The sequence below is a fragment of the Thermodesulfomicrobium thermophilum DSM 16697 genome (assembly GCF_059568695.1).
In genome coordinates this window covers 1-115,343 of sequence record NZ_JCANTW010000016.1, presented here as the reverse complement: position 1 = coordinate 115,343, position 115,343 = coordinate 1, and the positions used below count along the sequence as shown (strand labels likewise).

Genomic DNA, 115,343 nt, shown 5'->3' with positions numbered 1-115,343 from the left:
CCGCTTTACTCCCAATGCCCCCATGTTTTTAGACCTTGGACAATACGACGTGGTGCGGCCGTGCCTCTCCGTCATGGGCTGCTGTCATCTCTTCCACCGCCGTCGCATGGAGCGCCTCGGCGTCCCTGACTTCGATGTCCGCTTCTCCCCCTCCCAGGTAGACGACCTGGAGCGGGACATTCAGATTTGGAAGCATGGCGGCATGGTGCTCTATGACGGCCGGGTACGGATCGTGCACCTCCAGGATGCTGGCAGCGCGGCGCCCAAAAGCGAGGCATCCTGGGCCCATGTGTGGGGCAACCACCAGAAGATGGAAGCCAAGTTCCGGGGACAAGAGCTGCGCGCCATCCATGCCCGCGTCCAAGAAACCGAGGCTAAGGCCTGGCGCACGACACTAGCCCGCACCAGGGAGTTTCTCCCTGAAAGCGCCCGCACCTTCTGGACAACACAGATGAAAAACGCTTCCACCTCAAAGCAGCCCTAGAGCCCGCTATGCCCCCCATCCTCAGCATCATCATCCCCGTCTACGGCCAGTGGCGGCTCACCCGGGACTGCCTCCACAGTCTGCAGAAGGAACTTCCTGCCTGGCCGCTGGAAATCATCGTGGTGGACAACGGCTCCACGGACGAGACAATCCACGAGCTCCCTCAGCTCGGTTCCGCCCTCTTCGGCGCCGCCTTCCGGCTGGTTCGGCATCCCACCAATTTAGGCTTCGCCCGGGGCTGCAACAGCGGCGCTGCCCAGGCCCAGGGCGAATTTCTCTTTTTTCTCAACAACGACACGCTCGCCCTGCCTGAGTTTGCGGGACCTCTCGTAGCGACCCTGCGCGCGGAGGGCGGCATCGTCGGCAGCCGCCTGCTCTACCCCGGCGGCGAGCGGGTGCAGCACGTAGGCGTGGCCTTCACCCCAGGGCCCAAGGTGTGCCATGTGTTCGAGCAATTTCCCGCCAGCCACCCGGCAGTCAGCCGCTCGCGCCGCGTGCAGGCGGTCACCGGAGCGGCCCTGGCTCTACCGCACGAACTCTTTGTGCGCCTTGGCGGCTTCGACGAAGGCTACACCAACGGCCTGGAAGACGTGGACCTGTGCCTGCGCGCCCAGGAGCTCGGAGAACCCATTTGCTGCCAGCCCCAGAGCACCCTCATCCACTTCACCAGCCAGACTCCAGGGCGCTTCGACGCCGAGACCGCCAATGCCCAACGCTTTGCCGCCCGGTGGCTGGGGCGCATCTGCCCCGACTTCCATCGCCACCTGGAGGCCGCAGGCTACGCCATGGGGCTGTCGGCCAGCCTCCACCCGGTCATGACCCTATCCGAGACGCGGCGCCTCCAGATGGAGGAGCGATTCGCCCGGACCATGGATCCGGCCCAGTGGCTGGCTGCCATGACCGAAGAGCCCCTCTGGCAACCCGCCTACGAACGCCTGGCCGGTTGGCTGGAGGGCCGAGGCGCCTGGCGCGACGCCGCGGCCCTGCGCCTGCTGGCAGCCCAGTTTTTCCCCGATCAGGCGCAGTTCCTTTCCCTGGCCCGGGCTGCCACCCGCGCCGGCGACCATGCCCTGGCCCGCTACGCCGGGCGGCTGCTGGAGGACGAACGCGCCGCTGCCCGCCGCCTCCCGGAGCTCACGGCCTATGCCCGGCACCTGAGCGACACCCTGGCTGCCCAGGGAGAAAAAGATCTGGCCAGTCTCTACGCTACCTGGGCCGGGGCGCGTGCCGCCACACCCACCTAGCGCTGTATCCGATACACCTGCTCCGGGGTGCCGAGCACCATGCGCTCCGCCCACTCCATGCCCTGGACCACGCTGTGGTCCATGTTGGCCACCTCGTACTTCCAGCCGCCAAAACGGCCCCGAGAGAAGATCTGCCGCGCTTCCAGCCAGGGCTGGATGGTGGCCAATGCCTGGTCTCGACCCAAAGTAGGCACCGGGTAGCCGTACTCCACCCGGTGCTCCCAACGGGTCACGACGGCGTCTTCGGCATGCATGAGGGTCACGTTCTGAAGCCCTTGGATGACGGTGCCTTCCAGGGCGTCCAGATCTTCCGGCTTGTGGCGCGAAAAAGAGGTCTCGCTCATGAAGGCCATCTGTTTTCCGGGCTCGGCCACGTTGAAGGGCGAATAGTTGTGGAAGTTGGTCACACGGTAGAAGGGACAATTGGATTCCGGGAAATACATCCAACATGTAGGGTCCTCACGCACTCCTGCAATGCCAATGCCCGACACACAGACCCCGTTGTGTTCCAAAAGGAAGGCCGCCTCTACCAGATGCGGGGCATTGGGGTGCATGATCTGCGAGACAAAAAGATCGAGCGGTATAGTGGAGAGCAAATGCGCATAACCAACGCAATGCCCATCACCGTAGGTGACGATTTTCTTCTCCCAATCCACCTGGTGCACCGGGGCCTGGTAGCGGATGTGATCCGCAATGCCTTCGGCAATGCGCCGGAAAATGGCCCCGGTACCGCCATGTTTAGGGAAACGAAACACTGCATTAGGACCCCAATCGGTGGCGTCTTCTTCCAGGATGATGTGCCGCAGCACCTCCTCCAGGTCCACCACGGCCACGCGCTCACCGATCCAGCGAAAATCCATGGCCTCGGCCGGGGTGGCCCAAACCTTGAAATTGTATGGCTGCATGAAAAGCCGGGTAATGCCCGCCCCGAACACGGCCTCCATCCACTGGCCAAAATGGGCCGCTTCCTGCGGTGCAACGCGGGAGGCCAAAAGGCCCTGCACGCATTCCCACACCAGTTCCTTGGGCAAATGGCGGATGTTGTTTTGGAAGGGATAGGGGATCCACCGGTCCGCCAGGCGCACCCGGGCCAGACGCTGATGGGTGAGGGCGTCCTCGCCCAGGGCCTCATCCAACAAGCGCAAAAACGGCTCCAGGCGAGAAAAGACCACATGGCCGCCGATATCCCAGGTGAAGCCCGCCGCGTCGCGAAAGCTTGCCGACAGACCGCCAGCATAGTCCTGCCGCTCCAGGAGCAGAAAATCCTCGATGCCCAATTGCCGAAGGCGCACGCCTGCCCCAAGACCCGTGGGACCAGCGCCGATGATGAGATACCGCACCTGTTCCATTATTCCCCCGTCTCTGCAAGCCAAGCCCGCACCCGAGCAAACTTCGGCCAAAGGTCGTCCTCCAAGGCCTGGGTCTCCCGCTCCATGAGCTCCTTCCAGGTCTCCTCGCTGTATTTTTTCTGCAGCTTGTCCAAGTTGGCCGCGGCATTGGCCCATTGCGTGGCGCTGGTGGCTGCGGCCAGCCCCGTGCGCTTGAAATGGCGGATGGCCACATGCCCCTGGTACACCGCCACACGGCCGGCGGTGAGCATGCGCACATCGCGCTCCAAGTCATCGTACTGGGAAGGCGAAAAGCGGATGTCAAACTCCCCTTCCGCGGCCACGGCCCGCGCATCCAAAAGGTGGCAGCAACCCGTGACCGAGGCGCACGGCCGCAGATACGCAAAGGCCCCCCAGTTCAAGACCTGATGGTGCAAATCCGACACCTTGAAACGACGGCCTTCTTCCGATGCCGGGGCCAGGTGCAGATCCACACTCTGGAGCACCCAGGGCCGAGTGGCGTCCACCACCTGACACCCCCAGACTCCGGCCTCCGGAGCGCGCACACGCGCCACCCAAAGCCTTTCCAACCAATCCACGGGGACCTCCACATCGTCGTCTACGTACACCAACCAAGGAAGGCCGCTTTTGAGAAACTCGGCGCGGATCCAATTGCGAGCCGCAGGCGCGCCGATATTCACCGGCAAGGTGATGGTGCGCATGGCCGGCCCAAGCTGCTCCTGCCACCGCGCCATGACCGCCTTGGCCGGCGCGGCGCAGCCATTGTCGAGCACCCAGAGTTGCGCCCCATGCAGGCGCGAGGCCGCAAGGCTCGCCAAGGTGCGGTCCAGATCTTCGGGCTTGTCCAAGGTATAGGTGGCCACCACTCCAGCCGTCTCTGGGACGCAGCGGGCAATCGAGACGCCTTCCACAAGATCGAAGAGCACGAGCACGGCCTGCAGCAGCCAGGGCCATTGCCGCAACAGGCGCCGCCACGCCGGGCGGGCGGCGTCCACACCGCCCACGCGCGTTACGGCCAAGGCCTCCCCAAAAGCGGCCACGGGCCCAGGCACCTGGGGGGCAAGGGCGGCCACGCCTTCCCAGTCTCCTCGCACCGCGGCAAGCTCCATGGCCACTGCCGAAGCAAGGGGAGGGAGGGCCTGCGTGAGCGCGGACACTGCCTGCTCCACCAAGGAAGGCCGGTCATCAAACAGGCCGATGGTCACAGCGTGCCGCACCCAAAAGAGATTTCCCGGATCCCGGGCAAGCTCCCGGGCGATCAGGGTCTCCAAGCGGCCAAGATCCCGGCGCGCCACGAGGCGTGCAAGGGGCGTCGTTTCCGGCGGCCGCCACGAAGCCGCCGCAATGCGGGCAAGGCGGCGCACCGGCTCTGGGACCCCCGGCGAGCGCTCGGCCACGGCCGCCACCTGAGCGGCCACAGCGCCGTCGAGCATGCTTCCGCTGCACCAGGCCGCCACCAGCAAGTCCACCCCCAAAGGCAGCAGCTCCGGCTGCGCCGCCCCGGCCTCCAGCACCTCCGTGGCCAGGCCCATGAGATGGAGCGGCCCCACGCTTCCCTGAAGCAGCCCCCGCCGCGCGCAGACGGGGAGCTTCGGCCAGAGCCGACGGATGTCCACCATGCACGTTCCTCCTTGAAGTAGGAATAGGTCCACGGCAGGGCCGCGGACGAGCGCCTCCGAAAGTGCGTCACCGCGTGCAGGGATGCTCGTGCATCTCTTTACTCCAGCGCTGGATGCGCTCCCGGAAATCCGGGCCCAGATGCCGGGTAAGGAAGGCGGCCTCCAGACGGGCGGCGTGCTCCAAAAACCCAGGATCACGGCGGGCCGAGGCATGGAACACGTGGCGCGCCACCAGTTGGTGGTCCACCACCACCTGCCAGCCCAGATCCACAGCCCGGGCGGAAAGCACCACATCCACGCCGTAGCCAGGGAGGTTGTCCTCCCAATGCAGCCCACAGCCGGCCAAAAAATCCAAATGCAGGAGAGGTGCCACTCCGTCGCAAAAGCGCACGGTACGAAAGCCGCCCCCCCGCCGGGCCACCATCTGCGGGTGATAGGGATGGGCGGTAAACCCAGGACTATACACCGCCACTGGCCCGATGGCGGCGGAAATCTCCCCAAGCCGCGCCCAGGCCTGGGCAATGGGCCGCGGAGTCATCCAGGAGAGGTCGTCGTTGAGAAACCAGAGGTGGGAAAAACCTTCCTGGCGTGCGCGCACAACAGTCCAGGCCAAGGCCCCGCCCCAAAAGAGGTTCTGGGAAAGCCGTACCCAGGCGCCGGCAAAGGGGATCGGGGCGGCGTTGTCGAGTACCCGTACCACCCCCGGGGCAAGCCCCTCTTCCATCTGCGCCACCAGACGCGCGGTGCGCCGGGGATCCCCATAGTGGAGCACCACCACGGCCAAGTGGGAACGAAAGTCCAAAGGCCAGGCTAGAGGCCCCGTACCCACGCCGCCACCTCCGCAGCCTGATGATCCGCATCGTAGGCCGCCGCGGTCTCCCAGGCCGCGGCGCGCACCTTGCGGCAGGCGTCGGCAACCTCCAGGCACGCCGCCGCCCGCTCCAGGGCCAGGGCCGCGCCCAGCATATCGCCATCCGCCACCCACCAGCCATTGCCGCCCCAGGGCACCGGCCGCAGCGAAAACCCCTGGGGAAGCATGCCCTCGGGCTCCACAGACCGGGCATAGTCCCAGCCGCCAAAGCCCGTGGTCCCCACCACCAGGCAGCCGCAGGCCAGGGCCTCCAAGGGAGGCAGCGGACAGCCCTCGGGAAAGCCGGTGGCAAGAAAGATGGGGCAGGAACGCAGCACCTCGGCCACCCCCGCCGGGTCCAAACCATGGATGGGGATCCATTGCCACGCCAGATGCGGATTGCGCTCGGCAACGATGCGGCGCACGCCCTCGGCCATGGCCTTGTTTTTGCGCGGCATGAAGGCCACGCGCAGGGGATGGGGAACCGGAAACGCAGCAGGGGGATGGAATCGGGAGCGGTCGATGGCCGGCCGCACCACTGCAGGCGCTTTCCCGGTCACCTGCTCGATATACCAGGCCACCGGCTGGGAGACCGCAAGAAACTCCACCGGCAGGTCCTGCCAGCGCACCCCTTCGGCGAGCCCATGAAAGAGGTACGCCCAGTTCTGGCAGTAGACCACCAACCGGCAGCCTGCGCGGACCCCCAAGGTGAGGGCGCCCGGCCAGCCCTCGGGCACCACGAGGACGTCGCCTGCGGCAAGGGGGGCGCTGCGCGCCGCCTGCCAGGGGAGATCCGAAGCCTCGGCGAGCGGTTCCTCCCAGCAAAGCACCCCAGCCAGGGCACCCTGCGCCCGCAGCTGCCGCGCCACCTGCACCAGCACCCGCATGCCGCCGCTCACCACCGGCCGGGGCGGGACGAAGACCCATACTCGAATCACCGGCGCTCCCCTTGGTCCGTGCGGACATCCGGATTCGAAGCTTCGTACACGCACACCCCACCGACGCTTATCCGACGCACGGCAAGCTCCGGGTTGAGGGCCGTCAAGCGGGCGTCCACCGTGGGCTTACCCCGTTCAAAGCGTAAGCCCAAAATCCCGTACATGGCCCAGAGCATGCGGGCGGCAGCGCCGGTGTACCAACTCCATCCCCCCCGACCCTCGTAACCCGGACCAAAGGAGATGTCCGCCGCCTGCTGGTGGGGAGCAAGCCCGTACACGGACATGGTTTCCGGAAGCGTATGGGTCAGCGGCGAGATCTTGAGCCACAGGCGCAGGGCCTGGCGGCGGAGCTGCGCCGCACGCTCCACATCCCCCTGGGCCAACACCTGACGGGCAAGGGCCACCAAGGCGTCCACCAGCCAGGACGACCCGTGGGAATACTGGCCGCCGTTTTCCCGCACCCCCGGCGGATAGTCGGCGATACGCCCGGGGTAAGGGGTGGAACGCTCAGTAAAGGGCGGGTCGAGAAGCTGCACCAGGTTGGGTTTTTCCAGGGAAGCCGCGCCGCGCACCAGGGCCGCCTCTGCCTGGGGCAGGTACACGGCCCCCGAAAGCATGGGCCAGGCCGCGGTCAGGGCATCGAGATAGTCGAGCTCCTCACCCGCATCGGTAAAGGCGCGCACGAAGTGATCCTCGCGCCAGGCGGTCTGCAGAGCGATCCCCAGCGTCTGCGCGCGCCGCAGCAGCTGGCGGGACAGACGCTTTTTGCCGCGGCTGGCGGCTGCCTCCGCCACCTGACGCAAGGTGAGATGGAGGAAAAACCCCAACCACACGCTCTCGCCTTTGCCGCGCACGCCCACGGCCGACAGGCCGTCGTTCCAATCATGGGCGAGCATGAGCGGGAGTCCATGGCGACCGCGACGGCGCCACGTGCGCTCCACCGCACGCAGGCAATGCTCCAGCACCGTGCCCCGATCCCGGGAGGGCGTCGGCGCAAAGGCAATGCCCTCGGCACCAGGGGGAATGGGGCGCCCCTCCATAAAGGGCACGCGCTCGTCCCAAATGGAGTCATCCCCCGTGGTCTCCACATAATGGGCCACCAGATACGGCAGCCACAGATGCGGGTCCGAGGCGCGGTTGCGCATGCCGAAGCCCGTAGCCCCGTCCGGGGCAGGATGCCACCATTGGAGCACATCGCCCGCGAGGAATTGCTGGCTGGCATGGAGCAAGATCTGGCGCCGGGCCAAGGCGGGCATACCCACGCACAAGGGGAGCACGTCCTGAAGCTGGTCCCGGAATCCATACGCCCCGCTGCGCTGCTGCGGCCCCAGGCGCCCCCACAGCCGGGCGGTCAGGATCTGGTACGGCAGCCACACGTTCACCAACCGGTCCACGGCCGGGGCTGAAGTCTCCACCTGGACTCCGCCGGCCAAACGCCGCTGCCACCAGGTCGCCGCCGCCGCCATCTCCCGCTCCACGTCCTCCACGGCATGGATCGCCGCCACTCGCCGCTGACAGTCCTCGGCGCTGGGCTCTTGCCCCACCGCCATCCACACGGCAGTCGTGCCACCGGCAGGCACCCGCACCTCCCCGGTCATGGCGGCCACGCGCAGGCCGTCATCCTCCTGCGTGGTATCGGAATGTCCCATCTCCACGAAATACGGCACGCTCAGGTCCCGGCCTTCGCCCAAAAAGCGGCTCATGACCGTCTCCGAGGCCGTGGTCTCCAAATTCCAGGCCACGTAGGCCACGCCTTTGCGGTACCGGTTTTCCGGCCGGGTAAAGAGGAGCATGGAGCGCGGCGCATCCGCCCAAGCCTCCACCTGGCCACGACTATCTTCGGGGATCTCGGCCAAAATCATCTGCGCATACATGGTCAGGGCCAGACGACGCTCCTTCGAGCCATGGTTGTGCAGGCGCAACAGCCGCAGCTCCATGGGCCGATCCGGGAGCACGGCGATGGTCCAGTCCATGGCGAGGCCGTCCACCTTCTTGTGGAAGCGGCACCAGCCCAGGCCGTACTCCACGCGGCATTCGGCCTCAGGCTCCCGGAAGGGGACGAGCAAGGGCGAGGTCACCCGGCCGTTCTCCAGGTCGCGCACATAGAGCATCTGCCCGGGTTCCTGCACCGTCGTGGCATCGGCGCTATAGGGCGTCAGGGCGTTCTGCTGGGAGTTGCCCCAAAATGAGGCGATGGCGCCGTCATTGGTCACCACCACGCCATAGCCGAGGGGATTGACCATGAGGTGGGCAAACCGCCGCGGGGTGACCCCCGGCACCTCCACGCTGGGGACTTGGTCCCTAAAGGCAAACCACGGGCCCTGCTGTTGGGAGAGTGCCGCGGCAAGGTCTGGCTCGACCATGGGCAGGGAGGTCGGCTGCCCCTTGGGCCGCGCGGGCAAGGGGTCGATGCCTGCCAGGCGGGCGGCCAGATTCATGGCGGCCTCGGGGGTCGGTCCGTACGCGTCCACGAGCACAAAGGCCGTGGTATCCCCCGGCGCCAGATCCACGGCCAGACGAAAGGCCGCGATGGGATCGAAGGTGACGTGGAGACTCTGGTCGGAGACGGGTTGCGGCGCTGCCCAAAGCCCCTGCGGCCGACGCAGCGTGCCATGGCCCAAAAAACGCAGCCGACTGTCTTCATAGCCCACCAGCCGGGACTCGTCCTCCAAGCCGGCCACCAAGTGCACATAGGTCTCGCGCGTTGGCCGGGGAGGGTCGCCTGCCTTGAGCTGGCGGTTGTTGGCAAGGATGGCGGCCGAACGCGGGGCAGGGCTCTCCTCCACCACGCACCAGGTGGTGATGTGCTGGCGATTATAAAAAGGATGCCGAGCCTGGGCCGAGGGATCGTTCAGGGTGAGTTCCCGATATGAGGTGATCTCCAACTGCACCGACGCCTCCGAGACATTGGTGAGGTGGACGATCCACGCCTCACCCGGCGCGTCCTCCGCCACTACGGCGTCCATGCGCGCCTCGATGCCCTGACACGAGCAGGTCTGCCGCACGGAGAGATCGTCCAGGCGCACCACGGTGTGCACCGCATCAGGATGCCGCGTAGGCCGGCAGCCGAGGCTCCACAAGGCTTCACCTGCACGAAAGTACACGATGCGGCCCACGTCGTGGGCTCGAGACAGAGGCCGAGCGGTGAGGTCGATCTCGTGTCCATGACGCGCAGCCCGAAATACCCGTGCATAGCCGCGGCCATCCCGACCAAAGACGGAGGCATACACCCCGTTGTGCACCACGATGTCCTCCGCCGGACACCGCCCTGCGGCGCGCACGGCACACGCTGGCGACATCCGCCTGCGGGCCGTGAACACCATGACCCCGCTGCCCGCCAGAAACAAAACCATCACCGGAACGAGCACACCAATCTGCCCTGCACCCGTACGGCTCACGGCCTCCGCCCCATCCCATACGTAGGCCCAGTCCGCCCCCATGGGCAAATAAAAGGGGATGAGCAGCGGCGCCCAGGTGGCAAAACGCCGCACCGCTTCGGGGATGCAGCGCGAACGCACCCGCGCCCCAAGGAAACGGGCCAAAAATTCGTCCAACCGGTCGCCCCCTACAAAGGACAGGTTCACCAGCGTGGCCACCCGCAGGCCCATGTGATCGAACCAGATAAGGATGCGAAACCAGTCATACGCCAAAATGCTCAGAAAGACCTCCCGGCTCCACAGGCGGAAGGCAGAGGGGTCCAGACGCCAATCCTGAATGATGGCGGCAAGCGTGCGCACCAAGCCGTCCTGGTTGTACCAGGTAGGGTCAGGGGAAATACGCAAAAACGAGTAGATGACCGGCGCCATCCACAGCCCCCAGCGCAGTACCCGCACCGTGCCCTCGGCAACAAGCACCACCCCTTCACGGCTGGCGAGCAGCCGAAGCGGGGCCCAGGAACGCGCAAACAAAGCCGTCAGCACGAAAAAGTTCACACTGAACAAAGGAGCCGCCAGTGACCAATTGATGACACCGGACACCGACTCCTGGAACAAAAGCAACGCCCCGCCGCCGCGAGGCCCCAAGTTCATGGCGCCCCATTTGCTGAAGAGCGGATAGATGACATAATCGCCGCCCCCTGCGGCGAAGAGGGTGGCGTACTGACGAAATTTATTCACGATAACGGCTGTTTGGGGAGGATCCAGATACCAAGCCATGGCCCCGCCCACAAAGACACCGAGCCCTGCCGCCACCCCATAGGTCCGCCACGAACGCAGATGACGGCGCAGGCCGCAAGCCACTTCGCCCAAATCCCACACCAATGCCCCCCCGGCTCCGGCGATCACCCCAAGGAGCGCGCCCAGCAGGAACCGCTGCCCTGCGGGAAGCGGCACGATCTCCACCGGCGGCAAGGCCGAGAGGGCGAGGCCGAACACCGCGCCGTGCACAAAGAGCGGCCAGCGGCGATAGTTCTCCCTCAGCCGCTGGAAGAACGGCCGCCCGCCGTCGAAAGACTCCAGCACGGTCACGGCCAGGGGCATGACCGTTATCCCCAGGGCCATCCAGGAAAGCGACGGCGCCATGGCAAAGGCGCGCTCCACCCATGGCCAATGGATCACGGCGTCCGCGACCAGCACCAGCCCCAAAAAGAGCGTGCCGTAAGCCGCTCCCCGGCCAAGGCCGTCACGAAACGCAGGGTATCCCCAATACCAGGCGGGCCGGCGGCCGTGCATGGCGTCCATGACCAGGCCGGTCATCAAAAACACCTCGGCCCAAAGACTGCCTTGGGCCAGGGCCACGCCCAGCACCGCCGCCAAAGGAGGAAGCGGGGCAGGCAAGGCCGCGGCCATGGGCGATGCCCCCAGCTCGGCCCACAGAGGCGAAATCCCGGCAGCAGCCGCAGCGAGCACCAAAAGTCCCCACAGCCGCCCCAGACCCAGTACACGCCCCATGCACACGAGGTTCAAGGCCGCGGCCACCCCCACATTGGCAGCAGCCAGCACCACCACTCGGCCCGCCAACTCCTGTCCCCGCGCAGCAAGCGGCAGGGTGCGGGCAAGGCCCTGGAGCATGGCGGGGTTTTGGAGCACAAAGAGGATATTGCCCACCGCCACGATCAGCAGCAGGGCCACAGAGGCCCGCAGCGGCGGCAGGCTCTTGCGCCACAAGGCGTACCCCAACGCCACCCACCCCTGGACCATGGCCGCCAAGACCACCGCCACCTCCGAGAGGCGCAGCACGTCCCCCCACGCCCGCGGCGCTGTCCATACCGCAAGCCCCGGCTGATAGGCCGCCGCCAGCGCCGCCCACACCACGGCCACGGCAATCAGACGATCCCAGGCCATGCGCCCCCCAACCGTCCACACCATGGCAACGCTCGCCCCGCCCCCAACACCGGCCGCCAAAGCAATCATCGCCCACCGGTGCGCCGGCATCCCCACCGCCGTCGCCAGCGCCGGTTGCACGAGTACAGTCACCAGCCCTGCCAGGATTGCCGCCCAAAGAAGGATCAGGACACGAATCACATACCTCATGGCTGCGGCACCTCCTCGAACATCGTTTCCATGATACGCTCCATGCCGCAGCGCCGGCACGCGCTGCACGACCCCGGGGGGCATGCCGGCGTGGGCCGACTGCGGCCAAAGGCTTCCCATTGGCCACGCACATACGCCCGCCGCACCCCGACGTCCAAACGCTCCCACGGCAGGGGATCCGCCACCGGACGCGGCCGACCTGCCTCGGCCTCGATATGTGCCCCATGGTGGCGCCATACCTTCCCCCACCCGTGCTCGGCGGCCTCGACGATCACGGGAAAGGCCGACTCGTCCGCACGGGCAAGATACCCTTGGATACATGCCTGGCGGGCGTTTTCCGCAGAAAAACGCATGCCGCGATGCCGGGCGACCATGGACCGAACCCGGACCATGGCCGCCGCAATGCGCTCCAGAGAGGCCATGGGGGCCCATTGCATGGCGGTCCAGGGCTTGGGCACCAGGGCGCTGGCAGAAAGCTGGATGAGCTTGAGACCTGCAGCGCGGCCTGCCTGCCCGGCGCGCCGGGCCTGCTGGATGCGCTCCAAAAACCCCTCCAATTCCTTGAAATCCGCTTCTTCCTCGCCAGGCCAGCCCACGATGAGATAGAGCTTGAGGGTCTCAAAACGCAGTCGGCTCATGGTGGCCACCACCCGCAGCACGGCATCCTCGTCCAGACCTTTGTTCATGGCGGCCCGCAGCCGAGAGCTCGCGCCCTCCAAGGCCAAGGTCACCGTGCGCACCCCAGCGTGGCGCAAAAACGCCAAAAGGTCTTCGCTCAGACCATCGGCGCGCACGGAAGAGAGGGAAAAATGCGCCCGCCGATCCCGCAACCAGGAAAGAAACGGCATGAGATCCGGCCAGTCGGTAAGCGCCGTGCCGACCAACCCCACCTTGCGCGGAGCGGCCTCTTCCACAATGCGCTGCAGGACCTCCATGGGGGCCTGCCGGGCAGGCCGATAGATGGACCCTGCGGCGCAAAAACGGCACCCATAGGGGCAACCCCGGTTCACCTCGAGGAGAAACATATCCGCAAACCGGGCCTCCGGACTGACGAAGACCGAATGCGCCGGGGTGCGCAAATCCGCGGTCACCTGGCGCCGGACCGGGAGCGGACTTCGTCCCGGGACCAAACACCCAGGGATGGCGGCCATGGCCTCCAAGGCTTGGGCCTTGCCGCCGCCGTTCACCCAAGTGTGGGCGACGGTCTGGGCAACACGGAGGAAGCCCGCTTCGGCCTCACCACACCAAAGGGCGTCCACTGCCGGCAGCACAGGAAAGGGATTGAGGAAGGTCACCGGGCCGCCCACCATGACAAGCGGCCAATCCGGGCGCTCCTGGGCCGACACGGGGACGCCTGCGTCCATGAAGAGCCGCACCAGGGCTGGGTAGTCGCCCTCGAAGTTGAGGCTGGCGAGTACCAGCGGAAAACGGCCCAGCTCCGTGCCGGTGAAGACGGATCTGGGCCGCGAGGATGCGGGATCGGCAAAGACCGGTTCAACGCAGAAAACATCCTGCTCGGCCAGCAGGCGGTATACCACCTGCCAGCCCAGGGTGGACAGAGCTGCCTCCGGGGCCTCCGGGAACACCACGGCCACGGGCAACCTTCCTCCCCATTGCCTCTGCGCCGCCCGAGGAAGGGTGGAAGACAGCCGCACGGAAATCAGTCAGCCTGCATCCGAATGAACGAGGGGATCTCAAACTCCTCCTCGTCAAAGGTGAATTCCGGCTCCTCCGCGGGGCGCAAGGGGCGGACCTTGGGATGCGGACGGTCTTCCGCCGCCGACGCATGCTGCCGTCGCATGTACGTCGGCACCGAGAGGTCGTTCTTCTCACGCCCTTCCATCCCCTGGGGGACGAAATACGGACGATCCTTGGCCTTGGGAGTCGGGGTCGCCGCAGCAGCCTTGGACTTCTCCGGCGCGCTTTGCGCCTCCTGGATGCCGGTGGCGATGACCGTCACCCGCAGCTCCTCGGTGCATTCGGGATCAAAGGCCATACCGAAGATCACGTGGGCATCCGGGTGCACGGCCTCGTGAATGATGGAGGTCGCCTCGTTGAGTTCGTCCATGGAGATGTCGTAACCGCCAGTCACATTGAGAATGACCCCGCGCGCCCCTTCGATGCTGATGTCGTCGAGCAGCGGACTGGTGATGGCCCGCATGGCCGCCTCACGCGCCCGGCCTTCGCCTGTGGCCACACCCGTGCCCATCATGGCGAGCCCCATCTGCTCCATGACCGCCTTCACATCGGCGAAATCCAGGTTGATGAGTCCCGGCACCATGATGAGATCCGAGATGCCTTTCACTGCCTGATGGAGCACTTCGTCCGCCTTGACCAACATCTCCACCACCGGAGTCTTCTTGGGGGCAATGGCGAACAGGCGATCATTGGGCACCACGATGATGCTGTCCACGATCTCCCGGAGCTCCTTGATGCCCCGCTCCGCCTGCTGCATGCGCCGCTTGCCTTCGAAGAAAAAGGGCTTGGTGACCACGGCCACAGTCAAGGCCCCCATTTCCTTGGCCACCCGTGCCACCACCGGGGCCGCGCCGGTGCCGGTGCCGCCGCCCATGCCTGCGGTGACGAACACCATGTCGCACTCACCCAAGGCGTCCCGGATGACGGCCTGACTCTCCATGGCCGCGTCCCGCCCCACGTCGGGATTGGCTCCGGCGCCCAGTCCCTTGGTGAGCTTTTCGCCCAACTGGACCTTGATCTCCGCCTTGGACGTTTTGAGGGCCTGCACGTCCGTGTTGGCGGCGATGAAGGTCACCCCCTGAAGCTGCGAGGCGATCATGTTGTTGATGGCGTTGCCACCACCTCCTCCCACGCCGATGACTTTGATGATGGCCGGGCTTTCCAAGCTATCCGATTCAATCTGCGTAAATTCCATCTTCCCCTCCCACAAGTTCTTAGGGAGCATCCCCTCTCCCCACAGGGTTGTACCGCAACTTCTGGCTTCGTTAGCTAATATCTGCAAACCACTTCTTCATGCGCGACAAAATGGTGTGAAAAACATTGGTGTCCCGAATGCGGATACGGTGTTCCTGACCATGCTGTTCCGCCCCATAGAGGAGCAGTCCCACCGCAGTCGCGTACATAGGATTGTCCACGACATCTTTGAGCCCCCCCACTCCCATGGGCGACGCCGTCCGCGTGGGCAGGTTGAAAATGCGTTCGCTCAGTTCCTGAATACCTTCGATGCGCGACGCCCCGCCCGTGAGCACTACGCCTGCGCCGATGAGGTGCTTGTAGCCCGATCGCACCAATTCTTGATCTACGAGCATGAGCATCTCCTCCATGCGCGGCTCGCAGATTTCCGCCAGCACCTGCCGGGAAAGCCTGCGCGGCTCACGGCCGCCCACGCTGGGCACCTCGATGATGTCATCTTCGTGCACCAATTCGGCCAAGGCGCAGCCATAGCGCACCTTGATGCGCTCCGCCGCTTGGGTGGGGGTGCGCAGGCCGAAGGCGATATCATTGGTGAGATTGGCGCCACCCAAGGGGACGGCGCCGGTATGCTTGATGGAGTTGTCATGAAAGATGATGATGTCCGAGGTGCCGCCGCCGATGTCCACCAAGGCCACCCCGATCTCCCGCTCTTCGTCGGTGAGCACCGCTTTGCTGGAGGCCAAGGCTTCAAGGACGATATCCTCCACATCCAAACCCGATTTATGGCAGGATTTGACGATATTCTGGGCGCTGGTCACCGCGCCGGTAACGATGTGCACCTTCACTTCCAGGCGCACCCCCGCCATGCCGAGGGGGTCGATGATGCCGGTCTGGTCGTCCACGATATATTCTTGGGGCAGGATATGGATCACCTCGCGGTCCAGAGGGATGGCCACGGCCTTGGCTGCGTCGAGCACCCGCTCGATGTCTCGGGCCGTGACCTCGCCGCCTTTGACGGCGATCACCCCGTGACTGTTGAAGCCCTTGATATGGCTTCCAGCAATGCCCGCATACACCGAACGGATTTCACAGCCCGCCATGAGCTCGGCCTCTTCCAAGGCGCGCTTGATGGACTGCACGGTCTGCTCGATGTTCACCACCACGCCTTTGCGCAAGCCCGTGGACGGACTGGTGCCAATGCCTACGATATTGACACCTTCACTATCCACCTCACCCACCACGGCACAAATCTTGGTGGTGCCGATGTCCAAACCCACGATCATTTCCGATTTGGCCATACCTACTCCTTTCCCGACCGGCTCTCGTCCTTTTTCAGGGAAACCCAAGCGCGACCCGGCATGACGAACACGCTGGCGACCTTGTCCATTTCCCCCCGCTGCGTCAAATCTTGCCACAAGCGCCCAAGGCTTTCCACCATGGAAGCGACGTCTCTGCCATCCAATTGCACCAAGATCCGCGGTTTCTCGAGCATCAAACTATACTGCTCCGCACTCTCCTGACGGATCCACGCCACCTGGTGCATGCCAAAGGGCAATTGGTTGCGTTCCATGGCGACGAGCACCTGCTTGAGGCCCGCGCTCACCTCCACGGCTTCGTTCTTCTCCAGCACCGGCAAAGACACGAAGCGCTCCGGCGTCACCGGGGCAATAGGCCGTCCCTCGGCGTCGGCGTAGAAAAACGTCCCTTCCCGCGGCACGAGAAACACCGGCCGTCGCTCCCCGATTTCAATGATCACCGTATCCGGCAAAACCCGCGTCACCGAGGCTTCGCGAATCCACGGGTTGGCAGCGATGCGAGCCCGAACCTCGGCGATGTTGAGGTCGAGCACACTCACGCCCAGCTGCACTCCGCCCATGGCCGCCACCTCCTCCGGGGTGAAGCGCTGCGCCCCCGTAACGGTCAGCTGCCGGAGTTGAAAGAGCTCGTGCCCCGTGATCCACCGATACCCCCACAGGATGCCCAGGCTTATCCCCGCCACAAGCACGCACCCCAAAAGCATCCCCACGGTCCACCGCAATCCGCGCCCCAGAGTGACCCACCACGGGGTCCCCCCGGAAGAGACAGGGCGGCGCGGCTCCCGGGAAACATTCTTCCGCGGCTTGCGGCCCCGGGTGAGCACCACCCGCCGTGCCAGTCGCTCCCTAGCCTTCAAGGTACCGTTGCCCCACCGTCCAAATACTGCCTGCCCCCAAGGTGAGCAGAACGTCCCCTGGCCGCAGGTACTGGGGCAGGGCCGCCTCGAGGGCAGCAAAGTCCGCAAAAAAATGTACCGGCGTATCGGACACCTGACGAATGGCCTGGGCAAGGCTCTGGCCGCTCACCCCGGGAATGGGGTCTTCGCTCGCCGCATAAATCTCGGTGAGCAGCAAGGTGTCCACCCCGGAAAACACCCGGGCGAACTCGCCAAAAAGCGCCTTGGTGCGGGTGAAGCGATGGGGCTGAAAAGCCACCACCAAGCGGCGGTCCGGGTACACCTGCCGGGCCGTGGCCAGGGTGGCGGCGATCTCCGTAGGATGGTGGCCGTAGTCATCCACCACGAGCACACCGCCCCGCTCGCCCTTGCGTTCAAAGCGCCGTCCCACACCCGCGAAATGGGCCAGACCATGGCAGATGGCCTCTGGCGAGATGCCGGCTTCCTGAGCCACCGCGATCACCGCGAGGGCGTTCAACACATTGTGCCGACCTGGCTGCGCCACCACCGCCTCCCCCCAGAGAGAGCCCGCCTCCCACACCCGAAACCGGGAGCCGTGATCCACCTCCAGGACCTCCGCCCGCCAATGGTTGCCGGAGCCAAACCCATAGGTCTGCACCGGGCGCTTGATGCGGGGAAGGATGGCCTGCACCCCGGGGTCATCGCCGCAAGCCACCACCAATCCGTAAAACGGCACATTGTTGGCAAACTGAACGAACGCCGTCTCGATGGCCGCAAGGTCGGGATAAAAGTCGAGGTGATCGGCGTCCACGTTGGTGATCACCGCCACCTGCGGCAGCAAACACAAAAAGGATCCGTCGGACTCATCGGCCTCGGCCACCAGGTACTCCCCTGCCCCCAAACGGGCGTTGGAACCCAAGGCATTGAGCCGGCCGCCGATGATCACCGTGGGGTCCAAGCCCGCCTCGGTGAACACTGTGGCGATGAGCGACGTCGTGGTGGTTTTGCCATGGGTGCCCCCCACCGCCACTCCTATTTTGAGGCGCATGAGCTCCGCGAGCATCTCTGCCCGGGGGATGATGGGGATACCCCGCTCCCGGGCTTCGAGGATCTCGGGATTGTCGTCGCGCACCGCCGACGACCGCACGACCACCTGCGCGTCGCCCACCTGACCGCGGGCATGCCCCAAAAACACGGTGATCCCGAGCTGTCGCAACCGCTGTACCGCAGCGGACTCCGCCAGGTCAGAGCCACGCACCGCGTACCCCAGGGTAGCCAGCACCTCGGCGATGCCGCTCATGCCGGAACCGCCGATGCCGATCATGTGGATTCGCTGAATTTTCGATCTCATGACTTCCTCTGCGCCAAGCGCACGATGTCTTCGGCAAGCGCGCGCGCCGCCTGCGGACGCCCCAGGGCGGCGGCCGCCTTGCCCATGGCCGCCAACCGGTCCGGGGCGGCAAAGAGGTCGGTGAGCATACGCACTACATCCACGCTGGGCAAAACACTCTGGGGAAGCACTACTGCGGCCCCGCGAGCAGCCAAGGCCTGCGCGTTCTTGGTTTGGTGGTCATGGGTGGCGTACGGGAAGGGGACCAAAATACTCGGCTTGCCGGCGGCGGTGAGCTCTGCGATGGTTGTCGCCCCGGCTCGGCACAGCACCACATCGGCAAAGGCGTAGGCCTCGTCCATGGCGTCAATGAAGGGCTCCACCCGGGCCTCGGGGTAGGCGGTGGCGTAGGCCGCCTGCACCCGCGCAAAATCTTCGGGACCGGTCTGATGCCAGAGACGGATTCCCTCGGCGCGCAGACGCGCGGCGTGGGCCAGCATGAGGTCATTGAGGGCGCGGGCCCCTTGGCTCCCCCCCACGACCAAAAGATTGCGGCCCGCCGGCGGGCGCACACCCGCCACGGCGCACACCGCCTGGCGCACCGGATTTCCCGTGCACCGCACCCGTGGCCCCGAAAAAAGGGGGTCCGCCATGTCCGGAAAACTGGTCCACACCTGGTCCACCCAACGCGCGAGCCACCGGTTGGCCGCGCCCGGAATGCTGTTTTGCTCGTGAATCCCGCAAGGGATGCGCAGCACCTTGGCCGCGGCCACGGCAGGAAATCCCGCGTACCCGCCAAAGCCCACCACCACCGCAGGTCGCAGGGAACGCATGAGCCCCAAGGCCATGAGCACGCTGGCCCCGAGCCGCGCCCCGGCGACGGCCCCACGCAGCCCCCGGCCAATGACCCCACGCACCGGCAACCCCACGAAGGGGATGCCCGCCCCATGCGCCATGCGCCCTTCCGGGCCGTAGGTCCCTCCCACAAAGACCACCGCCGCGGTGGGTTCCAGCTGCCGCAAGGCCTCCGCCACGGCCAAGGCGGGAAAAATATGACCGCCCGTACCGCCTGTGGTCAGCACGATGTTCATGGCGCGCCCTCCCGGGAAAGGTTGAGAAGCATACCGACACAGAAAAAGCCCCCCAAGATGTGGCTGCCTCCATAACTCACAAATGGCATGGGGACGCCTTTGGGAGGAAGCAGGCCGAGCACCACCGCGCTATTGAGAAGCGCGCCCAAAAGAATGATGGATCCCATGCCGAGGGCAAGGATGCGCCGCTCCAAGTCCCGCTGCCGCAGGGTGATGGCAAACACCCGCCACAAGATGACCGCCACCAACGCAAAAACCAAGGACAACCCCACAAACCCCAGCTCCTCGCCCATGACGGCCAAGATGAAGTCATTGTGCGCCTCGGGGAGAAAAAAGAGTTTTTGGCGTCCCGCCCCCAGGCCCACGCCCCACCAGCCGCCCGAACCCAACCCATAGAAGGACTGCACCAATTGGTAGCCCGTGTTCTGGGCGTCTTGAAAGGGATCGAGAAAAGCAAAGGCCCGCTTCAAACGATACGGGGAATGGATCACCAAAAGGATGCCCCCCACCACGGCCAAAAGCACCGACGCCCCCAAAAAGATGAGGCGCGTGCCCCCCACAAAGCAGAGCAGAAACAAGATGGCGGCCAAAAACACCGAGCCGCCAAAGTCCGGCTGGAGCATGAGGAGCAAGCAAAAAAGGGCGGTCATCAAAAGCGGCGGCAAAAAACCCACGCTAAAGGTCTTCACCTTCTCCTGTTTGCGCGAGAAAAAGTACCCCAGATACAAGACCAGGGCGATCTTGGCCATTTCCAGGGGCTGGAAGGAAAGCGGTCCCAGGTGCAGCCACCGCCTGGCCCCGCCGATGCGTACGCCAAGGGGGGAGGCCAAGGTCAAAATGAGCAGCACCAAGGCAAAAAACACCCACCAATAGACATGACGCTGAAAGAAGGTCACCGGGATGCGCATGGCCGCCATCATGGCCATCAGCCCCAGCCCCACGAAAAAGAGTTGCTTTTGGAAGAGCACGTATTTGCTGCCCATGGTCTTTTCCGCCACGATACCGCTGGCGGAGAACACCATGATGAGCCCCAAAACCGTGAGACACAACACCGCGGCCAAAAGCGGCACATCCCACGAGGGCTTCCGCATGCCTTGAGGCGCGCTCATCCCTCAACCCCCATGGCGCGACGGGCAGCCGCAGCAAAGGTCTGGCCGCGCTCCTTGTAGTTGGCGAACAGATCGAAGCTCGCCGTGGCCGGAGAAAGGAGCACGGTCTCTCCGGAGGTAGCCATCTTCGCGGCCTCGACCACAGCCTCCTCCAGGGTGGGATGCCAAGAAAGGGGGAGCCCCAAGTGCTCCCAGGCTGCGGTGAACACCTCCCGGCTTTGGCCGAACAAATGGATGCTGCGGCAGCGCTCCCGGATCAGCGGAGCGAGCGCCGCGGGATCTCCGCCTTTGAACACCCCGCCCGCCAAGAGCCGCACCGGCCGTTCTTGGGCCGTCAGGGCCGCCGCCAGGGCATCCAGCGTCGTGGCCTTGGAATCATCCACAAAACGTACCCCATCCTTTTCGAACACCACTTCCTGGCGATGGGGAAGCCCCTGAAAATCCTTGACCGCTGCGGCAAAAGCCGCCTCGTCCACACCGAAAAAGCGGCAGGCATGCCATGCCGCCTCCACATTGGCTTGGTTGTGGGCCCCAGGAAGCCCCGGACACACAAACCGCTGCACTGCGGTGACGTACACCCGCCGCGCCCGAATCCAGCCCCCGCGCTCCACCTCCTCCTTGAGCCCCAGCGGCAGCACGGCCAAGTCCGCCGCGGTCATGCGCGCAAAGAGCTGCATCTTGGCGGCGCGGTATTCGTCCATGTCGGCGTGGTAATCCAAATGGTTGGGAGAGATATTGAGGAGCACCCCCACGCGCGGATGAAAGGCACTTACTGTCTGGAGCTGAAAACTGGAGACTTCCAGCACCACAACGTCCGCCTGGTCCCCGGAGAGCACGTACTCACACAGCGGCGTACCGATATTGCCGCCCACGAAGACCCGGCGGCCCGTATGCTGCAGCACATGTCCGATCACGGAAGTGGTGGTGGTCTTGCCGTTGGATCCGGTCACGGCCACCATGGGTTCGCTCACAAACCAGCTGCCCAGCTCCAGCTCCCCGATGAGGGTCGTGCCTGGAGGCACCAACGGGGCGATGCGCGCCCGCGGGATCCCAGGGCTGAGCACCACCATCTGGCAGTGGGCAAAATCCTCCGCCCGGTGCTCTCCGACGCTCACGGAAAATTCCTCCGCGGCCGCCTCCGCCAAGCTCTCCGAACGCGTGTCGTGCACCCGCACCTCGGCCCCCAAGGCGCGCAGCAGACGCGCCGCCGCCATGCCCGAACGCCCGGCGCCCACTACCGCCACCTGGTGTCCACGCAATTGGTCGGGATTGATCATTGCTCGCATGGGGACCTACCGCAATTTGAGGGTGCCCAGGGCGAGCACCGCAAGCAAAATGGAAAGAATCCAAAACCGTACGATGATCTTCGACTCATGCAGGCCACATTTTTCAAAGTGATGGTGCAGGGGCGCCATACGCAAGATACGACGGCCGCCCGTCATCTTGAAGTAGCCCACCTGGAGGATCACCGAGAGGGTCTCCACCACGAAAAGCCCGCCCACCACGGCGAGCAGGAGCTCCTGTTTGCAGAGCACGGCCACGAAGCCCAAGGCCCCGCCAATGCTCAGGCTCCCTACATCCCCCATGAACACCTGGGCTGGATAGGCGTTGAACCACAAAAACCCGAGCCCCGCGCCCACCATGGCCCCGCAAAACACCGCCACCTCACCCACTCCAGGGATGTAGGCCACCTGGAGATAGTTGGCCAGATTGACGTGGCCGGCCACGTAGACGAACACCGCGAAGCACGCCGCGCACACCACCGCTGGACCGATGGCCAGGCCGTCGAGTCCGTCGGTGAGGTTCACGGCATTGGAAGAACCCGTGAGCACGAACACCGCAAAGGGGATATACAGCCAGGAAAGATCCGGTTGCAGATGCTTGAAAAACGGCACCATGAGCTTGGTGGAATACTGCGGCAAGGCCACAAGCACGCTCACGGCCCCCAAGGCCACCAGCACCTGCCCCAAGAGTTTGCCCCGCGCCGACAGGCCGTCGTTATGCCGACGCACCACCTTGAGATAGTCGTCGACCAGGCCCACCAGACCAAAGCCCACGAAGACGAACACACACAACCAGATGAACGGATTGGTCAAATCCGCCCACAAAAAGACACTCACCAGCAGGCACAAGCCGTACAGCAGCCCGCCCATGGTGGGCGTGCCGCTTTTTTGCTGATGATCCGGCCCGCACTCCTTGATGTATTGCCCCAATTTGAGACGGCGCAGCCACTCGATGCATGTAGGGCCCACTACAATAGCCAATACAAGGGCCGTCACCATGGCGTACACGGAGCGAAAGGTTATGTAGCGGAAGACATTGAAAACGCTGATGGTGTCACTCAGCGGATAGAGCAGATGATAGATCACGCAAGACGCTCCTCAAAATACGCCAAAAATTCTTCCATACGGCTCCCCCGAGAGCCTTTGAACAAAAGCACGGCGTTCGACAGCCCAAGGGCGGCAAAGGCCTCCCACGCCTCCTTTGGGGTGTCCGTGACGCACAGCGCAGCCCCAGGACCAAAGCCCTCGGCCACCGCATCGGCATGCGCCCCGCGATACACCACCAATGGACACTGGGCCGCACGGGCCAGCTCACCCAAGCGGCGGTGGGCAGCCGGGGCATGGGCGCCGAGCTCCCGCATTTCTCCGAGCACCGCCACCAAGGGGCGGGAGCCGGCCATCTGCCTGGCCTCGGCAAAGGCCGTGGTCATGGACAGGGGATTGGCATTGTAGGTGTCGTCGATAAGCACCCACGCACCGCGCTCGCGGCACACAAACCGCCCCGCCTGCGGGGAAACAGCCAAAAGCCCGGTTTCCACCGCCGTCATGGGCACGCCCAAATACCAAGCCGCCGCCACCACGGCAGCGACGTTTTCCGCGTGCGCACAGGCGGCCGTGGCCTGTAGCTGCACACTGTCGCCGGCGCAAGCAACAGTAAAGGCAAATCCTGCGGGGGTCTTGTGCCGCGCAAGGACCCGCACGTCCGCGTCCACGTCCGCGCTGCCGGCAAAGGTCACGGACGGGCAGCCGGCCTGCACACAGGCGGCGTGCAATTCCGGGCACCCCATGTTCCATACCCCCGCTCCACCGGGGCGAAGCCAGGCCAGAATGCGGGCCTTGTGCCGGGCGACCCCGTCCACCCCGCCCAAGGCTTCGGCATGGGCCAGCCCCGCATTGGTGATGAGGGCCATGTCCGGCGCCAGGATGGCCCCGAGCTCGTCCATATCCTGAGGCTGACTGATGCCCACTTCCAGGACCCAGAAGTCTTCATCCCCATCCAGGGCGAGCATGGAGAGGGGCAGACCCAGTTGGTTGTTGAAATTCCCAGGATTTTTACCCACTTTCCCTTGGCCGGAGAGCACCAAGGCCAGAGTCTCCTTGACCGTGGTCTTGCCTGCGGACCCGGTGACCGCCACCACCCGGGCTCGGGTCGCGTACCGCCACGCCCGCGCCAGAGCCCCAAGGGCGCGCACCGTGTCCGGCACCACCAGGACGGGGACGGACACCGGCAGCGGACGGGAGGCGAGTACGGCCACCGCGCCGGCAGCAACGGCGTCTTTCGCAAAATCGTGCCCATCCACCCGCGCACCCGGCACGGCCACAAAAAGGTCCCCCGGCCGGACGCGGCGGCTGTCCATGGTAACCCCGGTTACCTCCACGTTCTCCCCGGAAAACGGGACCCCCACGGCCGGGGCTATGGCGTTCAGAGTCATGCGCATGCGGCAAGCTCCCGGGCAACGGCCACGTCGGAAAAGGGCAGCCGTCGTTGTCCAATGATCTGTACGGACTCGTGCCCTTTGCCGGCAATGAGCACCGCGTCTCCGGGTCGGGCTTCGGCCAGGGCCAGGGCAATGGCGGTACGACGATCGGATTCCCGCAACACCCGCGGGGCCTGCGCGAGCCCGGGCATGACGGCGTCGATGATGGCCTCGGGGTCTTCGGAGCGGGGATTGTCCGAGGTCACCACCGCCACATGGGCGTGCCGCGCCACGGCTTCGCCCATGAGCGGGCGTTTGCCTGGGTCCCGATCCCCGCCGCAGCCAAAGACCACGATGAGCCGTCCCTTGCCCACGGCCCGCAGCGTGGCGCACACTTTGTCCAGGGCATCGGGGGTATGGGCGTAATCCACGAACACATGCACCCCCCGCGGATGCGGCACCCGCTCCAAGCGGCCCGGGGCGCCGCCTGCATGCTCCAAAGCCACGGCAAAGGTGTTCGGGTCGAGACCCAAAAGGAGCCCCACGGTCTGGGCGGCGAGCAAGTTCTGGGCATTGTACGCCCCCACCAAGGGTGAGGCCACTTCCCACCGCCGCCCTTGCCAGGTCATGGCCAGGCGCATGCCCGTGAGGTCCATGCGCTGCACGCAGCCGCGCACGTCCGCGTGTTCCGCCAGGCCAAAGGTCACGGCGTCGGGGCGGCTTTGGGCCAGGCGCCGCCCCCATGGGTCGTCGGCATTGATGGCCGCCAGGCGGCAGGCCTTGCCCTGGGCGTGAAAGAGCAGAGCCTTGGCCGCGAAATACTCCTCCATGGTGTGGTGGTAGTCCAGGTGGTCCTGGGTGAGGTTCGTGAATACTCCGATTTCCACCGCGATCCCAGCCAGACGATTTTGGTGCAAGGCATGGGAGGAGACCTCAAGCACCGCGGTGTCCACCCCGTCGCGAGCCATGCGGCCGAGCGTCTGGTGTAACGTAAGGACGTCGGGGGTGGTCATGGAGGACGGCGCCTCGTTTCCCGGCCAGCGGCAGGCCACGGTCCCCACCACACCGACCTTCCGCCCGGAAGCGGCGAGGATGGCCTCTACCAGATACGTGGTGGTCGTCTTGCCGTTGGTTCCGGTAATGCCCACCACACAGGGATACCCGCCCCCGCCATAGGCGATGCGCGCAAGCTCCCCCAACGTCTGCCCAGGATTCTCCACCTCGGCGTGAAGCACTCCGGCAGGGACCGCGACGCCCCGAGCGGTCACCACGGCCACGGCTCCCCGGGAAGCGGCCTCGGGCACGAAGCGCGCCCCGTCCACATGGGTCCCCGGCAGGGCGACAAAGACATCCCCAGCCGTCACCTGCCCGGAGTGGCTGCAAAGACGCGCACCACGGCGCACCAGATCCTCTATCTGCCGCAAGTTATCCATCGCCAGGCTCCCGCGCCAGCCACAGCCGGACTTCCTTGCCCTCCGGCCACGAGCCGCCCGCCACAGGCATCTGCCGCTCCACCACCGAGCCACTGCCAGCAACGGTCAAGCTCGCCCCGTAGGGGATGAGCACCTCCAAGGCCTCGCGCACTGTGAGTCCCCGCACGTCCGGCACTGCTGTGCCCTTGGCGCCCCCGACCTCTTGAGAGGTATCTTGCGGAACGGCCACGGCTGCAGAGATCTTCGTCCTCCGCACATTTTCCGATTTCGGCTGGAGGGAGGCAGCTTCCGCCAAAAGTTTGCCATCCACTACCGGCTGGAGCATGCCCGCCAAGGTAAGCAGCCGCACCCCCACATTGCGCACTTCCGGGGCAGCCACTACGCCGCCATAGTGGCTCGTACGGGGTGTATCCACCACCATGCCCACTACATACCGCGGCTGATCCACAGGAAACACGGCAAAAAACGACGCCAAATAGTCCGACCCATACCCGCCCTGAGCCGATGCCTTTTGGGCGGTGCCGGTCTTGCCCCCCACCCGCACGCCCTGGATGCGGGCCAACGTACCGGTACCGTCTTCCTCCACCACTTCGGCGAGCATGTTGAGCACGGTGCGCGCCGTCTGGCGCGAAAACACCCGCGCCGGCTCGGAAGGTGTCTCCCCAGAAGCGTTGCCGGCATTGCGGACCAAACGCAGCGGGATCCGTTCCCCCTCTCGGGCCAAGGTGAGATACGCCTGCATCATCTGAGGCATGGTGACCCCGATACCCTGGCCGAAAGAGATATTGGCCTGCTCCACCTTGCGCCAGCTGGAGAGGGGTTTCACCAGGCCGGCGGCCTCGCCGGGCAGCGGCAACCCCGTGGGTTTGCCCAATCCCAAGGCGTCCAAATATTTGCGAAGGCGCGGCCCACCCAACTCCAGGCCGATCTTGGCCATGCCGATGTTACTGGAATAGCGAAGAATCTTGTTGACGGTGAGCGTGCCGTAGGCATGCGTGTCCTTGATACGCTTTCCTGCCACACTCCACCGGCCATTCTCGCAGAAATAACTCCGGCTGGGAGAGCATACCCGCTCTTCCAAGGCGGCGGCCAGCACAAAGGGCTTCAAAATGGACCCAGGCTCAAAGATGTCCATGGCGATACGGTTGCGCCACTGCGCCCGATCTGTACCGCGCATATTGGGGTTGAAGAACGGATAATTGGCCCACGCCAGAATCTCGCCGGTGGCCACGTCCACCACCATGCACATGCCGCTTTGGGCCTGGCTGCCTACTACGGCACGCTCCAAAGCTGCTTCCGCCGCCACCTGCACCTGGACGTCCAGGGTAAGTTGAACAGGACGGCCGCTGAGGGCATCCAGGTCCGCAGGGCTCGGGCCCAAGCGATTGCCTTGGGCGTCACGCTGCACCGTGAACTTGGCTTGCGACGGTTTGAGCACATCCTCGAACTCCTGCTCCAGCCCCTCGATGCCCTCGCCGTCCACATTCACAAAACCCAAGAGCTGCCCAGCCACCACCCCTTGAGGGTACTGGCGCGCGCTTTCGTTTTCCAAGAAAATTCCGGCGATACCCAGCTCGCGGATGGCCTGCGCCTGGGCGTCGCTGATCTTGCGTGCAATCCATACGAACTTGCGGCCCGAGCGCAGCTGGCGTGCAATGCGCTCCGGAGCAATGCCCAAAATCTTACTCAAGCGCGCAGCCGCCTGGACCGGGTCCGCCACTTCCGCAGGCCTGGCCGACACCGACGCCACATTCACCGACGTGGCCAGCAGCACGCCATTGCGATCCATGATGATCCCACGTCGCCCGGAAATCTGCTCTGAAGTCCAGTGCTGCCGCTGTGCTTTGTGGGCGAGTTCTGGCCCCTGCACCACCTGCAGCCAATACGCCCTTCCCCAAACCACGATCAGAAAAGCTGCGAAAAAAATCGCAACAAGGGTGGCCTTAGGCCGAAACCAATCGCGTTTGGGACCAGTTTTTGCTCGAGCCATTAGGGCACCACCCGAATCTGCTCCCGAGAAGGAGGTTTCAGGCCATAACGCTGCGCCTGCGCGCCCAAGGTCGCTGGAGAAAGTAAATACTGGCGTTCCACCACCAGCTTCTCATGCAAATCCATACGGCGCGCGAGCTCCCGCTCCAGCTGTTTGCACTCGTAGGCCAAATCCAAGCGCTCGATGTTCACCCACACGAGCACCAGCCCCAACACGGCGGTGGCCACGAGCACAAACACCGTCAGCACCAACGATGGACGTTCGCGGTTCATCGGTCCTCCACCTGAAGACCTGACGCATCCAAGCGTTCTGCAGCCCGCAACTTGGCGCTCCGGCTGCGCGGGTTGGTCGCCAACTCCGCATCCGAAGGGGTGATGGGCTTACGGGTGAGGATGCGCAGGCGCGGGCTATGACCGCAGGTGCACACCGGCTGGCGCGGCGGGCACACACAGGTGGCGGCCTCGGCACGGAAAAAACGCTTCACGAGGCGATCTTCCAGGGAATGAAAAGAAATCACCACCAAGCGCCCTCCGGGGGCCAAAAGCTCCACGGCCACGCGCAAAAACGCCTCCACTGCTTCCAGCTCCTGATTGACCGCCATGCGCAACGCCTGAAACGTGCGGGTAGCCGGATGATTGCGGGCCTGGTAACGCCGCGCTGGCGGATAGGCCAACGCTACCAAGCGAGCCAATTCCGCCGTGGAGGAGATGGGCTGTTTTTCCCGAGCGTCCACGATGACCCGGGCGATGCGCCCGGCCAAAGGCTCTTCGCCCAAGTCCCGGATGATCCCCTTGAGCCGCACGTAGCTCGCCTCATTCACCAACTTGCCTGCGGTCTCGGGCAGACGCTGATCCATGCGCATATCCAGGGGACCGTCGTGGAGAAAGGAAAAGCCCCGCTCCGCAGTGTCGAGTTGCAGCGACGAGACCCCAAGATCCGCGAGAATGCCATCCACCCGCCCCCAGCCCAGGCGTTGAATCCAGGTGGCGGCGTCTGCAAAATTACTCTGAAAAAGATGGACTTGCGTCGACCAGGCACGCAGGCGTTCCCGCGCCACGGCAAGGGCGTCGGCATCCCGGTCGAGCCCGAGGACCTCCGCTTGCCCCGCCGTATGCGCCAAAATGGCTGCGCTATGCCCGCCGAGGCCCACGGTGGCGTCCAGATAGCGGCCCCCCGGACGGGGATCGAGCCAATGCAGCACTTCCTTGGGGAGCACCGGAATATGGGAGGTCTCGCCACGCGAGGTCATAATCCGTCCCTATCGCCCTAAAGGGCCAGTTGAAATCCGTTCTGGGCAAGTTCATCCATGACGGCGTCGAAATCCTGCTGCATGGCCTGGCGCTGCGCCTCGAAGCGCTCCTGATCCCAAATCTCGAACTTACGCCCCACGCCGGCCAGGACGATGTCACGGCGCAACCCGGCATAGGCGCGCAGATGCGGCGGAATGAGAAGGCGGCCCTGCTTGTCCAAGGTCACCTGCACCGCCCCGGAGAGAAAGAACCGATGAAAGTCGCGGAAACGGCGATTGGCCATGTTGAGCTGCGCAAAGCTGCGCTCAATGACCTCCCACTCCGGCAGGGGATATCCGGCCACGCAGTCGTCGAAGTTGGTGAGCACCACCACGCCCTCGGGAGATACCCGTAGCACCTCATCCCGAAACTCCGGAGGCAGCATGAGACGCCCCTTGTCGTCCTGAGTTCGTAGGGCATGGCCACGAAACACCCGTACCTCCCACTTTTTCCCACTTCTTTCCACTCGGCTAGTGAAGATTCGGGAATCCTGTCAAGGGTCCGGGCTGCAAGAATGGATATCCACAGCGGCATTCATAACCCATCCCATTCATTTTGCAGTAAAAAGAAAAAAAAAAACGCCTGCGTTTTCTCAAACGCAGGCGCCCTGTGGCAAAAAGTGGGAACGAACCACACACCTAGGGAGTGCGGGCCTCCGCACGAATACGGGCAACGAGGGATTCCACGTTGAGCAGAGCAACCACCCGCCATCCCTCCTTCCCGCGGGCCAAACGCAATGCCAGAGGGTACACGGCGCCGGTGCCATGATCCACCAGGTCCACTTCCACTACGGCGTGGGGGCCTTCCTCCTCCACCACCTGCGCCGCGCGCAGCTCCTTGCGCCCCGGGGATACCTGGGCCAACACCGCCGCCAAGAGCCCTTCACGCGGGACTTCTTCGTGGGGCTGCCCGGCAAAGGCTCCGCCCGCCACCCCCCATACCAGATAGCGCCGCCCTTCCTCGGCCAAAACACGCATCATCTCGCTTTCCTGCTGCCCCGGGCCCAGAAGCCGCGCCACCAGCACCGCCAGGGGTTCGTGCTCCAAAAGCGGAGGATCGGCAGCCAATTGCCGCGCCACCCCTTGCACCACATGGTTGGAGAGTGCCGACAGATCCACGGCCCGCTCCAGCAAAGCCGGATTCTGCGTCTCGATGGAGCGGTTGATGAGAACGATGGTGTCCAGTGGGTCCGATGCATGCGCCGCGCCGACGCACAGCAGGAACGCCGCCAAAGACGCCCAAAGACAACGGTTCACGCGTCCTCCTTTGCCACCAGCCGGGCAATACAGGCGTTGACCTTGGCCGGATTGGCCTTGCCGCCAGAGCGGCGCATCACCTGCCCCACGAGAAATCCCATGAGCTTCTTCTCCCCAGCACGCAGACGCTGGACTTCGGCAGGATTGGCATCGAGCACTTCGCGCACCCAGGACTCCACCGCGGCGTCGTCGGAGACCTGCGTGAGCCCCAGCCGCTCCACCACAACCTTGGGCTCTTCGCCGGAATCGAAGACCTCGCGGAACACCGTCCGGGCCTGGGAGGCGTTGACGCTCCCGGCATCCACAAGGCCCACCAACTGGGCGAAGTGGGACGGGGCGAGCCTGCATGCCGAGATCCCTACGCCACGGTCGTTGAGTTCCCGCAAGAGATCACCCATGACCCAATTGGCGATCTTCTTGGGCTCCACCCCGTGCCCCAGGGCCGCCTCGAAATAGTCCGCCACGGCCTTTTCCGCAGTGAGCACCTCGGCGTCCGCCGCCGAGAGCCCCAACGTATCCATGAACCGCGCCCGGCGCTGGGCCGGCAACTCCGGCAAGGCCGCCTGCCACGCCGCGATCTGGTCCTCGGTGAGCACCAAGGGGACCAGGTCCGGATCCGGAAAGTAGCGATAGTCGTGGGCCTCTTCCTTGCCGCGCATGGAGCGCGTGACTCCCTTGGCCGCATCGAAGAGGCGCGTTTCCTGCACCACGACATCGCCGTCTTCCACCAGCTCCACCTGGCGCCGCACCTCGTAGAGAATGGCGCGCTCCACATTGCGAAACGAGTTCATGTTCTTGAGCTCGGTGCGGGTGCCGAACGTGGCGCTTCCCCGCGGCCGGATAGAGACGTTGGCGTCACACCGAAAACTGCCTTCCTCCATGTTGCCGTCACAGATATCGAGGTACACGAGGATGGAGCGCAGGGCCTTGAGATACTCCACCGCCTCGGCAGCAGAACGCATGTCCGGTTCGCTCACGATCTCGATGAGCGGAGTCCCGGCGCGGTTCAAATCCACCTGCGACCAGGTGCCATCGGTGTGCAGAAGTTTGCCCGCGTCATTTTCCATGTGAATGCGGGTGATGCCGATGCGTTTGGGGCCCGCCTCCGTAGGGATTTCCACCCAACCGTGTTCGGCCAAGGGCTGGTCGTACTGGGAAATCTGGTAGCCCATGGGCAGGTCCGGATAAAAGTAATTCTTGCGCGCAAAAAGGGACTTGCGGTTCACCCGGCAGCCCACGGCCAAGGCCATCTTCACGGCATACTCCACGGCCCGGGCGTTGAGCACCGGCAGGGAGCCCGGCATACCGGTGCACACCGGGCAGACGTTGGTATTGGGCTCCTCGCCAAAACGGGTGGAGCAGGAACAAAAAATCTTGCTCTCGGTCTTGAGCTGGGCATGGACTTCCAGGCCGATGACCACTTCGTAATCACGCATGACGTTTTCCCCATTTATGCGTTCCGGGCCGCGTACAGCTCCGGGTTGAGACTCGGGTCGTTGTACATCTTGCATTGGAAATACACCCGCGGCCGACGCCGGCCCGACGCGTAGTCCTCCACCGCCGCCAGCACGGCTCGACGCAGGTCCGCATGCTGACGCAGGAGGAGCCGGTGGCGTTCCGCACAACGAGCCACATGCTCCACCCCAGCGTCCACCCGCCGGGACTCTTCTTCCATATGATAGATCTTCAGGCTCAGCACCGACATCCGGTCCACCGCCGCCCCCAGCGTCTCGGTGTGGCTTGGCGTTTGCGGCGAAATCCCCTGCTGGCCGGGAAACGTACTGATGGCCGCCACGAACCAACGGTCCAAGGCCTCCATCAAGTCGTTACGTTCCTGATTGAGGGCATCGATCTCCCGCTTGCAGGCCGCAATGACCGCGTCCGGGACATCCCGCCGCCGGGCCCGGTCTTCCACATGCCACAGGTCAAAATTCCGCCGATGCTGACGCAGCCCCAGGGCCACGAGGTCGTCTCCACGAGGGTCCTGCGGCGGCTCGTGGTGCCACCGGGCGACCCGTTCCAACTGGCTTTGCCACAGCTGGTCCAAAGCCGCACACAAGGCGTCTGGTGTCATGGATTGTCCTTCATTTCCGGTAATGTGGAGGCAACTCTTCCGGCGCCAACCTCCACGCCCGACAGCATGGGTTTAGTGATCGCCCCGTCCAGCCAGCCGGGCGTCAAAATACTTCCCCACCCCGTACTCCATACGACGGAAAAAGCGCTTGGGGTCTGGACCGATGATCTGCATCTCCGGGTGCGTTTTCTGGACGTCCAAGGCGATATGCATCTCTTTGGTACATCCGGTGGAAAAGGTCGCGTCCTTGCCGTGCCACTCCGCAGGCACCGGACGCCCCATGAGTTCGAAACTCTTCTCGATGTCTTCGATGGTCTGAAATCTCCAGATATCGATATAGCCGCTGCGCTGCACCCGCTCCCACATATACATGAGGTCATCCCCGTCCATGCCTTCCACGAAGTGCTCCGCAGGATTGATGATAAAGAGATTCGAATACTTGGACCGCAAATGCGCTACAAAGGTATTGACCACCTGAATGGCGGTCTTGGTCTGGCCCGGGATGCTGCCGATAATGGCGCTGTAGAACATGACCTGCTTGCCCTGGCCGCGGGCCGCCCGCATGGTCGCGATGATGGAGTCTGCCCGGCTGCGGATCTGGGGCTCGGTGATCTTGGTCACCCGCGGCGACTTTTCCTTGAATACCACTTGGGGATCGCCCCCTTCATCCACATACAAGCACACGATGTCGCGGGTAAATTGATGGGAGTTGGCGATAAGACGACGGAAATGCGGCATGCCCTTGGCGATGACAAGATCCGCCTCCTTCCAGGAGCGGGCGAAGGTCACGCTGGTGCGCCACAGATTGAGGCGCTCCCGCGTACCATCGCCAATGACCAAAAAGGGATTCTCCCGGTGCAACCGCAGGAGCTCGTTTTTGGTCAAGCGCGCATTGTCCACCACCACAGCCTCTTCCAAAAGCTCCACTAAACTCGGGTCCCGCTCCACGTCCCACACGGTCGGCGAGGTGAGCGCAAAACCGTCTTTCACGGACAAGGTCACTCGGTGCCCCAGACGTAGCAGCGCCTGAATCACCAAGATATCGAAAACGACCTCCCCGCTCTCCTCCGCCAGGTACAAGATCTTCAGGCCGCGGCCGTGACGCAGGGTCCGCTCCAGCACAGCCTCCAGCTCCGGCCATGGGGCTGTGATTTGATGGAGCACCCCTTCGGCGACGTCGCTGGTGTCACCTGCCCAGATTTCCCCACACAGGGACAGGCGGATCAACCGGGAGAGCTCCAAGGCGTCCAAACGCCAACGCATGGCGTCCAGAGAGGTGCACTCCAACGCCGCGTCCGGACAGGTGTAGAGCACCCAGCGCATGGCTGGGCTCTTGGTGAAGGCCAGGGCACGCGCATTTCGGTGCTGTTTCACATCCGCCAGGGGGTCGTGCAGACCGCTGGTGGCCATGAAGATGGTGAGCAGCTGTTTGAGAAAGCGCGAAGGGATGAGGAAAGGAAAATTCAAAATCTGCTGAATCTTGTGTCGGGAGATGGCGTAGATCTTCTTACGGGTTGCGCGGTCCTCGACATAGCTGTGCACCAAATGCACCAGAGTACGCCATTTTTCCCGATACTCCAAGCGCAGCTCTTCCGTGAGTTCGGTATTGAGGAGGTTGTGCAGCATGCGGTCCGAACATGGAGCAAAAACCTGGTCGTCGTCGATATCCACCATGAAACGAAGCTGCTCCACGCCTGCGTTTTCTTGCGGATTGACGTTCGGCTCGATGTTGTTCTCCGTCATGAAATGCAGAAGCCAACCGTCGAGATACGGATCTTGACCATAGCGCAATTGACGCACGGAAGAGAAGGCTGGAAGTTTGGGCATCAGTTCCCCCGCAAAAATCCTTTGGACTTGAGCTTGCTCGCGTAATGGGAATGGAGCGGCCGCACCAGCCGCAGACAATGCGTAGCGCGTGAGGCGAATACGTTGTCTCCCGTATGGAGCATGACCCCCACCTGGCCGTCCTGGGTCAGCATCACCTGAGAGCGGGCCTCAAGCACGTGCACGCGGATTTCCTCCTCCAAAGGGAGGACCATGGGGCGGAAGGCGTGGAGAAACGGACAAATGGGAGTGAGGACGAAGACATCCAGCTCCGGGTAGACCAGCGGGCCGCCTGCGGAGATGGAATAGCCCGAGGAGCCCGTGGGCGTGGCGACAATGAGGCCGTCAGCGCGCACCTGGCCCAAGTGATCGCCGCCGTACCACACGTCCAGGCGGATCATCCGCGCCAGACTCCCGCACCCGATGACCACATCATTGACCGCATACCCCTGGTAGGCCACCTCGCCCCGGCGCAGCACCGTGCAGGCGAGCACCAAGCGGGAAGAGATCTCGTATTCTCCAGCAAGAATAGCGGGCAAGCAGGTTTGCCAGTCCGTGGGGGTGAGCTCGGTCAGGAAGCCCACTTCCCCCACATTGAGTCCCAACATGGGGACCCCCAGTTCGAGCACCCGACGAGCAAAGCCCAGCATGGTGCCGTCCCCGCCCAGGGTGAGCAGCAGATCCACTTCCTCCCACGGGGCAGGGCAGCAGGTCTCCTCCTTGCGCGTCTCCACCACGAAGGCCCGGCATCCCTGGTCCGTCAGCCACGCAGCCACTGCACCGGCCATGAGCTCGGCGCGCTGATTGCCGGTATGAAATCCCACGGCCACAGTGCTCAACACGCGTTCCATGGGGCGCTCCTACGGAAAGAGCGCCCTGGCATCAAGAGCGAACCGCACGGCTAGGCGTGCAATCGGCCAATGGTATGGGCGAGTTGGTTGCCTAGGGGCGTGCGGCGGGAGATCTCCCGCTCCACGGAGGTAATGCCTTTGATGACCGTGGAATGCTTGCGGTTCAAGCGACGGCCGATCTCCACCAACGAGAGCTCGGTATGCTTGCGGGCAAGGTAGAACAAGGTGTTCCGGGCGATCACCCGGTCGCGCTTCCGGCTTCGGGAGCGCAGGTCGTCGAAGGAAATCCCGTAGGCCTGGCACACGAACGAAATGATGGCGTCCAGCGACAAGCACGGGCTGTCCACCTCGTAATTGCGCAGGATCTCCCAGGCGAGGGCGGTGGTGATGTCCACGGAGAGCAACCGGGCGCGCAATACGAGGTTGCGCACACAGCTTTCCAGCTGACGCACATCGGAACGGAGGCGCTGGGCCAAGAGCTCGGCTACGCTGGCGGGCATCATGACCCCCTCCCGCCGGGCCTTGTCTTCCACAATGGCGAGACGGGTGGCGTAATCCGGCCGGTCCATGGTGGCCAAAAACCCTTGGGTGAGCCGGGAGGTGAGGTGCGCATCCATATCTTTGAGATCGCGCGGCAAAAACGAACTGGTGAGCACCACCTGGCGGCCGCTTTGCCGCAGGCAGTCCAACGTGCCGACCAGCTCATCCTGCATCTTCTCCTTGCCCTGAAAGAAATGCACATCCTCCAAAAGCAGAAGATCCACATTTTGGCGGAACCGGCTCTTGAACTGCTCTGTGGTGCGCGAACGGATGGCCAGGACCAATTGGCTCACGAACTCTTCGGCGCTCACATAGCACACGCGCATCTGCCGCCGGCCCGTATGGCGGGCGATCTCCGCACCGATGGCCTGCGCCAAATGGGTTTTTCCAAGCCCCGGGGCCGCGCAAAGGAGCATCTGCTCCACCCCGGCGTCCCCCCGGCAAAAACCTTGGGCCGCGGCGTACGCCAACTGGTTGCAGGGCCCCACCACAAAATCGTCAAAAGCGTGGCGAAAAGATACCGTGGACACGGGCGGGGCCGCAACGGGAGTAGGCAACGCCAACTGCCGGGACGCCGCAAGGGGACGCGGAGACGCTTCTGCCACCCCCAGGTCGAGACGGGGGCGGAAGCCGAGCTCTGCCTCTGCGGCGTCCTCAAGGCTTGTCCGCAGACGCTTTTCCACCCAATCGCGCACGAATTGATTGGGAGCGCGCACCACCAAGGTGTCGTCCACCAACGTGCCCGAAAGGGGCCGCACCCAAAGCTGAATCATGCCCGGCGGGATGCGTTCGGCGACCCGGGCAACCACTCGTTCCCATGCGTCCATCATGGGGCTGGCCTGTAGTGGCCGCCCACGTGCGCCGCAAACCGCAGCGCACGAAAATGCCAGGGCTTCTCTGCAGCACTTCTCTACAGGATAACACATTGAAATATAAAAAAATATTAACTTTCCGAGTCATCACGCCATCCCCTGCCCACCCAGGGGAAACCCGCGCCACCCAAGGATTCTCACCGCGAAAGTCCTCGGGTGCGGCAAAATTATCCACAGCACCATGAAAATTTTTCTTCGTTTTTCGCATTTTTTCACGATTTTTTATTTTTCTGCAGCACCCACCACAAATGACGCCCCAAAACCAAGCTTGCACGAAAAGACCGATTATCTATCTGAAATACAAATATATTTATAAAGATCCTCCATACAAACCCAAGAGTCTCTCCATGCGAACGCTCCGGAATTCCTTGATCCTGTACAAGGAAATTCATGTTTTTTGCGGTGTTTTGCGAAATAACGCGTTACTGGGAGCTTTTTTCAAAAAATAAGGGCCATGGAGGAACACGCCTCCATGGCCCCACGCCGCGCAGGTCCCCGCCGCTACCTGCACACGGCTGCGGTCGCGCCCAAAGCGGTTGCGGCCTCCCGGAACTCACTCGCCAGGTCGTCGAACACCACAGGGATGCGCTCCGTGCACGCCACGAGCAAGGGCAGCATGATCTGCCGCATCTGCGGGTGGGCAGCCTTGGCGCAGCGCAGGGCGAAGATATGCCGCCACTGCCGCACGTTGGCGGTCATCACCACTTCGGTCTTGAGGCTTTGGGGCAAGACCGACCGCGCCTCCTGGGCCGATGCCCCAGCGTCGATGAGCGCCAGATAGGCACGCTCACACGCCTCCATGGCCTGCAGCCAAAGCTGATAGCGCCGCTCGTCCTCGGACCAGAAAAACGGCCGGATCACCGTAATCTCGCGGCCGAAACGCTCGCCAGCGTAGTTGGCGTAGCGGGTACTTTCCTGACTGAACGAGCACAGGCGATGACGCACCAATTCATGGCTCACCCCGCGATCACAGATGATGCGCACCGTCATGCTCACATGTTCGAGCACGCTCTCGTGCCCCATGTGGACGATGCGGCGAAGGAGGGCCTCCGCCGATCCTGGGGCGATCTTTTCTTCGGACTTGTAGCAAGTGCGGGCCGCGGCCTCCAAGTGTCGGAGGGCCGCCTGTGGCTCCGGGACTGCCATGAACGCAAAGGATGGATCCACGATCTTCATGCCGCGATGCTCCTTACGAACGCCGCCAGCGCACCACATGGGCCCGGGCCTTGGCCGTGGCGACCCGGCCTCGGGGCGTGCGCTGGATGAGGCCGCATTGAATCAGATAGGGTTCGCAAATATCCTCGATGGTGCGCGGCTCTTCGGCACAAGCCGCGGCAATGGTCTTGATGCCCACCGGACCGCCGTCGAAATGCTCGATGATGCACGTGAGGATGCGGCGATCCAAGGGGTCCAGGCCCAAGGGGTCCACGTCCATGAGGTCCATGCCCTGGGCCGCCACCTGGGCGTCCACCACGGCGGCCCCAGCCACCTGGGCGTAGTCGGCCACGCGCCGCAAGAGCCGGCCCGCCACCCGCGGCGTGCCCCGAGCGCGGCGGCCGATTTCGAGGGCCCCGTCCGCAGACACCTCCACCCCAAAAATGGGCGCAGCCCGCGTCACGATCCGCGCAAGCTCCTCCGGAGTATAAAAGGAAAGGCGCAAGATGACGCCAAAGCGGTCCCGCAAGGGGGAACTCAGGAGCCCCAAACGGGTGGTGGCGCCCACCAGGGTGAAGGGTTCCAGGTCGATCTTCACCGTGCGCGCCGCCGGCCCCTGACCGACAATGAGGTCCAGCTTGAAGTCCTCCATGGCCTGATAGAGGATTTCCTCCACCGCCGGGGGCATGCGGTGGATCTCGTCGATGAAGAGGAGATCATGCCGGGAAAGGCTCGTCAGGATGGCCGCCAGATCCCCGCTGCGCTCCAAAACCGGCCCCGAGGTGGATACGAGATTCACCCCCAGTTCGCTGGCCATGATCTGGGCGAGCGTGGTCTTGCCCAAGCCCGGATTGCCATAAAACAGGGTGTGGTCGAGGGCCCCGCCCCGCTCCCGGGCCGCCTGCAGATACACGCGCAGGCTGGCGCGCAGCTCGTCCTGGCCAATGAACTCGTCCAGGGTACGCGGCCGCAAGTGGAGGTCGTCGGAAGGCTTCATGCAGGCTTCACAAAGCGCCGCAAGGCCTGGCGCACGGTTTGGGAAACGTCTGCCTCAGGGTCGACGGCGAGCACGGCGCGCACCGCCTCCGCGGCCTCGTCTTCCCCGTAGCCCAAAGAAACCAAGGCCGCCACGCTGTCCGCAAAGGCGCTGCTCGCATCCGGAACGGCAGACGCCGGTGCCGGCAAACGCACCCGGCCTTTGAGGTCCACCAGCAAGCGCCGGGCGGTCTTGGGGCCAATCCCCGGCACGCGGGTCAGGGCGGTCACGTCTTCCCGGGCCACCGCAGCCGCCAGGCCCGCCGGATCGAACACCCCGAGCATGGCCAAGGCCGTCTTGGGGCCCAGGCCAGGGACCGCCACGAGCTGCAAGAAAGTTTGGCGCTCTTCCCAGGAGGCGCAGCCAAAAAGGAGGGTGGCGTCCTCGCGCATCACCGTGGCCACGGGCAAGGCCGCCCGCTCCGCCCCCACCAGGCGCCAGGCCCGGGCCGACGGGGTGATCACATACCCTACGCCGGCGGAGGTGCGCACCACGCACACCTCGCTGTCCCGCCACACCACATCGCCTTCGATCCACGCAATCATGATCGCCTCATATGCGAAGCCCTTGGGCCTGGCCAGGGGCGAGCCGCGCCAGACGGCCATGGTTCAAATGGCACACAGCCACGGCCAAAGCGTCGGCGGCGTCCAGGGGCCAGGTGGCGGGGGCGGCCACGATCCGCCCCACCATGAAGCGCACCTGCTCTTTGTCCGCCCGGCCGAAGCCCGTGACGGTCTTTTTCACCACCGTGGGCTCGTATCCGAAGACCGGGACCCCACACAGCCCGCAGGCCGCCAGAATGGCCCCGCGCGCCTGGCCCAGCTTCAAGGCCGAGGCCGCGCTCTTGGCCGTGAACACCGTCTCCACCGCCACTGCCGCAGGGGCGTAGCGCTCGAGCCAAGAGCGCGTCTCCTCCAGAAGCCGAGCCAACCGCTCACTGGTGGGAGAGTCCGCACGCAAGCGCACGCAGTCCGCGGCCACCAGCCGTACCTGGCCGGAATCTTCCGCCACCACGCCCAAGCCCGTGACGCGGGATCCAGGGTCCACGCCCATGACCACGACGCTCATTCCATTTCGGCCATGAGTGCATCGGGAAGGTCGAAGTTGGCATACACGTTCTGCACGTCATCGTGGTCTTCCAGGGCGTCGTAGAGCTTGAGCATCTTGCGGCCCGTCTCTTCGTCCAAGGCCACCGTGTTTTGCGGGATCATGGTGATCTCCGCAGTGGTAGCGTCCAGCCCCGCAGCCTCGAAGGCCGCCTTGACCGCTGGGAAGTCTTCCGGAGCGCAGCGCGCCTGCCATACGTCCCCGTCGTCCACCACGTCTTCCAGACCGGCGTCGAGCCCGGCCTCAAGAATGGCCTCCTCGTCCAAGTCCTTGGGGAACTCGAACACCCCTTTCTTGTCGAACATCCAGGCCACGCAACCGGCCGCGCCGAGGCTGCCTCCGTTTTTGCTCAAGATATGACGCACATCCGCCACGGTGCGGTTCTTGTTGTCCGTGACCGCTTCGATGAGCAGCGCCACACCGCCGGGGCCGTAGCCCTCGTACACGATCTCTTCCAAGGCGTCGCTGGCCAGTTCGCCCGTGCCTTTCTTGATGGCGGTCTCGATTTTGTCCTTGGGCAGATTCACGGCCTTGGCCGCCTCGATGGCGGCGCGCAGACGCGGGTTGGCATCAGGATCGCCACCGGTTTTCGCGGCCAGGATGATTTCCTTGGTCACCTTGGTGAACATCTTGCCGCGCTTGGCGTCCTGACGGCCCTTCCGATGCTGGATGTTTTTCCACTTACTATGTCCTGCCATGGGTCTCCTCGTGATGGGGGGATAGATACCGCGGATCCCGCTCGCGCAGCCCCAGGCCCACGATGAAGATCTCTTTGCTCTCCGACCGCGAACTCTTGGGCTTGAACAAGCTCACCCGCTCGAAAAATGGTTTGATGCTGCGCACAAACCCCGGGGCATCGGGACCTTCGAAAATCTTGGCCACAAAATGCCCGCCCAAACCCAGCCAGCGCATGGCCACCGTATAGGCGGCCTCCACCAGCGCCAAAGATCGGGACTGATCCGTAATACGGCTCCCCGTGGTCTTGGGGGCCATGTCGCTGAGCACCACCGCAAAGGGCGCCGCCTGGGCAAGCACCCCCTCCACCTCGGCCGCAGGCGCGAGCATATCCGTCACCAGAAAACATACTTGAGGCGGAAATACCGTATCCGTGGGGTTGAGGTCCACGGCGATGACCTGGCCTTTGGGGCCCACGCGCTCGGCAGCGTACAGCGTCCAGGATCCAGGGGTGGCGCCCAGGTCGAGCACCCGTTGCCCCGGACGCAAGATCCGCAGTGCCTTGTCCATCTCCTGGAGCTTGTATACGGAACGGGCGGGATAGTGCTCGGCCTTGGCCTTGCGAAAATAATAGTCCCGATAGGTTTTCATGCTGTCCTCTGGGGCGACCAGCCCCACGAAAGTGGTTTTTATGCCAGTCCGTCCCCATCGTGTAAAGATTCGAGATGAGCTCGGCCGCAGCCAAAGCCTGGCGGACGGCCCGCAGTGTTTTGCCTGGGAAGGCGCAGGGACGGCCGTGCTCGTGCTGGGCGCAGGCCCCGCCCCGCACGCAACCCAGCGTCTGATAGGTGAAGCCGCCCCGGTGTTCCTGCTGGAAGCGCCGGGAGTCGCCCGGCAGATGCCTGACCCATGGCATGCCGCCATCCCGCCCGCCTGGCAGCGCATCCGCCCCCAGGATCTTGCCCGCCTGCCGGCCTGCCGTCACCTCAGCTATCTCCCCGGACTGCGGCTTTTTCCTTCCTTTTGGCAGCCAGTGCTGGCCCGGTTGCGCCGCTTCTCCTGCGCCCCACCCGCGGACACCATCTGGCTTCCCGGCCCTGACAACGGACTGGTGCGCCACGAGCTGGCCACTGCGGCCCACGCCCTGGGTCTTACCCCCCGCCTGCTTCCCGCAGAAATCCCCGCCCCAAGGCTGCGCGCCCTCCTTGGGGCCGAGCGGCCCCGCCTGGTGCTCTCCATCAATTTCCACGGCCTCGACCCATGGGGAGAAAACCAGGCCATCCTTCAGACAGCCCAGGTCCCGGTGGTGGTCTGGTGCGTGGACAACCCGTTTCATCTCCTCGCCAAGGTCAAGACCCGCGCCTGGCGGAACCTTCCCCTGGCGGTCACGGACCCTTGGTTTGTCCGCCCGCTGCGCGAGATGGGCGGCCAGGCATTCTTCCTGCCTTTGGCCACCTGCCCCCGAGTCTTTGCCCCGCGTGCGGCGCCGCCCTCCCTGGCGGCGCTCTTCGTGGGCCGCACCCGCTTTCCCGGCTCCGAGGCATTCTTCGCCGCCGCCCATCCGCCTGCCGCGCTCTGTCAACGCGCCCGGCGGCTGGCGCGCTGGAGCCGTGCCCCAGACCTTTCCTGGTGGTGGGAACGCTGCAGCCGTCCCCGGCCTTGGCCCGGACATGCCATCCGCGCCGTGGGCCACGGGGCGGACGAAGCCTCGCGTCAATGGCGGGCCAGCGTGCTGACGGCCCTGGCCCAAGCGCTCCCCCTCACCGTCGTGGGCGATGCCGCCTGGCAAGAGCTGCTCCCTCACGCCCACATCCTCCCGCCCGTGGACTACTATGGCCCCCTGGCCGACACCTATGCCCAGGCGGCCGTCACCTTAAACCTGACGAGCCTTCTCCTTCCCCAGGGGCTCACCCAGCGCCACTTCGATGTCTGGGCCTGCGGCGGATTCCTCCTCTCCGACGCAACGCCAGGGCTGCGCCTCTTTCCCCGGGAACTCACCGCGCCGGTGACTTTCGCCACCCCCGATCAAGCCGTCTGCCGCACCCAATACTTCCTCAAGCACGAAGGCGAACGGCGCGAGCTTGCCGCTGCCTGGCAGGCGCACATCCTCGCCCACCATACCTACACCCAGCGTCTCGCCGCCCTGCTGGAGGTGGTCACCCGCCCCTAGACCTTGCCGGAGGCGCGGACGATGCCTAATGGATGCAGTCCCGCAACCCCAACCCCCATGCCTATGAACACTGCCTGCATCCAGATCCGCGGCGCCCGCCAGCACAACCTCAAGAATATCGACCTCGACATCCCCCGCGACCAACTCACCGTGGTTTGCGGACCGTCGGGCTCGGGCAAGAGCACGCTGGCCTTCGACATCGTCTACGCCGAAGGCCAACGCCGCTACGTGGAGTCGCTCTCCACCTATGCCCGCCAATTCCTGCCCCAGATGGACAAGCCCGACGTGGACAGCATCGAAGGGCTCACCCCGGCCATCTCCCTGGAGCAGGCCACGGTGTCGCGCAATCCCCGCTCCACGGTGGGGACCGTGACCGAGGTCTACGACTTTCTGCGCGTCTTCTGGGCCCGCCTGGGTATCCCCCATTGTCCGCAATGCCACGCCCCCATCACCGCCCAGACCAGCGACCAGATGGTGGACAGCATCCTCGCCCTCCCTGAAGGCACCCGCTTTCTCCTGCTCGCCCCATTGGTGGAACACAAAAAAGGCACCCACGCCGATCTGCTGCGCAAGCTCAAGAGCCAAGGATTCGCCCGGGTGCGGGTAGACGGCGAGGTCCTGGGCCTCGATCCCCTGCCCGAGCTCTCCAAGACCCACAAACACACCATCCACGCAGTGGTGGACCGACTGGTGCTGCGGCCGGATCTGCGCCGCCGCCTGGCGGACTCGGTGGAGCTGGCCCTGCGCCTGGGCGAGGGCCGGCTGGCGGTGCAGCCGGTGGGCCCCGACGGCGTGGCAGGCGAAGACATCCTCTTTTCCGCCACCGCCGTGTGTCCCCGCTGCGCGGTGAGCCTGCCCTCCCTCAGCCCGCAGCTTTTTTCCTTCAACAGCCCCCAAGGGGCCTGCCCGCGCTGCGGCGGCATCGGCAGCATCGAATTCTACGACCCGCGGCTGATGGCTCCCAATACCGGCATGAGTATCGCCGACGGCGCCCTGCTCCCCTGGCGGCATCCCAAGGCCCTCTCCCGCATCCGTCCCGATTTGGAACGCCTCGGCCGCGCCCTGGGATTTACCCTCCACACCCCCCTTTCCCAGCTCAGTCCAGAGGCGTGGCAGGCCCTTTTCCACGGCCATGCCCAAACCAGCTGGCCCGGACTGGTGCCCCTGCTCGAACGCGGACACCGTTTGGGGGGCATCTGGCGTGACGAACTCTCCCGCTTTCGGCAAAGCACCACCTGCCCGGCATGCAACGGCGCCCGCCTCCGCCCCGAGGCCCTGGCCGTGCTCGTGAATCGCCTCTCCATCTTCGACTTCTGCTGCCTGCCCGTGGAGCGCGCCCGTACCTGGCTCGACGCCTACGAACCCGCTCCAGGCAAGCAGCCCATCGCCGAGCCCCTGGTGAAAGAACTGCGCCACCGCCTGGGATTTCTCGCCGCCGTGGGCCTCGACTACCTCACCCTGTCGCGCTCCATGAGCACCCTTTCCGGGGGCGAGGCGCAGCGCATCCGCCTGGCCGGACAACTGGGCTCCGGCCTGGTGGGAGTCACGTACGTGCTCGATGAGCCGAGCATCGGGCTGCATCCCCGCGACAACGAACGCCTCATCGCCACCCTGCGCAGTCTCCAGAACCGAGGCAACACCGTATTGGTGGTGGAGCACGACGAAGCCACCATCCGCGCCGCCGACCACGTCATTGAGCTCGGGCCGGGCTCCGGCCTTTTGGGCGGAGAGATCGTCTTCGCCGGCCCGCCCCAGGCGCTGGTGGCCGAGGCGGCGACCCTCACCGGCAAGTACCTGCGCGGCGAGCTCACCATCCCCCGGCCCACCACACGCCGCCGCCCTACAGGACAGATCACCTTGCGGCAGGTGACCACCAACAATCTCCAAGGCATCGACTGCGCTTTTCCCCTCGGCAACCTGGTGTGCGTCACCGGGGTATCCGGGTCCGGCAAGAGTTCGCTGGTGATCGACTCCCTCGCCAAGCACCTGGCGCTGCGCTCCGGCCTGAAGGTGGACTCCCCAGGACATATCGGCGGCATGGAGGGAGCCGAGGCCGTGGAGCGGCTGGTCATCATCGATCAAACCCCCATCGGCCGCACCCCCCGCTCCAACCCCGCCACCTACACCAAGGTCTTTGACGATATCCGCGCCCTGTTCGCCGGCACCAAAGAAGCCAGAAAACGCGGCTACGCCCCGGGACGCTTCAGCTTCAACGTGCGCGGCGGCCGCTGCGAGGCCTGCCAGGGCGACGGACAGATCCGGGTGGAGATGCATTTTCTCCCGGACATCTTCGTCACCTGCGAGGTCTGCGGCGGCAAACGCTACAACCGCGAGACCCTGGACGTCCTCTACCGGGGGAAATCCATCGCCGAGGTGCTCGAGATGAGCGTGGCCGAGGCCAAGGAGTTCTTCACCGGCCACAGCGCGCTCACCCGCAAATTGGGGATTCTGGAGGAAGTGGGCCTGGAGTACCTGCGCCTTGGACAATCGGCCACCACCCTCTCCGGCGGCGAGGCCCAGCGCATCAAGCTCTCCCGGGAGCTGGGCAAACGCAGCCTCCCCGGCACCCTGTACATCCTCGATGAGCCCACCACGGGGCTGCACATCCATGAGGTGGGCAAACTCATCGCCGTGCTCCAGACCCTGGTGGACCGCGGGGCCTCGGTCATCGTCATCGAACACAACCTGGACGTGGTGGCCGCCGCGGACCACGTCATCGACCTCGGCCCCGGAGGCGGGGAAAACGGCGGCCGCATCATCGCCCAGGGTACGCCCGAAGAGCTGGCCGCCACCCCCGCATCCATCACCGGGCGCTTTTTGCGACCTGAGAACGCAGCACGCCCGGCCTAGCGCGAACGCAAATACGCCGGCCCCTGGAGCAGAAAATCCTGCACGTAGCGGGTCACCGCCTCCTCCAGGGACCGAAACGGCACCGTGCAGCCCCGGGAGCGCAGCTTTGCCATGCTTGCGCAAGTATAATACTGATATTTCTCGCGAATCGCCTCAGGCATAGGAATGTAGCGAATGCGCGGCTCGCGCCCCATGGCGGCAAACACCGCCCGGGCCAGGTCGTTCCAGGTGCGGGACCGGCCGGTGCCCACATTGAAGATGCCGCCCACGGCGGTGTTTTCCAGCAACCACAAGACCACCTCCACGCAGTCCTCCACGTAGACGAAGTCCCGCTGCTGTTCGCCGTGGGCATAGTCCGGCCGGTGGGAACAGAAAAGCCGGAGTTCCTCCGTGGCCGTGATCTCCGCCACGGCCTTGCACACCACCGAGCGCATCTCCCCTTTATGGTACTCGTTGGGACCAAAGACATTGAAAAACTTGAGGCCCGCCACGGCGTCCAGAAGTCCCTCATCCCGCACCCAGAGGTCAAAGAGGTGCTTGGAATAGCCGTACATGTTGAGGGGGCACAGACGGTCGAGCTGGGCGTCGTCGTCCTCGAAGCCGAGGCCGCCGTCTCCGTAGGTGGCGGCAGAGCTGGCGTACACGAAGCGCGCCCCCTGCTCGAGGGCAAAACGGCACAGAAGCTTGGAGTACTCCACATTGTTGCGCATCAAGTAGTCGGCGTCCCGCTCGGTGGTGGAGGAGCAGGCGCCCATGTGAATGACGGCCTCCACCGGCTCGGCCCACGGGGAGCTCCGCAGCCTTTGGGCGAATTCGTCCTTGTGGACATAGTCCCGGTAGCGCAATCCCACGAGATTTTTCCATTTTTCCGTGCACCCCAAATTGTCCACCACCAGGATGTCGTCCACCCCGCGACGGTTGAGGCCCCAAACGATAGCGCTTCCCAAAAATCCGGCCCCGCCGGTGACAATGATCATCCATCCTCCATGGTATGTTGGCGTCGCACCCGGACGCGAAACCTCGCGGGCCCCCGCCTTAGCTGTTGAGGCGCCAGAGCTGCCCATTGAGCACCGCGGCAAAGCTCACCCAAGCCCAATACGGCGCAAGCAGCCACGCGGCCAGCGGACGAATCTTCCAGAAGGCGATCATGGTCGCCACGATGGCGAGCCACAGCAGCACAATGTCCACCAACGCAAGATCCGGCCGGTGCAGTCCAAAAAAGAGATATGACCACAGGGCATTGAGGACGAGCTGAAACACAAAAAGTCCCAAGGCCACGCGCGCCGCTGCGAATCCCGCCTCCCGCCACACCAGCCAGGCGGCGATCCCCATCAGCAGGTAGAGCAGCGACCACATCGGGCCAAAGACCGCATCCGGCGGGGTCCAACTGGGTTTGATAAGTTCAGCGTACCACGGACCAGGGACAAAGCGCGAGCCAATCCAGCCGGCCACAAAGGGCATGGCCACCCAAAACATCAGTCCCCAACGGGAATACTTCGTCGGCATACACCCTCCCTCGACAACATCATGGAAGCAGTCGCAAACGTACCCCAAAGCGCCCCCGTGCCGTAATTTCGTCCCCATGGGTGGCGCTCGGCGAGCGCCGAGCAGGACCGCCCGCGCCCTGGTTTGGGGACCTACGCACTTTCGGAGCGCAAGGCCGCCCGCGCCCCGACGATCACACGCAGCGCCGAACGCAAAAGGAACCACACAAGCCCGGAAGCCACAAGGATGTCCGGCCACTTGGATCCAGTGAGCCACACCCCTCCGGCCGCGACGAACACCGAAATGTTGGAGACGATATCATTGCGCGAGCACTCCCACACCGAGCTCATGTTGATGTCTTCATGACGGTGCCGCCACAAAAGATACAGACACAACGCATTGGCCAGCAGCCCGATGACGCTGAATGCGCCCATGACCTCGAAAATGGGGACCGTGGGGACAAAAAGCCTGTACACCACCTGGGCGAGCACCGCGCACGCTGCGCCGAAAATGAGCATCCCTTTGAAGAAGGCCACCTTGGCCTTGGTGGCATTGCCGCGGGAAACCGCGTACAGACTGAGGGCGTAGGTCACCGCATCGCCGAGATTGTCCAGGCTGTCGGCCAGGAGCGCGGTGGATTTCCCATACAGCGCTGCGACCAAGATCACCAAAAACATCAATGCATTGATGCCGAGCACCATGAGCAACGTTCCTCGTTGCCGCTGATGCAGGGCGTCGATGGCGCAGCTGCCTCCACAACACCGTCCCATTGGTTTCTCCTCATATTCCGATTGGGTACATGCCCATCAAACGCGCCGTGCACCAGCCGGATGCACCAGCTGCCACAGGCGCGCCATGTGCGGATTTCTGCACCCCAGGCACCTTGTCAAGCACCTCCCGGGGGAAGACGTGCGGAAGGACTTGGATTTGCACGCTCCCTGGACTATACGCTGGTTTTCGCCAGAACGCTTTCCTACCCGCGCTTCTTAAGGAGGAGCCATGCTCGCCATCCTCGACTACCAGGCCGGCAACCTCACCAGTGTGCGCCGCGCCTTGGATCATCTCGGCATCCCCTGCACCGTCACCGCCGATCCGGGTACGCTTCGCGCCGCCCAGGGCGTCATCTTCCCTGGGGTGGGCGCTGCGGGCTCGGCCATGGCCCACCTCACGGCCACGGGCCTGGGCGACCTGCTCAAAGAGCTGGTCGCCGCCGGCAAACCCCTTTTGGGCATCTGCCTCGGGTGTCAGATCGTCCTTACGGCCAGCGAAGAGAATCAGGCCACGACCCTGGGCATCATCCCCGGCCGCTGCCAGCGCTTCGACGCCAGCTTGACCGACGAAGACGGACATCCCATCGCCATCCCGCACATGGGATGGAACACGGTGCGCCTCACCCAACCCTGCCGGCTCTTTGACGGCATCGACCCGGCCAGCGAATTCTACTTCGTGCATTCCTACTACCCGGTGCCCGAAAGCCGCTACGTCATCGGCATGACCCACTACGGCCTCGATTTCTGCTCCGTGCACGGCAAAGACGGGTTGTGGTCCGTGCAATTCCATCCGGAAAAAAGCGGCCGCCCTGGGCTCACTCTGCTTTCCAACTTCTTCGCCTACTGCCAGGAGGTCTCCCATGCTCAGTAAGCGCGTCATCCCCTGTCTGGACGTGCGCGACGGCAAGCTCACCAAGGGGGTGCGTTTCCAAGGAAACGTGGACATCGGCGACCCTGTGGAGACCGCCCGCCGCTACTACGAAGAAGGCGCGGACGAGATCGTCTTCTACGATATCACCGCTTCCCACGAAGGCCGGGGCATCATGCTGCGGGTGGTGGAGCAGGTGGCGGCGCAGATCTTCATCCCCTTTTCCGTGGGCGGCGGCATCAGCACCGTGGCGCACATGCGCGACGTGCTCCTGGCCGGGGCCGAGAAGGTGTCCGTGAACTCAGCGGCGGTGAAAAATCCCGCCATCATCGGCGAAGGGGCTGCGGCCTTCGGGTCCCAATGCATCGTGGTGGGCATGGACGTCCTCCGGGTGCCGGCGACCCCGGAAATCCCGTCCGGCTATGAGATCGTCGTCCACGGCGGACGCAAACGCACCGGCATCGACGCCCTGTGGTGGGCCCAAGAGGCCGAACGCCTGGGGGCAGGCGAACTGTGTGTCAACTCCATCGATGCCGACGGCACCAAGGACGGCTACGAGCTCACCCTCACCCGCAGGATCGCCGATGCCGTGCGCATCCCGGTCATCGCCTCAGGCGGGGCCGGGACCCCGGAGCACATGGCCGCGGCCGTGACCCAAGGCCGGGCCTCGGCGGCCCTCATCGCCTCCATCGTGCACTACGGCGAATACACCATCGCCCAATGTAAGGAGGTCATGGCCCAGCACGGCGTCAAGGTACGCACCGTGTGGTAGCCGAGCGCTCCAAGGCGGCGTACACCCGCTCCATGGGCAGGCCCTGACGAAGCGCCTGCGCCAAGCGGTCCAGGGCGGCGTTCACGTCGTACACCGCCCCTGGCCCGCGGGGCGCAAGCCCCAAACGAGCGCGCCAGCCGTCCACCAGATGCCAGCGGAAGGGATCCGCGTCGAAGAGGCCGTGGAGATACGTACCCCACACCCGGCCGTGTCCCCAGCCGATGACGGTGCCGTCCGGCCGCACCACCACCGGCGTCACTTCTCCCAGCGGCCGGGTGCGGCCATGATGGATCTCATAGCCGGAAAGCTCCAGGCCGCTGGGCAGATGGCGGGCGGCGGTGGCCACCAACTCCTTGGCAGGGGCAAACACCGTCTCCACGGCGAGCACCCCCAAGGGCCGCGCCGGAAGGCGGCTCTCCACGCCCTCGGGGTCCGCGATGGCGGTCCCCAGCATCTGCAGCCCGCCGCAAATGCCGATGACCTCCACGCCGCGGCTTACCGCCCGCCGCAGGGCCGCGGCCAGGCCGGAGGCATGGAGGAACTCCAAATCCTGAGCCACGCTGCGTGAGCCCGGCAGGATGATGACGCACGCCCCCTCCAGGTCTTCCGGGGCCCGGGCGCGCACCACCCGCACATCGGGCTCCAGACGCAGGGGATCCACATCCGTGACGTTGGCGATACGCGGCAAATCCACCACCGCCACGGTGACCGGACCTGCGCCGTGGGCCGCGGCCGCCGCCTTGAAAGCCACCGAGTCTTCGTCCGGAAGCCCCAGGCGATCCAGGTAGGGAATCACCCCCCACACCGATCGGCCGGTGAATCGCTCCACGTAGTCCATGGCCGGGAAAAGAAGGTCCTGCCTGCCGCGAAACTTGTTCACCACAAAGCCGGCCACCAGGGCGCGCTCCCACGGTTCAAGCACCTCCATGGTGCCCACGAAGGACGCAAAGACCCCGCCGCGGTCGATGTCGCCCACCAGGAGCACCGAAGCGCCCGCGTGCCGGGCCATGCGCAGGTTGACCACGTCGTGGGCCTTGAGGTTCACCTCGGCGATACTGCCGGCGCCTTCGAGAAGCACGGCATCGGCCTCGGCGGCCAAACGGGCATAGGCATCGGTGATCACGGGCCAGAGCTGCTCCTTGGCCCGGTGGTAGCCGGCCACGTCCAGATCCGCCCAGGGTTTGCCCAAGACCATCACCTGGGAACCCGTATCCGTACGCGGCTTGAGGAGCACCGGGTTCATGCGCACGTCCGGCGTGCGGCCGCACGCCGCCGCCTGCAGGGCCTGGGCCCGGCCCATCTCGCCGCCCTCCGGGGTCACCGCGGAATTGAGGCTCATATTTTGGGCCTTGAAGGGGGCCACCCGTACCCCATCCTGCCACAGCACCCGGCAGAGTCCGGCCACCAAAAGGCTTTTTCCCGCATCGGACGAACAGCCCGCCACCATGAGGGCCGGGGTGCGGCGTGACCGACGCTTGCGGGAAACTCCAGCACAGGCATCCAGCGCCGCCACCAGCCGGGCGTGGTCTTCAGGCCGGCGCACGGCCAAGCGCACAAACCGGTGATCCAGGCCGGGGATGGTGCCGCAGCCGCGGATCAGGATGCCTTGCGCGGCCAGGCGCTGCACCACGGGCCGGGCGTCTGTGGCAAGTTCGCAGAGCACGTAATTGGCTTGTCCCGCGTACACCCGCCAGTGAAGACGGCGCCTGAGCTGCTCCACCAAATCCCGCCGCCACAAGGCCAGCGTGCGCGCCGACTCCTCGGCAAAGGCGACGTCGTCCAGGGCGGCCTGGGCCACAGCCTGGGCCGGGCCGCAGACGTTCCACGGAGGCAGCACCGCTTCAAAGCGGCGGACGATTTCCGGGTCCGCCGCCGCAAGCCCCACCCGCAAGGCCGGGATGGCGTACATCTTGGTGAGGGATACGAGGACGACCACGTTGGGACTGTCGCCGGCCACCAACCGCGGCGTGCCCGGGGGAAGAAAGTCGGCAAAGGCCTCGTCCACCACGAACAGGCTCGCCGGGTGCCGCGCGGCAAGGGCCGTCACGGCCGACGTCGGCAAAGGCAGCCCCACGGGGTTTCCCGGATGCCCCAGCATCACCAATGCCGGACCCGCGGCCAACGCCTGCTCCACGGCCGCAAGATCCACCGCCAACCCCGGTCCCGGCGGCACCAGCTCCACCCTCAGACCTGCGGCTGCCGCGGCCCGAGGGTAGTCGCTGTAGCACGGCACCGGGATCACGGCGCGGCCAAGCCCAGCCACCCGGGGCAGGGCAAACACCAGCTCCGAAGAGCCCGCCCCCACCACCAGACGCGCCTCGGCCACGCCGTAGCGCCGCGACGCCGCCTCGCGTACGGGCTCCGCCCGCGGCCACGGATAATGCTGGACGATATCCAGGCTGCGCGCCACCACGGCCCGCAGCCACGAAGGCGGTCCCAGCGGGTTGATGCTGGCGGAGAAGTCCAGGATCTCACTCACGCCGCAGCCCAAGGTCCGGGCCACGGCGTGGACTGCACCGCCGTGCACGAACGTTCCGTCCTCCATTAGTGCACAGTGGGCGAGCTATGCTGTTTGACTTGATTTTTCAGGCTCTCCTCCATGTGCTTGGCCCCTTCTCCCTCGCGCCACTTCTCATAGACATGCATCCACCAGTCGAAGCCGTAGATCTTCTCCATCAACTGGTCCTCGTGGAGCTCCACCCAGGTGTCAAAGAGGTACATCTCCACTTCAAAGTCTTTGGAATCCAAGACATTGGGCACCGTATTGGGCGCAAACTTCTTCCCCTCCACGTAGAGCTGAAGGTACTCGCCCACCGCCTGCTGCGAAAGCTGCGGCGACAACGGCTCCTCTTGGAGCCGCTCCACCAGCTCCCACATCTCCGGAAAAGAGCGGCGCATCTGCATCTCCTGCTCCGGGGTGAGCACGAGGCGCAAGCCGTCTTCCGCCTCTTGAATGAAATAGTACCGCAGCCAAAACTCAAAATGAAACACTTTTGCAACTTCGCGCACCGCAGCTTTGGGAACACTCATGGCATATCTCCTTCAAATAAATCTACGAAAAAAAAATCCAACAGCGCCTTCTGCATATTGACAACAGAACACTTTGTTCCTAGCAACCTTTATATGTTCATCGACCCACAATAGGAGGACCGACCTATGGAAGATTATCTCAAACAAGCTCTGGAAATCGTCAAAGCACAAGCCAGCGTGCGTACCATGACCGAAGAAGAAATCACCTCCATGCTCAAAAAATTGACCACGAGCATCCGCAACGTTGCCGTGGAAACCGCTCCTGAAGAAGGGGAGCCCATGGAGGGCATGGACCCCAAAAAGGCCATCCGCGAAAAGTCCATCACCTGCATGGAGTGCGGCAAAACCTTCAAGGTCCTCACCAAACGCCACCTGGCCACCCATGGCCTCAGCCCCAAAGAATACAAGGAAAAATGGGGCTACAAGAAAGACACCTCCCTGGTGGCCAAATCCCTGGCCCGCGATCGCCGCAAAAAGATGCAGGACATGCGCCTGTGGGAAAAGCGCGGCATCGCCAAGGCTGCCGCCGAGTAGCCTATTTCTCGGTGGCGCGGCCGGCCTCCATGCGCCGCGCCACTTTCACCACCCGCACCTGGGCCAAATCAAAATCTGGATCCACTGCACGCAGCACCCAAAGGGGGCTTGCATAGCCCTCCGTCTCCCAGGAGAACGTCACCACCCAGCCGTTTTCCACCTCCCGCACCGCCTGGACCATGGCGCGTACGTCCACGGAGCGTGATCCCCGCTTGGAGGGCTTTTCCACCACCCACGACGAGGCGGCTTGGAACGCCGCCCACTGGTCGGCCAAGCGCCAGCGCGCGGTCGGGTCCACGCACGTGACCTCAAAGTCTTCTTCCACAGCCTCGGCCATTTTGCCGGTGAGCGGCAACGGGGTCACCTCCACCACGCGCATGCCCGTCGGCAGCTCGGCACTGACCAGCGTAGCCATGGCCTGCGGGGACACCCACTCTCGGGTGAAGATCTCCATCCCTTCGCACAAACTCCCTACTCCCACCGGCAAAGCCCGAGAAAAGGACATGAGCGGTGCAGGATGAAAACCGGCGCTAAAGGCAAGGGGGATCCGGGCGCGTCGGAACGCCCGCTCAAACAGGCGTTGCAGCTCCAATTGGCTCAAGTACACGGCGGGGCCGAGCACGCTATAGACGATGCGGAAACGCGCCTCACGGGCAGTAAGATCCACCTGCTCCACCGCCGGGGCCACGGCCTCGGCCTCGGCCTCGGTTTCCGGCTGCAGGCGCGGGGCGAGCGCCTCGTCCTCTCCAGGACAAACCCCGCAGGCCCGACAGGCGCCGAAACGACAATCGGGAGTGGTCTTACCGGCCAGGGCACGCGCCCGTTCACGCAGCAAGAACTCCCGAGTGACCCCGGAACTGAGATGATCCCACGGCAATGGGGCGTGCGGGTCGCGCGCGGCAAGGTAGGCCTCGGGATCCACGCCGCAAGCCGCAAAGGCCTCCATCCAACGATCGAGTTGCAAGTGGTCTTCCCAGCTGGAAAGCACGGCCCCGCGGGCCAAGGCCGCTTCGATGACCGGGGCCAAGGCCCGGTCTCCACGGGAGAACACCCCCTCCAGAAAGGTCATGGCCGGACTGTGCCACTTGAGGCGCACAAACTTGTAGGGCCGGGCAGCCTGGCGCAAAAAAGCGATCCGCCGCTCCACCTCAGCGCGCGAGATCTGCGCCTCCCATTGGAAGGGCGTATGTGCCTTGGGCACAAAAGGCGATACCGCCGCCGTCACCTGCAGGCGCTTGCGCGACGGCGCGGTCTCCGCCACCTTACGGCACAGCTCGATGATGCCGAGCAGATCCTCGTCGGTTTCCGTGGGCAGCCCGATCATGAAATAGAGCTTCACTTGCTGCCATCCCAAGGCAAACGCCTGGGAGGTGTGGCGCAACAGCGCCTCTTCGGTGATGCCTTTGTTGATGACATCGCGCAGACGCTGCGTGCCGGCCTCTGGGGCCAAAGTGAGACCGGTGCGCCGGATGCTGGCCAAAAGGGCCATGAGCTCGGGCGGCACGGACCCCACCCGCAAGGAAGGCAGGGCGATGGACACCTGCTCCGCCCGGCACCGGGAGTAGGTTTCGGCAAAGAGCCGGGTAAGGCCGGTAAAATCCCCGGTACTGAGGGACAAAAAAGACACTTCCTCGCTCCCGGTGGCCGCCAGCCCGTCCTCGATGAGCCGCGTGACCGTGGAGACGGCCCGCTCGCGCACCGGCCGGTAGATCATACCCGCCTGGCAGAAGCGGCAGCCCCGGGTACAGCCCCGGGCGATCTCCACGGTAAGGCGATCGTGCACCGGTTTGCCGAAGGGCACGATCTGCTGCGTAGGAAAGGGCGTCGCATCAAGATGGGGCACCGCGCGTTTGCGTACCACTGCCGGCCCCTGCATGCGGCCGCCGGCGTCCGGGGTAAAAAATGCAGGGACGTAAAAACCAGGTATTTCGGAAAGATGCGCCAAGAGTTCCTGCCGACTCCACCCCGCAGCCTTGGCCTGATCCACGGCGCGGGCCAGATCCAGCACCGCCTCTTCTCCGTCGCCCAGCACCATGACGTCCACGAACGGCGCCAAGGGCTCAGCGTTGAACACACAGCCGCCGCCAGCCACCACGAGAGGATCTGCCTGCCCCCGGTCTGCGGCGCGCAGCGCAATGCCCGCAAGCTCCAACATCCACAGCACCGTGGTATAGCACAGCTCGTGGGTGAGGCTCACCAGCACCGCGTCCAACCGCCCCAAGGGGGTGTCGCTCTCCAGCGTAGCCAAGGGGACCTGCCGGGAGCGCAAAAGCTCCCCTACGTCCGGGCTGGGGGCAAACACCCGCTCCGCCCAGATCCATGGCTGCGCGTTGAGTACCCCGTATAGGATGCGCTGTCCTAAATACGACATCCCCACTTCATAGAGGTCGGGGAAGGCCAAGGCCACGTGCACCCGCACCGCAGCCGCCTCCTTGTGCACCGCACCGATCTCGGTACCAAGGTAGTGGCTGGGACGGGAAAAAAGAGGGAGGAGTTCTTTCATGCAATAAAGACGAAAAAAGGGTGGGCCGGGCCACCCTTTTCGGCGCGAAGACCGTCCGCGCCCTATTTGATGATTTTCCCGAAGTCCGTAACCTTGCCGCCAAGGCCGGACAGGTCCAGGCTGCCCGGAGTCGCCAAAGTGAGGTTGCTCGAGGCCTCCAAATACTTGGTCTTGAGCTCCTCCGGTACGGACTTGTAGTGATAGATGATATGGCGCCCGTCGATTTCCCCTTCTATTTCCGTATCAAAGGGATAGCCAAAGGGAAGCAGGAGCATCTGGACCCCGCCTTGGGCCGTGGGCAGAGTCTGGAGCACGGCCGGGTCCTGCAACACTTCCCGCTCCGCGTTCCATTTCCCCAGCACCATGTCCCCACCGACCAACTTTACAAGCCGAATATCGTATGCCATGCGGTCGCCTCGCTTTTTTGAGTTTCCAAACACAAGACCTGCATCTCTACGGAAGGCCGCTTCCCCCTGTCAAGGAACGCCCATGAATCTCCTGGACGCCGTGCTCATTGCCATTGCCACCGTCTTTACCGTGCGGGGGGTGCTGCGCGGCCTGGTGCTCGAGGTCGCCTCCCTGGCAGGCATCCTCGTCGGCTTCCTGGTGGCCAGTTCCGGCTACGAGCTCTTGGCCCCATGGGTCATGCGTACGGCACACCTCGGAGAGGGCGCTGCCCGCTTTACCGCCTTCGTCCTGCTCTTGGCTGCCACGGTGCTCCTGCTCCATGGGGCCGCCCGCCTGCTCCGGGGGATCCTGCGCCTCGTGTCCCTCGGTTGGCTGGACCGATTGGCCGGCGGGGCCATGGGGTTTGCCAAGGCCGGTGTACTGGCCTGCGTGGCGGTGCTGCTCGTCACCGCCTTCGTCCCGCCGCATACCGACTTCATCGCCACATCCCGCCTTGTCCCCCTCATCAACAGGGCCAACGAGGCCGCGCTCCAACATCTTGTCCCGGAAGACCTGCGCCGCCGCTTTGAAGCAGGCAGATCCGCCCTGGAGCGGCTGCGCAAACTCCCCCAAACCCTTGAGGAGATGCTCCATGGCTCCTGATTTCAGCCCGCTGCTTGCGGTCATCGATACCTTACTCGGTCCTTCGGGCTGTCCCTGGGACCAAAAACAGACCCCCCACACCCTGGCCGAATACCTCTTGGAAGAGGCCTGCGAACTGGTGGACGCCATTCGCAGCGGTGATATGGCGGCATGCGCCGAGGAATGGGGGGATACCCTCTTCATCCTTCTCTTCATCGGCCGTCTGCTGGAGCGGGATCAGCCGGACTTCCTCACCCACGCCGCCCGCGAGGCCGAGGCCAAGATGATCCGCCGCCACCCCCACGTCTACGGCGATGCGAGCAAAGAGATGACGAGCATCATCGCCACTTGGGAGCGCATCAAAAAGGCGGAAAAAGCAGAAAAAGACGACGCCCCCCAAGGGGCCTTGGACTCGGTTCCCGCCTCCCTGCCGCCCCTTGCCCGGGCCTACCGCGTCCAGGCCAAGGCAGCGCGGCTGGGCTTCACCTGGGCGAGCAACAGCGAGCACGAGCGGAAACTGGACGAAGAATGGGCGGAATGGCTGGCGGTGCGAGACGGAGAGGACGCCGAACGCAAGGAAGAAGAATTCGGCGACTACCTCTTCAGCCTCGTGGAGCACGGCCGCCGCTACGGCATCAAGGCCAACGCCGCGCTACACCGGGCGGTCATCAAGTTTCTGCGGCGTTTTGCCCACATGGAAGCGCTGGCCCGGGCCCAAGGCGCACGCCTGGAAGACCTGGACCCGGCCGCCCAAGATCAACTGTGGGAGCACGCCAAGCGCGAGTTGGGCTCGTCATAGCCCATGTGCGCCAGGATCCGGGCGAGCACGCCTGCGGCATCCGCCTGTCCGGTGTCGATGAGGACCGCGTCCGGCGCCGGCCGCAGCGGGGCAATGGCGCGATTGCGGTCCTGGTCGTCACGGATGCGGATCTGCGTGGCCAGGCGATCCAGATCCGCATCCATGCCCATGGCCTGGAGTTGCGCATAGCGCCGCCGGGCGCGCACCATGGGATCGGCGTCCAGAAAGAACTTGTGGGGCGCCTGGGGAAAGACCACCGAGCCCATATCCCGCCCTTCGGCCACCAAGCTCACATCCGCGGCAATGAGCCGCTGGCTGCGGCGCAAGAATTCGCGCACCGCAGGGATCCGCCCCATGTGCGAAGCCCAGAGCCCCACTTCCTCGCTGCGGATGGTCGCAGGCACCGGCACGCCGTTGAGCAGCAGCGTGGAGTGCTCCCCGGCACCTTCCAGCTCGAAGTCCATGCGTGACAAGGCCCGCAGCAGGTCGTCCTGAGGCAGTTCCCACGCCCCCTCTCCCAGGCTCCACGCCACGGCCCGAAACATGGCGCCGGTGTCCAGGTAGGCGATGCCCAGACGCTGGGCAAGCATGCGCGCCACCGTGGTCTTGCCTACCCCCGCCGGCCCGTCCAAGGTCACGATGAGACGACTCATGACCGGCCTCCCCAAGCGCTGCTGCCCAGCATCCCTTCGAGCCTCATGCCAGCACCTCCTCCAGATGACGGATCAAAAGACGGTTTTCCGCCGCAGTGCCCACGCTCACCCGCAGCCACTGGGGCATGCCGTAGCTGGCAAGCGGACGAATGATAATACCACGGGCAAGGAGCGCCTGGAAAACTTCATCCGCAGGCTTGGGCGGACAAAACATGAGGAAATTGGCCTGCGACGGCCGCGGCGAGCATCCCAGCCGCGAAAGCTCCTCGAAGAGATAGGCGCGGCCTTCCAGGACCACCCGCCGGGTCTCTTCCACAAAGAGCTCGTCCTCCAGGGCTGCAAGCCCGGCCTGCTCGGCGAGCACATTGACGCTGAAGGGGAGCTTGACCCGCAAGAGGAGGTCCGCCAACCTCGGCGCCATGACCCCAAAGCCCAAACGCAGCCCTGCCAGGCCGTACATCTTGGAAAAGGTGCGCAGCACCACCAGGCGCGGGTGCGCCGCCACCTGTGCAAGCACCGTGTAGTGGTCCATGGGGTCGGCAAAATCCACGTACGCCTCGTCCACCACTAACAAGGTGCGACGGGGCAGACGGCCCAGGAGGTCCAGCACGGCTGCGGCCGGAACGGCGTGGCCCGAAGGGTTGTCCGGATTGGTGAGGAACACCAGTGCAGTACGCTCCGTGGCTGCGGCCGCCAAGGCATCCAGATCGAAATCCAGACTCTCGGGCAGCGGCACCTGACGCAAAGGGATGCCCGCAAACCGGGATTGGGTCTCGTAGATGCTAAAACACGGCCGAAAGGCGAGCACGTGGTCTTCCCCGGGCCGGGGCACCACCCGGATGAGGAGGTCGATGATCTCATCCGAGCCGTTGCCGGCAACCACCATGGCCGGGTCCACCCCCACATGCCGGGCGATGGCCGCACTGAGCCGCGGGGTCCCTGCCTGGGCGTAGCGGAAGGCCAAGGGCGCGGCCCGGCGCAAACGCTCCTGCACCACCGGCGATGTCCCCAGCGGGTTTTCGTTGCTGGCCATCTTGATCACCTGGGAAAGGCCGTACTGGTCCTGAATTTCCTCGATGGAGCGGCCCGGCACGTAGGGCCGAAAGGCCTCCACTTCCGGGCGCACACAAAGTCGGTCCATGCATACTCCTTATGCGCGGCGCGCAAGCAGCGCGTCAAAATAGGCTACGGTTCGCCCAAGCCCCTCCCTGAGGTCCACGGTGGGCTGCCACCCCAAAAGCTCCCGGGCGCGGGTGATGTCCGGGCAGCGGCGCTTGGGGTCGTTTTCCGGCAGCGGCAGGTGGCGGATGCGGCTGGAAGAGCCGGTAATATCAATAATGATGCGCGCGAGCTCCCCCACCGCGATCTCTTGGGGGTTTCCGAGATTGATCGGCCCGATACACTGTGCGTCCGAATGCATCAACCGCACCAGTCCTTCCACCATATCGTCCACATAGCAGAAAGATCTCGTCTGGAGGCCGTCGCCGTAAATGGTGATGTCCTGCCCGCGCAGGGCCTGGACGATAAAGTTGGAGACCACCCGGCCGTCGTTGGGGTGCATCCGCGGCCCGTAGGTATTGAAGATGCGCGCCACCTTGATGGCAACCCCATGCTGACGATGGTAATCGAAGAACAGGGTTTCGGCGCAGCGTTTGCCTTCGTCGTAGCAGGCGCGGGGCCCGATGGGGTTCACATGCCCCATGTAATCTTCATGCTGCGGATGCACCTCGGGGTCGCCATAGACCTCCGATGTGGATGCTTGCAAAATCCGCGCGCCGGTGCGCTTCGCCAGCCCCAGCATGTTGATCACGCCATGCACGCAGGTCTTGGTGGTCTGCACAGGATCGAATTGATAATGCACTGGCGATGCGGGACATGCCAAATTGTAGATGGAATCCACCTCCACGTAGAGGGGAAACGTGATGTCATGCCGCAAGAGCTCAAAGCGCGGATGCCCGAGCATCTTGTGGAGATGATCTTTTTGGCCGGTATAGAAATTGTCGCAACACAGGACATCGGCGCCGGCTTCCAACAACCGCTCGCAGAGATGGGAGCCGATAAATCCCGCGCCCCCTGTCACCAGCACCCGGGGCCGCACCAAGTCTTGCTGTGGTCCTCGTCGCATGATGTGCTCACTCCTGGGAAGATTCTGCACACAACACGGAGGCCATCGCCTGCTCCACACCGCGGTCGTCTCCAGCAAGCAGGGTGCGCGGGTCCAGGACCACGGCGTCCTCCTCCACCCGCACCACCACCGGTACGTCCAGGCCAAGGAGCCGCTGGCGCACGGCGTCGGCACGCAGCTTTGCCGGGAGCACGCGCACCACGAAGGTGGGCAGGTCCTGTTCCGGAAAAGCGCCGCCGCCCACCCGGGACACGGACGGGGCCACGGTCACCTGCGCCCGAGCGCCCAGCCGCTGCCGCAACCGGCGGGCAAGGCGGGTCGCCTGGCGCCGCAATGTCTCTGGATCCATGAGGATACGCGCCACGGTGGGGATACGCGTTTTGGCCTTCTCCGGGTCCAGATACAGGCGCAAGGTGCCTTCCAAGGCCGCCAGGGTGAGTTTGTCGATGCGCAGCGCCCGTGTGAGCTGATTTTTGCGCAGCCGCTCCACCACCGAGGCGCGGCCCACGATGATACCCGCCTGGGGGCCGCCCAAAAGCTTGTCCCCGCTCATGGTGACCACGTCCACCCCCGCGGCCACCACCTGACGAACGGTAGGCTCCTGGCCGAGACCTATGGCGCTGAAGTCCATGAGATTGCCGCTTCCCAAATCTTCCACCACCGGCAGGCCGTGCGCCCGCCCCAAGGCCACCAACTCCTCGGCCGGCACTTCCTGCACGAAGCCCACCATACGGTAGTTGGACGTGTGCACCTTCATGATGGCTGCGGTATCCGGGCCGATGGCTTCCACGTAATCGCGCACATGGGTGCGGTTGGTGGCCCCCACTTCCCGCAGGATGGCGCCGCTTTTTTTCATCACCTCCGGGATGCGGAACGAGCCGCCGATCTCCACCAATTGCCCGCGGGAGACGATGACTTCCCGCCCCTTGGCCAGGGTGTCGAGCACCAGAAGCACCGCGGCGGCGTTGTTGTTGACCACCATGGCGGCCTCGGCCCCGGTGAGCCGGCACAACAGCTCTTCCACATGGACGTAGCGGCTGCCGCGCTGGCCGGTGGCGAGATCGAACTCCAGGTTGGAATACGCCTGAGCGGCCTGCACCACCGCCTGCACCGCCTCGGCGGCCAATACCGAGCGCCCCAAATTGGTGTGCACCACCACCCCCGTGGCGTTGATCACCCGCCGCAGTTTGGGGCGGGCCGCCTGGATCACGAAGGCGCGCACCCGCGGAAGCAGACGCTCCAAGGCCAAATCCGCGGGCGAGGCCACGGCCCCCTGGCGGATCTCTTCGCGCACCAGATCCAAAAAGCGGCCGACGGCCTCGCGCACCAGGGCGCGCGGCGAGTCCGCCAGCGCCGCCTCGGCCTCCAAGGCATTCAAAATGCGGTCCACCGCCGGAATCGACCGAAAAAACGCCCCAAGTTCGCTCATAATTCCCCATCCTCCCATGCTCGCACCGGCAGGATCCCACGGCTGGCAAAGTACGCGCCCACCAGATAGAGCGAGCCAAACACCAAGGCGCTTGCTCCCGCAACCTGGCGTACGGCCTCGGCTACGCTTGCCACCGGCTGACCGTCCACCATCCGCGCCAGATCCGCCGCCGGCCACGCCCGCTCCACACCGCGGAGCTCCGGCACCAGCATCCGGCGGCACCGCGCCCGTACCCGGGCAAGTGCGGCGGCGTCCAGCTCCTTGTCCCGCATGGACTGAAATATCCCCCAGGAAAACACCCGACTGCCCAAGGCCTCATCCAAGGCGAGAAGCCCCATGGTGTTGTGCGCGCCGTCCACGAGAATATTTCCGTCTTGGTGGAGCCGTCCCGGCCAGCGCGCCCCGGCCACGGCCCGGCGGCAGGCGGCTTCGTCCACAGGCCAAGCCTGCCGCCGCGCAAGGCGCATCCATCCCGCCACGGCCAAGGCGGCATTTTCCACCTGAAAGGACGCCTGCCCCGGAAGCCACGAGGCGTCCACCACAGGCCCATCCGGCACCGCCACCGCGCCCTGACACGGGGTGGTCAGCACCCACACCGGCCAGGGACTTTGGGCGGCTTTGGCCTGCACCACCTCCAGCACCTGCGGCGCCTGGGGGGCGGCAATGGCCGGGCACCGCCCCACAGCTCCGGCCTTGTCGCGGGCGATGTGGACCAGGGTGGGGCCGAGCACGCGTTGGTGGTCCAGCCCCACCGGGGTGAGCAGGACCACGGACGGCGCAAACACACACGTGGCGTCATAGGTGCCGCCAAGGCCGGCCTCCAGCACCATGACATCCACCTCCAGGCGACGGAAACTCCACACCGCCATGAGGGTCACGAGTTCAAAATACGTGAGTCCCAAATCCGCGCAGGACTCAAGAACGGCCCGGGCCGCCTCCACCCACATACCCTTGGGGAGCATGCGGCCATCCACCAGAATGCGCTCACGCACGTCCACCAGATGCGGGGAGACATAGAGCCCCACCCTCCGGCCGTGGGCCATGGCCAGGGCGGCGCAGTAGTTGGCCGTGGACCCCTTGCCGTTGGTGCCCACCACATGAATCACCGGCGCGGTCTGCCCCAGCCGCAAACGCGCCACCGCCGTCTCCATGCGGCCCAGGCCCAGATCCATGTGGAACATGCCCAATTGATCCAGGATTTCCAGAACATCGACAAAGGTGTCCGGCAAACGCATGGCCGCTGCCATACGGGCAACGCCCGCTGCCGGCAACATCCACGAGGCAGGATTCCGGACGAAGGAAAGAAAAAATGACCCGAAAGCGGGTTTTCGGCCCACAAGGGCGTTGACAACCGCCGGTCTCCTTCCGTAGAGGCGGGCTCTCACGTCGCGTGGGGATGTAGCTCAGCTGGGAGAGCGCCGCGTTCGCAATGCGGAGGTCAGGGGTTCGATCCCCCTCATCTCCACCACCCACGACCACCAGGCCCGTATGCATGCGGGCCTTTTTTTGTGCCCCCGCGGCCTACCCTGGATCAGCACCGCCCTCTTCTCGTAAACCGAAAGCGCCCGTGACCCACCCCGCCGCGCCGAAGAAGGCCACGGCCCGCACGGGAGCGCCGTCGCCGCCGCGTACGCCAAGCGCCCCCTCACCTCATAACGCGGGTTCCTTGCTCCTGGGGGCATCCTCGCCGAGAAGGACCGGCTTTCCGTCTCTCCAAACCACGGCGTACTGCCCAAGACGCCGCTTTTTTTCCAGCGCCTTGGTAACGGCCTGCTGCAGTGTTTCCCATTGCCGTTGTGCTTCCGGTGATGGATCGTTCTCGTGCGACGTCTTCATCGGCGGGCCTCCTCGAGTAAAAGTCGATAATAGTCATTATGCACAATCTTTCGATATATTCCGTACTGTTCAAAAACCAATACCGGACGCTCTCCATGGTTCATGAAACAGGTGCAGAATCAACACGATGACTGAATTCATCCAGCAGGTTGCGTAGGCTGCGCGGAAAACGACGTTCGATATCAACAGAAGGCACATTGTGACCACCATGGGCGACCCGTTCAGCAACGCGCATCTTGGACATTTCTATATTCGGTAAAGCAAGATATATGAGTTCGATTCTCCACCCATCCTGATGCAATCGATCAATCAATCGCAGATAGGTACGTCCAGAGAGTGTAGTTTCGAAGGCAAAACTCTCGCCATTGGCAATGCACGCTTCAATTTGGCCCAAGAAAATACGGCTGGCTGCGGACAGCGCCCGTTCAGGCGCCAATGGAGAGAGCCCAGCGGCAATGAGATCTGCGTTGATGAACCGGACAAACCCCGCCGCCCTCGACAGATACTCCAGCGCGAAAGTGGTTTTTCCCGCACCATTGGGGCCGGCAATAATGCACAGCGTCTTCGCATGGTTGGCGTTCATGTCCACATCCTCTTGCAAATGCTTCGACGCGGCGTGTGCCTTCCCCCGAATATGTGCACGAAGCGCTCCGCAGCGGAACATCTGCCTGCATCACCGCCGATGCTCTCCACCCGCCGCGCCGAAGAAGGCCACGGCCCGCACGGGAGCACCGTCGCCGCCGCGCACAGGCAGGGGAAAACACGCGAACACCGCCCCTTCTTGCGGCAGCAGATGCAAGTCCGTCAGGTTTTCTACGATCACCATGCCGCCTTCGAGCAGCACGCGGTGCACGGGATAGGATCCATCCGCTCCGCCGTCCATGGGATCCACGGAAGGGGCGTCCACCCCGACACCCCCAAGCCCCTGGGCGGCCAGCCAGGCCGCAGCCTCCAGATCCAGCACGGGGAAACCCTGAAAATAGGCATCACGTCCCCAGTACCGACTCCAGCCCGTGTGGAGAAGGACAAAACGGCTGCCCAGGATAGCCTGGCGGGAGGGCTCCAGATCCCCAAGGCCGATGGTGCGGCCGACGCAACCCGTGGCGTCCACCACCGCAGCCCTGCCCAGAAACCGCGCCACGGGGAAATCATCCAGTGTCTTGCCGCCCGCCAGCAGGTGGGCAGGCACGTCCACATGGGTGCCGGTGTGTGTGGTCAGGGTCAGGATCCGCTCCGCAAAACCGTGTTCCGCAACGGCGCTCGCCAGCCGCACGGACGGCGGTTGCGTCCCCGGGTACACCGGCATACCTTCTTCGATGGGGTGCGAGAGATCGACGACGTGCATCCATGCTCCTCCGTCTGCCGCATGCAGCCCGCAACCGCGCGGCATCCACCCCCTACCCGGATCCCCCGGCAAAGTATAGCCAAGCCCCCCTTGCCCCGCGGCCCGTCCTTGCGTAGACCTTTTCCAAGATTTGCCTTTTTCCTGCCAAGGAGCCCCATGCCCCGCCGCCTTCTCGCCGTCGTCTGCGCCCTGCTCTTTCTTGGGTTCGCCGAGGCTGGACACGCCCAAGACATCACCACCCGCGACCTCATGCGCCTGCTTGCCGCCCACCGGGGCAAAGTGGTGGTGCTCAACTTCTGGGCAACGTGGTGTGGGCCGTGCATCAAAGAGATGCCGGAGCTCGCCCGCCTGCGCGCCGCCTATCCCAGCGGCCGGCTGGAGATCATCGGCATCAGCCTCGACTATGACCCGGACGCCCTCGAAGCCTACCTCTCCCGCACGCCGCCGCCCTATCCGTCTTTCCGCGACCAGGGCGACGTGGCCGAAACCTTTGGTGTGACCCAAATCCCCCATACCTTCATCATCGACCCCGCCGGCCGCATCCATGCCAGCATCGTTGGCGAAACCAACGCCACCACACTGCGCCGGCGCATCAACCCGCTTCTTGCGCCATGAATCTGTGGACGGAACTGGCGGAAAAGGCCATCCTCGAAGCCCAGGCCCGCGGGGAGTTCGACAACCTCCCGGGCGCAGGCAAGCCCCTGAACCTGGAAGACGACACCTGCGTCCCGCCAGAGCTGCGCATGGCCTACACGGTGCTCAAAAACGCCGGATTCGTGCCCCCGGAGGTTGCGGAACAGCGGGAAATCCGCTCGCTCATCGAGTGCCTGGAGCGGGAAAGCGACCCCGCCCGAGCCCTGCGCCAGATGCGGCTTTTGGAGGTGCGCATCCTCAAGGCCAAACTCCGAAACCCACTGCTCACCGAAGAAAACTCCCGCTATTTCGACAAAATCGTCGCCCGCATGACCCTTGCCGGAGACCCCACATGACCCGACGCGACTATCTCAAGACCACCGTGGCCGCCGCCCTGCTGCCGTACTTTGCCACGGCCTGCGCCACCCATTCTTCGGGCGAACCCCTGGGCGTGCCTGCAGCAGAAGAAGAAAACACGGCCATGCCCGCAGAAGACACATTGACCGTACAAACGCCCCCATGGGCCATCCGTATCATGCAGAGCCCGAACCCCGAGCCTCTGCTCGCGGAGATCCGCACCCCGGACTTCGCCCGGCGTCTGGCCCAAGCCACCTACGACTTCGTGGCCACCGCCTACGCCACCGGCAATCTTCCCCTCTGGAAAAAGCCCCTCGCCCAGGTGGACCTCCTTGCGCGCATGCGCCTGGCCGCAGAGGCCATGCTGCCCGCCATCAGCGCCAACGCCGAGGTGTACCCCGTGGATCCGGCCTGGCTCATGGGGCAGATCCTGGCGGAATCCTTTTTTGACGAATTTGCCATCTCCTCTTCCCTGGCAGTGGGCATGTGCCAGTTCATCCGCACCACGGCCAAGGAATACGGCATGGTGTGCGCCGACGCCCCGCTTATCAGCGCCGGGCTGCGAGAGCCCCAGTGGCAGGACGAAGCCCTGCGCGCCGAAACGCTGCGCGCCACGGTACGGAATTTCCGCCGCGCGCACCCAGACCTCTTCGCCCGCCCGGAACAGGGCCTGCGCCAGCTGGTGCACCTGACCCAAAAAAACCCATCTGCCGCCAAACGCACGGCCACAGAATGGCAGCGCATCTGGGACCAGCAAGACGCCCTGCAGGCGGATCTCCAGAGCGCCCGGCGCAATTTCCGCGCCTACCTCGAAGCCAACTTCGAGGGACGTTCCATCTTCAACGCCGAAGACGACGCCTTTCTTACCGCCTTCGACCAGCGCACCCTGCCGCGCTTCGCCGTGCCTGCCATGGTGCGCATGATGGCCCGGCATCTGCGCGCCCGCGGGGGCAACATCCTCGCCGCCACAGCGGGCTATAACGCCGGCCTCGGCACCACCGCCTACGAGGCCCCCTTCTACGCCACCTATGGCCGCGTCCCGTCCTTTGAAGAGACCGTCAACTACGTCTCCAAAATCGCCATCCACTACCATGGAATCCGCACCCGACTCCACGGATGACTCAAGGCCTTGGGCGTCCCTGCCGCCAGCCTAATCGATTTTCGATTTGGCCCTCAATTTGCTGAATCGCTTTTCCCGCGCGGCCACCACGGTCCGCAGGGAATTTTTTGCATTTTTGCGTAAAAATATCGCTTTTTGCCAAAATTGAAATACATTTTTGCAAAAAGACATCAGTTGAGGGAGACATCTATGTGCCGACTCTTTGCGCTCACCGCGAGTGAGCCCGTTTCCCCCATGCACGCCATTCGCGCCCTCGATGTCATGCGCGAGGGGCATGATGGCTCTGGAGTAGGGCTCTTTCTCTCGGACTTCGGCGGCCCGCTGGCCGCCTTCAAGGACAAGCCCATCCTCTCGGGCATCTGCACCCGGGAAGGGCTGCGGCGCCTGGACGCCGCCATGGAGGATTGGGGCTTCACGCCGCTGTGGGAACTGCCCATCACGCCCCAAGGGCCACGCCCCCGCTGGACCCCGGAGCGGGACGTGTACGTGCTGCGGGTATACGACATGCCCGCGCACATCGCCGCGCTTCCCCAGCAGGAGCGGGAGCTCGCCCTGGTGCGCACGCGCCTCGAACTCCGGCACATGGGGCTCGAAAACGAAGACATCATCGTGTTTTCCTTCTGGCCCGACGCAGCCATGATCAAGGAGATCGGTGATCCGTTGCAGGTGGGAGAATACCTGGGCGTGGAGAGGGACGAACTTCTGTGCCGCACCATCCTGGCCCAAGGCCGGCAGAACACCAACTACGCCATCAATCTCTACGCCTGCCATCCCTTCTTCATCCAAGGGATCTCCACCATGACCAACGGCGAAAACACCGCCTTCGTGCCCATCCGCGATTTCCTCATGAATCAGGGCGTCCCTGGCTACGAAGGCTACAATTCCGACTCCGAGGTCTTCACCCACATCCTCCACTACACCCTCAAGGTCCTGGGCCTGCCGCTCGAAGCGTACAAGCACATCATCACGCCCCTCAAGGACCACGAGTTGGAAAACCACCCCCAAAAGGCGTTTCTTGCCCGCCTCAAGCAGCTGTGCCGCCGCATGATCATCGACGGTCCCAATTGCGTCATCGGCGCCATCCCCGGCGGCACCATGTTCATGGTGCAGGACAGCAAGAAGCTGCGGCCCGGCGTGGTGGGCGGTCGGCCCGGCCTGTTCGCCTTTTCTTCGGAAATCTGCGGCCTGGACTTCGCCATCCCGGATCGGGACCGCTCCAAAGACGTCCAGCCCATGCACCTCGACACCGTCATCGTTGGCCCCTCGCGCCAGGAGGTAACCGTATGTCGGCAAACACAGCCGCTTCCCCTTCACAGCTGAGCATCAAAGACCTGCCCTGGCAGATCCAGTGGCGGGAAGAACGCTGCACCCTGTGCGGCGCGTGTACCAGTGTCTGCCCGGTGGGCGCCATTCGTCTCGGGGTGTTTCGCAAGCGGGAAATCCACGCCCATCCCTCGCTCTCCACACGCCCCAAGACCACCTGGTCCATCCGTTACGGCATCCAACAATGCACCGAACCCCACCGCGCCTGTGTGGGCTGCGCCACCTGCACCCTGGTGTGTCCCAACGACGCCATCATGCCCATGCACTCGGACGAAAAGGACAAGCTGCGCATGCACCGCAATATCGGCGGCCAGGCGCGCACCCGTGGGGGACGGCGCAACGATAACGAATCGGTCCTCGACCGCATCAAATTCATCCGCATCTCCATGCTCACGGACCCGGCCCTCGATGCCGGCCGGCATGAGTTCGACCTGCGCACCCTGCTCGGCCGGGTGCTCCCACCCCAGGAGGGTGTGCGCGCCGCCCTGGACGGGGGCTGGGTCCCACCGGTGCGGGAAATCTACCCACTCATGATTGGGAGCATGTCCTTCGGCGCGCTCTCGCCCAACATGTGGGAAGGCCTGCAAATGGGCGTGGCGTACCTCAACGAAGAGTTGGGGATGCCGGTTCGCATCTGCACCGGTGAAGGCGGCGTGCCGCCGCGGCTGTTGCGCTCCCGCTTCCTCAAGTACGTCATCCTCCAGATCGCCTCGGGGTATTTCGGCTGGGACGAAATCATCCACGCCATCCCGCACATGAAGGAGGACCCCTGCGCCGTGGAGATCAAGTACGGCCAAGGGGCCAAGCCCGGCGACGGGGGGCTCCTCATGTGGCACAAGGTGAACCAACTCATCGCCGCCATCCGCGGGGTGCCGCCGGGAGTCAGCCTGCCCAGCCCGCCCACCCACCAGACCAAGTATTCCATCGAAGAGGCCGTGGCCAAGATGATCCAGTCCATGAGCATGGCCTGGGGATTTCGTGTGCCGGTGTACCCCAAGATCTCCGGCACCACCACCGCCACCTCGGTACTCAACAACCTCACCCGCAACCCGTACGCCGCGGCCCTGGCCATCGACGGCGAAGACGGCGGCACCGGCGCGGCCTACAACGTCTCCATGGACCACATGGGCGCGCCCATCGCCTCCAACATCCGCGATTGCTACCTCACCCTGTGCGCCCTGGGCAAACAGAACGAGATCCCTCTCATCGCCGGCGGCGGCATCGGCAAGAACGGCAATCTGGCGGCCAACGCCGCGGCCCTCATCATGCTGGGCGCCTCGGCGGTACAGATCGGCAAGTACGCCATGCAGGCCGCGGCCGGGTGCGTGGGATCGGAGTCCGACCGGTGCAACATCTGCAACATCGGCAAATGCCCCAAGGGCATCACGTCCCAAGACCCGCGCCTCTACCGCCGCCTGGATCCGGAAAAGGTGGCCGAGCGCCTGGTGGACCTCTTCGTGAGCTTCGACACCGAGCTCAAGAAGATCGTCGCCCCCTTGGGCCGCTCCACCTCCCTGCCCATCGGCATGTCCGACGCCATCGGCATCAATGACAAAGATGCCGCTGACCGCTTGCAGATCCGCTACGTCGTTTAACGAGGGACATCATGGAACACGTGCACATCTCTGGAAACGAAAACGGCGTCCGCCTGGAGTCCCGCATCCTGGAGGAACGCATCCAACAGGCCGTGACCGCCGGGGCCCGGCGCCTCTCCATCGAGGCCTTCGGCCAGCATGGCATCGGCGGACGGCTTTGGGTCTCGGCCACCGAGCCCGTACAGGTCACGGTCACCGGGCACGCGGGGCAGCGTCTGGGTTCTTTTGGTTTTCCCGGCACCACCATCGAAGTCATGGGCCCGGCCTCGGACGATACCGGCTGGCTCAACGCCGGCGCCCATATCATCGTCCACGGCAACGCCGGCAACGGCACGGCCAATGCCATGGCCCAGGGCAAGCTCTGGGTGGCCGGACACATCGGCTCCCGCGGCATGACCATGACCAAACACAACCCCCGCTTTGCCCCGCCCGAGCTGTGGGTGCTCGGCGGGGTGGGCGACTATTTCGCCGAATTCATGGCCGGCGGCATCGCCGTGGTGTGCGGCGTGGATGCCCCGGACCCGGATCAGGTGCTCGGATACCGGCCCTGCGTGGGCATGGTGGGCGGACGCATCTTCTACCGCGGCCCCGAACAATGGGTGAGTCCGCCGGACGCCAAACACGTGCCCCTGGGCGACGAGGACTGGCAGTGGTTGCGCGCCGGACTCGCAGACTTTCTGGAACGCGTCGGCAAAAGCGACCTCCTGCCCAAACTTGCCTGCCGTGAGGATTGGCACCTGGTGGTGGCGCGCTCGCCCCAGGAAAAACTCACCAAGAAACGCCGCTCCATGGCCGAATTCCGCGCCCAGGTGTGGGACGGAGAACTGGGCCGCGGCGGACTCATCGGCGACCTCACCACCCTGGACCGCTCCCCCATCGGCTACATCGTCACCGACGAGCTCCGGCGCATGGTGCCCGTATGGGAAAACTGCAAATACTTGCCGCCCTGCCAGTCCAGCTGTCCCACGGGCATCCCGGTGCGGGAGCGCTGGGCCTTCATCCGCGCCGGCCGCATGGACGAGGCCGTGAACCTCGCCCTGCGTTACACCCCCTTCCCGGCCACGGTGTGCGGCTATCTCTGCCCCAACCTGTGCATGCAGGGGTGCACCCGCAACCTGGACCGCATGGCCCCGGTGGACGTGCGACTCCTCGGCCGGGCGAGCGAGCAGGCCGGCATGCCGGAGCTTCCCCCCATCACCGGGGCCTCGGTGGCCATCCTCGGCGGCGGCCCTGCGGGCATTTCCGCGGCCTGGCAGCTGCGTCTGCTGGGACACAATCCTGTGGTCTACGACCGCGAAGAACAATTGGGCGGGAAACTCAGCGCCGCCATCCCCGAAAGCCGCATCCCCCGCGCCGTGCTGGAGGCGGAGCTCGAACGCGCCCGCCAGGTCATCGGTCACGTACAACTGCAAACACCACTGACCCCGGAGGAATTCCAGTCCATCCGCCAGCGTCACGACTTCGTGATCCTGGCCACCGGCGCAAGCATGCCGCGCACCCTGCCGGTACCCGGCAAAGAGCGCCTGATCACGGCCCTGGACTTCCTCAAGGCAGCCAAGCGCGGCTCCGCCCAGGTGGGCCGACGCGTGGTCATCATCGGCGCCGGCAACGTGGGCTGCGACGTGGCCACCGAGGCCGCGCGTCTGGGGGCCACGGACATCACCCTCATCGACGTGCAAAAACCCGCCTCCTTCGGCAAGGAGCGGGAAGAGGCCGAGCGCGCCGGGGCCCGCTTCCTGTGGCCGTGCTTCACCAAGGAGATCACGGCGGAAGGCGTGCTGCTCACCGACGGTCGACTGCTGCCTGCGGACACGGTCATCGTGTCCATCGGCGACGCCCCGGACCTCTCGGCCATCCCCGAAGACATCGCCCGCGAACGCGGCTTTGTCACGGTCAACCAGTTCGGCCAGACCACGGACCCGAGGGTCTTCGCCATCGGCGACGTGGTGCGCCTGGGCCTGCTCACCCAGGCCATCGGCGACGGTCGGCGCGTAGCCGAGACCATCGACGGCATCCACCGCGGCACCCGCCCCCTGTCGGACACGGCAGAAATCGCCGACGCCCAGGCCCTGCGCCACGAGGTCATGGACCCCGGAAACCTCCTTTCCGAGACCATCGACACCACGCGCATGCACCTGGCCTACTTCGATCCACGCCGCGCCAGTTTCGAGTCCGTGGAAGAATGCGCCAGTGAATGCGCCTCCTGCGGCGTATGCCGGGACTGCGGCACCTGCGAAGCCATCTGCCCACGCGGGGCCATTTCCCGCCAGAGTCTGGAGGACGGCGGCTTTGCCATGGTGAGCGATCCCAAACGCTGCATTGGCTGCGGGTTCTGCGCCGACTCCTGCCCTTGCGGCATCTGGCACATGGTCCCCAATACTCCCATGGGCTAGCGCCCCCAACGGCATCCCTCTGCCCCGGCCAGGAGAGCTTCCTTGCCGGGGCATTTCTTTTTTGGCGCATCTGCCCTAAAGTTTTTTGGCTCGCGGCCGATAGGTCGAGACAAGAAGGAGCCTTGCCGTGACCATCAGTCCCTTTCTCGTCAAAAACGTGCTGCGCACCTATGACCAGCAGATGGATACCGGGCGGCGCATCTCGCGGCTCAAGAAGTTCATGAGCCAGCGCGACGCGGCCGACAGCGTCTCCATCTCCCAGGAGGCCAAACGCCGCCTGTTGGTGGAACGGGTGGCACGGGAGATCGTGGACAATCTGGTGGGCTCCACCAGCACCAATCCTATAGTGCAGGAAATCCGTCAGGCTTTGGACGCAGAATTCGGCCCAGGCTTGGTCTTTCGCTATCCCCCGGACGGCGACGAACTAGAAATTCTGCGTAAAGACGAAAACGGCACGCCTCATGCTATAACCAATGGCGAAAAAGACCGGTTCATGCAGCGCTTGTGGCAGATCACCTACCACAAGGTGGATGCAACCATGCTGTAGGAGGCCCCATGGCTATCAAGACCATCACTTCACCCCTGGCGGGCTATGAAACCCAGCGCCTCACCCCGGAACTGGAGCGTACCGAGGCCACGCGGCACCGCACGCCCACCCCGGAAACCGACCGGGTATCGCTTTCCGAAGAAGGTCGACGCAAGGCCGCCGTGCTCACCGCCGCCACCGAGGCGGACGGGGTGCGGGCGCACAAGGTAGCAGCCCTCAAGGCCCAGGTAGCAGCAGGCACCTACGCGCCCAAGAGCGAGGACATCGCGGCCGCCATAGTGCGCCATGACCTCGACCTCTGGGGCTAACCTGCCCGCGCCATCACGAGAGACTCCCCGCCGCAATCACGCAGCAGCACCCGGGTGGGCTGCATGCCCACTTGGGGGACCTGCAGGCCGATACGCTCGCGGACATTGAGGCACAACGGCCCCATGAGATTGAGGCTCGCGTCCTCAGGCCGACCCTTGGGGACCGTCACCGGCACCAGGACCACCAACTCCCGCACCGAGCGCGCCTTGAGGATCCGCTCCTCGGCGCTGCCCACCTGAATGCGGTACTCCCCGAGAAAGGCAAAGGGATCGGCCACCAAAAAACCCACTTCGGCTCGCTCGAGACTTTGCAAGTACCGAAACGGCGTGCCGGGCTTGAAATCCACCAGCACGAAATCCCGCAGGCGCTCGAAGCCGATGAGGCCGTGGGGAAACGTCACCACCGAGGCCGGGTCCACGGTCACCGTGCCCACTCGGGAGGCTATGGTTCGTGTGTTTCGCTGTTCCATAACGATGCCGCTGCTAAAAGGTCGTGTTCATCGGTTTCCAGGGCGGCCGTATTGGCCTCCCGCACCTTGAGATAGATTTCCTCCCGGAATACCGACACCTCCGCCGGAATCTCCAAGCCGAGCCGCACCTGCTGGCAGCGCACCGCCAGTACGGTGATGCGGATGTCTTCCCCCAGGATCAGGCTCTCCCCCACTTTCCGCGACAAGATGAGCATGCCTGCTCCTAGAGGTAATTGGCCAGGCTCTGGCGCAGGATGTACGACGAAGACCGCAGCACCGCCTCGTAGGCCATCTGCTGGCTGGCCAAACGGGTCATGAGTTCGGCGATGTCTACGTCCTCCACGCGGCTCAGGCGCTCGGTTTCGTCGAGTTTGAGGCCTGAGAGCACCATGGAAGCAACTTCCAGGCGATTCTCCCGCGCACCGATGGAAGCCATGCTCACGGACAGGGCGGAACGCGCCTGCTTGATGGCCTCCACCGCCCGGCCGCACCCCTGCTGGTCGTTGGTTTCCAGCGCCGCCACCAGCTTGGCCGCAGCCACCAAGAGATTGCTCGCCCGATTGGCATCGGCCGTGTCCGTGACCGCGCCCAAGGCAAACACCCCGCCAAAGATCTCCATGCCCACGTCGTTGAGCCGCACCCGCGACCCCAAGGCCACGTCCACCTCGTGGCTGGCGCTGGTGGGCCGCACCACGAACAGGGCGTCTTGAGGCAAATCCAACTCCCCCCCCGGCCCCTGGGTGAGCCGCAGCTCACCGCCAGGGACCGGAAGCACAGGATTGCTCCCATTGGGCGCGCTATGCCCCGTGGACCACGTCGTTCCGCCGTCGGTGCTGTAGGAGTAGCTGATGCTCCCCGGGGCCCCCACCCAGGTGGCGGCATCCACCCGCACGAGCACGTTGGCAGAAAAACTCCCTGCGGCCCAGGCATTTACCGCCGTGCCCAAGGCATCCACGCTGGCGGCCCCAGTGCGGGCGGTCATGTCCACGCCTGCCAAATTCGTCCCGGACGACGCCCGCAGACGCACGGCGCCTGCCGGGGTCCAGAGCACCGGCGAAAGACCGGTATCCGCGGTCTGAGCGGCGCTCCACGTGGCGCCGCCGTCCAAGCTATACTGGTAGGAGACCTGCCCGCCCATGCTGCCTGCGGTGACCTGGATGCGCACGTCCTGGGAAAGGCCGGGCAGGGCGTCCACCTGCAAATCGGCAGCCGCTGCGGGTTTCGCCGCATAGGTGACGGCCGCCTCGGCCTCCACATCGCCTTGGTACACCGCGGCGGTGGCCACCGTGAGCCAGGTCCCCTGAGACGTCTTGGTGTTGGTGGCAGGCGAAAGGTCCACGGTGAAGCCGTTTTCCAAATGCACCGTCACCCCGTCCAAATCCAAGGTATGCGGCCAGGTGGCGTCCATGGTCTTGGTGGTCCAATTGACCCCGCCGTCGGTCGTGTAGCGGTAGGTGATGGGGTCTGTGGTCCCCACCGTGGCTTGGGTGCCCTCTGGCCCCACGAATTGCACGAGGATGGTGGCCGGGGGGCTGCCTTCGGCCCGCGCCACCACGGCGCCGTCCTGGTTCAGGACCATGGCGCCTTGGACATAGGCGGTCTCGTCCGTCCGGTGCCCGGCAAAGATGGAATTCCCCTCGTAGCGGCTATTGGCCAGGCCCAGGAGCTGCTGGAAGAGCTGCCGGGCCTCGTAGGCCGAGGCGGCCCGATCCTTGGCGGTGAGGGTCCCTGTGGCCCCTTGCTCGGCCAGGGCTTGCAGCCGCGACAAGATATCGCTCGCCTGCATGGTGACTTCATCGGCCAGCCCCAGCCATCCCTTGGCGGCCTCGATGTTCTTTTCATACTGGCCGATGGCGGCCAAAGAATCGCGGTAGGCAAAGATACGGGCCGTACCCACGGCGTCGTCCGAAGGCTTGTTGACACGCTTCTGGGTGGCGGCCTGCTCGTTGAGATCCGCCAGTTTTGCTTGCGTCCGGGCAACGGTGGACAGAAAGTTGCCGTACAGGCTGCGGGTGGTGACGCGCATGCTTCCTCCTTAGTTCTTGATGCCGAGCAGGGTCTGGATCATGGCATCGGAGGTGGTGATGAGCTTGGCGGCAGCGGCGTAGGCGTGCTGGAATTTGATGAGGTTGGTCATCTCCTCGTCCAGATTGACACCCGCCACCTCGTCCTGACGCCGGGCGAGATCGTCGGCCAAGGTCTTGTGGTAGCTCTGATTGAACGACGCGTTGGATACGTCCGCGCCCACCAAGGCCACCAGGGTGGCGTAATTGTCCTGCACCGTCTGCTGCACCGTACCTTCGAAAGTGGTGGTGAACGCTACTTTTTTGTGCTGCAGGGCTGCCATGGCCAGGGCCGTGGCGTTGTCCCCCACGTTGCGCTCGCCCGCCCCGTTCACATGTCCGGAAGCGATGAGGTCCGGCTGGGCGCTCACGGTCTCATTGACCCGCAGATCCTTGGCCCGGGAGCCGTCAAAAAAGGTATTGATGCCCAGGGCGGCCAGAAGCCCTGTGGCGTCGGTGCCAAAGGCGAAGGTGAAGCCGGAATCGGCCGCAAGCCGCAGCCGTCCGTCCACGATGGTGGCCGTGATGCCGTCCACGGCGTCGAAGGCCGCGCGCACGTCTTCCAAGGTGTGCGCCGCGGGATCGAAATTCTGCTGTCCGGTGGTTCCCGAATCCAAATCCAGGCCCACGGTGCGCACCAGGGAGCCGGAGTCCGTGTACACGGAAAGCGACAGGTTTCCGGCCGTGAGCTTCTCCCCATAGATGAGGCCGCTATCGGCGCCGCCCAAGGGCACACCGGTATTGCGCACCGCGTTGGTGGCGGTCCAGCCCGTGAGGGCATCCAAGCCCGTGCCCTGGGAGTGCAGCCGGTTCACCTCCCACACCACGGTCTTCACCAAGGCGTCGAGCTTTTCGCTGTACCGCCCCACGTAGAAGTCCCGAAACGCACAGATCCCGGCGATACTGCCGCCGGTGATGCGGCTGGTGTCCTCCTGGCCGCTGGGGAAGATGCGCGGGGTGATGTTCATCTTGGAGGACGAGTTCTCGTACCAATACACCCCCTTGTGGGGAACGATCTGAAAGATGTCTCCGGCCTGCAGGTCTTGCGTCCCGGCCGTAAACCATACGTCGAGCTTGTCGTCCGGCAGGGTGATGCGGTTGGCGTACGCCTGGGCCGTAAAGGTGTCGTTGCCGCTGGCGTCCGCAAGCCAGGTGCGCCCGCCGTCCACGGACACCCGAAACTGCGCCGTCCCCAAGGCCCCGCCCGTGACCACCTGCACCAAGTATTCGTGATCGCTTTGCCCGGAAAACTGGATACTGCCGTCAAAGGCCGCCACATCGGCGATGGCCTGGGGCCCTTCCACCTCAAGCTCGAAATACTCCCCCCGAGAGACCAACGTCTGCCCGGCCTTGGTGGTGATGGTCACGTTGCCGCCGCCGTTATCCACGTACACGATGTCCATCTTTTCGGCGAGCGTGCGCACCAGCGTGGCACGCTCATCACGCAACCCGTTGGCATTGATGCTCCCCGGCACCTCGGCCCCCAAAATGGCCACGTTGAGTTGGGCGATGTCCCGAAGCAGGCCGTTGATGGTCTCCACGTCGTCTTCCAGGGCCGCATCCGCCTGGGCGCGCATCTGCTCCAGACGGCTGTCGGCGCCGGTGAGAAAGATCTGCAAATTCTGGGCGTCCGCGAGCAGGGCGGTGCGGACATTGCTGTCATCGGGCCGGGTGGCGAGCTGCTGCCAATCGGCGAAAAACCGCGCCAGGGCCGTGTTCATGCCCTCGGTATTGGCCTCGTTGAACGCGCCTTCCACATCCTGCAGACGGGCGCTCAAGGTATCCCAGCGCAAGAATTCCGAAGACTTGCCCAGATATTGGAGTTCGATGAACTCGTCGAAATCCCGCAGCACCTCGGCGGCCTGCACGCCGGTGCCGATCTGGCCGGGCACGGTACTGATGTAGAGACCGTCTTCCAGGCGCACCCGCTGCCGGCTGTAGCCTTCGGTATTGGCGTTGGAGATGTTGTTGCCGGTGACCTGGATGGCGCTTTGGCTCGCCAGAAGCGAACGCTTGCCGATCTCGAACAGGCTGGTGATGCCGACCATCACAGCCTCCCGTGCACCAAGGCGGCGTCCGGCGCCCGCCGCTGCCACATCCCCCGGGCGGTATAGACATGGCTTTCCCGAGGCAGCACGTCACGCTGGATGCGGGCCAGAAGCCCCCGGGTCTGCGCAAGCAGGGCTTCGGCCAAATCCATGTTGATCATGCTCTGGCGTGCGCTCTTCTGCTCCCCCGCCTCCAGGGCCTGCAACCACTCCGCACACTTGGCCCGCGAATCTTCTTCCATCTGCGCCATGAGGTCCCCCACCCGCTCCACGCCCAGGCCCCCCAGAAGCCGGCGCACCAAGGCGCGCTCCGCAGCGAGTTGCCGCACCAATTCCTGCACCATGAGCTCGACCCCGGCCACGGCCTGGGGGGTGCCGGCGCGCAGCAACCGGTGCTCCTCTTCCAAGAGCATGGCCAAAAGCTGCGCCCCTTTGGCCTGGCGGGAGATGCTCTGCACCACGAGCTGTTCCATGATCACTGCCTCCTCACGGGAAAAAAACACCCTTTCGCCCTTCGGGGATGCAAGGAGATGGCCAATCCAAAAACACTTTGAAATAATTAAAAAATATAATAAAAGTGCATTGCTGCCTCCCCCTGCGCGGCACCTTTTTCCGGCCTGCCCCAAGCGCTGTTTTTCCCCGTGGACAGAGAGAGGCCCGCCGCCGTACATTGGCGCATCATCCCATCCTGGAGGCACGCCATGCCCATTGCTCGTACCCCACGCGGTCTGCTGGTGCTGCGCACCCTCGCCATGCCCAAGGACACCAACCCCAGCGGCGATATCTTCGGCGGCTGGATCTTGAGCCAAATGGACATCGCCGGGGGGCTCATGGCCTCGGAAGTGGCTCAGGGCCGGGTGGTGACGGTGAGTGTGGAGAAGATGAGTTTCGACAAGCCCGTGAAGATGGGGGACACCATCTGCATCCACGCAGAGCTGGTGCGCGTGGGCCGCTCCTCCCTGGACATCAAGCTGGAGGTCTGGGCCCGGCAATTGGTGGGGGTCTACGAAGCCGAACGCCAATTGGTGACCGAAGGACTGTTCCGCTACGTGGCGGTGGACGAGGCGCGCCGGCCGCGGGAAGTTCCGGAAAACCCGCACTTCTTTGTCCGGAACCCCGATGGCACGGCGACGGTGCAGCCGTTTGCTACCACGTAAGCCAAATCCCCTCGCCTGGAGCAAGCGCCGCCGAGGCCGTCTGCGGCCCGTGGGCCGCGTCTGCCTCCGGGCGCGCTGCTGTGTTTGCCTCGGGGGCAAGCGCCTGGGCCTTTTCGCGCACGATGCGCTCTGCCAAGGCGTCCACCGCCGCTGTGCTGGGGTCCGGCTGCGCTGGACCTTGAGAGGACGCTGCACTGGAGGCCGCCCCAGAAGCAGACGCCACCGGGGAGCGCAGCGGCTGCAGCGGCGGCGGCGCGCCATGGCCAGCACGCTCCAGACGTGTTTGCAGCTGCCGAAAGAGCATGTCCCCAAGGCCGATGCCTCCGGCCTCGGCCATCTTCACTCCCATCTCTTGATCAAACAGGGAGATATAGCTCTCCGACTGGGGGGAAGAGAGGAGCCCGTCCTTGCCCACCCCCTGGCGCATCTGCTTCCACATCTGCGCAAGGAACAGGGCCTCGAAGTCCTGGGTGGCCTTCTTCAACCGGGCCTCGCGCACCTGCGGCGAATCGGGGTCTCGGGAGCCAAGAGCTCGAATATCCGCCATGACGACCTCCTAGAGCACCTCTAGATCCGCGTGCAGGGCACCCGCGGCCTTGAGCGTGCGGAGAATGGAGATGAGATCCCGGGGCGTGGCGCCGATGGCATTGAGCCCTTGCACCAAATCCTGCACCGTGGCCCCTTCGAGCATGGTGATGTTGCGTTTTTCCTCACGCGCCCCCACCTGAGTATTGGGCGTCACCACGGTCTGCCCGCCGGAAAAGGCCCCGGGCTGGGATACCTGCGGCTGCTCGGCCACCACAAGTTGAAGGTTTCCGTGGGTCACCGCCACCTTGGACAAGGTCACGTTGGCACCAAAAACCACGGTACCGATCTTTTCGTCCACCACCACCCGTGCCCGGCTGTCGGGACGGATTTCCACGTTCTCCAGCTCCGCCATGAGCCCCACGATGTTGCCCTGGTAGCGCTCCGGGATGCGCAGCTTCACCGTAGCCGCGTCCTGGGCCGCGGCGTACGGCCCGGCCATGACCTCGTTGAGGGTGTCCACCACCTGCTGGGTGGTGCTGAAGTCCTGGGAGTCCAGATGGATGGTCACGTCCTTCTGTTCGTTGAACTGGAAGGGCACCGGCCGCTCCACCACGGCCCCGCCCGGGATGCGCGCCACGGTCACCACGTTCTTGGTGGTCGTGGTCGCCTCGCCTGCGTCGGAAAACCCGCCCACGGTGAGCGGGCCTTGGGACAAGGCATAGACCTGTCCGTCCACGCCCCGCAGCGGGGTCAGCAGCAGGACTCCGCCCAGCAGCGACTGGGCGTCGCCCATGGAAGAAACCGTCACGTCCAGCCGTGAGCCCGGACGCGCCGAGGCCGGCATCTTGGCCGTGACCATGACCGCAGCCACATTTTTCGGCTTGAGCTGGGCACGGTCCACCTTGACGCCCATGGATTCGAGCATGTTGGCCATGGACTGGATGGTGAACTCCGAGCCGCTCTTGTCTCCGGTGCCCGAAAGCCCCACCACCAGGCCGTAGCCCACCAGATCATTGGAACGCACCCCACTGAAGGAGGCGATGTCCTTGAGCCGCGCCCCCCACGCCGGGCCTGCCGCCGTCACACCCAACACGGCGAGCACGATCCACACAGCGATACTCCTAAAACGGCCACACATGGTCCAAAATCCTTGCCAGCCATCCCGGCCGCTGCTTTTCCGCCAGCACCCCTTCGCCAAAGAACTCGACGCGGGCGTCCGCCAAATACGAAGACTCCACGGTGTTGTCCGCAGCGATGTCCCGCGCCCGGACCAAGCCTTCCACGGCCACCAGTTGGGTCTCGCCGTTGATGCGCATCTCCCGGGCTCCCATGATTTCGAACACCCCCCCAGGAAGGACCCGCATCACCCGCGCCGCCACCGTAGCCTTCACCGAACTCTCCCTCTTGGTCTCCCCTTCGCTTTCAAAATTATTGGTGGACCCAGCCTTGACCATGGGGGTGGTGCCCACATCGCCGAGATACGGCAGGGAATCCCGCCCCAAAAAATTACTGACTCCCAGATCGACGCTGCTCTTTTTATCCGCCGTGGTGGAGGCCGTGTTCTTAGCCGTGGTGCTGTCCAAAATCTTCACCACCACGATATCCCCCACCCGCCGCGCCCGGGGATCGGCAAACAAGACCGCCGCCCCATCAGGATCAAACAGGGATCCGGGATTTTCCCAGGCAGGCACCGCTGTCTGCGGCTGTGGCTCCAGGCTGCGCCCCACAGAGGGTCGGCGGGAAGGAGTCGCGCACCCCACAATCAAGACCAAAAGCACCACCATCGTCCCTATGGCTTTCATATGCCCCCCACACGCACCGTGGACTCATCCACCACCCGGGCCTCCACCACACGCTGGCTTTGCAGGTTGCGTACCCGGATCACGCTGCCTAACGCGCCGTCCTCCAAACTCTGGCCGGGGGCCGCCAACCGCAGCCGACCGTTGTCGAAGATCACGCGCACCATCCGTCCCCGCTCCACCGCTGGCACCGGCTCCACCATCTCCGCCAGGATGGGCCTTCCCTGCGGCACCGCGGAGCGCACCCGCACGGCCCCCATGCCCGCGCCATCCCACACCGGACGCCCCAGGGCCGCCAGATCCATACGCAGACGCACCACACTCTGCTCCTGCACCACCTCGCCCCGGGAAAGGGACCGCGCCGCGCACGGCACCTCGGCCCACACCTCGGCAAGCACCACCCCGGAGAGGGCATCCCGCACCACGCCCGCCTCGTCCACCGCCTCCACGCGCACCGGGATGGAGCCGGAAAGGGCCGACGGCGGCACCAGGCGGAGCCGTACCGGCTCGTCGGCAGCAATGAAAAACCATTGCGGCAGCCGCCATTGGGTGATACGCGCCTCGCCGCCCAGAGCGGCCAAGTGCGCCACCAAGGCCTGCTCCACGGCAGGCCGCAGGCGCTCCAGCGCCACCACTTGGCCGCCCCGCTGCACCAAGATCTCGTCCGGGAACGCCATGGGCGGGGCAGGCACCGGAACGCGGCCGGCCACCGCCTGCCGCACGGCCCGCCCGGAAATGCGCACCCGCCCCCCAACGATCTGCGGGGCCGGAGCCACGGAAGTCTGCCCCCAGCGCTCGAGGAACGCCATGGCGTCCTCGCCTTCGGCCCGAGCAAGATGGGCCAATGTAATAACCTGGGCTCCGGACGGCACACACACGGCCTCAGGCGCCACCAGACGTCCTGCCGCGGCCGCTGAGGCGGTCAAGGTCATGACGAGAAAAAACACCAGAGCACGCATAACCCCATCCTACCGCTTCACTTGATTGGCGATCTGCAGGAGGGAATCCGCCGTGGTGATGGCCTTGGAGTTGGCCTCATAGGCGCGCTGGCCCACGATCATGTTCACCATTTCCTCCACGATCTCCACATTGGACATTTCCAGAAACCCCTGGGCCAGGGTGCCGGCGTTGCCTTGGCCCGGCACGTTCTCGATGGCCTCGCCCGAGGCGTCGGTCTGGTAAAAAAGATTGCGGCCGATGGCCTTGAGCCCTGCGGGGTTCACGAAGGTGTACACCGGGATGTCCGTCTCCGCCAGCGTGGTGCCGTTCTTGTCCACACAGGTGAGGTGCCCGTCCTCGGTGATCATGATGTTTTGGGTTTCCTGGGGAACGGTGAAGGCGGGCTGCAACGGGTAGCCGTTATCCGTGACAATGGTGCCGTCACTGTTGAGCTTGAATGCGCCACTGCGCGTGTAGGCGATTTCCCCGCCTTTATCGACGCGAAAGAATCCTTCTCCCTCGATGGCGATGTCCAGTTGGTTGCCGGTATTTTGAAAATCGCCCTGGGAAAAAAGCTTGTGCACGGCCACAGGGCGCACACCTAGGCCGATTTGCAGGCCCACAGGAAGCTGATCGCCGTTTTGATTGAGTGTTCCCGCGATCTTGAGATTCTGGTACATGAGGTCTTCGAACTCGGCGCGGTTCTTCTTGAACCCGGTGGTATTGACGTTGGCCAGATTGTTGGACGTCACGTCCAGGTTCATCTGCTGGGCCACCATGCCCGAGGCCGCGGTCCACAATGCGCGAATCATAGTTTCCTCCTTGCGCGGGACGCACGCGCCTAGCGCACCGATCCCACCTCGGTGATGAGTTTCTTGTCCTGATCAAAGGTCCCGGTGATGATCTTCTGATAGGCTTCGTAGGCACGCATGGTTTCGATCATGTTGACCATCTCGGTGACCACCTCCACGTTGGGCCTTTCCACCGCGCCCTGCACCACCTCGGCATCCTCGGCAGGCAGGGGGGCCGCGCCGCTCTCCGGCCGGATGCGCAGGAGATTCGCCCCCATCTTTTCCAGCACCTGAGGATCTTCCACCCGGACCAGGGGGATGCGGTCCACGGCCTCGTTGTCGGCGCTCAAAAGTCCGTCGGCGGAGATGACGATGTCCCGAGTCCCTTCCGGGATCTGGATCGGGCCGCCCTCCCCCAGAAGGCGATTGCCCTGGGCGTCCACCACAAATCCGTCTGGAGAAAGTTGGAACCCGCCGCCGCGGGAGAGCATCTCCCCTTGCGGGGTCTGAAGGCGGAAAAACCCCTCGCCCGCCACGGCGAGATCCAAAGGATTGCCCGTGGTCTCCAGCGGCCCCTGCGTCAAATCGATGACACGCTCGGCAATGCGCGGCTGGGCAATGAGGTAGCTGCGCGGCCAGGCCACTTGCTCACGGACACTATAGTTGGGATTTTCCAAGTCGTGGGCGTAGCGGATGAAGGTATCCTGAAAGGCCAACCGATCCCCTTTGAAACCCGCAGTGTTCACATTGGCGAGATTGTTGGCGATGATATCCAGTCGCCGCTCTTGGGTCAGTGCCCCGAACAGGGCGCTGTAGCTGCTGTTTTGCATGGCGCACTCCTTGTGCCCATCCAAAAAGCAAGCATCGGGCCAAAAGCCCCAGCCCCCCGCGCCCGCCGTACCCGGGCCTTGGGGAGGACTCTTGTCCCCGGCAGGAACTTCCCGCCGGGGACGAAGGTGGTGTTATTTCTGAGACGCGAGCCACTGGACGACGGCGGCGCGCTCGGCGTCCGAGATCTGCGGCGCAGCTCCCTTGGCGAGCATGCGCCCTACGAGCTTCTCCCAGGCCGCCTGATCCTGGCCAAACCGGGCTTCCACCCGTTTGAAACTGTGGCATGACGTACACACCCGCCGCGCCAAGGCTTCGTCTCCGGCGGCAACCGCCATGCCTGCCGTCAGCACCAGACCACCGACAATAAGCAGCAACGATTTCATAGTATTACCTCCACCGATTTGCGGTTGTGGGACGCGGGGCCCCCAAATCTGAGCGCCTTTTTAGGAAGATACCACGATAGGTATCGGAAAAACAAGCCGCCGGCCGCCGCGCTCTTCACTTGACCCATCGCCCAGCCCGCGCGTAGGGCGCGGGGCCATGCGCAATCTCATTTTTTCCATACTCTGCGTTGTCCTGACCTTGGCCCTGCTTCTGCCTGCAGCAGCACAGGAAGAGACTGGCGGACAATTCCGTGGGCAAGTCATCGCGCCCACGCCCCAACCACCCTCCGCCCCGCCCGCCGAGGCCACCCCACAATCTCCACCCAAGGAAGCAAGCGCTCCGTCCCGGCCAGCCAAGGCCAAGGCGTCCGTCCCTTCCCGAACGACCAAAACCAAGCCATCCGCCGCTTCGCGAACGTCCAAGTCCAAGGCCACTGCCTCCAAGACCAAAGCTTCCCGGTCCACGGCTGCGTCTGTCCGCAAGACCTCATCCCCAAGGGCCTCGAGCCACACGTCCGGCACGCCGCGCCCCGCCGCGAACACGGCTCGCTCCACCCCCTTTCGCATCCAAGCCAAGGCGGCCTATCTTATGGACATGGACTCCGGAGAAGTCTACTTCGCCCAGGATGCCGACCGCCTCATCCCCCCCGCCTCGGTGACCAAAGTCATGACCCTCTACCTCATCCGCGAGGCCATCGCCCAAGGCAAACTCTCGGTCTCGGCCGAGATCCCGGTGAGCGCCCGCTCCGCCCGGGTGGGCGGATCGTCCATGTACCTCGTGCCTGGAGAAAAGGCACCCCTCATGGAACTCATCAAAGGCATCAGCGTGGCCTCAGCCAACAACGCCTGCATGGCGGTGGCCGAGTATTTGGGCAGGGGCAACACCGCCGCCTTCGTGGCGCGCATGAACGCCAAAGCGCGGGAGCTGGGCTTGCGCCGCACGGTCTTCAAAAATCCCAGCGGCCTGCCTGCTCCTGGACAAGTGAGCACGGCCCGAGACCTGGCCGCGCTTGCCCGGGCCTATCTGCGCCGTTTTCCCGAGTCCCTGGCCATCCACTCCATGACCACGCACACCTACCGCGGAGTCACCCATCACAACGCCAATTCCCTCCTGGAGACCTACCCCGGCGCTGACGGCCTCAAGACCGGGTTCGTCTGCGCATCGGGATTCAACATCGTGGCCACGGCCAAACGCGGCAAGACCCGACTCCTGGCCGTGGTTCTCGGCGCCACCTCTTCGAGTGTACGCCACCGCGAGACCGTCAAACTCCTGGATTACGGCTTCACCCGCGCTGCGGGCCGCACCTCTTAACCCAATCCTGCACGGAGACATCCATGAATATATGCATTATCGGCACCGGATACGTGGGCCTCGTCACCGCCGCATGCTTTGCCGAGATGGGCAACACTGTGGAGTGCGTGGACGTCAATGACGCCGTTGTGGAGCAACTTCAGCACGGCCGTGTCCATATCTATGAACCTGGACTGGAAGAGATCGTCCGACGCAATATCGACGCCGGACGCCTTTCTTTTACCACGGATCTGGCCACAGCCATGCGCGACAAACTCTTCCTCTTTTGCTGCGTGGGGACCCCGGAAGGGCCCGACGGCTCCGCAGACCTTTCCTTCGTCGAACAGGCCGCGAGGGATATTGGAAAAAATCTTTCCCAATACGCCATTGTCGTGAACAAATCCACCGTTCCAGTGGGCACGGCGGATTGGGTGCGGAGCCTCATTCAGGAAGAGTTGGACGCCCGGGGCGTATCCGTGGAGTTCGATGTGGTCTCCAACCCCGAGTTTCTCAAGGAAGGCGACGCCGTCAACGACTTCATGAAGCCGGACCGCGTCATCGTGGGCACGGACAACGTGCGCACCGCAGAGCTCTTGCGCGCCCTCTACGCGCCGTACGCCCGCAGCCGGGAAAAGCTCATCGTCATGGGCGTGCGCAGCGCGGAGATGACCAAGTACGCCGCCAACTGCATGCTGGCCACCAAGATCAGCTTCATCAACGAGATCGCCAACATCTGTGACCGCGTGGGGGCCGATGTGGCGGAGGTCCGCCACGGCATCGGCGCGGACCACCGCATCGGCTACCAGTTCATCTACCCTGGCGTCGGTTACGGAGGCTCCTGTTTTCCCAAGGATGTCAAAGCCCTGGTGGGTACGGCCCGACAGGCGGGCTACGAGCCGCAGCTCTTGGCCGCGGTGGATGAAGTCAACGAGCGGCAAAAGGCGCTGCTCGCCGCCAAGATCGAAGACTACTTCGCCCCTCAAGGCGGGGTGGCGGGCAAGACCGTCGCCCTATGGGGGCTCGCCTTCAAACCCAATACCGACGACATGCGTCAGGCCCCGGCGCTGGCCATCATCGCCCGCCTCACCCAACAGGGCATGCGCGTACGGGCCTTCGATCCCGTGGCGCGGCACAAGGCACGGGAGATCCTGGCGGACAATCCCCTCGTCTCCATCGAGGAAGATCCCTACGCCATCCTGCAAGGGGCCGACGCCCTGGTGGTGGTGACGGAGTGGAACCAGTTCCGCAATCCGGATTTTGCCCGCATCAAAAAGGCCCTCACCGCGCCCATCATCTTCGACGGCCGCAACCTCTACGATCCCCGGCTCCTGGCCAGCCAGGGTTTCGCCTACTTTTGCATCGGCCGACCGCGGGCATAAAAAAAGGCCCTCCCGCAGGAGGGCCACACACCCGCCCGACGACGCGACGCGCCGCCGAGGTTCCTTTACAATCGACCGAGGGTCGCCCGACGCTGCAACTCCAAGACAATGGCCTGCTCGTAGTGCACCGACGCCGAGCAGGACGGACACGAGGATTCCAAATACTGATCAAGGAATTGACTTTCTTCCCAAAAATCCAGCAATTCCTCACGGTCGAGGTTCTGGAGCTGCGTCTCCAGGGAAATATCGGCCTCATGCTGGGGTAGGGCTCGCGCCATGCAACACTCCTTGCAAACTCTGGTTCACGAAACGACTGGCGGTCCTTGTATCGGGGTTTGTCCAGTTTGTCCATGCTCCAACGAACGAGGGAGGCGGCCATGATCCATGCGCTCCAGGTGCTTTCCCAGTGGGCAGGGACTCGGCTCGACCAACTGTGGATGCACCACCTGGGGGACACTGTCCCGCGCGCCCGCATCCAGGAATGGATCCGCGCAGGACTGGCCACCGTGGACGGCCGCCCCTGCGGCAAACCGAGCCTGCGGGTAAGCGCCGGGCAGCGCCTCACCCTGGAGGTCCCGGATCCTTCTCCCGCCACCGTCACCCCAGACCCCGGGCCGCTGTCCGTACTCTATGCCGATGCCCATCTGGTGGTCATCGACAAGGCCCGGGGCCTCACCACCCACCCTGCCCCTTCGGTGGAAGGCCCCACCGTGGTGGAGCGGGCGGGCGCGGCCTTCCCCGCCTTGCTCACCCTCGGCGGCGAACGCCCCGGCGTGGTCCACCGCTTGGACAAGGACACATCAGGCCTGCTGGTCCTCGCCCTCTCCGAACCGGCACGGGTCGGCCTCAGCGCGGTCTTCAGCGAACGCCGGGTGCACAAGGAATACCTGGCCCTGGTGGCAGGCGCCCTCCACGAGCCCATGCGCGTGGACCTGCCCATGGACCGGCACCCGACCCTCAAGACCCGCATGGCGGTGGTGCCCCACGGCCGCCCCGCCCTCACCGAGGTCTGGCCCCTGTGGCAGGCCCCAGACGGCCAGGCCACCTTGGTGCGGGTGCGCATCCACACCGGCCGCACCCATCAGATCCGGGTGCACCTTGCCGCCCAAAAGCACCCGCTCCTCGGCGATGCGGTCTACGCGCCAGGCGCCATCGCCGCCATGGCCCCGCGCCAGATGCTCCACAGCTGGTACCTGGCCTTTGCCCACCCCATCACCGGCCAGAGGCTGGAATTCCGCGCCGCACCGCCCCAAGACTTCTGGGACACTCTCGAAGCCCTCACCCACCGCACGCTGCGGCTGGGTATCACCGGCTGCCCCGGATGCGGCAAGAGCACCGTCACCCGCATGCTGGCCGAGGCCGGCGTCCCCACCGTGAGCGCCGACGCCATCGTGGCCCAAAGCTACCTTCCCGGCGCCGTGGGATGGGAGATCCTCCGCTGCCACTACGGCCGCAGGTTCACCCCCAGCGACGACAAGCCCGTGGACCGGACTGCCCTGGCGCAGGCCATGGAAGACCCGCGCCTGCGCCGGGAAGTGGAGTCCCTCATCCACCCCGTGGTGCGCGCAGAAGTGGCGGCCTTCTGGGAAGCGCACCGCGACGCCCCGGTGGCCGCGGCGGAGATCCCCCTGCTTCTTGAAGGAGGCATGGCCGAGGACTGCGATCTAGTGTTCGGGGTCTTCTGTCCGGACGATCTCCGCCACCAGCGCTTGGCGGACCGGGGCTGGGGCCCGGAGCAACGAAGCCGCATGGACTCCTGGCAATGGCCGCAAGCGCGCAAGATCCGGGCAGCCCATCTGGTGGTGGACAATTCCGGCCCTCTGGACGATACCCTCCGTCGCACCCTGGCCGCGCTGGCCGTGGCCATGCGCCTGGCCCAAGGCCGCCGCCAGCGTCTCCTCCACCGCCTGCGCCACTTCCTCCACCACGGCGTATGGCCCGAATCCCCTGGGAGTCCGCATGTTTCCCCTTCGTGACACCATCCCCTCCCGCCACCGTCCCCTCATCACCTGGGCCATCGTGGCCATCAACATCACCGTATTCCTCGCCACCCGCGGCATGAGCTTCCCCCAGGAACTCCAGTTCATGCACCTGTGGGGTGTGGTGCCGGCCCGCTTCACCCATCCGGAATGGGCGGCCTGGCACGGATATCCCGGCGGACTGCCGCTGGCCTTCATCACCCACATGTTCCTCCACTCGGGCTGGATGCACATCATCGGCAACATGTGGATCCTGTGGGTGTTCGGCGACAACGTGGAAGACGTCATGGGGCACGTGCGCTTCGCGGCCTTCTATCTCACCTGTGGCCTTCTCGCCTTGGGGGCGCACCTGGCCCTCAACCTGAATTCCACCGTGCCGGTAGTCGGTGCCTCCGGGGCCATCGCCGGAGTCATGGGCGCCTACTTCAGCCTCTACCCCCATGCCCGGGTGGTGACCTTCGTCCCCATCCTTTTCGTCCCCATGATCTTCGAGCTGCCTGCGGTACTTTTTCTGGGGCTGTGGTTCCTCTCCCAGGTCTTCTCCGGCGCACTGGCCGGCCCGGAAGGCGGCGGCGTGGCCTGGTGGGCCCACATCGGCGGGTTTGTGGCCGGCATGTTCCTGGTGCGCTGGTTCATGGATCCCCAACGCTGCCCGGAGTGCCTGCAGCGATAAGCCGCAAAGATCGCAGAGCGGCCACCGCCCCCTTGCCGAGGCCGCCGCTCTCGTGGAATACGAACAGGCATGCGTCGCATATTGCTCGTATGCACCGTGATGGCGATGCTCCTCGCCCCCGGGGGGCTCGCTTCCGTGGCTCTCGCCGCTGACCCGGAAAGCGTCTGGCGCCCCATTGCGCCGGGCATGGAACTGCGGCTTTTTCCCGTTCCCCAGAACACCTCGGAGGGGACCGTGGCCGTGCTGCGTCTCGATCCCTTCCTCGTGGAACTGGAGCTCGGCACCGCCCTGGCCTCCGGCCGCAGCCGCACTGTGGAGGACTGGGCCGCGGGGCGCAACTTCACCGCAGTCATCAACGCCGGCATGTACCGCATGGACGAGCGTCTTCTCAGCACCGGTTTTTTGCGCGACAAATCCGGAGAAGTCAGCACCTTCCTCCATCCCAATTACGGAGCGCTCTTCCTCTTCCAGCCCAAGCGCCCGGACCTTCCCCCGGTGCGCTTCGTGGACCGCAACGCGGACCCCCATTGGCGTGCCCACATGGACGACTACTTCGGCGTCATGCAAAACTACCGCCTCTTTGGACCGGATCGCCAAAACGTCTGGCCCGCCACCGGCAAGCCCCACTCCCAGGCGGCCCTGGCCGTGGACGCCGCGGGCCGGGTGCTGCTCGTCCACTGCCGCCCCCGCATCTCCACCGGCCAATTCGCCCAAGTCCTTCTGGAGCTTCCGTTGGACCTTGCCGGAGCCATGTACCTGGAGGGCGGGGCCGACGCGGCGCTCTTCGTCCAAACGCCCAGCGGTCCCATGCGCTTCGTGGGTGAATACGCCTCGGACCTGGCCGCGACCTCCAACGAACACTTCTGGCCGGTACCCAACGTCCTGGGCGCGCGGCCCAAACCCGCTCCCGGAGCCACACACCCATGACCTTCCAACTCGTCTCGCCTTGGAAACCCAGCGGGGATCAACCTGCGGCCATCGAGAGCATCTGCCGCAACGTGGAGCACGGAGTGCGCCACCAGGTGCTCCTCGGGGTCACGGGCTCGGGCAAAACCTTCACCATGGCCCAGGTCATCGCCCGCATGAACCGCCCCGCCCTGGTGCTCGCTCCCAACAAGACCCTGGCGGCCCAACTCTATACCGAATTCAAGGCGCTGTTTCCCCACAACGCCGTGGAATATTTCGTCAGCTACTACGACTATTACCAGCCCGAAGCCTATCTGCCCCACACCGACACCTACATCGAGAAAGACTCCTCCATCAACGACGACATCGACAAACTGCGTCACGCCGCCACCCATGCCCTGCTCACCCGCCGCGACACCCTCATCGTGGCCTCGGTGTCCTGCATCTACGGCCTCGGTTCGCCGGAGTACTACGCGCGCATGGTCATCCCCATCCACCGCGGCCAGCGCCTCACCATGGACAGTCTCATGGACCGGCTCCTGGACGTCCACTACCAGCGCAACGACTACGATTTCCACCGCGGCACCTTCCGGGTGCGCGGCGACAGTCTGGAGATCATCCCCGCCTACCACCACGAACGTGCTCTGCGCCTGGAATTCTTCGGCGACGAGTTGGAAGCCATCTTCGAGACCAATCCCCTCACCGGCGAGATCCTGGACGAAGTGGAGAAGACCGTGCTCTTCCCCGCCAGCCACTACGTGTCCGACCGCGACAACCTCGCCCGGGCCATGGCCGATATCCGGGAAGAACTGCGCGAGCGGCTGCGCTACTTCCAGGAACGCAACCAATTGGTGGAGGCCCAACGCCTGGAACAAAAGACCCAGCTGGACTTGGAAATGATGGAAGAGCTCGGCTACTGCACCGGCATCGAAAACTATTCCCGTCACTTGGACGGCCGTGCCGAAGGCCAGCCGCCGGCCACCCTCCTCGACTATTTCCCCAAAGATTTTCTCCTTTTCGTGGATGAATCACACATCGCCATCCCGCAGATCGGCGGCATGTTCCATGGTGACCGTTCCCGCAAGCAGACCCTGGTGGACTATGGTTTCCGCCTGCCCTCAGCACTGGATAACCGCCCCCTCTCCTTCGAGGAATTCCTCACCCGCATCGGCCAGGCGGTGTACGTCTCCGCCACCCCCGGACCATGGGAGCTGGAGCAGGCTCAGGGCGTGGTCACCGAACAGATCATCCGGCCCACCGGGCTGCTCGACCCGGTAGTGGACGTGCGGCCCACCCAGGGCCAGATGGATGATCTCCTGGCCGAGGCCAAACGCCGCATGGATGCCGATGAGCGGGTGCTCATCACCACCCTCACCAAGCGCATGGCCGAAGACCTCACCGAGTTCCTCCAAGCCCGCGGGGTCCCCTCCCGCTACCTCCATTCGGACATCGACACCCTGGAGCGCATGGCCATCCTCCAGGCACTGCGCGACGGCGAGTTCTTCGCCCTGGTGGGCATCAACCTCCTGCGCGAAGGGCTGGACCTGCCCGAGGTCTCCCTGGTGGCCATCCTGGACGCGGACAAGGAAGGGTTCTTGCGCTCCGCCCGCTCCCTCATCCAGACCTTTGGCCGGGCCGCGCGCAACGACCACGGCACCGTGCTCCTCTATGCCGACACCGTGACTCCGGCCATGCGCCAGGCCATAGAGGAAACCCGGCGTCGCCGAGCCATCCAGGAGGAATACAACCGCCGTCACGGCATCACCCCGCGCACGGTGCGGCGCGAGCACGGTGACGCCCTGGCCGGGCTGCGCCGCGACTCCCGCGGCAAAGGCCATGACCTTGCCGCCGAGGCCGCGGCCGACTATGGGAAGGATCCCCGCACGCTGGTGGCCGACCTCAAACGCCGTATGCGCAAGGCGGCGGAAATGCTGGAATTCGAGGAAGCCGCAAGGTTGCGGGACATCATCCGAACCGTGGAAGCACGTCATGGCCTCTCCCAATCCTAACTCCTGGCGCCTGGGGGCGCTCTATTCCTGGCTGCGGCTGCGTTGTGGTGTGTTCTTGCCGCTGGTGGCCAGTTCCCTCGTGCTCCTCGGGGTCGTGGCGTATGGTCTTGGGGTCTTCATGGTGGTGGAAGGCTGGAATTTCCTCGACAGCTTCTACCAAGTGGTCATCACCCTCTCCACCGTGGGCTTCATGGAGGTCCATCCCATCTCCGAACGCGGCCGGATCTTCGTGACCATACTCATCCTCTTGGGCGTGGGGAGTTTTGCCTACATGGTAGGCGCCATGACCCAGGTCATCGTGGACGGCAGGCTGCACGATCTGTGGGGGAAACGCAAAATGCGCAAAATTTTGGATACCTTGGAAGGGCACTACATCGTCTGCGGCTTCGGCCGCATCGGCCAGGTGGTGGCCCAGGAAATGCGCCAGGCAGGACATACCGTGGTAGTCATCGAGCGTAACCCGGAACTCTTGGCCGTACTCCAGGAAGAGGGCTATCTCTTTCTCGCCGGCGACGCCTCGGAAGACCAAACCCTCATCGCCGCAGGCGTGGCCCGCGCCCAGGGACTTTTCGCCTGCGTGGACACGGATGCCGAAAACGTCTTCATCACCCTGTCGGCGCGGCAATTCCGGCCGGACATCACCATCGTGGCCCGGGCGGACCGCCCGGACGCCGTGGCCAAACTGGAACGCGCCGGCGCCCAGCGGGTCATCACCCCGCATCACATCGGCGGACGGCGCATCGCCCAGGTGATGCTGCGGCCCACGGTCACGGACTTCATGGACCTGGCCCTGCAAGGCAAAAACCTGCAGATGGAGGAGGCGCAGGTGGCCGAAAATTCGCCCTTGGCCGGCACCACCCTCATCACCTCGGGCATCCGGCCCCGGTTCGGCCTCATGATCATCGCCATCGACAAGCCAGGCACGGGCATGCTCTTCAACCCCCAGCCCGATCAGGCCATCGAGGCTGGCGACACCCTCATCGCCGTGGGCCCGCCGGAAAACTTCGCCGCCTTCCAGGCAGCGGCCCGGGGCGAGGCCGTGGAGCCGCAATCATGAACGTCGACACCCTGGTGCAGCGCCTCACTGAGCTCAACCGCGCCTACCGGCAAGGCACCCCCCTGGTGCCCGACGAGGTATACGACGCCCTGGTGGAAGAGCTGCGGCGCCAAGCCCCGGATCACCCCTTTCTCCATCAGGTGGAGCCCGAAGACTTCCGCGGCCGCCGCCTGGTGCGCCACCCCCAGCCCATGCTCTCTACGGAAAAGGCCTATACCCCCGGCGAAGTGGCCCGCTTCGTGGAGCGGGTGGAACGCGCCGGAGAGGAAGCGGGCGTGCATCCAGTGCGCCTGCGCCTCACCCCCAAGCTGGACGGCCTGGCGGGCCGCGACGACGGCGAGGTCCTGGCCACCCGCGGCGACGGCGAGATGGGCTCGGACATCACCCACGTCTTCGCCCGCGGGGTCATCCCGGTGGGCGGCCGGGGCCTGGGGCTGGGCGAATTGGTGCTGCGGCAAAGCTATTTCGACAAGTACCTTGCCGCCCATTTCGAACATCCGCGCAATCTCGTGGTGGGCATCGCCAATGCCGACGAACTGAGCGAGCACGCCCAAAAGGCCCTGGCCGCCGGGGCCGTGCTCTTCGTGCCCTACGTGACCTTGCCCGCCTGGGAAGGCACGGGTGCGGAGCTCTTGGAGCGCCTGGACGCCATCCGCCAGGACCTGGCGCGGCAGGTGGACTACCCCCTGGATGGGTTCGTCGTGGAGGTAACGGAGGAAAGTGTGCGCCAGGCGCTCGGAGCCACCAGCCACCACTACCGTTGGCAGCTGGCCATCAAACGCAAGGGCGACACCGCCATCACCACCGTGGAGGACATCGTGTGGCAGGTGGGCCGCACCGGCAAGGTCACCCCGGTGCTCCAGGTGGCGCCGGTGTCCCTGTCCGGAGCCACCATCCGCCGGGTGAGCGGCCACAACGCCGGGCTCGTGCGCAAGGCCGGGTTGGGGGCCGGAGCACGCGTGGTCATCATCCGCAGCGGCGAGGTCATCCCCAAGGTGGAAGAGGTCATCGAGCCCGCCCCGGTTCTCCTGCCCACCACCTGTCCCTCCTGCCACACCCCCCTGGCGTGGGAGAACGACTTTCTCGTCTGTGAAGCCCCCCATTGCCCGGCCAAGCAGGCCGAGGCCCTCTCCCACTGGTTCCGCACCGTAGACAGCGCCCATTGGTTCGGACCCAAGACCATCGCCCGACTGGTGGAAGCCGGGTATGACCGCGTGGAAGCGGTGTACCGGCTGACGGAAGCGGATTTCCGCGCCCTGGGCTTCGGCCCGGTACAGGCGGCCAATCTGGCCCAAGCCCTGAGAAGCAGCGCGGCCGGCGGCGTGGAAGACTGGCGCTTTCTGGCGGCTTTGGGCATCGAGGGCCTCGGTGTCGCCGAGAGCCGACGTCTGCTCACCCACGTGCCTTGGGAGCGGCTTTTTACCATCACCGAGGAGGAACTGCGGACCATCCCCGGCTTTGGCCCGGTGACCGCCGCAGCGGTGGTGGCGGGGATCTCCCGCAACCGCGACCGCATCCGCCAGATGCTGGACGCAGGCTTCGTCCTGCGCCATAGCCCACCGCCGGTGCAGCAGCCCAGCGCCCTTGCGGGCAAGCGCATCGTCTTCACCGGCACCATGGAGAGCGGCCCGCGCAAGGCCCTGGAAGACGAAGCCCGCGCCCTGGGGGCGCAGGTGGGCTCCACGGTCTCGCGCTCCACCGATTACCTGGTGGTGGGCCGTGCCCCTGGATCCAAGCTCGCCAAGGCCCAGGAGCTTGGCGTCACCGTCCTTACGGAAACCCAATACCGGCGGCTGGTGGAAGAGCGCCACGCCGCCACCCACGGGAGGTAACCCATGTCCCTTTCCCTCATCGTCACCGGCGCCAAAGGCCGCATGGGCTCCACCATCGCCCGCCTCGTCCTCGACGACCCGGATCTGCACTTGGCCGCTGTGGTGGAGCGTCCCGGCCACACCGCAGGATTGGAAACCTTCGGCTGCACCGTGACCGAATCCTTGGAAGCCGCCCTGCCGCAACACCCCGGCGCGGTGGTGGTGGACTTCACCGCCCCGGAGGCGACTCTCGCCCACGCCCGCGCCGTGGCCGCCACCGGCAATCCCTTGGTCATGGGCACCACGGGGCTCACGCGCACCCAACTCACGGAACTGGAGGCCCTGGCGGCCACGGCCCCGCTTTTCTGGTCGCCCAACATGTCCATCGGCATCAACGCCCTGTGCCGCGTCTTGCCGCTTTTGGAGCGCATCCTCGGCGCGGCCTATGATCTGGAGATCGTGGAGACCCACCACAAGGCCAAAAAAGACGCCCCCAGCGGCACGGCCCTCAAACTCGCCCAGGTGCTCGCAGACAGCCGCGGCGTGGACCTGGAGGCCGCCGGCACCTATTGCCGCCACGGCATCATCGGCGCCCGCAAGCCGGAGGAGATCGGCATCCAGACCCTGCGCGGCGGCGACGTGGTGGGCGACCACACGGTGTTCTTCTTCGGCCCCGGCGAGCGCATCGAAGTCACCCACCGCGCCCATTCCCGGGAAAACTTCGCCCGCGGCGCCCTGCGCGCGGCCCGCTGGCTGGCAGACCAGAAGCCCGGCCGCCTCTACTCCATGGCGGACATGATGGACGGGGTGTGATGGACCCTCACGCCCTCATCCACGCCGTGGGGCAAACCGTACTCGGCAAAGAGCCGCAGGTGCGCATGGCCCTGGCCTGCCTGGTGGCGCGGGGGCACCTGCTCATCGAAGACGTGCCCGGCATCGGCAAGACCACCCTGGCCAAAGCCCTGGCCGCGGTATTGGGACTGAACTTTGCCCGGGTGCAGTTCACCAACGACCTTTTGCCTGCGGACATCCTCGGGGCCTCGGTGTGGCACGAAGGCCGCTTCGTGTTCCACCCCGGCCCCATCTTCCACCACGTGCTTCTGGCCGACGAGATCAACCGCGGCACCCCCCGCACCCAGAGCGCCCTACTGGAGGCCATGGAAGAGCAGCAGGTGAGCCTCGACGGCACCACCTACCCCTTGCCGGCGCCCTTTTTCGTCCTGGCCACCCAAAACGCCCAGGACATGGCCGGCACCGCCCCCCTGCCCGAATCGCAATTGGACCGCTTTCTTGCCCGCATCCACCTGGGCTATCCCGAGGCCGAAGCCGAGATGGCGCTCCTCACCCAGCCCGCCCCTCAGATGCCAGACCCCATGGTCGACGCCGCCGCAGTGCTCGCCATGCAGTCCGAGGCCTGGGCCTGCAGGACGAGTCCGGCGCTTCTGGCCTACGTGCACGCCCTGCTTGCCTGGACCCGGGAGCCGGGGCGCTTCACCCTCGGACTCTCGCCCCGGGCAGGCCAGGGACTGGTGCGCCTGGCCAAGGCCTGGGCCTATCTCGATGGCCGCGACTACGTCATCCCGGAAGACGTGCAAGCGGTGTTTCCCGTCGTGGCCGGCCACCGCCTGCGCGCCGCCACGCCCATCCCCCCTGAGGCCATCCTGCGCGAGGTGCCCATCCCATGAGATCCTGGGCCGAGAGGCGCACCCGCGCCGCGGCCCCGAAGGCCGCCCTGCCGGCCCGCCCCCGGCGCATCTTCATCCTCCCCACCGGCGCCGGCGTGGCCTTCGCCGCCACGGTGCTGCTGCTCCTGGCCGCAGCCCTCAACCACACCAACAACCTGGCCCTGTTCCTCTCCTGCCTGCTCGCCGCCGTTGGGGTGGTGGCCGCAGTCCACACCCACCGTACCCTGGCCCAAATCACGATGCTCGGCGCCCGCCTCACGCCGGTCTTTTGCGGAGAAGACGCCCCCTGCGCCGTGCAGGTGCGCGTGCCGGGAAAAGCCGGCCTCATCCTGGAAGTCTGTGCGGAACACGGCCCATGGACGCCCCAGATGGTGCAGCCCGGGACCGCGCACCTGCACACGCCACTTCCCACCACCCGACGCGGACAGATATCCTGGGTGGAGATAGGCATGGCCACGGCCGCGCCCCTCGGGCTCTTTCGCGCCTGGACCTTCATGCGCCTGCCGGTGCACGGCGTGATCTATCCCACGCCCTGGGCCGGCGGATGCCCGGTCTTTCCCATTCGTCCCATGAGCGCCGACGGCCACAGCCCCCAGCTGCAGAACGCAGGCGACGACCCCCAGGATCTACGGCCCTACCGTCGCGGAGACGCCCCCACGCGCATCGCCTGGAAGACCACGGCCCGCAGCCTGGCGCGCGGAGGGCCGCTGGTGGTCTTCGATCACAGCGACGGCCAAGGCGCAGCAGTGCTGCTCCATTGGGACGCCTGCCCAGGGCAGGGCGAAGAGCGCATCCAACGTCTGACCGCGTGTGTCGAGGCAGCCGCCAGGGCGCAGCTCTGCTACGGCCTCTACCTGCCTGGCATGGTCATCGTTCCGGAGAAGGGAGAGGCCCAGCGCCACCGCTGCCTGGAAGCCTTGGCCCTGCTCCCCTGGGAGGAGAGGCCGACGCCCTAGCCTTCCAAGGCCGCCAAGGCGGCACGCAGGCTGCCGCGCCGTGACAGCCCCAATTTCCGGCGCAGGCTGCGGCGATGGCTCTCCACCGTGGTCTGCGCCACCCCCAATCGCTGGGCGGTCTCCTTGATGGAAAGCCCCGCCTGCACCAGTTCGGCCACCCGCAGCTCCGCCCGGGTCAGCCCCAGGTCCATGAGCCGACGCGTGAGCGGGGACGCGACCTCGTGCACCGCACGGACCAGCTCCTGCACCGCTTCTTGCGCCCGCGGCGGCAGATCCAGCCCCAGCAAGCGCTCCACGGCAGGGAGGATGCGCCCCTGCACATTGGCCACAACCGCCCGACGCTCGGCCTCGCGGTCCGCCTCACGCTGGGCCAAGAGCACGCGCAAGGCGGCGGAGAGATCCGCCACCTGTTCTTTGTGCGCGCAAATCTCCGCCCGGTCCTGGGCCACCTGGGCCGAGAGCTCAGCATTGAGGCGCTGGAGCAGTGCTTCCTCGTCCTTGCGCCGGGTAATGTCCGTCACCGTGCCCAAGTAGCCCCACAAAGCGCCGTCCGGGGAAAACACCGGCCGGGTCTGTTCCTCCACCCACCCGGCGCGCCCCGATGGCGTGACAAAGCGGTACTCGGCCCGGAACACCGGCTCGCCGGCGGCCACGGAGGCGGCCCGGGCCGCAAGCAGTCCCGGCAGGTCTTCGGGATGCACCCGCAGGGTCCAGCCATCCCCCAAGGCTTCTTCCGGGGTCATTTCCATGAGCTGGCAAAAGGCCTCGTTGGCGAACACACAGCGGTCCTCGGGGTCGTCGAAAAAAATCCCCAGCGGACACCCCTGCACCAGCACCATGAGCCGCGCCTGGGCCTCGCTGGGGGGCATGGCCGTCCAGGCCCCGGCCCACGCCCCCGTGTCGTGCTCGTTTCGCGCGTCCATATCTCTCTCCCCGGATTGCCCACACCGCACTTGCGTGCTAGGGAAGCATCGCATCGCCTGGACTCATGACCTCAAAGGAGCGTCCCATGCACCACGACCGACGCCGCCTCTCCCGCATCATCCACGCCGCCCAGGGGGCTGCGCCCGCAGACCTCTGCCTGCGCGGCTGCCGTATCGTCAATGTCTTTACCGGTGAAATCGAAGAAGGGGACCTCGCCGTAGCGGAAGGCGTCTTCCTGGGCTGGGGGCGTTCCACAGAAGCCCGGGAAGAGCTGGACGCCCGCGGGCTCTACGTGGCTCCGGGGTTCCTCGACGCCCACATCCACCTGGAGAGCACCATGCTCTCCCCCCGGCAATTCTGCGCCGCAAGCCTGCCCCACGGCACCACCGCCGTGGTGGCCGACCCCCACGAGATCGCCAACGTCCTCGGCATGGACGGGGTGCGCTACCTTTTGGCCGCCACCGAAGGCCTGCCGCTGGATGTGTTCTTCATGCTCCCCAGTTGCGTGCCCGCCTCGCACCTGGAGCGTTCCGGGGCGGAGCTCTCTGGCGCGGACCTCAGCACGGTCCTGGACCATCCCCGCGTTTTGGGCCTTGGAGAAATGATGAATTTTCCCGGAGTTTTGGGTGCCCGACCGGAAATCTTGGACAAGCTCGTGCTCTTCCAGGACCATCCAGTGGACGGCCACGCCCCGCTCCTCGGCGGCCTTGGGCTTTCCGCCTACATCGCCGCCGGGATCGGCTCGGATCACGAGTGCACCTCTGCCGCCGAAGCCCGGGAAAAACTCGCCCAAGGCATGGCCATCATGCTGCGCCACGGCAGCCAATCCAAGGATCTCACCGCGCTTGCTCCGGCAGTCACGGACCACACCTGGCCCTGGTGCATGCTCGCCACCGACGATCTCCACCCCCATGAGCTCTGCAGCGAAGGCCACATGGACCGCGCCGTCAACGCCGCCATGGCCGCAGGCATCGCCCCGGTGCGCGCCTTGGCCTTGGCCAGCATCACCACGGCCCGGCACTTCGGACTGCACCGACGCGGGGCCATTGCCCCGGGATACCGGGCGGACTTCTCCGTGAGCCCCACGCTCCATCCCTGGAGGCCGGTGATGGTGTTCAAGGACGGCCGGCTGGTGGCCCAGGACGGCGCCCTCGCCCCCTCCTTGGCTTTGCCGCCCTGCCCGTCCCTTGCGCCGGTGATGCGCCTGCCGGAGCTGCGCCTGGAAGACCTGGCCATCCCAGCGCAGGGCGCAGCGGTCCGGGCCATCGGCGTGCTCGAAGGCTCGCTGCTCACCGCGGATCTGGAAGTGGAGGCCCGCGTGGAAAACGGCTGCGCCGTGGCCGACCCTTCCCGAGACTTGGTGAAACTGGCCGTCTACAACCGCTACGGCGCCGGAACCGCGCCGGCCCTGGGCTTTGCCAAGGGGCTTGGGCTCCAACGCGGGGCCATGGGCACCACCGTGGCCCACGACTCCCACAACCTGCTGGTGGCCGGGGTGGACGACGCGAGCATGCTCGCCGTGGCCCAAAGCCTTCGGGACGCAGGCGGCGGCATGGCCGTGGCCCAAAGCCCCCGGGACGTGGACGTCCTCCCGCTGCCCCTGGCCGGACTCATGAGCGATGCGCCCGCCGCCGCGGTGGCCCAGGCCATGGAGCGCCTCACCGCAGCGGCGCACGGCCTCGGCTGCCCTCTTGCCCAGCCCTTCATGGCCCTGAGCTTTCTCGCCCTGCCGGTGATCCCGGCCCTCAAGCTCACGGACATGGGACTGGTGGAAACCGCCCTGTTCCAGACCGTGCCGCTTTTTCCCGGCGCGTAAAGCGCTCGGGGCCCATCAGGCCGGGGGCGCCACCCCGGCCTGGGAAAGGACCTTGGCCAGGCCCTCCCGGGTGATGGGCTTGACCACGTAGCCTGTGGCGCCGGCGAAGAAACTTTCGCTCACGGTCTTCACGTCGTCCAGGGCGGTGGTCATGATGACCTTGGCCTCCGCGCCAGGGGGAATGCCGCGCCGGGTTTCCTCCTCACCGCAAAAAGCGCAACACCGCGCGGCCATCGGCCTCGGGCATCATGATGTCGAGAAAGACAAGTTCGTACGGCTGTCCCGTGTCCCAGGCCAGACGCAGGGCCTCCATGGCCTCGGTGCCGTCAGCGGCCATGTCGCTTTCTCCCAGATGCGCCACCATTCGGCTCAAGACCTTGCGGGCGATGAAGTCGTCTTCGGCAATGAGTATGCGCATGCGTTCCTCCGTGGCTGCGTGCTGCACGCGTCCTTTAGCCCATCTGCGCCCGTTCGTCACCACCCTTCCGCAACGACGCGGCCGGAACCCAAGCGGAAAAAGCGGACAGGGGCCCTGCGCCGCCTCCCGGCATTTGACCTGCGGGGCACCTCCGGCTAGGTTGCCCGCCTGCGGTATTCCATGAGCACCGCGTCCCCACAACCCTCCATGCCCTATCTGGTGGAATCCACGATGCCCAAACGCACCGACATCCGCTCCATTATGCTCATCGGCTCCGGCCCCATCGTCATCGGCCAGGCCTGCGAATTCGACTACTCCGGCACCCAAGCGGTCAAGGCGCTCAAGGAGGAAGGCTACACGGTCATCCTCGTCAACTCCAACCCTGCCACCATCATGACGGATCCGTCTCTGGCGGACCGCACCTACATCGAACCCATCGAACCCGGCACCGTGGCGAAGATCCTCGAGCGCGAGCGGCCCGACGCCCTGCTGCCCACCCTGGGCGGGCAGACCGCCCTCAACACCGCCGTGGCCCTGGCCAAGGACGGCGTCCTGGACCGCCTGGGGGTGGAACTCATCGGCGCCTCGGTGGACGTCATCGAAAAGGCCGAGAGCCGCGAACGCTTCCGCGCGGCCATGGAGAAGATCGGCCTGCGCGTGCCGAAAAGCGGCATCGCCCGCTCCATGGACGAAGTACGCAGCCACGCGGCGGCCCTCTCCTTCCCCCTCATCGTGCGGCCGGCCTTCACCCTGGGGGGTACCGGCGGCGGCGTGGCCTACAACCGCGAGGACCTGGAGCTCATCGCCGCCCAGGGCCTGGCCGCCAGCCTCACCTCCGAGGTCATGCTCGAAGAGTCGCTGCTGGGGTGGAAAGAGTTCGAGCTGGAAGTGGTGCGGGACAAAAAAGACAATTGCGTCATCATCTGCTCCATCGAGAACATCGACCCCATGGGGGTGCACACCGGTGACTCCATCACCGTGGCCCCGGCCCAGACCCTCACGGACACCGAGTACCAGCGCATGCGCGACGCCGCCATGGCCATCATGCGCGAAATCGGCGTGGAGACCGGCGGCTCCAACGTGCAATTCGCCGTGAACCCCCAAAACGGGGAGATGATGGTCATCGAGATGAACCCGCGGGTGTCGCGTTCCTCGGCCCTGGCGTCCAAGGCCACGGGCTTCCCCATCGCCAAGATCGCCGCCAAGCTGGCCGTGGGCTACACCCTGGACGAGCTGCCCAACGACATCACCCGCGAGACCGTGGCCGCCTTCGAGCCGGCCATCGACTACGTGGTGGTCAAGATCCCCCGCTTCACCTTCGAAAAATTTCCCGGCTCCCGGGACGAACTCACCACGGCCATGCGCAGCGTGGGCGAGACCATGGCCATCGGCCGCACCTTCAAGGAAGCCTTGCAAAAGGGCTTTCGCTCCCTGGAGATCGGCGCCGCGGGGCTGGGCACCCGTTTCGACGCCCCATCCCAGAGCAAGGAAGAACTCCTCTCCGCCATGCGCACCCCCACCTCCCGGCGCCTGTTCCAGATCCGCCACGCCATACTCTGTGGCGCCACCACCGAGGAGATCCACGCGGCCACCGGCATCGACCCCTGGTTTGTGCGCCAGATGCAGGAGATCGTCCATTACGAAGGCGTCCTCCGCGAAGCCGCCCTGACCGGGCCCTTGGACGCCACCAACGCCCACCTCAAAGAAACCCTGCGCGAGGCCAAGCGCATGGGCTTTTCCGACCGTCAGATCGCCACGCTGTGGAAGCGCACCGAAGACGACGTGCGCCAATTGCGGCAGGCCATGGGCATCACCCCGGCCTACAAGCTCGTGGACACCTGCGCCGCCGAGTTCGAGGCCTATACCCCCTACTACTACTCCACCTACGAGCCGGAAAACGAGGCGCGGGTATCGGACAAGCCCAAGGTGGTCATCCTGGGCGGCGGGCCCAACCGCATCGGCCAGGGCATCGAATTCGACTACTGCTGCGTGCACGCCTCCTTGGCCCTGCGCGAGATGGGCATCGAGTCCATCATGGTCAACTCCAACCCGGAGACCGTGTCCACGGACTACGACACCTCCTCCCGCCTCTATTTCGAGCCCCTCACCCTGGAAGACACCCTGGCCATCGTCGAACAGGAAAAGCCCCTGGGCGTCATCGTCCAATTCGGCGGCCAGACCCCCCTCAACCTGGCGGTACCGCTCCTGCGCGCCGGGGTGCCCATCCTCGGCACCAGCCCGGACGCCATCGACCGCGCCGAGGACCGGGAGCGCTTCCAGGCCCTCATCCACAAGCTGGGCCTGCTGCAGCCCGACAACGGCACCGCCGTGACCCTGGAGGAGGCCCAGGCCGTGGCCGCGCGCATCGGCTACCCCGTGGTGGTGCGCCCCTCCTACGTCCTGGGCGGCCGGGCCATGGACATCGTCTACGACCACGGGGAGCTGGCGGCCTATTTCGCCCGCAACGTCCAGGCCACGCCCGAGCACCCCATCCTCATCGACAAGTTCCTGGAAAACGCCATCGAATTGGACGTGGACGCCCTGGCCGACGGCGAAGACGTGTATGTCGCCGGCATCATGGAGCACATCGAAGAAGCCGGCATCCATTCCGGCGACTCGGCCTGCGTGCTGCCGCCGCATACCGTGGGCCAGGAATGGATCGCGGAAATCGAACGCCAGACCCAGGCCCTGGCCCGGGAGCTGGGGGTGGTGGGGCTCATGAACATCCAATTCGCCCTCAAGGAGGGCCGGCTCTACATCCTCAAGGTCAACCCCCGCGCCTCGCGCACCGCGCCCTTCGTGTCCAAGGCCACGGGCGTGCCCCTTCCCAAGCTGGCCACCCAGGTGCTCCTCGGGGCCAAGCTCAAGGAGCTGAACCCCTGGGCCATGCGCAAGGGCGGGTTCTTCTCGGTGAAGGAGGCGGTGCTCCCCTTCAACCGTTTTCCTGGAGTGGACCCGCTTTTGGGGCCGGAGATGCGCTCCACCGGCGAGGTCATGGGCATGGACACCTCGGTGGGGCTGGCCTACCTCAAGGCGCAACTGGCCGCAGGCCAGCGCATCCCGGAGGCGGGTACGGTATTCATCTCCGTCAATGACCGCGACAAAGCGGGTATCGTGGAGCCGGCGCGCACCTTCCACGAGTTGGGCTTCGCCATCGTCTCCACCCGGGGCACGGCCGCGCACCTCACGGCCCACGGCATCCCGGCGCAGGTGGTGAACAAAGTATACGAGGGCCGGCCCAACGTGGTGGACGCCATCAAAAACGGCGAGGTCCAATTGGTCATCAATACCTCGTCGGGCAAACGCACCAAGGAGGATTCCTCCGAGATCCGACGCACCGCCGTGCTCTACGGCCTGCCCTACACCACCAACCTCTCCGCGGCCCGGGCCCTGGCCCAGGCAGTGCGGGAGCGCACCCGACTGCCGCTCACCGTGAAAAGCCTCCAAGAATACTACGGAGGCCGGTCGTGATCAAAGAGGCATGCGGCATCTTCGGCGTCTCCGGCCACCCGGAGGCGGCGCGGCTCACCTATTTCGGCCTCTACGCCCTGCAGCACCGCGGCCAGGAGAGCGCCGGCATCGTCACCTGGGACGGACGGGGGCTGCGCGAGCAGCGGGGCATGGGCCTGGTGGCGGACATCTTCGAGGAAAAACACCTCGGGCACCAGCTCAAGGGCCCGGTGGCCATGGGGCACGTGCGCTACTCCACCACCGGCGCGTCCCTCATCCGCAACGCCCAGCCCTTCAAGGTCACCTACAAAGGGGTGGACCTGGCCGTGGCCCACAATGGCAACCTGGTGAACGCCCGCTCCCTGCGCCAGGAATTGGAAGAGACCGGCAGCATCTTCCAGACCACCATGGACAGCGAGGTCATCGTCCACCTGGTGGCCAAGTACTGGAACGGGGGCAGCGTCGAAGAGGCCATCGCCCGGGCCTGCTCCCGCATCCAAGGCGCCTTCAGCCTGCTCTTTCTCACGCAAGGCAGGCTCATCGCCGTGCGCGACCCCTGGGGCTTCCGACCGCTGGCCTTGGGCCGCATGGGGGACGCCTACGTGCTGGCCTCCGAGACCTGCGCCTTCGACCTGTTGGAGGCCCAGTACCTGCGCTGCCTCGACCCCGGCGAGCTGGTGGTGGTGGAAAACGGCCGCCTTACCTCGCACCGCCTGCTGGAACCGGCGGAGGTGCAGGGCAGTTGCATCTTCGAGCTCATCTACTTCGCCCGGCCCGACTCCTTGGTCTTCGACCAGGACGTCTACGCCGCCCGCAAGCGCATGGGGCAGATCCTGGCCAGCGAATGCCCGGTGGAGGCGGATTTCGTCATGCCCTTCCCGGACTCCGGGGTCTATGCCGCCGTGGGCTATGCCCAGGCATCGGGCCTGCCTTTCGAGGCCTGCATGATCCGCAACCACTACGTGGGCCGCACCTTTATCCAGCCCTCCCAGGACCTGCGGGATTTTTCCGCGCGCATGAAGCTCAACCCCGTGAAATCCATGATCCGCGGCAAGCGCATCGTCATCGTGGAGGACTCCATCGTGCGCGGCACCACCATCCGCACCCGGGTCAAACAGTTGCGGGAACTGGGGGCGCGGGAGATCCACATGCGCGTGAGCTGCCCGCCCATCCGCTATCCCTGCTTCTACGGCATCGACTTCTCCTCCAAGGGCGAGCTCATCGCCGCCAACCACAACGTGGCGGACATCGCCCGCTACCTGGAGCTCGACAGCCTCCACTACCTCACCGTGGGCGGGCTGCTGCAGACCGTCGCCTGTCCGGGGAATTTCTGCCTGGCCTGCTTCAACGGCGCCTACCCCGTGCCTCCGGAAGACGGGGCCGGTAAGATGGCCCTGGAGAGCGGCTGCGGAGGATGCCAGTGACCACCGATCCCCACTGCGCTCCGGCGGCCGCCTGCTGGGTGGACCTGGCCCGGCAGGTGCTCGACATCGAGATGGAGGGCATCGCCTCCGTGCAACAGGCCCTGGGTCCGTCCTTTGCCACGGCGGTGGAGATGCTCGCGGCCTGCCGCGGCCGGGTGGTGGTCACCGGGGTGGGCAAATCCGGCCTGGTGGGCCGCAAGATCGCCGCGACCCTGAGCAGCACCGGTACTCCGGCCTTTTTCCTCCATCCCGTGGAAGGGGCCCACGGCGACCTGGGGATGCTGCGCAGCGACGACGCGGTGCTCGCCATCTCCAACTCCGGCGAGACCGCCGAGCTTTTGGCCATCCTGCCCACCATGCGCACCCTGGCCGGTCCCCTCATCGCCATGACCGGCAGACCCGATTCCTCCTTGGCCCGCAAGGCGGACGTGGTGCTTTCCACCGCCGTGCCCCGGGAAGCCTGTCCCCTGGGAGTGGCGCCCACGGCGAGCACCACCGCCACCCTGGCCCTGGGCGACGCCCTGGCCGTGTGCCTCATCCAGGCCAAATCCTTCGATCTCAACCAATTCCGTACCCTGCACCCCGGCGGGGCCTTGGGCCAGCGCCTGGCCCTGCAGGTGGCGGACCTCATGGTGCGCGAGGGGCTTCCCACCGTCTCCGAGACCGCGCCGCTTGCCGAGGCCATCGCCCAATTGGACGACCGCCGCCTGGGCCTTGCCGCGGCCGTCGACGCCCACGGCCGGCTCCTGGGGGTACTCACCGACGGCGACGTGCGGCGGCTCATCCGTGCCGGACAACTGGACCCGGCAGCCGTGGCCCTGGACTCCATGCGCCGCAACCCGGTGACCGTTCGCCCCGCCACCCCTTCCTGGCAGGCCCTGGAAATCATGGAACGCCGGGCCATCACTGTGCTGCCGGTGGTGGACGAAGCCGGGGTGCTCTTGGGGCTGGTGCACATCCACGACCTCCTCGGCAAAGGCCAGATCGGTTTCCAGCGCCTATGAACGACCCCGACGTCTGCCGCCGCTGCGCTCTCGAAAGCCCCACCTGCTGCCGCCATGCCGCCGGAGAGGAACGCTTCTGCTTTCCCCTGCCCGAGGCCGAGTACCAGGCGCTGCGGGCCGTTGGCGTGCCGGAATCGGCCTTTGCCGAAGAGCCCAACGCCGCCGCGTTCAACACGCACCTGGCCCGGCTCTTCCCCGGCGCCCCCGTGGAGGCGGCCTTTCCCGCCCACGGAACGCACCGCCGCCTGGCCACCCAAGATGGGACCTGCACCTTGCTCACCCCGCAGGGCTGCACCCTTCCCCGCGCCGTGCGGCCGCTTTTTTGCCGCATCTATCCCCTGTGGAGCATCCACGGGCGGCTCACGGCCTTTGAAAATCCGACCTGCGTCGCCGTCCGCGAGGCGCCGACGCCCATGGCGCTCTGCCGCCTCCTGGGCACCGATGCCCAGCGCGTGCGCGCCCACGTCCACACCCTGCGCGCCATGCTCTTTGCCGAGGAATGACCATGCGCTTTGTGCGAGTTCTCCTGCTCCTTGCCGTTCTTGCCCTCACCGCTGCCGCAGGCGCTGCCTGGTGGCTCTACCACATGGCGGCCAGCGACCTGCCGGACATGACCAAGCTCTCGGACTACTCCCCGCCGCTGGCCACCACGGTGCTCGCCCGCGACGGAGAGGTGCTCGGCTATTTCTACCGGGAAAAACGCTTCCTCACGCCGCTGTCGCGCATGAGCCCCTGGGTGCCCAAGGCCTTTCTCGCCGCCGAAGACGCCGCCTTCTACTCCCACCCCGGAGTGGACATCCCGGGCATCCTGCGCGCGGCCATCAAAAACCTCCTCGCCGGCGGCATCGTCCAAGGAGGCAGCACCATCACCCAGCAGACGGTCAAGGCCATGCTCCTCTCGCCGGAGCGCAGCTTCGAGCGCAAGCTCAAGGAAATCATCCTCGCCTACCGCCTGGAACGCTTCCTCTCCAAGGACGAGATCCTCACCATCTACCTCAACCAGATCTACCTCGGCGCCGGGGCCTACGGTGTGGAGGCCGCGGCCCGGGAATACTTCGGGGTCCATGCCAGCGAACTCACCCTGGCGCAGGCGGCCATGCTGGCGGGCCTGCCCAAGGCGCCCAGCCGCTACTCCCCATTGGCCGCCCCCGAACGCGCCCTGGAGCGACAACGCTACGTCCTGGGCCGGCTTGTGGAACTGGGCTGGATCACGCCCCAGGAATACGAGGCCGCCCGCGCCGAGCGCCTCACCTACCACCCTATGCCCGATCCTTCCTGGAAGGTGGGGGCCTACGCCCTGGAAGAGGTGCGCCGCCAGCTCCTTGCCCGCTTCGGCGAAGACATGCTGCTTGCCGGCGGGCTCACGGTGCGCACGAGCATCGACCTCAAGCATCAAGCCATCGCGGAGGAGGCACTGCGCCGCGGGCTCATTGCCACATCCAAACGCCACGGCTGGCGGGGGCCGGTGGAACACGTGCCCGAAGCGAACCGCACGGCCTGGCTTGCCGAGCGCCCGACGGAAGATCTTGCCACCGGAGTCCGCAGTCTGGGGCTCGTGGCCGGTCTGGGCAAAGGCGGCGCCCGCATCCACCTCGGCCGCGGCCGCACCGGACTGGTGGCTGAAAAGGAACTGGCCTGGATCCACTCTGTGGACAAGGCCCTCCCTCCCGAAACGGCGCGGCAACTGCGCCAAACCCCGCTCCGGGTGGGCGACGCCGTATGGGTGCGCGTCACCGGCCCTGCCCAAAACGGAGTTTTTCCCCTCACCCTGGAGCAGGATCCAGCCGTGGAAGGGGCGCTGGTTTCCCTGGACCCCCGCACCGGAGAGGTGCTGGCCCTGGTGGGCGGGTTCGACTTCTTCCGCAGCCAGTTCAACCGCGCCACCCAGGCCAAGCGCCAGCCCGGTTCGGCCTTCAAGCCCATCGTCTACAGCACGGCCCTGGACAATGGCTTCACCGCTGCCAGTATCGTGCTGGACGCCCCTTTTGTCCTGGATGACGGCAGCGACAAGTTGTGGAAACCGGAAAATTATGAAGGCAACTTCTACGGCCCCACCCTGCTGCGTACCGCCTTGGTGAAGTCCCGCAACCTGGTGACCATCCGCGTGGCCCAGCGCGTGGGGCTGGAGAAGATCATCGAACGCGCCCGGGCCATGGGCATCACTGCGGAGCTGCCGCCGTATCTCTCCATGGCCCTGGGGGCCATCGAAGTGACGCCCATCAACCTCTGTCAGGCCTACACCACCTTTGCCCGTCTGGGGAGCACGGTCTCCCCGCGCCTGGTGCTCGAGGTCCTGTCTCCTTGGGGCGAAACCCTGGCAAGCGACCCGGTCGCCCCCCAAGAAGTGATGTCCCCCCAAACCGCCTACGTCATGGTGTCCATGCTCCAAGGGGTGGTGCAGGAAGGCACAGGCGCGGCGGCCAAGGCCCTGGGTCGTCCCCTGGCGGGCAAGACCGGCACCACCAACAACGAGCAGGACGCCTGGTTCATGGGCTTTTCCCCATACCTGCTCACCGGCGTGTGGGTGGGCTACGACCAGGTGCGGCCCATGGGGAGACACGAGACCGGCGCGCGGGTGGCCCTGCCCATTTGGATGGACTACCGCCGCCAGGTGGAGCCGGACTATCCTGAAGAAGACTTCACCGCGCCGGAAGGCATTGTCTGGGTGACCGTGGACCCGGCCACCGGTCGGCCCGCGGCCCAAGGCATCACCCTCCCCTTTGTCAACGGCACCGAGCCCAATGCCACGGCGGAAATCCCCCTGGACGCCCCTGCAGGAAGCTCCGGCGAAGACATCCTCAAGCAGATATTCTAAGGCCATGCCCCCCACCGTCCTTCTTCTCTCCACCGAACTTGCCGCGGTGTTTCGCAAATCCGCCCAGGCGTGGTGGATGCTGGTGCGCGTCCTCGTGCCCACGGTGGTGGCGGTGAAGCTCCTCCACGACGCCGGCCTCGTGCCCTGGGTGGCTGCGCCGCTCACCCCAATCATGACCCTGCTCGGCCTGCCGCCGGCCATGGGCCTGGTGTGGGCCACGGCCATGGTCAATTCCATCTACGGCGGGCTTGCGGTCTTCGCCGCCCTGGCCCCCTCCCTCTCCACCCTGGACGCCACCACCCTGGGCATCCTGATGCTCGTGGCCCATAGCCTGCCCGTGGAGATCCAGATCGCGCGCCTGGCCGGGGCGCGGCCTGCCTTCCAGCTTCTGCTGCGCCTGGCCGGGGCGGTCCTCCTGGCCTGGAGCTTTCGCCGCCTGGCGCTCGCCTTCGGCGCCCTTGGCGAGCCCGCCGCCATCCACTGGCTTCCCGAGCCCCCAGGCCCGGGCTGGTGGCCCTTCGCCCTGGCCCAGGCCCAAAGTCTCGCCGCCATCCTGGCCATCATCTTCGCACTCTCACTGACCATGCGCGTGCTCACCGCCCTGGGGTTCACCCGTCTGGCCGAGACCCTGCTTGCCCCCGTATTACGGGCCATGGGCATCGGCCCGGAAGCGGCCCTCATCACCGTAGCCGGCACGGTGCTCGGGCTCTCCTATGGCAGCGGCCTCATCCTCACGGAGACCCGCTGCGGCCGCGTGAGCCCCAAAGACACCGTGGCCGCCATCTCCCTCATGGGGCTCGCCCACGCGGTCATCGAGGATACCCTGCTGCTTGCCCTCATCGGCGGGCACCCCTCGGGCCTGCTCTGGGCGCGCCTGGCCTTTGCCTTCCTGGTGACCGCGGCACTGACCCGCCTGGCGGCCCGCCTGCCGGAGCCGGTCTTTTGCCGCTGGCTCTTCCGCCCCCACCCCGAAGCCGCCGCGGTCCCGGCCTGCTGCCCCACGCACCGTCCGGAGGGCACGTGAATCCACGCAAGCCCGTGCTCGTGCGCATCACCAACAACCTGGGCCTCGGCGGGGTACAGCGCCGGTTGCGGGACCTTTTGCCCCGGCTCGCCGAACATTTCGCGGTGCACGTCATCACCTACAAGGACCGCGGCGTCTTCTTCGAGGAACTGCGCGATCACGGGGTGGCCACCCACTTCCTGCCGCGGCGCTTTCCGGCCGTGGCGCGCCTGGCCGCCTTCCTTGGCCGGCTCGAGCCCACCATCGTCCACACCCACTCCTACGGCGGCAATGTGCTTGGCCTGCCCGCCGCCCGCCTGGTGGGGGCACCGGTGCGCGTGGGGCACGTGCACCTCGCCCACCTGCATTGGTACGCCGCCTCCCCCTGGCGCCGCCGCCTGCAGGCACGCAAGGAAGCCCTGGTGCACCGCCTCGCCTCCCACGCGGTATGCTGTGTCTCCGAGGAGGCGCGGCAGCATTTTCTCGCAGGCACCGGCCTTGCCCCAAACCGCGTCGTGGTGCTGGAAAACGGCATCCGCCGCCCGCCCGAGCACGTCACCCCCATGTCCCGCGCCGCCTTGGGGGTTCCCCCAGGGGCCGTGGTCCTGGGCATGGCCGGCCGCATCACCCGCACCAAGGGTTTTGCCCAGGGCATCTCCTGGATGGCACAGACTCCGCCGCACGTTCATCTCGTCGTGGCCGGGCCCGGAGACACCACGGCCCTCGAGCGCCACGCCCACGCTCTCGGACTGCACGGACGCGTGCACTTCCTTGGCCCCCTCACCGACATGCCCGCCTTCTACGCGGCCCTGGACCTCCTCCTCTTTCCCTCCCCACCCGGGGTGGAGGGCATGCCCGGCATCGTGCTCGAAGCCCTGGGCATGGGATGCGCGGTGCTGGCGCAGGAAAGCGGTCCGCTGCGGGAGATGGCGCCGGTGGCCCCGCGCCTGCACTTCTTCCGGCCCGAGCTACCGGCCGCGGCCCAGATGGAGGCGGCCATGGCAAGCCCTGCGGCGGATCTGACCCCGTTCTTTGCCCGCTTTTCCCTGGAGGCCATGGTGGAGCGCACCCTGGGCCTCTACGAAACGCTCTTGCGGCAGGGGCGGCCATGAACCTCGTCTTTGCCAATGCCACCAAAAAATGGGGCGGGGTCAAATCCTGGACCCTGGACGTGGCCGCCGGCCTCCGGGAGCGCGGCCACCGGGTGCTCCTCCTTGCCCGGCCGGGAGAGTTCCTGCGCCGGGCCGCCCTGCTGGGCTGCGAAACCTGCGCCTTCACCTTCGGCCCGGACTACAATCCCGTGGCCATTCTCCGGGCCGCGCGCGAGCTGCGAAGATTCGGGGCCCAAGTGGTCTGCGGCAATGTGGGCAAGGACCTGCGCACCGTGGGGCTGGCGGCCCGGATCTTGGGCATCCCGGTGGTGCACCGCGTGGGCCTGGCCGGAGACCTCAACCCCGGACCCGCCCCCTGGCTGGACGCCCAGCTGCTGCGGCCGCACCTGCTCGCCCCGTGCCAGCAGGTGCTCGACGGGGTGCGCCACGCCGTCCCCGCCCTACGTCCGCTGCCTGCAGCAGTCATCCACACCGGAAAACGCCGCGGACCACGCCCGGAGCACGGCCCCCACACCCCGCTGGCCCTCGCCTCCGCCAGCCAGCTCAACCCTGACAAGGGCCATGCCACGGTGCTTGCGGCCCTGGAGCGCCTTGCCGGCAGCGGCATTTCCTTCCACTACCACGTCTACGGCACCGGCTCCCTCCAGGAGACCCTGCCGCGCCACGCCCAGGATTTGGGCCTCGCCGACCACGTCACCTGGCATGGATTCGTGCCGGACGTGCCGGCCCGCATCGCCCAGGCCGATGTCTTCGTGCTCGCCTCCACCAGCGAGGGGCTGCCCAACGCCCTCGTGGAAGCCATGGCCGCGGGCCTGGTGTGCGTGGCCCGCAACGTCGGCGGTATCGCCGAGATCTGGCCGCCTGCGGCCCATTGGCTGCTGCTGCCTCCAGACGCCGGCCCGGAAGCCTTCGCCGAGGCCCTCCTGCGCCTCACCCGGCTCTGCGACGAAGAATTTCGCCTGCTGCGCCAGGCCTTCTGGCAGGCTGTCCCCAGCCGAGAGACCATGCTGGACGCCCTGGAGGATTTCTTGAGCCGCCTGAAGGAGAGACTATGAACTTCCTCGGCCATCTCTCCACCGCTCTCACTGCGGCCCTGGCCCTGGCCTGTCTCTTCAAGGCCGGCTGGGTGGGTTCCGTGGCCGTGGCCGCCGGCCTTGTGGTGCTGTGGGCTGGGGCGACCCGCAAGCTTCCCGCCGGATTCTTTCGCGACCCGGTGTTCTTCGGCCTGACCTGCTTCGCCGCGGTGGTGCTCGCCCAAAGCGCCCTTGGCCGCACCTCCCCTGCCACCCTCGGGGCCATCGGCAACGCCGCGGCCTTTTGGGCCTTGGGCAAGCTGGTGGCCCTGCAATTTCCCACCAAGCTGCTCTCCGGATGGAAGATATTCTCCCTGCTGGTGCTCCTCGTGGTGGTCCTAGGATGGATGGGCGTATACGGAGGAATCTTTCCCGACCCAGCCCTTGGCTTTGCCAATATCACCCGCACGGCCCTGTTTCTCGCCAGCGCCATCCTGGTGATGCTCGGCCATGCCCTGGCCCGCCAGCAGCTTCCCGCCTGGGGCCCCACCCTCATCCTCGCCGGTCTCTTGGCCGCCACCGGACGCCGGGCCACCGTGCTGGCCGCCCTGGTCGCTGCCCTGGTCTGGGTGCGCCGGCCGGTCCATGCCGCAGCCGTGGGCATCCTCGCCGCTGCCCTCGCTACCGCAGTCCTGCTCTCCGGCCAGATGGACCGCTTCACGCAGAGCTTCGAGCTCACCAGCCCCTCCACCTACGAGCGGGTGGCGGTATGGTTCGCGGCCATGCACCTCTTTGAGGAACATCCGTTCCTGGGATGCGGGTTCAAGACCTTCAAGACCCAGGCAGCTCCTGCCGTGGAGGAGTTCCGCAAGCGCCACCCGGCCGACCACACCCCAGAGCGTCTGGACGACGCCCACAACATCGTCCTCCACCTGGCGGCGGAGACCGGGGTCCTCGGCCTTGCCGCCATGCTGATCGCCTGGGGCCTCCCCATACGCTCCGCCTGGCGCCGCCGCGACGATCCGACGGCCGCGCTCCTTGCCAGCCTCGGTATCCTCTTTGTGCTCCACCTCCAGCTGCACGTGCAGATCTTTTCCAGCAATATAGCGGCCCTGATGTTCACGACCTTGGGGCATACCATGGGGTACCTCCATGCTTCGACACCTGCTCTACATCGCGGCCTCGCGCATCCCCTCGCGCCACGCCAATAGCGTCCAGGTGGCGCACATGCTCTGCGCCTTCGCCGCCCAGGTGGAAGAGGTGACCGCAGTCCTGCCCGCCACCTGGCGAGGCATCACCGCGCACCTGTGCGGCCGGCTCCTGAGGCCCTACGGGCTCAGCGCCCCGGCCAATCTGCGCATTGTGTTCCGAAGCCTCTTCCATCCCTCGCGCTTCGAGGCCCAGGCCATGAGCCGCCTGCCCCCGGCGGATCTCGTCTACACCCGCAGCGCGAAGGCCGCCCTGGCCCTGGCCTCTGGGCCGACGCCGGTGCTCATGGAATCCCACGATCCGGTCCGCGACGACGCCAAGGCCGGACTTTCCCGCCTTGCCGCGGCCCTTGGTCCAAAAGGCGGGCTGGTGGCCATCACCCAGGCCGTCGCCCATCGCTACCGCGAGGCAGGCCTCGCCCCGGAGCGCATCCTCACGGCCCCGGACGCCGTAGATGGGCAGCGTTTTCTCCACGCCCGCGGCGGCATGACCGCCCGACTCTTCGGACCCCACGCGCGCACCCGTCCCCTCGTCCTCTACTGCGGCTCCCTGCAGCCCGGCAAAGGGGCGCGCTTTACCGCACGCCTGGCGGCGCAGCTACCGGAAGTCCACATCGGCATCGTGGGCGGCAGCCCTGAGGAAATCCACTCCCTGAGGGGGCAGACGCGCGCCCCCAACCTCTTCCTCCACCCTGCCGTGCCCCATGCCCAGGTGCCGGATCTCCTCATTGACGCTGCAGTCCTCCTTTTGCCGTATACCGGCACCGACCGCATCGCGGCCTCCATGAGCCCCCTCAAACTCTTCGAGGCCCTGGCCGCAGGCGCGCCCATCGTGGCAGCAGACCTCCCGGTGCTGCGCGAGGTCCTCACCCCGGAGACGGCCTTCTTCTTCCCCCCCGCCGACGCCGCTGCCTGCGCCGCCGCCATCCGCAGGGCCTTGACCCTGACGCCAGAAGAACGACAGCGTCGCAGGGCCCTGGCCCAAAACCAGGCATGGACCTGGGAGCAACGCGCCCAGCGCATCCTTGCCTGGTGGACCCGCCTGCGCGACACCCACTCCACACCCCCGACGCTTTGACTTCCCTCTCAGGCACAGGTACACGAAAAGCCCACAATCCGTACCCGACCTTCGAGGTGGCTATGGTGCGCAAGAAACTGCCCATCGGCATCCAGACCTTCTCCGAGATCCGACGCGAAGGCTACTACTACGTGGACAAGACGCCCTTCGTGAGCGCGCTTGCCGAAAGCGGCAAGTACTATTTCCTCTCCCGGCCCCGGCGCTTCGGCAAATCCCTCTTCCTCGACACCCTGGCCGAGGCCTTTGCAGCAAACCGCGCGCTCTTCACCGGCCTCTATCTGGAAGACCATTGGGACTGGGAGAAGCGCCATCCAGTGGTGCGCATCAGCTTTGCCAGCGGGGTACTCCAGGACCGCCAGGCCTTGGACCACAGCATCCATGTGCAATTGGAACGCAACGCGAAGCGGTTGGAAATCGTACTCCCGCAGCGCAGCGAAGGGGTGGCCGTGCGCTTCGAGGCCCTCATCCAAGAGGCAGCGGCGCACCAGAAAGCCCAA

General features: G+C 65.5%; 104 protein-coding genes and 1 tRNA gene (1 of these 105 running past the window's edge). 42 read left to right on the top strand and 63 right to left on the bottom strand.

Translation table 11 applies throughout. The features are described from left to right. Together BR00_RS09835 and BR00_RS09830 are read left to right on the top strand one after the other, a co-directional pair. A protein-coding gene (locus BR00_RS09835; RefSeq protein WP_496477422.1) for a glycosyltransferase family A protein crosses the window boundary here: on the top strand, positions 1-484 show its 3' end. Its footprint begins 1,106 nt before the window's first position; 484 of the gene's 1,590 nt are visible here — the last part of the coding sequence; its start codon lies off the left edge, out of view; it ends in the stop codon at positions 482-484. Between the two features lie 8 nt (positions 485-492). Further along, positions 493-1,728: a glycosyltransferase family 2 protein gene (locus tag BR00_RS09830; RefSeq protein ID WP_496477421.1), complete on the top strand. Its 1,236-nt coding sequence runs from the start codon at positions 493-495 to the stop codon at positions 1,726-1,728. On the opposite strand, the gene BR00_RS09825 is transcribed toward BR00_RS09830, so the two are convergent. The 32 genes from BR00_RS09825 to BR00_RS09670 form a co-directional block, all read right to left on the bottom strand. Further along, complete coding sequence (locus BR00_RS09825) at positions 1,725-3,077, bottom strand: protoporphyrinogen/coproporphyrinogen oxidase (protein WP_496477420.1); 1,353 nt, start codon at positions 3,075-3,077, stop codon at positions 1,725-1,727. The genes BR00_RS09830 and BR00_RS09825 overlap by 4 nt on opposite strands. Then, positions 3,077-4,696 (bottom strand): glycosyltransferase family 2 protein, encoded by a 1,620-nt coding sequence (locus BR00_RS09820; RefSeq protein WP_496477419.1) that lies wholly within the window; start codon positions 4,694-4,696, stop codon positions 3,077-3,079. The genes BR00_RS09825 and BR00_RS09820 overlap by 1 nt, the downstream gene beginning before the upstream one ends. Positions 4,697-4,763: 67 nt before the next feature. Next, the gene (locus BR00_RS09815; RefSeq protein ID WP_496477418.1) at positions 4,764-5,525 is read right to left on the bottom strand and encodes a hypothetical protein; all 762 of its coding nucleotides are present in this window, start codon (positions 5,523-5,525) and stop codon (positions 4,764-4,766) included. Next, the gene (locus BR00_RS09810; protein ID WP_496477417.1) at positions 5,507-6,484 is read right to left on the bottom strand and encodes a glycosyltransferase family protein; all 978 of its coding nucleotides are present in this window, start codon (positions 6,482-6,484) and stop codon (positions 5,507-5,509) included. The genes BR00_RS09815 and BR00_RS09810 overlap by 19 nt, the downstream gene beginning before the upstream one ends. Next, positions 6,481-11,955, bottom strand: coding sequence for a GH36-type glycosyl hydrolase domain-containing protein (locus BR00_RS09805; protein WP_496477416.1), 5,475 nt, complete (start codon positions 11,953-11,955; stop codon positions 6,481-6,483). The genes BR00_RS09810 and BR00_RS09805 overlap by 4 nt, the downstream gene beginning before the upstream one ends. Beyond that, positions 11,952-13,550, bottom strand: coding sequence for a radical SAM protein (locus BR00_RS09800; RefSeq protein WP_496477415.1), 1,599 nt, complete (start codon positions 13,548-13,550; stop codon positions 11,952-11,954). The genes BR00_RS09805 and BR00_RS09800 overlap by 4 nt, the downstream gene beginning before the upstream one ends. A gap of 65 nt (positions 13,551-13,615) precedes the next feature. Then, positions 13,616-14,848 (bottom strand): cell division protein FtsZ, encoded by a 1,233-nt coding sequence (gene ftsZ / locus BR00_RS09795; protein ID WP_496477414.1) that lies wholly within the window; start codon positions 14,846-14,848, stop codon positions 13,616-13,618. Between the two features lie 70 nt (positions 14,849-14,918). Beyond that, positions 14,919-16,145, bottom strand: coding sequence for a cell division protein FtsA (gene ftsA / locus BR00_RS09790; protein WP_496477413.1), 1,227 nt, complete (start codon positions 16,143-16,145; stop codon positions 14,919-14,921). A gap of 2 nt (positions 16,146-16,147) precedes the next feature. Next, positions 16,148-17,020, bottom strand: coding sequence for a cell division protein FtsQ/DivIB (locus BR00_RS09785; protein ID WP_496477412.1), 873 nt, complete (start codon positions 17,018-17,020; stop codon positions 16,148-16,150). Continuing rightward, complete coding sequence (gene murC, locus BR00_RS09780) at positions 17,010-18,371, bottom strand: UDP-N-acetylmuramate--L-alanine ligase (protein ID WP_496477411.1); 1,362 nt, start codon at positions 18,369-18,371, stop codon at positions 17,010-17,012. Before murC ends, BR00_RS09785 begins: the two co-directional genes overlap by 11 nt. Next, on the bottom strand, positions 18,368-19,441 hold the full coding sequence (gene murG, locus BR00_RS09775) for an undecaprenyldiphospho-muramoylpentapeptide beta-N-acetylglucosaminyltransferase (RefSeq protein WP_496477410.1): 1,074 nt from the start codon (positions 19,439-19,441) through the stop codon (positions 18,368-18,370). The genes murC and murG overlap by 4 nt, the downstream gene beginning before the upstream one ends. After that, on the bottom strand, positions 19,438-20,550 hold the full coding sequence (gene ftsW, locus BR00_RS09770; RefSeq protein ID WP_496477409.1) for a putative lipid II flippase FtsW: 1,113 nt from the start codon (positions 20,548-20,550) through the stop codon (positions 19,438-19,440). Before ftsW ends, murG begins: the two co-directional genes overlap by 4 nt. Then, complete coding sequence (gene murD, locus BR00_RS09765; protein WP_496477408.1) at positions 20,547-21,836, bottom strand: UDP-N-acetylmuramoyl-L-alanine--D-glutamate ligase; 1,290 nt, start codon at positions 21,834-21,836, stop codon at positions 20,547-20,549. Before murD ends, ftsW begins: the two co-directional genes overlap by 4 nt. Positions 21,837-21,842: 6 nt before the next feature. Continuing rightward, positions 21,843-22,919 (bottom strand): phospho-N-acetylmuramoyl-pentapeptide-transferase, encoded by a 1,077-nt coding sequence (mraY, locus tag BR00_RS09760; RefSeq protein WP_496477407.1) that lies wholly within the window; start codon positions 22,917-22,919, stop codon positions 21,843-21,845. Further along, positions 22,916-24,271: a UDP-N-acetylmuramoyl-tripeptide--D-alanyl-D-alanine ligase gene (locus BR00_RS09755; protein WP_496477406.1), complete on the bottom strand. Its 1,356-nt coding sequence runs from the start codon at positions 24,269-24,271 to the stop codon at positions 22,916-22,918. Before BR00_RS09755 ends, mraY begins: the two co-directional genes overlap by 4 nt. Beyond that, positions 24,262-25,683, bottom strand: coding sequence for a UDP-N-acetylmuramoyl-L-alanyl-D-glutamate--2,6-diaminopimelate ligase (locus BR00_RS09750; RefSeq protein ID WP_496477405.1), 1,422 nt, complete (start codon positions 25,681-25,683; stop codon positions 24,262-24,264). The genes BR00_RS09755 and BR00_RS09750 overlap by 10 nt, the downstream gene beginning before the upstream one ends. Continuing rightward, the gene (locus BR00_RS09745; RefSeq protein ID WP_496477404.1) at positions 25,676-27,673 is read right to left on the bottom strand and encodes a penicillin-binding transpeptidase domain-containing protein; all 1,998 of its coding nucleotides are present in this window, start codon (positions 27,671-27,673) and stop codon (positions 25,676-25,678) included. Before BR00_RS09745 ends, BR00_RS09750 begins: the two co-directional genes overlap by 8 nt. Then, entirely contained in the window at positions 27,673-27,945 is a 273-nt protein-coding gene (locus BR00_RS09740) for a hypothetical protein (RefSeq protein WP_496477403.1), read from the bottom strand. The genes BR00_RS09745 and BR00_RS09740 overlap by 1 nt, the downstream gene beginning before the upstream one ends. Continuing rightward, positions 27,942-28,922, bottom strand: coding sequence for a 16S rRNA (cytosine(1402)-N(4))-methyltransferase RsmH (gene rsmH / locus BR00_RS09735; protein WP_496477402.1), 981 nt, complete (start codon positions 28,920-28,922; stop codon positions 27,942-27,944). Before rsmH ends, BR00_RS09740 begins: the two co-directional genes overlap by 4 nt. A gap of 17 nt (positions 28,923-28,939) precedes the next feature. Continuing rightward, positions 28,940-29,395 carry a division/cell wall cluster transcriptional repressor MraZ gene (mraZ, locus tag BR00_RS09730; protein WP_496477401.1) on the bottom strand — a complete coding sequence of 152 codons (456 nt, stop codon included), beginning with the start codon at positions 29,393-29,395 and terminating at the stop codon, positions 28,940-28,942. A 205-nt stretch (positions 29,396-29,600) separates the two neighbouring features. Continuing rightward, positions 29,601-30,218, bottom strand: a complete 618-nt coding sequence (locus tag BR00_RS09725; RefSeq protein WP_496477400.1) for a hypothetical protein — start codon at positions 30,216-30,218, stop codon at positions 29,601-29,603. Next, a complete protein-coding gene (gene gatB, locus BR00_RS09720) occupies positions 30,215-31,654 on the bottom strand; it encodes an Asp-tRNA(Asn)/Glu-tRNA(Gln) amidotransferase subunit GatB (RefSeq protein WP_496477399.1) in 1,440 nt (479 codons plus the stop codon). The genes BR00_RS09725 and gatB overlap by 4 nt, the downstream gene beginning before the upstream one ends. 14 nt (positions 31,655-31,668) lie before the next feature. Next, positions 31,669-32,292, bottom strand: a complete 624-nt coding sequence (locus tag BR00_RS09715) for a DUF4254 domain-containing protein (protein WP_496477398.1) — start codon at positions 32,290-32,292, stop codon at positions 31,669-31,671. 72 nt (positions 32,293-32,364) lie between these two features. After that, positions 32,365-34,119, bottom strand: coding sequence for an ARMT1-like domain-containing protein (locus tag BR00_RS09710; protein ID WP_496477397.1), 1,755 nt, complete (start codon positions 34,117-34,119; stop codon positions 32,365-32,367). Further along, positions 34,119-34,967: an NAD(+)/NADH kinase gene (locus BR00_RS09705; RefSeq protein WP_496477396.1), complete on the bottom strand. Its 849-nt coding sequence runs from the start codon at positions 34,965-34,967 to the stop codon at positions 34,119-34,121. The genes BR00_RS09710 and BR00_RS09705 overlap by 1 nt, the downstream gene beginning before the upstream one ends. Before the next feature lie 50 nt (positions 34,968-35,017). Continuing rightward, a complete protein-coding gene (locus BR00_RS09700; RefSeq protein ID WP_496477395.1) occupies positions 35,018-36,337 on the bottom strand; it encodes a chromosomal replication initiator protein DnaA in 1,320 nt (439 codons plus the stop codon). Positions 36,338-36,880: 543 nt separating this feature from the next. Then, entirely contained in the window at positions 36,881-37,555 is a 675-nt protein-coding gene (thyX, locus tag BR00_RS09695) for an FAD-dependent thymidylate synthase (protein WP_496477394.1), read from the bottom strand. A gap of 13 nt (positions 37,556-37,568) precedes the next feature. Further along, entirely contained in the window at positions 37,569-38,531 is a 963-nt protein-coding gene (ruvB, locus tag BR00_RS09690) for a Holliday junction branch migration DNA helicase RuvB (RefSeq protein WP_496477393.1), read from the bottom strand. Continuing rightward, positions 38,528-39,115 (bottom strand): Holliday junction branch migration protein RuvA, encoded by a 588-nt coding sequence (gene ruvA / locus BR00_RS09685; RefSeq protein ID WP_496477392.1) that lies wholly within the window; start codon positions 39,113-39,115, stop codon positions 38,528-38,530. The genes ruvB and ruvA overlap by 4 nt, the downstream gene beginning before the upstream one ends. A 7-nt stretch (positions 39,116-39,122) precedes the next feature. Then, entirely contained in the window at positions 39,123-39,638 is a 516-nt protein-coding gene (gene ruvC / locus BR00_RS09680) for a crossover junction endodeoxyribonuclease RuvC (RefSeq protein ID WP_496477391.1), read from the bottom strand. Then, positions 39,635-40,375: a YebC/PmpR family DNA-binding transcriptional regulator gene (locus tag BR00_RS09675; RefSeq protein WP_496477390.1), complete on the bottom strand. Its 741-nt coding sequence runs from the start codon at positions 40,373-40,375 to the stop codon at positions 39,635-39,637. The genes ruvC and BR00_RS09675 overlap by 4 nt, the downstream gene beginning before the upstream one ends. Continuing rightward, positions 40,362-41,003, bottom strand: a complete 642-nt coding sequence (locus tag BR00_RS09670) for an RlmE family RNA methyltransferase (RefSeq protein ID WP_496477389.1) — start codon at positions 41,001-41,003, stop codon at positions 40,362-40,364. The genes BR00_RS09675 and BR00_RS09670 overlap by 14 nt, the downstream gene beginning before the upstream one ends. A gap of 40 nt (positions 41,004-41,043) precedes the next feature. Here BR00_RS09670 and BR00_RS09665 point away from each other — a divergent pair, with 40 nt between their 5' ends. Next, positions 41,044-42,522 carry a glycosyltransferase family protein gene (locus tag BR00_RS09665; RefSeq protein ID WP_496477388.1) on the top strand — a complete coding sequence of 493 codons (1,479 nt, stop codon included), beginning with the start codon at positions 41,044-41,046 and terminating at the stop codon, positions 42,520-42,522. A 63-nt stretch (positions 42,523-42,585) separates the two neighbouring features. Continuing rightward, positions 42,586-45,372, top strand: coding sequence for an excinuclease ABC subunit UvrA (uvrA, locus tag BR00_RS09660; RefSeq protein ID WP_496477472.1), 2,787 nt, complete (start codon positions 42,586-42,588; stop codon positions 45,370-45,372). Here uvrA and rfaD read toward each other — a convergent pair. The 3 genes from rfaD to BR00_RS09645 all read right to left on the bottom strand — a co-directional run bounded on the left by rfaD (position 45,369) and on the right by BR00_RS09645 (position 47,627). Then, positions 45,369-46,349 (bottom strand): ADP-glyceromanno-heptose 6-epimerase, encoded by a 981-nt coding sequence (gene rfaD, locus BR00_RS09655; protein ID WP_496477387.1) that lies wholly within the window; start codon positions 46,347-46,349, stop codon positions 45,369-45,371. The genes uvrA and rfaD overlap by 4 nt on opposite strands. Positions 46,350-46,407: 58 nt before the next feature. Then, positions 46,408-46,878: a TspO/MBR family protein gene (locus BR00_RS09650; protein ID WP_496477386.1), complete on the bottom strand. Its 471-nt coding sequence runs from the start codon at positions 46,876-46,878 to the stop codon at positions 46,408-46,410. A gap of 131 nt (positions 46,879-47,009) precedes the next feature. Beyond that, the gene (locus BR00_RS09645; RefSeq protein ID WP_496477385.1) at positions 47,010-47,627 is read right to left on the bottom strand and encodes a cation efflux transmembrane domain-containing protein; all 618 of its coding nucleotides are present in this window, start codon (positions 47,625-47,627) and stop codon (positions 47,010-47,012) included. 229 nt (positions 47,628-47,856) lie between these two features. On the opposite strand from BR00_RS09645, the gene hisH reads away from it, so the two are divergent. Continuing rightward, positions 47,857-48,498 carry an imidazole glycerol phosphate synthase subunit HisH gene (hisH, locus tag BR00_RS09640; protein ID WP_496477384.1) on the top strand — a complete coding sequence of 214 codons (642 nt, stop codon included), beginning with the start codon at positions 47,857-47,859 and terminating at the stop codon, positions 48,496-48,498. Next, a complete protein-coding gene (gene hisF, locus BR00_RS09635; protein WP_496477383.1) occupies positions 48,488-49,267 on the top strand; it encodes an imidazole glycerol phosphate synthase subunit HisF in 780 nt (259 codons plus the stop codon). Before hisH ends, hisF begins: the two co-directional genes overlap by 11 nt. Here hisF and BR00_RS09630 read toward each other — a convergent pair. Together BR00_RS09630 and BR00_RS09625 are read right to left on the bottom strand one after the other, a co-directional pair. Then, positions 49,245-51,794 (bottom strand): cobyric acid synthase, encoded by a 2,550-nt coding sequence (locus BR00_RS09630; protein WP_496477382.1) that lies wholly within the window; start codon positions 51,792-51,794, stop codon positions 49,245-49,247. The genes hisF and BR00_RS09630 overlap by 23 nt on opposite strands. Before the next feature lie 17 nt (positions 51,795-51,811). Further along, positions 51,812-52,297: a hypothetical protein gene (locus BR00_RS09625; RefSeq protein WP_496477381.1), complete on the bottom strand. Its 486-nt coding sequence runs from the start codon at positions 52,295-52,297 to the stop codon at positions 51,812-51,814. Positions 52,298-52,423: 126 nt separating this feature from the next. Between BR00_RS09625 and BR00_RS09620 the strand changes: the two genes are divergently transcribed. Beyond that, positions 52,424-52,831 (top strand): Ros/MucR family transcriptional regulator, encoded by a 408-nt coding sequence (locus BR00_RS09620; RefSeq protein ID WP_496477380.1) that lies wholly within the window; start codon positions 52,424-52,426, stop codon positions 52,829-52,831. Between the two features lies 1 nt (position 52,832). Here BR00_RS09620 and BR00_RS09615 read toward each other — a convergent pair whose 3' ends face one another. Continuing rightward, a complete protein-coding gene (locus BR00_RS09615; RefSeq protein ID WP_496477379.1) occupies positions 52,833-55,334 on the bottom strand; it encodes a TIGR03960 family B12-binding radical SAM protein in 2,502 nt (833 codons plus the stop codon). 62 nt (positions 55,335-55,396) lie between these two features. Beyond that, a complete protein-coding gene (locus BR00_RS09610; protein ID WP_496477378.1) occupies positions 55,397-55,741 on the bottom strand; it encodes a hypothetical protein in 345 nt (114 codons plus the stop codon). Positions 55,742-55,823: 82 nt separating this feature from the next. Between BR00_RS09610 and BR00_RS09605 the strand changes: the two genes are divergently transcribed. After that, positions 55,824-56,384, top strand: coding sequence for a CvpA family protein (locus BR00_RS09605; RefSeq protein WP_496477377.1), 561 nt, complete (start codon positions 55,824-55,826; stop codon positions 56,382-56,384). Further along, the gene (gene mazG / locus BR00_RS09600; RefSeq protein WP_496477376.1) at positions 56,374-57,162 is read left to right on the top strand and encodes a nucleoside triphosphate pyrophosphohydrolase; all 789 of its coding nucleotides are present in this window, start codon (positions 56,374-56,376) and stop codon (positions 57,160-57,162) included. Before BR00_RS09605 ends, mazG begins: the two co-directional genes overlap by 11 nt. Here the strand turns inward: mazG and cmk are convergent. The 5 genes from cmk to BR00_RS09575 are packed head-to-tail and all read right to left on the bottom strand — an operon-like array spanning position 57,120 to position 62,616. Then, on the bottom strand, positions 57,120-57,815 hold the full coding sequence (gene cmk / locus BR00_RS09595; protein ID WP_496477375.1) for a (d)CMP kinase: 696 nt from the start codon (positions 57,813-57,815) through the stop codon (positions 57,120-57,122). The genes mazG and cmk overlap by 43 nt on opposite strands. A gap of 43 nt (positions 57,816-57,858) precedes the next feature. Continuing rightward, positions 57,859-58,956 carry a histidinol-phosphate transaminase gene (gene hisC, locus BR00_RS09590; protein WP_496477374.1) on the bottom strand — a complete coding sequence of 366 codons (1,098 nt, stop codon included), beginning with the start codon at positions 58,954-58,956 and terminating at the stop codon, positions 57,859-57,861. Between the two features lie 9 nt (positions 58,957-58,965). Next, positions 58,966-59,940, bottom strand: a complete 975-nt coding sequence (locus BR00_RS09585; protein WP_496477373.1) for a UDP-glucuronic acid decarboxylase family protein — start codon at positions 59,938-59,940, stop codon at positions 58,966-58,968. Between the two features lie 7 nt (positions 59,941-59,947). Beyond that, on the bottom strand, positions 59,948-61,369 hold the full coding sequence (gene selA, locus BR00_RS09580; protein ID WP_496477372.1) for an L-seryl-tRNA(Sec) selenium transferase: 1,422 nt from the start codon (positions 61,367-61,369) through the stop codon (positions 59,948-59,950). Beyond that, the gene (locus BR00_RS09575; protein ID WP_496477371.1) at positions 61,366-62,616 is read right to left on the bottom strand and encodes a bifunctional folylpolyglutamate synthase/dihydrofolate synthase; all 1,251 of its coding nucleotides are present in this window, start codon (positions 62,614-62,616) and stop codon (positions 61,366-61,368) included. Before BR00_RS09575 ends, selA begins: the two co-directional genes overlap by 4 nt. Positions 62,617-62,761: 145 nt before the next feature. Between BR00_RS09575 and BR00_RS09570 the strand changes: the two genes are divergently transcribed. After that, positions 62,762-62,837: transfer RNA gene (locus BR00_RS09570), tRNA-Ala, on the top strand. A 182-nt stretch (positions 62,838-63,019) separates the two neighbouring features. Here BR00_RS09570 and BR00_RS09565 read toward each other — a convergent pair. The 3 genes from BR00_RS09565 to BR00_RS09555 all read right to left on the bottom strand — a co-directional run bounded on the left by BR00_RS09565 (position 63,020) and on the right by BR00_RS09555 (position 64,550). After that, the gene (locus BR00_RS09565; RefSeq protein ID WP_281750557.1) at positions 63,020-63,205 is read right to left on the bottom strand and encodes a hypothetical protein; all 186 of its coding nucleotides are present in this window, start codon (positions 63,203-63,205) and stop codon (positions 63,020-63,022) included. Positions 63,206-63,305: 100 nt separating this feature from the next. Next, positions 63,306-63,788, bottom strand: coding sequence for an ATPase (locus BR00_RS09560; RefSeq protein ID WP_496477370.1), 483 nt, complete (start codon positions 63,786-63,788; stop codon positions 63,306-63,308). A 90-nt stretch (positions 63,789-63,878) separates the two neighbouring features. Continuing rightward, entirely contained in the window at positions 63,879-64,550 is a 672-nt protein-coding gene (locus BR00_RS09555) for a cyclase family protein (RefSeq protein ID WP_496477369.1), read from the bottom strand. Between the two features lie 156 nt (positions 64,551-64,706). Here BR00_RS09555 and BR00_RS09550 point away from each other — a divergent pair, with 156 nt between their 5' ends. From BR00_RS09550 to flgM, 8 genes are all read left to right on the top strand, one after another. Beyond that, entirely contained in the window at positions 64,707-65,165 is a 459-nt protein-coding gene (locus tag BR00_RS09550) for a TlpA family protein disulfide reductase (protein WP_496477368.1), read from the top strand. Next, positions 65,162-65,539, top strand: a complete 378-nt coding sequence (locus tag BR00_RS09545; RefSeq protein WP_496477367.1) for a DnaJ family domain-containing protein — start codon at positions 65,162-65,164, stop codon at positions 65,537-65,539. Before BR00_RS09550 ends, BR00_RS09545 begins: the two co-directional genes overlap by 4 nt. Beyond that, positions 65,536-66,660 carry a transglycosylase SLT domain-containing protein gene (locus BR00_RS09540; protein ID WP_496477366.1) on the top strand — a complete coding sequence of 375 codons (1,125 nt, stop codon included), beginning with the start codon at positions 65,536-65,538 and terminating at the stop codon, positions 66,658-66,660. The genes BR00_RS09545 and BR00_RS09540 overlap by 4 nt, the downstream gene beginning before the upstream one ends. 189 nt (positions 66,661-66,849) lie before the next feature. Next, positions 66,850-67,980: a class II glutamine amidotransferase domain-containing protein gene (locus BR00_RS09535; RefSeq protein WP_496477365.1), complete on the top strand. Its 1,131-nt coding sequence runs from the start codon at positions 66,850-66,852 to the stop codon at positions 67,978-67,980. Next, positions 67,944-69,578, top strand: coding sequence for a glutamate synthase-related protein (locus BR00_RS09530; RefSeq protein ID WP_496477364.1), 1,635 nt, complete (start codon positions 67,944-67,946; stop codon positions 69,576-69,578). Before BR00_RS09535 ends, BR00_RS09530 begins: the two co-directional genes overlap by 37 nt. Positions 69,579-69,589: 11 nt before the next feature. After that, the gene (locus tag BR00_RS09525) at positions 69,590-71,971 is read left to right on the top strand and encodes an FAD-dependent oxidoreductase (protein ID WP_496477363.1); all 2,382 of its coding nucleotides are present in this window, start codon (positions 69,590-69,592) and stop codon (positions 71,969-71,971) included. Positions 71,972-72,098: 127 nt separating this feature from the next. Further along, positions 72,099-72,518, top strand: coding sequence for a DVU0524 family FlgM-associated protein (locus tag BR00_RS09520; protein ID WP_496477362.1), 420 nt, complete (start codon positions 72,099-72,101; stop codon positions 72,516-72,518). Between the two features lie 8 nt (positions 72,519-72,526). Continuing rightward, positions 72,527-72,826 carry a flagellar biosynthesis anti-sigma factor FlgM gene (flgM, locus tag BR00_RS09515; RefSeq protein ID WP_496477361.1) on the top strand — a complete coding sequence of 100 codons (300 nt, stop codon included), beginning with the start codon at positions 72,527-72,529 and terminating at the stop codon, positions 72,824-72,826. On the opposite strand, the gene fliW is transcribed toward flgM, so the two are convergent. Genes fliW through flgN form a run of 5 tightly spaced genes read right to left on the bottom strand, consistent with a single transcriptional unit; the run spans position 72,823 to position 77,880 of the window. After that, positions 72,823-73,296, bottom strand: a complete 474-nt coding sequence (gene fliW / locus BR00_RS09510) for a flagellar assembly protein FliW (RefSeq protein WP_496477360.1) — start codon at positions 73,294-73,296, stop codon at positions 72,823-72,825. The two genes, flgM and fliW, sit on opposite strands and share 4 nt — an antisense overlap. Then, the gene (gene csrA / locus BR00_RS09505) at positions 73,269-73,511 is read right to left on the bottom strand and encodes a carbon storage regulator CsrA (protein WP_496477359.1); all 243 of its coding nucleotides are present in this window, start codon (positions 73,509-73,511) and stop codon (positions 73,269-73,271) included. The genes fliW and csrA overlap by 28 nt, the downstream gene beginning before the upstream one ends. 8 nt (positions 73,512-73,519) lie before the next feature. After that, positions 73,520-75,322 (bottom strand): flagellar hook-associated protein FlgL, encoded by a 1,803-nt coding sequence (gene flgL / locus BR00_RS09500; RefSeq protein ID WP_496477358.1) that lies wholly within the window; start codon positions 75,320-75,322, stop codon positions 73,520-73,522. Between the two features lie 9 nt (positions 75,323-75,331). Further along, positions 75,332-77,407, bottom strand: a complete 2,076-nt coding sequence (flgK, locus tag BR00_RS09495; RefSeq protein WP_496477357.1) for a flagellar hook-associated protein FlgK — start codon at positions 77,405-77,407, stop codon at positions 75,332-75,334. Then, positions 77,407-77,880 (bottom strand): flagellar export chaperone FlgN, encoded by a 474-nt coding sequence (gene flgN / locus BR00_RS09490; RefSeq protein ID WP_496477356.1) that lies wholly within the window; start codon positions 77,878-77,880, stop codon positions 77,407-77,409. Before flgN ends, flgK begins: the two co-directional genes overlap by 1 nt. A gap of 228 nt (positions 77,881-78,108) precedes the next feature. Here flgN and BR00_RS09485 point away from each other — a divergent pair, with 228 nt between their 5' ends. Further along, positions 78,109-78,564: an acyl-CoA thioesterase gene (locus tag BR00_RS09485; protein WP_496477355.1), complete on the top strand. Its 456-nt coding sequence runs from the start codon at positions 78,109-78,111 to the stop codon at positions 78,562-78,564. Here the strand turns inward: BR00_RS09485 and BR00_RS09480 are convergent. The 7 genes from BR00_RS09480 to BR00_RS09450 all read right to left on the bottom strand — a co-directional run bounded on the left by BR00_RS09480 (position 78,554) and on the right by BR00_RS09450 (position 83,835). Next, on the bottom strand, positions 78,554-79,111 hold the full coding sequence (locus tag BR00_RS09480) for a rod-binding protein (protein ID WP_496477354.1): 558 nt from the start codon (positions 79,109-79,111) through the stop codon (positions 78,554-78,556). The two genes, BR00_RS09485 and BR00_RS09480, sit on opposite strands and share 11 nt — an antisense overlap. Before the next feature lie 9 nt (positions 79,112-79,120). Continuing rightward, positions 79,121-80,230: a flagellar basal body P-ring protein FlgI gene (locus BR00_RS09475; protein ID WP_496477353.1), complete on the bottom strand. Its 1,110-nt coding sequence runs from the start codon at positions 80,228-80,230 to the stop codon at positions 79,121-79,123. Further along, positions 80,214-80,894, bottom strand: coding sequence for a flagellar basal body L-ring protein FlgH (locus tag BR00_RS09470; protein ID WP_496477352.1), 681 nt, complete (start codon positions 80,892-80,894; stop codon positions 80,214-80,216). The genes BR00_RS09475 and BR00_RS09470 overlap by 17 nt, the downstream gene beginning before the upstream one ends. Further along, positions 80,891-81,850 (bottom strand): flagellar basal body P-ring formation chaperone FlgA, encoded by a 960-nt coding sequence (flgA, locus tag BR00_RS09465; RefSeq protein ID WP_496477351.1) that lies wholly within the window; start codon positions 81,848-81,850, stop codon positions 80,891-80,893. The genes BR00_RS09470 and flgA overlap by 4 nt, the downstream gene beginning before the upstream one ends. Before the next feature lie 9 nt (positions 81,851-81,859). Continuing rightward, positions 81,860-82,642 (bottom strand): flagellar basal-body rod protein FlgG, encoded by a 783-nt coding sequence (gene flgG / locus BR00_RS09460; RefSeq protein ID WP_496477350.1) that lies wholly within the window; start codon positions 82,640-82,642, stop codon positions 81,860-81,862. A gap of 29 nt (positions 82,643-82,671) precedes the next feature. Continuing rightward, on the bottom strand, positions 82,672-83,451 hold the full coding sequence (gene flgF, locus BR00_RS09455) for a flagellar basal-body rod protein FlgF (protein WP_496477349.1): 780 nt from the start codon (positions 83,449-83,451) through the stop codon (positions 82,672-82,674). 132 nt (positions 83,452-83,583) lie between these two features. Further along, a complete protein-coding gene (locus BR00_RS09450; RefSeq protein ID WP_496477348.1) occupies positions 83,584-83,835 on the bottom strand; it encodes a c-type cytochrome in 252 nt (83 codons plus the stop codon). Between the two features lie 157 nt (positions 83,836-83,992). Here BR00_RS09450 and BR00_RS09445 point away from each other — a divergent pair, with 157 nt between their 5' ends. Next, the gene (locus BR00_RS09445; RefSeq protein WP_496477347.1) at positions 83,993-85,147 is read left to right on the top strand and encodes a D-alanyl-D-alanine carboxypeptidase family protein; all 1,155 of its coding nucleotides are present in this window, start codon (positions 83,993-83,995) and stop codon (positions 85,145-85,147) included. 23 nt (positions 85,148-85,170) lie between these two features. Beyond that, positions 85,171-86,505, top strand: coding sequence for a UDP-glucose dehydrogenase family protein (locus tag BR00_RS09440; protein WP_496477346.1), 1,335 nt, complete (start codon positions 85,171-85,173; stop codon positions 86,503-86,505). Positions 86,506-86,570: 65 nt separating this feature from the next. Here the strand turns inward: BR00_RS09440 and BR00_RS09435 are convergent, their stop codons facing one another. After that, positions 86,571-86,783, bottom strand: coding sequence for a hypothetical protein (locus BR00_RS09435; protein ID WP_496477345.1), 213 nt, complete (start codon positions 86,781-86,783; stop codon positions 86,571-86,573). A gap of 99 nt (positions 86,784-86,882) precedes the next feature. Here BR00_RS09435 and coaE point away from each other — a divergent pair, with 99 nt between their 5' ends. From coaE to BR00_RS09390, 9 genes are all read left to right on the top strand, one after another. Then, positions 86,883-88,481, top strand: a complete 1,599-nt coding sequence (gene coaE, locus BR00_RS09430) for a dephospho-CoA kinase (protein ID WP_496477344.1) — start codon at positions 86,883-86,885, stop codon at positions 88,479-88,481. Next, positions 88,465-89,157, top strand: coding sequence for a rhomboid family intramembrane serine protease (locus BR00_RS09425; RefSeq protein ID WP_496477343.1), 693 nt, complete (start codon positions 88,465-88,467; stop codon positions 89,155-89,157). Before coaE ends, BR00_RS09425 begins: the two co-directional genes overlap by 17 nt. A 69-nt stretch (positions 89,158-89,226) precedes the next feature. Continuing rightward, the gene (locus tag BR00_RS09420) at positions 89,227-90,084 is read left to right on the top strand and encodes a phosphodiester glycosidase family protein (protein WP_496477342.1); all 858 of its coding nucleotides are present in this window, start codon (positions 89,227-89,229) and stop codon (positions 90,082-90,084) included. Beyond that, positions 90,081-92,072 (top strand): excinuclease ABC subunit UvrB, encoded by a 1,992-nt coding sequence (gene uvrB / locus BR00_RS09415; protein ID WP_496477341.1) that lies wholly within the window; start codon positions 90,081-90,083, stop codon positions 92,070-92,072. The genes BR00_RS09420 and uvrB overlap by 4 nt, the downstream gene beginning before the upstream one ends. Next, positions 92,053-93,129 carry a potassium channel family protein gene (locus tag BR00_RS09410; RefSeq protein ID WP_496477340.1) on the top strand — a complete coding sequence of 359 codons (1,077 nt, stop codon included), beginning with the start codon at positions 92,053-92,055 and terminating at the stop codon, positions 93,127-93,129. The genes uvrB and BR00_RS09410 overlap by 20 nt, the downstream gene beginning before the upstream one ends. Next, positions 93,126-94,961 (top strand): helix-hairpin-helix domain-containing protein, encoded by a 1,836-nt coding sequence (locus tag BR00_RS09405; protein WP_496477339.1) that lies wholly within the window; start codon positions 93,126-93,128, stop codon positions 94,959-94,961. Before BR00_RS09410 ends, BR00_RS09405 begins: the two co-directional genes overlap by 4 nt. Positions 94,962-94,964: 3 nt before the next feature. Continuing rightward, positions 94,965-95,753, top strand: coding sequence for a 4-hydroxy-tetrahydrodipicolinate reductase (gene dapB, locus BR00_RS09400; protein ID WP_496477338.1), 789 nt, complete (start codon positions 94,965-94,967; stop codon positions 95,751-95,753). Continuing rightward, a complete protein-coding gene (locus BR00_RS09395; protein WP_496477471.1) occupies positions 95,753-96,625 on the top strand; it encodes an AAA family ATPase in 873 nt (290 codons plus the stop codon). The genes dapB and BR00_RS09395 overlap by 1 nt, the downstream gene beginning before the upstream one ends. Further along, positions 96,622-97,581 (top strand): DUF58 domain-containing protein, encoded by a 960-nt coding sequence (locus BR00_RS09390; protein WP_496477337.1) that lies wholly within the window; start codon positions 96,622-96,624, stop codon positions 97,579-97,581. The genes BR00_RS09395 and BR00_RS09390 overlap by 4 nt, the downstream gene beginning before the upstream one ends. Here BR00_RS09390 and BR00_RS09385 read toward each other — a convergent pair. Next, positions 97,578-98,504 (bottom strand): PAS domain-containing protein, encoded by a 927-nt coding sequence (locus tag BR00_RS09385; RefSeq protein WP_496477336.1) that lies wholly within the window; start codon positions 98,502-98,504, stop codon positions 97,578-97,580. The genes BR00_RS09390 and BR00_RS09385 overlap by 4 nt on opposite strands. Positions 98,505-98,590: 86 nt before the next feature. Between BR00_RS09385 and ade the strand changes: the two genes are divergently transcribed. Beyond that, the gene (gene ade, locus BR00_RS09380) at positions 98,591-100,321 is read left to right on the top strand and encodes an adenine deaminase (RefSeq protein ID WP_496477335.1); all 1,731 of its coding nucleotides are present in this window, start codon (positions 98,591-98,593) and stop codon (positions 100,319-100,321) included. A 15-nt stretch (positions 100,322-100,336) separates the two neighbouring features. Here ade and BR00_RS09375 read toward each other — a convergent pair whose 3' ends face one another. Beyond that, positions 100,337-100,474, bottom strand: coding sequence for a hypothetical protein (locus BR00_RS09375; RefSeq protein WP_496477334.1), 138 nt, complete (start codon positions 100,472-100,474; stop codon positions 100,337-100,339). A 49-nt stretch (positions 100,475-100,523) separates the two neighbouring features. After that, positions 100,524-100,739 carry a response regulator gene (locus BR00_RS09370; RefSeq protein WP_496477333.1) on the bottom strand — a complete coding sequence of 72 codons (216 nt, stop codon included), beginning with the start codon at positions 100,737-100,739 and terminating at the stop codon, positions 100,524-100,526. Positions 100,740-100,970: 231 nt separating this feature from the next. On the opposite strand from BR00_RS09370, the gene carB reads away from it, so the two are divergent. From carB to BR00_RS09315, 11 genes are all read left to right on the top strand, one after another. Continuing rightward, positions 100,971-104,210, top strand: a complete 3,240-nt coding sequence (carB, locus tag BR00_RS09365; RefSeq protein ID WP_496477332.1) for a carbamoyl-phosphate synthase large subunit — start codon at positions 100,971-100,973, stop codon at positions 104,208-104,210. Further along, positions 104,207-105,613 (top strand): amidophosphoribosyltransferase, encoded by a 1,407-nt coding sequence (gene purF, locus BR00_RS09360; protein WP_496477331.1) that lies wholly within the window; start codon positions 104,207-104,209, stop codon positions 105,611-105,613. Before carB ends, purF begins: the two co-directional genes overlap by 4 nt. 71 nt (positions 105,614-105,684) lie before the next feature. Beyond that, a complete protein-coding gene (locus BR00_RS09355) occupies positions 105,685-106,617 on the top strand; it encodes a KpsF/GutQ family sugar-phosphate isomerase (RefSeq protein ID WP_496477470.1) in 933 nt (310 codons plus the stop codon). After that, positions 106,614-107,120, top strand: coding sequence for a zinc/iron-chelating domain-containing protein (locus BR00_RS09350; RefSeq protein WP_496477330.1), 507 nt, complete (start codon positions 106,614-106,616; stop codon positions 107,118-107,120). Before BR00_RS09355 ends, BR00_RS09350 begins: the two co-directional genes overlap by 4 nt. A gap of 2 nt (positions 107,121-107,122) precedes the next feature. Next, complete coding sequence (locus BR00_RS09345; protein ID WP_496477329.1) at positions 107,123-109,432, top strand: penicillin-binding protein 1A; 2,310 nt, start codon at positions 107,123-107,125, stop codon at positions 109,430-109,432. 4 nt (positions 109,433-109,436) lie between these two features. After that, complete coding sequence (locus BR00_RS09340) at positions 109,437-110,456, top strand: hypothetical protein (RefSeq protein WP_496477328.1); 1,020 nt, start codon at positions 109,437-109,439, stop codon at positions 110,454-110,456. Continuing rightward, a complete protein-coding gene (locus tag BR00_RS09335; RefSeq protein ID WP_496477327.1) occupies positions 110,453-111,547 on the top strand; it encodes a glycosyltransferase in 1,095 nt (364 codons plus the stop codon). Before BR00_RS09340 ends, BR00_RS09335 begins: the two co-directional genes overlap by 4 nt. After that, positions 111,544-112,602: a glycosyltransferase gene (locus BR00_RS09330; RefSeq protein ID WP_496477326.1), complete on the top strand. Its 1,059-nt coding sequence runs from the start codon at positions 111,544-111,546 to the stop codon at positions 112,600-112,602. Before BR00_RS09335 ends, BR00_RS09330 begins: the two co-directional genes overlap by 4 nt. Next, positions 112,599-113,771, top strand: coding sequence for an O-antigen ligase family protein (locus BR00_RS09325; protein ID WP_496477325.1), 1,173 nt, complete (start codon positions 112,599-112,601; stop codon positions 113,769-113,771). The genes BR00_RS09330 and BR00_RS09325 overlap by 4 nt, the downstream gene beginning before the upstream one ends. After that, positions 113,713-114,846: a glycosyltransferase gene (locus BR00_RS09320; protein ID WP_496477324.1), complete on the top strand. Its 1,134-nt coding sequence runs from the start codon at positions 113,713-113,715 to the stop codon at positions 114,844-114,846. The genes BR00_RS09325 and BR00_RS09320 overlap by 59 nt, the downstream gene beginning before the upstream one ends. A gap of 62 nt (positions 114,847-114,908) precedes the next feature. Next, positions 114,909-115,343 (top strand): AAA family ATPase (locus BR00_RS09315; protein WP_496477323.1); only part of this gene is annotated, 435 nt, incomplete at its 3' end.

Coding starts and splice junctions, on each gene's coding strand:
- BR00_RS09830 (WP_496477421.1), top strand. CDS start 493: ATGCCCCCCATCCTCAGCATCATCATCCCCGTCTACGGCCAGTGGCGG.
- BR00_RS09825 (WP_496477420.1), bottom strand. CDS start 3,077: ATGGAACAGGTGCGGTATCTCATCATCGGCGCTGGTCCCACGGGTCTT.
- BR00_RS09820 (WP_496477419.1), bottom strand. CDS start 4,696: ATGGTGGACATCCGTCGGCTCTGGCCGAAGCTCCCCGTCTGCGCGCGG.
- BR00_RS09805 (WP_496477416.1), bottom strand. CDS start 11,955: ATGAGGTATGTGATTCGTGTCCTGATCCTTCTTTGGGCGGCAATCCTG.
- ftsZ (WP_496477414.1), bottom strand. CDS start 14,848: ATGGAATTTACGCAGATTGAATCGGATAGCTTGGAAAGCCCGGCCATC.
- ftsA (WP_496477413.1), bottom strand. CDS start 16,145: ATGGCCAAATCGGAAATGATCGTGGGTTTGGACATCGGCACCACCAAG.
- murC (WP_496477411.1), bottom strand. CDS start 18,371: ATGAGATCGAAAATTCAGCGAATCCACATGATCGGCATCGGCGGTTCC.
- murG (WP_496477410.1), bottom strand. CDS start 19,441: ATGAACATCGTGCTGACCACAGGCGGTACGGGCGGTCATATTTTTCCC.
- ftsW (WP_496477409.1), bottom strand. CDS start 20,550: ATGAGCGCGCCTCAAGGCATGCGGAAGCCCTCGTGGGATGTGCCGCTT.
- murD (WP_496477408.1), bottom strand. CDS start 21,836: ATGCGAGCAATGATCAATCCCGACCAATTGCGTGGACACCAGGTGGCG.
- BR00_RS09755 (WP_496477406.1), bottom strand. CDS start 24,271: ATGCGCATGACTCTGAACGCCATAGCCCCGGCCGTGGGGGTCCCGTTT.
- BR00_RS09750 (WP_496477405.1), bottom strand. CDS start 25,683: ATGGATAACTTGCGGCAGATAGAGGATCTGGTGCGCCGTGGTGCGCGT.
- BR00_RS09745 (WP_496477404.1), bottom strand. CDS start 27,673: ATGGCTCGAGCAAAAACTGGTCCCAAACGCGATTGGTTTCGGCCTAAG.
- BR00_RS09740 (WP_496477403.1), bottom strand. CDS start 27,945: ATGAACCGCGAACGTCCATCGTTGGTGCTGACGGTGTTTGTGCTCGTG.
- rsmH (WP_496477402.1), bottom strand. CDS start 28,922: ATGACCTCGCGTGGCGAGACCTCCCATATTCCGGTGCTCCCCAAGGAA.
- gatB (WP_496477399.1), bottom strand. CDS start 31,654: ATGCGTGATTACGAAGTGGTCATCGGCCTGGAAGTCCATGCCCAGCTC.
- BR00_RS09715 (WP_496477398.1), bottom strand. CDS start 32,292: ATGACACCAGACGCCTTGTGTGCGGCTTTGGACCAGCTGTGGCAAAGC.
- BR00_RS09710 (WP_496477397.1), bottom strand. CDS start 34,119: ATGCCCAAACTTCCAGCCTTCTCTTCCGTGCGTCAATTGCGCTATGGT.
- BR00_RS09705 (WP_496477396.1), bottom strand. CDS start 34,967: ATGGAACGCGTGTTGAGCACTGTGGCCGTGGGATTTCATACCGGCAAT.
- BR00_RS09700 (WP_496477395.1), bottom strand. CDS start 36,337: ATGATGGACGCATGGGAACGAGTGGTTGCCCGGGTCGCCGAACGCATC.
- thyX (WP_496477394.1), bottom strand. CDS start 37,555: ATGAAGATCGTGGATCCATCCTTTGCGTTCATGGCAGTCCCGGAGCCA.
- ruvB (WP_496477393.1), bottom strand. CDS start 38,531: ATGAAGCCTTCCGACGACCTCCACTTGCGGCCGCGTACCCTGGACGAG.
- ruvA (WP_496477392.1), bottom strand. CDS start 39,115: ATGATTGCGTGGATCGAAGGCGATGTGGTGTGGCGGGACAGCGAGGTG.
- ruvC (WP_496477391.1), bottom strand. CDS start 39,638: ATGAGCGTCGTGGTCATGGGCGTGGACCCTGGATCCCGCGTCACGGGC.
- BR00_RS09675 (WP_496477390.1), bottom strand. CDS start 40,375: ATGGCAGGACATAGTAAGTGGAAAAACATCCAGCATCGGAAGGGCCGT.
- BR00_RS09670 (WP_496477389.1), bottom strand. CDS start 41,003: ATGAAAACCTATCGGGACTATTATTTTCGCAAGGCCAAGGCCGAGCAC.
- BR00_RS09665 (WP_496477388.1), top strand. CDS start 41,044: ATGCCAGTCCGTCCCCATCGTGTAAAGATTCGAGATGAGCTCGGCCGC.
- uvrA (WP_496477472.1), top strand. CDS start 42,586: ATGAACACTGCCTGCATCCAGATCCGCGGCGCCCGCCAGCACAACCTC.
- rfaD (WP_496477387.1), bottom strand. CDS start 46,349: ATGATCATTGTCACCGGCGGGGCCGGATTTTTGGGAAGCGCTATCGTT.
- BR00_RS09650 (WP_496477386.1), bottom strand. CDS start 46,878: ATGCCGACGAAGTATTCCCGTTGGGGACTGATGTTTTGGGTGGCCATG.
- BR00_RS09645 (WP_496477385.1), bottom strand. CDS start 47,627: ATGGGACGGTGTTGTGGAGGCAGCTGCGCCATCGACGCCCTGCATCAG.
- hisH (WP_496477384.1), top strand. CDS start 47,857: ATGCTCGCCATCCTCGACTACCAGGCCGGCAACCTCACCAGTGTGCGC.
- hisF (WP_496477383.1), top strand. CDS start 48,488: ATGCTCAGTAAGCGCGTCATCCCCTGTCTGGACGTGCGCGACGGCAAG.
- BR00_RS09625 (WP_496477381.1), bottom strand. CDS start 52,297: ATGAGTGTTCCCAAAGCTGCGGTGCGCGAAGTTGCAAAAGTGTTTCAT.
- BR00_RS09620 (WP_496477380.1), top strand. CDS start 52,424: ATGGAAGATTATCTCAAACAAGCTCTGGAAATCGTCAAAGCACAAGCC.
- BR00_RS09615 (WP_496477379.1), bottom strand. CDS start 55,334: ATGAAAGAACTCCTCCCTCTTTTTTCCCGTCCCAGCCACTACCTTGGT.
- BR00_RS09610 (WP_496477378.1), bottom strand. CDS start 55,741: ATGGCATACGATATTCGGCTTGTAAAGTTGGTCGGTGGGGACATGGTG.
- BR00_RS09605 (WP_496477377.1), top strand. CDS start 55,824: ATGAATCTCCTGGACGCCGTGCTCATTGCCATTGCCACCGTCTTTACC.
- mazG (WP_496477376.1), top strand. CDS start 56,374: ATGGCTCCTGATTTCAGCCCGCTGCTTGCGGTCATCGATACCTTACTC.
- cmk (WP_496477375.1), bottom strand. CDS start 57,815: ATGAGTCGTCTCATCGTGACCTTGGACGGGCCGGCGGGGGTAGGCAAG.
- hisC (WP_496477374.1), bottom strand. CDS start 58,956: ATGGACCGACTTTGTGTGCGCCCGGAAGTGGAGGCCTTTCGGCCCTAC.
- BR00_RS09585 (WP_496477373.1), bottom strand. CDS start 59,940: ATGCGACGAGGACCACAGCAAGACTTGGTGCGGCCCCGGGTGCTGGTG.
- selA (WP_496477372.1), bottom strand. CDS start 61,369: ATGAGCGAACTTGGGGCGTTTTTTCGGTCGATTCCGGCGGTGGACCGC.
- BR00_RS09575 (WP_496477371.1), bottom strand. CDS start 62,616: ATGGCAGCGGCCATGCGTTTGCCGGACACCTTTGTCGATGTTCTGGAA.
- BR00_RS09565 (WP_281750557.1), bottom strand. CDS start 63,205: ATGAAGACGTCGCACGAGAACGATCCATCACCGGAAGCACAACGGCAA.
- BR00_RS09560 (WP_496477370.1), bottom strand. CDS start 63,788: ATGAACGCCAACCATGCGAAGACGCTGTGCATTATTGCCGGCCCCAAT.
- BR00_RS09555 (WP_496477369.1), bottom strand. CDS start 64,550: ATGCACGTCGTCGATCTCTCGCACCCCATCGAAGAAGGTATGCCGGTG.
- BR00_RS09550 (WP_496477368.1), top strand. CDS start 64,707: ATGCCCCGCCGCCTTCTCGCCGTCGTCTGCGCCCTGCTCTTTCTTGGG.
- BR00_RS09545 (WP_496477367.1), top strand. CDS start 65,162: ATGAATCTGTGGACGGAACTGGCGGAAAAGGCCATCCTCGAAGCCCAG.
- BR00_RS09540 (WP_496477366.1), top strand. CDS start 65,536: ATGACCCGACGCGACTATCTCAAGACCACCGTGGCCGCCGCCCTGCTG.
- BR00_RS09535 (WP_496477365.1), top strand. CDS start 66,850: ATGTGCCGACTCTTTGCGCTCACCGCGAGTGAGCCCGTTTCCCCCATG.
- BR00_RS09530 (WP_496477364.1), top strand. CDS start 67,944: ATGTCGGCAAACACAGCCGCTTCCCCTTCACAGCTGAGCATCAAAGAC.
- BR00_RS09525 (WP_496477363.1), top strand. CDS start 69,590: ATGGAACACGTGCACATCTCTGGAAACGAAAACGGCGTCCGCCTGGAG.
- flgM (WP_496477361.1), top strand. CDS start 72,527: ATGGCTATCAAGACCATCACTTCACCCCTGGCGGGCTATGAAACCCAG.
- fliW (WP_496477360.1), bottom strand. CDS start 73,296: ATGGAACAGCGAAACACACGAACCATAGCCTCCCGAGTGGGCACGGTG.
- csrA (WP_496477359.1), bottom strand. CDS start 73,511: ATGCTCATCTTGTCGCGGAAAGTGGGGGAGAGCCTGATCCTGGGGGAA.
- flgL (WP_496477358.1), bottom strand. CDS start 75,322: ATGCGCGTCACCACCCGCAGCCTGTACGGCAACTTTCTGTCCACCGTT.
- flgK (WP_496477357.1), bottom strand. CDS start 77,407: ATGGTCGGCATCACCAGCCTGTTCGAGATCGGCAAGCGTTCGCTTCTG.
- flgN (WP_496477356.1), bottom strand. CDS start 77,880: ATGGAACAGCTCGTGGTGCAGAGCATCTCCCGCCAGGCCAAAGGGGCG.
- BR00_RS09485 (WP_496477355.1), top strand. CDS start 78,109: ATGCCCATTGCTCGTACCCCACGCGGTCTGCTGGTGCTGCGCACCCTC.
- BR00_RS09480 (WP_496477354.1), bottom strand. CDS start 79,111: ATGGCGGATATTCGAGCTCTTGGCTCCCGAGACCCCGATTCGCCGCAG.
- BR00_RS09475 (WP_496477353.1), bottom strand. CDS start 80,230: ATGTGTGGCCGTTTTAGGAGTATCGCTGTGTGGATCGTGCTCGCCGTG.
- BR00_RS09470 (WP_496477352.1), bottom strand. CDS start 80,894: ATGAAAGCCATAGGGACGATGGTGGTGCTTTTGGTCTTGATTGTGGGG.
- flgA (WP_496477351.1), bottom strand. CDS start 81,850: ATGCGTGCTCTGGTGTTTTTTCTCGTCATGACCTTGACCGCCTCAGCG.
- flgG (WP_496477350.1), bottom strand. CDS start 82,642: ATGATTCGCGCATTGTGGACCGCGGCCTCGGGCATGGTGGCCCAGCAG.
- flgF (WP_496477349.1), bottom strand. CDS start 83,451: ATGCAAAACAGCAGCTACAGCGCCCTGTTCGGGGCACTGACCCAAGAG.
- BR00_RS09450 (WP_496477348.1), bottom strand. CDS start 83,835: ATGAAATCGTTGCTGCTTATTGTCGGTGGTCTGGTGCTGACGGCAGGC.
- BR00_RS09445 (WP_496477347.1), top strand. CDS start 83,993: ATGCGCAATCTCATTTTTTCCATACTCTGCGTTGTCCTGACCTTGGCC.
- BR00_RS09440 (WP_496477346.1), top strand. CDS start 85,171: ATGAATATATGCATTATCGGCACCGGATACGTGGGCCTCGTCACCGCC.
- BR00_RS09435 (WP_496477345.1), bottom strand. CDS start 86,783: ATGGCGCGAGCCCTACCCCAGCATGAGGCCGATATTTCCCTGGAGACG.
- coaE (WP_496477344.1), top strand. CDS start 86,883: ATGATCCATGCGCTCCAGGTGCTTTCCCAGTGGGCAGGGACTCGGCTC.
- BR00_RS09425 (WP_496477343.1), top strand. CDS start 88,465: ATGTTTCCCCTTCGTGACACCATCCCCTCCCGCCACCGTCCCCTCATC.
- BR00_RS09420 (WP_496477342.1), top strand. CDS start 89,227: ATGCGTCGCATATTGCTCGTATGCACCGTGATGGCGATGCTCCTCGCC.
- uvrB (WP_496477341.1), top strand. CDS start 90,081: ATGACCTTCCAACTCGTCTCGCCTTGGAAACCCAGCGGGGATCAACCT.
- BR00_RS09410 (WP_496477340.1), top strand. CDS start 92,053: ATGGCCTCTCCCAATCCTAACTCCTGGCGCCTGGGGGCGCTCTATTCC.
- BR00_RS09405 (WP_496477339.1), top strand. CDS start 93,126: ATGAACGTCGACACCCTGGTGCAGCGCCTCACTGAGCTCAACCGCGCC.
- dapB (WP_496477338.1), top strand. CDS start 94,965: ATGTCCCTTTCCCTCATCGTCACCGGCGCCAAAGGCCGCATGGGCTCC.
- BR00_RS09395 (WP_496477471.1), top strand. CDS start 95,753: ATGGACCCTCACGCCCTCATCCACGCCGTGGGGCAAACCGTACTCGGC.
- BR00_RS09390 (WP_496477337.1), top strand. CDS start 96,622: ATGAGATCCTGGGCCGAGAGGCGCACCCGCGCCGCGGCCCCGAAGGCC.
- BR00_RS09385 (WP_496477336.1), bottom strand. CDS start 98,504: ATGGACGCGCGAAACGAGCACGACACGGGGGCGTGGGCCGGGGCCTGG.
- ade (WP_496477335.1), top strand. CDS start 98,591: ATGCACCACGACCGACGCCGCCTCTCCCGCATCATCCACGCCGCCCAG.
- BR00_RS09375 (WP_496477334.1), bottom strand. CDS start 100,474: ATGACCACCGCCCTGGACGACGTGAAGACCGTGAGCGAAAGTTTCTTC.
- BR00_RS09370 (WP_496477333.1), bottom strand. CDS start 100,739: ATGCGCATACTCATTGCCGAAGACGACTTCATCGCCCGCAAGGTCTTG.
- carB (WP_496477332.1), top strand. CDS start 100,971: ATGCCCAAACGCACCGACATCCGCTCCATTATGCTCATCGGCTCCGGC.
- BR00_RS09355 (WP_496477470.1), top strand. CDS start 105,685: ATGGAGGGCATCGCCTCCGTGCAACAGGCCCTGGGTCCGTCCTTTGCC.
- BR00_RS09350 (WP_496477330.1), top strand. CDS start 106,614: ATGAACGACCCCGACGTCTGCCGCCGCTGCGCTCTCGAAAGCCCCACC.
- BR00_RS09345 (WP_496477329.1), top strand. CDS start 107,123: ATGCGCTTTGTGCGAGTTCTCCTGCTCCTTGCCGTTCTTGCCCTCACC.
- BR00_RS09340 (WP_496477328.1), top strand. CDS start 109,437: ATGCCCCCCACCGTCCTTCTTCTCTCCACCGAACTTGCCGCGGTGTTT.
- BR00_RS09330 (WP_496477326.1), top strand. CDS start 111,544: ATGAACCTCGTCTTTGCCAATGCCACCAAAAAATGGGGCGGGGTCAAA.
- BR00_RS09325 (WP_496477325.1), top strand. CDS start 112,599: ATGAACTTCCTCGGCCATCTCTCCACCGCTCTCACTGCGGCCCTGGCC.
- BR00_RS09320 (WP_496477324.1), top strand. CDS start 113,713: ATGCTTCGACACCTGCTCTACATCGCGGCCTCGCGCATCCCCTCGCGC.